At 66.7% G+C, this 115343-nt stretch carries 90 protein-coding genes and 2 riboswitches (2 of these 92 cut by a window edge); of the genes, 45 read left to right on the forward strand and 45 right to left on the reverse strand.

What is annotated here, in order from left to right:
* Nucleotides 1-175: the 5' portion of a protease complex subunit PrcB family protein gene (locus LNV28_RS12145; protein ID WP_263517808.1), read on the reverse strand. Its footprint begins 1163 nt before the window's first position; only the first 175 of its 1338 coding nucleotides appear in the window; it begins with the start codon at nucleotides 173-175; its stop codon lies off the left edge, out of view.
* A gap of 248 nt (nucleotides 176-423) precedes the next feature.
* Here LNV28_RS12145 and LNV28_RS12150 point away from each other — a divergent pair, with 248 nt between their 5' ends.
* Nucleotides 424-1062 carry a response regulator gene (locus LNV28_RS12150; RefSeq protein ID WP_263517809.1) on the forward strand — a complete coding sequence of 213 codons (639 nt, stop codon included), beginning with the start codon at nucleotides 424-426 and terminating at the stop codon, nucleotides 1060-1062.
* Nucleotides 1059-1841, forward strand: a complete 783-nt coding sequence (locus tag LNV28_RS12155) for a fumarylacetoacetate hydrolase family protein (protein WP_263517810.1) — start codon at nucleotides 1059-1061, stop codon at nucleotides 1839-1841. Before LNV28_RS12150 ends, LNV28_RS12155 begins: the two co-directional genes overlap by 4 nt.
* 25 nt (nucleotides 1842-1866) lie before the next feature.
* On the opposite strand, the gene LNV28_RS12160 is transcribed toward LNV28_RS12155, so the two are convergent.
* Nucleotides 1867-2292 (reverse strand): hypothetical protein, encoded by a 426-nt coding sequence (locus LNV28_RS12160; protein WP_263517811.1) that lies wholly within the window; start codon nucleotides 2290-2292, stop codon nucleotides 1867-1869.
* Nucleotides 2289-4163: an ATP-binding cassette domain-containing protein gene (locus tag LNV28_RS12165; protein WP_263517812.1), complete on the reverse strand. Its 1875-nt coding sequence runs from the start codon at nucleotides 4161-4163 to the stop codon at nucleotides 2289-2291. The genes LNV28_RS12160 and LNV28_RS12165 overlap by 4 nt, the downstream gene beginning before the upstream one ends.
* A gap of 275 nt (nucleotides 4164-4438) precedes the next feature.
* Here LNV28_RS12165 and LNV28_RS12170 point away from each other — a divergent pair, with 275 nt between their 5' ends.
* A complete protein-coding gene (locus LNV28_RS12170) occupies nucleotides 4439-5155 on the forward strand; it encodes a choice-of-anchor J family PEP-CTERM protein (RefSeq protein WP_263517813.1) in 717 nt (238 codons plus the stop codon).
* 93 nt (nucleotides 5156-5248) lie between these two features.
* On the opposite strand, the gene LNV28_RS12175 is transcribed toward LNV28_RS12170, so the two are convergent.
* Nucleotides 5249-6403, reverse strand: a complete 1155-nt coding sequence (locus LNV28_RS12175; protein WP_263517814.1) for a GGDEF domain-containing protein — start codon at nucleotides 6401-6403, stop codon at nucleotides 5249-5251.
* Nucleotides 6404-6570: 167 nt separating this feature from the next.
* Here LNV28_RS12175 and LNV28_RS12180 point away from each other — a divergent pair, with 167 nt between their 5' ends.
* Nucleotides 6571-6759, forward strand: a complete 189-nt coding sequence (locus LNV28_RS12180; RefSeq protein WP_263517815.1) for a hypothetical protein — start codon at nucleotides 6571-6573, stop codon at nucleotides 6757-6759.
* A 10-nt stretch (nucleotides 6760-6769) separates the two neighbouring features.
* On the opposite strand, the gene fghA is transcribed toward LNV28_RS12180, so the two are convergent.
* Both fghA and LNV28_RS12190 read right to left on the reverse strand, forming a co-directional pair.
* Nucleotides 6770-7633, reverse strand: a complete 864-nt coding sequence (fghA, locus tag LNV28_RS12185; RefSeq protein WP_318013853.1) for an S-formylglutathione hydrolase — start codon at nucleotides 7631-7633, stop codon at nucleotides 6770-6772.
* A gap of 2 nt (nucleotides 7634-7635) precedes the next feature.
* The gene (locus LNV28_RS12190; protein WP_263518140.1) at nucleotides 7636-8742 is read right to left on the reverse strand and encodes an S-(hydroxymethyl)glutathione dehydrogenase/class III alcohol dehydrogenase; all 1107 of its coding nucleotides are present in this window, start codon (nucleotides 8740-8742) and stop codon (nucleotides 7636-7638) included.
* Nucleotides 8743-9042: 300 nt separating this feature from the next.
* Between LNV28_RS12190 and LNV28_RS12195 the strand changes: the two genes are divergently transcribed.
* Nucleotides 9043-9648: a PEP-CTERM sorting domain-containing protein gene (locus tag LNV28_RS12195; protein ID WP_263517816.1), complete on the forward strand. Its 606-nt coding sequence runs from the start codon at nucleotides 9043-9045 to the stop codon at nucleotides 9646-9648.
* A gap of 78 nt (nucleotides 9649-9726) precedes the next feature.
* On the opposite strand, the gene gshB is transcribed toward LNV28_RS12195, so the two are convergent.
* Nucleotides 9727-10680 (reverse strand): glutathione synthase, encoded by a 954-nt coding sequence (gshB, locus tag LNV28_RS12200; protein WP_263517817.1) that lies wholly within the window; start codon nucleotides 10678-10680, stop codon nucleotides 9727-9729.
* Between the two features lie 40 nt (nucleotides 10681-10720).
* Nucleotides 10721-11896 carry a benzoate/H(+) symporter BenE family transporter gene (locus tag LNV28_RS12205; RefSeq protein WP_263517818.1) on the reverse strand — a complete coding sequence of 392 codons (1176 nt, stop codon included), beginning with the start codon at nucleotides 11894-11896 and terminating at the stop codon, nucleotides 10721-10723.
* 69 nt (nucleotides 11897-11965) lie between these two features.
* Here LNV28_RS12205 and LNV28_RS12210 point away from each other — a divergent pair, with 69 nt between their 5' ends.
* Nucleotides 11966-12736, forward strand: a complete 771-nt coding sequence (locus LNV28_RS12210; RefSeq protein ID WP_263517819.1) for a class II glutamine amidotransferase — start codon at nucleotides 11966-11968, stop codon at nucleotides 12734-12736.
* Nucleotides 12737-12756: 20 nt separating this feature from the next.
* Here the strand turns inward: LNV28_RS12210 and LNV28_RS12215 are convergent, their stop codons facing one another.
* The 3 genes from LNV28_RS12215 to LNV28_RS12225 form a co-directional block, all read right to left on the reverse strand.
* Entirely contained in the window at nucleotides 12757-14640 is a 1884-nt protein-coding gene (locus LNV28_RS12215; protein ID WP_263517820.1) for a potassium transporter Kup, read from the reverse strand.
* 42 nt (nucleotides 14641-14682) lie between these two features.
* Nucleotides 14683-16794, reverse strand: coding sequence for a S9 family peptidase (locus LNV28_RS12220; RefSeq protein WP_263517821.1), 2112 nt, complete (start codon nucleotides 16792-16794; stop codon nucleotides 14683-14685).
* Between the two features lie 89 nt (nucleotides 16795-16883).
* Nucleotides 16884-19835, reverse strand: coding sequence for a TonB-dependent receptor plug domain-containing protein (locus LNV28_RS12225; RefSeq protein ID WP_263517822.1), 2952 nt, complete (start codon nucleotides 19833-19835; stop codon nucleotides 16884-16886).
* Between the two features lie 132 nt (nucleotides 19836-19967).
* On the opposite strand from LNV28_RS12225, the gene LNV28_RS12230 reads away from it, so the two are divergent.
* Complete coding sequence (locus LNV28_RS12230) at nucleotides 19968-20942, forward strand: LysR family transcriptional regulator (RefSeq protein ID WP_263517823.1); 975 nt, start codon at nucleotides 19968-19970, stop codon at nucleotides 20940-20942.
* 174 nt (nucleotides 20943-21116) lie between these two features.
* On the opposite strand, the gene gshA is transcribed toward LNV28_RS12230, so the two are convergent.
* Nucleotides 21117-22412 (reverse strand): glutamate--cysteine ligase, encoded by a 1296-nt coding sequence (gene gshA / locus LNV28_RS12235; protein ID WP_263517824.1) that lies wholly within the window; start codon nucleotides 22410-22412, stop codon nucleotides 21117-21119.
* Between the two features lie 186 nt (nucleotides 22413-22598).
* Here gshA and LNV28_RS12240 point away from each other — a divergent pair, with 186 nt between their 5' ends.
* Entirely contained in the window at nucleotides 22599-23003 is a 405-nt protein-coding gene (locus LNV28_RS12240; RefSeq protein WP_263517825.1) for a response regulator transcription factor, read from the forward strand.
* Nucleotides 23004-23287: 284 nt separating this feature from the next.
* Here the strand turns inward: LNV28_RS12240 and LNV28_RS12245 are convergent, their stop codons facing one another.
* The 3 genes from LNV28_RS12245 to LNV28_RS12255 all read right to left on the reverse strand — a co-directional run bounded on the left by LNV28_RS12245 (nucleotide 23288) and on the right by LNV28_RS12255 (nucleotide 26032).
* Complete coding sequence (locus LNV28_RS12245) at nucleotides 23288-24838, reverse strand: ammonium transporter (protein WP_263518142.1); 1551 nt, start codon at nucleotides 24836-24838, stop codon at nucleotides 23288-23290.
* Between the two features lie 70 nt (nucleotides 24839-24908).
* On the reverse strand, nucleotides 24909-25247 hold the full coding sequence (gene glnK / locus LNV28_RS12250) for a P-II family nitrogen regulator (RefSeq protein WP_102769267.1): 339 nt from the start codon (nucleotides 25245-25247) through the stop codon (nucleotides 24909-24911).
* A gap of 47 nt (nucleotides 25248-25294) precedes the next feature.
* Nucleotides 25295-26032 (reverse strand): TorF family putative porin, encoded by a 738-nt coding sequence (locus LNV28_RS12255; protein WP_263517826.1) that lies wholly within the window; start codon nucleotides 26030-26032, stop codon nucleotides 25295-25297.
* A gap of 293 nt (nucleotides 26033-26325) precedes the next feature.
* Between LNV28_RS12255 and LNV28_RS12260 the strand changes: the two genes are divergently transcribed.
* On the forward strand, nucleotides 26326-27840 hold the full coding sequence (locus tag LNV28_RS12260; RefSeq protein ID WP_263517827.1) for a YifB family Mg chelatase-like AAA ATPase: 1515 nt from the start codon (nucleotides 26326-26328) through the stop codon (nucleotides 27838-27840).
* Between the two features lie 10 nt (nucleotides 27841-27850).
* On the opposite strand, the gene LNV28_RS12265 is transcribed toward LNV28_RS12260, so the two are convergent.
* Nucleotides 27851-29374: a hypothetical protein gene (locus LNV28_RS12265; protein WP_263517828.1), complete on the reverse strand. Its 1524-nt coding sequence runs from the start codon at nucleotides 29372-29374 to the stop codon at nucleotides 27851-27853.
* A gap of 3 nt (nucleotides 29375-29377) precedes the next feature.
* On the reverse strand, nucleotides 29378-30586 hold the full coding sequence (locus tag LNV28_RS12270) for an SPFH domain-containing protein (protein WP_263517829.1): 1209 nt from the start codon (nucleotides 30584-30586) through the stop codon (nucleotides 29378-29380).
* 149 nt (nucleotides 30587-30735) lie between these two features.
* On the opposite strand from LNV28_RS12270, the gene LNV28_RS12275 reads away from it, so the two are divergent.
* Nucleotides 30736-31422, forward strand: coding sequence for a response regulator transcription factor (locus LNV28_RS12275; protein ID WP_263517830.1), 687 nt, complete (start codon nucleotides 30736-30738; stop codon nucleotides 31420-31422).
* Between the two features lie 41 nt (nucleotides 31423-31463).
* Nucleotides 31464-33524 (forward strand): sensor histidine kinase, encoded by a 2061-nt coding sequence (locus tag LNV28_RS12280; RefSeq protein WP_263517831.1) that lies wholly within the window; start codon nucleotides 31464-31466, stop codon nucleotides 33522-33524.
* 27 nt (nucleotides 33525-33551) lie between these two features.
* On the opposite strand, the gene LNV28_RS25080 is transcribed toward LNV28_RS12280, so the two are convergent.
* Together LNV28_RS25080 and metH are read right to left on the reverse strand one after the other, a co-directional pair.
* Entirely contained in the window at nucleotides 33552-34052 is a 501-nt protein-coding gene (locus tag LNV28_RS25080; RefSeq protein ID WP_318013854.1) for a glycine zipper 2TM domain-containing protein, read from the reverse strand.
* A 170-nt stretch (nucleotides 34053-34222) separates the two neighbouring features.
* Nucleotides 34223-36964 carry a methionine synthase gene (metH, locus tag LNV28_RS12290; RefSeq protein ID WP_263517832.1) on the reverse strand — a complete coding sequence of 914 codons (2742 nt, stop codon included), beginning with the start codon at nucleotides 36962-36964 and terminating at the stop codon, nucleotides 34223-34225.
* Between the two features lie 75 nt (nucleotides 36965-37039).
* Nucleotides 37040-37155: riboswitch (S-adenosyl-L-homocysteine riboswitch) on the reverse strand.
* 85 nt (nucleotides 37156-37240) lie between these two features.
* Here metH and LNV28_RS12295 point away from each other — a divergent pair.
* A complete protein-coding gene (locus LNV28_RS12295) occupies nucleotides 37241-38443 on the forward strand; it encodes an HD-GYP domain-containing protein (protein WP_263517833.1) in 1203 nt (400 codons plus the stop codon).
* A 37-nt stretch (nucleotides 38444-38480) separates the two neighbouring features.
* Here LNV28_RS12295 and LNV28_RS12300 read toward each other — a convergent pair whose 3' ends face one another.
* From LNV28_RS12300 to LNV28_RS12320, 5 genes are all read right to left on the reverse strand, one after another.
* The gene (locus tag LNV28_RS12300) at nucleotides 38481-39599 is read right to left on the reverse strand and encodes a homocysteine S-methyltransferase family protein (RefSeq protein ID WP_411969968.1); all 1119 of its coding nucleotides are present in this window, start codon (nucleotides 39597-39599) and stop codon (nucleotides 38481-38483) included.
* 65 nt (nucleotides 39600-39664) lie between these two features.
* On the reverse strand, nucleotides 39665-40381 hold the full coding sequence (locus LNV28_RS12305; RefSeq protein ID WP_263517835.1) for a PEP-CTERM sorting domain-containing protein: 717 nt from the start codon (nucleotides 40379-40381) through the stop codon (nucleotides 39665-39667).
* A 232-nt stretch (nucleotides 40382-40613) separates the two neighbouring features.
* Nucleotides 40614-41477 (reverse strand): ProQ/FINO family protein, encoded by an 864-nt coding sequence (locus LNV28_RS12310; RefSeq protein ID WP_263517836.1) that lies wholly within the window; start codon nucleotides 41475-41477, stop codon nucleotides 40614-40616.
* Between the two features lie 123 nt (nucleotides 41478-41600).
* A complete protein-coding gene (locus LNV28_RS12315) occupies nucleotides 41601-42275 on the reverse strand; it encodes a DUF4197 domain-containing protein (RefSeq protein ID WP_263518143.1) in 675 nt (224 codons plus the stop codon).
* Nucleotides 42276-42318: 43 nt separating this feature from the next.
* On the reverse strand, nucleotides 42319-43314 hold the full coding sequence (locus LNV28_RS12320; protein WP_263517837.1) for a fumarylacetoacetate hydrolase family protein: 996 nt from the start codon (nucleotides 43312-43314) through the stop codon (nucleotides 42319-42321).
* A 389-nt stretch (nucleotides 43315-43703) separates the two neighbouring features.
* Between LNV28_RS12320 and LNV28_RS12325 the strand changes: the two genes are divergently transcribed.
* The 9 genes from LNV28_RS12325 to LNV28_RS12365 all read left to right on the forward strand — a co-directional run bounded on the left by LNV28_RS12325 (nucleotide 43704) and on the right by LNV28_RS12365 (nucleotide 54437).
* On the forward strand, nucleotides 43704-44366 hold the full coding sequence (locus LNV28_RS12325) for a DUF3108 domain-containing protein (protein ID WP_263517838.1): 663 nt from the start codon (nucleotides 43704-43706) through the stop codon (nucleotides 44364-44366).
* A 171-nt stretch (nucleotides 44367-44537) separates the two neighbouring features.
* Entirely contained in the window at nucleotides 44538-44831 is a 294-nt protein-coding gene (locus LNV28_RS12330; RefSeq protein WP_263517839.1) for a BTH_I0359 family protein, read from the forward strand.
* Nucleotides 44832-44940: 109 nt separating this feature from the next.
* Nucleotides 44941-47337: an ATP-binding protein gene (locus LNV28_RS12335; RefSeq protein WP_263517840.1), complete on the forward strand. Its 2397-nt coding sequence runs from the start codon at nucleotides 44941-44943 to the stop codon at nucleotides 47335-47337.
* Between the two features lie 41 nt (nucleotides 47338-47378).
* Nucleotides 47379-48347 carry a TraB/GumN family protein gene (locus LNV28_RS12340; protein ID WP_263517841.1) on the forward strand — a complete coding sequence of 323 codons (969 nt, stop codon included), beginning with the start codon at nucleotides 47379-47381 and terminating at the stop codon, nucleotides 48345-48347.
* A gap of 211 nt (nucleotides 48348-48558) precedes the next feature.
* Nucleotides 48559-49278: a PhaM family polyhydroxyalkanoate granule multifunctional regulatory protein gene (locus tag LNV28_RS12345; RefSeq protein WP_263517842.1), complete on the forward strand. Its 720-nt coding sequence runs from the start codon at nucleotides 48559-48561 to the stop codon at nucleotides 49276-49278.
* Between the two features lie 8 nt (nucleotides 49279-49286).
* Entirely contained in the window at nucleotides 49287-50774 is a 1488-nt protein-coding gene (locus tag LNV28_RS12350; protein ID WP_263517843.1) for an FAD-linked oxidase C-terminal domain-containing protein, read from the forward strand.
* 3 nt (nucleotides 50775-50777) lie between these two features.
* Nucleotides 50778-51857 carry a glycolate oxidase subunit GlcE gene (gene glcE / locus LNV28_RS12355; RefSeq protein WP_263517844.1) on the forward strand — a complete coding sequence of 360 codons (1080 nt, stop codon included), beginning with the start codon at nucleotides 50778-50780 and terminating at the stop codon, nucleotides 51855-51857.
* 15 nt (nucleotides 51858-51872) lie between these two features.
* The gene (glcF, locus tag LNV28_RS12360; RefSeq protein WP_263517845.1) at nucleotides 51873-53138 is read left to right on the forward strand and encodes a glycolate oxidase subunit GlcF; all 1266 of its coding nucleotides are present in this window, start codon (nucleotides 51873-51875) and stop codon (nucleotides 53136-53138) included.
* A 327-nt stretch (nucleotides 53139-53465) separates the two neighbouring features.
* A complete protein-coding gene (locus tag LNV28_RS12365; RefSeq protein WP_263517846.1) occupies nucleotides 53466-54437 on the forward strand; it encodes a DMT family transporter in 972 nt (323 codons plus the stop codon).
* 15 nt (nucleotides 54438-54452) lie between these two features.
* Here LNV28_RS12365 and pssA read toward each other — a convergent pair whose 3' ends face one another.
* The 5 genes from pssA to LNV28_RS12390 all read right to left on the reverse strand — a co-directional run bounded on the left by pssA (nucleotide 54453) and on the right by LNV28_RS12390 (nucleotide 58161).
* Complete coding sequence (pssA, locus tag LNV28_RS12370) at nucleotides 54453-55070, reverse strand: CDP-diacylglycerol--serine O-phosphatidyltransferase (RefSeq protein ID WP_263517847.1); 618 nt, start codon at nucleotides 55068-55070, stop codon at nucleotides 54453-54455.
* A gap of 52 nt (nucleotides 55071-55122) precedes the next feature.
* On the reverse strand, nucleotides 55123-56220 hold the full coding sequence (locus tag LNV28_RS12375) for a nucleotidyltransferase domain-containing protein (RefSeq protein ID WP_263517848.1): 1098 nt from the start codon (nucleotides 56218-56220) through the stop codon (nucleotides 55123-55125).
* 7 nt (nucleotides 56221-56227) lie between these two features.
* A complete protein-coding gene (locus LNV28_RS12380; RefSeq protein ID WP_263517849.1) occupies nucleotides 56228-57157 on the reverse strand; it encodes an HprK-related kinase A in 930 nt (309 codons plus the stop codon).
* Entirely contained in the window at nucleotides 57147-57467 is a 321-nt protein-coding gene (locus tag LNV28_RS12385; RefSeq protein WP_263517850.1) for a hypothetical protein, read from the reverse strand. The genes LNV28_RS12380 and LNV28_RS12385 overlap by 11 nt, the downstream gene beginning before the upstream one ends.
* A gap of 112 nt (nucleotides 57468-57579) precedes the next feature.
* Nucleotides 57580-58161: a hypothetical protein gene (locus LNV28_RS12390; protein ID WP_263517851.1), complete on the reverse strand. Its 582-nt coding sequence runs from the start codon at nucleotides 58159-58161 to the stop codon at nucleotides 57580-57582.
* Nucleotides 58162-58505: 344 nt separating this feature from the next.
* On the opposite strand from LNV28_RS12390, the gene LNV28_RS12395 reads away from it, so the two are divergent.
* Nucleotides 58506-59294, forward strand: coding sequence for a substrate-binding periplasmic protein (locus tag LNV28_RS12395; protein WP_263517852.1), 789 nt, complete (start codon nucleotides 58506-58508; stop codon nucleotides 59292-59294).
* A gap of 7 nt (nucleotides 59295-59301) precedes the next feature.
* Here the strand turns inward: LNV28_RS12395 and ypfJ are convergent, their stop codons facing one another.
* A complete protein-coding gene (gene ypfJ, locus LNV28_RS12400; RefSeq protein ID WP_263517853.1) occupies nucleotides 59302-60195 on the reverse strand; it encodes a KPN_02809 family neutral zinc metallopeptidase in 894 nt (297 codons plus the stop codon).
* A gap of 150 nt (nucleotides 60196-60345) precedes the next feature.
* Between ypfJ and LNV28_RS12405 the strand changes: the two genes are divergently transcribed.
* Both LNV28_RS12405 and LNV28_RS12410 read left to right on the forward strand, forming a co-directional pair.
* On the forward strand, nucleotides 60346-61167 hold the full coding sequence (locus tag LNV28_RS12405) for a head GIN domain-containing protein (protein WP_263517854.1): 822 nt from the start codon (nucleotides 60346-60348) through the stop codon (nucleotides 61165-61167).
* 65 nt (nucleotides 61168-61232) lie between these two features.
* Entirely contained in the window at nucleotides 61233-62153 is a 921-nt protein-coding gene (locus LNV28_RS12410) for a GGDEF domain-containing protein (protein WP_263517856.1), read from the forward strand.
* Between the two features lie 75 nt (nucleotides 62154-62228).
* Here the strand turns inward: LNV28_RS12410 and LNV28_RS12415 are convergent, their stop codons facing one another.
* The 4 genes from LNV28_RS12415 to LNV28_RS12430 all read right to left on the reverse strand — a co-directional run bounded on the left by LNV28_RS12415 (nucleotide 62229) and on the right by LNV28_RS12430 (nucleotide 70544).
* Nucleotides 62229-64058 (reverse strand): ABC transporter ATP-binding protein, encoded by a 1830-nt coding sequence (locus LNV28_RS12415; RefSeq protein WP_263518144.1) that lies wholly within the window; start codon nucleotides 64056-64058, stop codon nucleotides 62229-62231.
* A 2-nt stretch (nucleotides 64059-64060) separates the two neighbouring features.
* Nucleotides 64061-65761, reverse strand: coding sequence for an alkaline phosphatase family protein (locus LNV28_RS12420; RefSeq protein WP_263517857.1), 1701 nt, complete (start codon nucleotides 65759-65761; stop codon nucleotides 64061-64063).
* Between the two features lie 57 nt (nucleotides 65762-65818).
* Nucleotides 65819-69826, reverse strand: a complete 4008-nt coding sequence (locus tag LNV28_RS12425) for a two-component regulator propeller domain-containing protein (protein ID WP_263517858.1) — start codon at nucleotides 69824-69826, stop codon at nucleotides 65819-65821.
* A 142-nt stretch (nucleotides 69827-69968) separates the two neighbouring features.
* Complete coding sequence (locus LNV28_RS12430) at nucleotides 69969-70544, reverse strand: diguanylate cyclase domain-containing protein (RefSeq protein WP_263517859.1); 576 nt, start codon at nucleotides 70542-70544, stop codon at nucleotides 69969-69971.
* Between the two features lie 278 nt (nucleotides 70545-70822).
* Here LNV28_RS12430 and LNV28_RS12435 point away from each other — a divergent pair, with 278 nt between their 5' ends.
* The 3 genes from LNV28_RS12435 (at nucleotide 70823) to LNV28_RS12445 (ending at nucleotide 74578) form a co-directional block, all read left to right on the forward strand.
* Nucleotides 70823-71374: an ECF-type sigma factor gene (locus tag LNV28_RS12435; protein ID WP_263517860.1), complete on the forward strand. Its 552-nt coding sequence runs from the start codon at nucleotides 70823-70825 to the stop codon at nucleotides 71372-71374.
* A 4-nt stretch (nucleotides 71375-71378) separates the two neighbouring features.
* Nucleotides 71379-74090, forward strand: coding sequence for a serine/threonine-protein kinase (locus LNV28_RS12440; protein WP_263517861.1), 2712 nt, complete (start codon nucleotides 71379-71381; stop codon nucleotides 74088-74090).
* Nucleotides 74091-74188: 98 nt separating this feature from the next.
* Nucleotides 74189-74578 carry a hypothetical protein gene (locus LNV28_RS12445; RefSeq protein WP_263517862.1) on the forward strand — a complete coding sequence of 130 codons (390 nt, stop codon included), beginning with the start codon at nucleotides 74189-74191 and terminating at the stop codon, nucleotides 74576-74578.
* An 8-nt stretch (nucleotides 74579-74586) separates the two neighbouring features.
* On the opposite strand, the gene LNV28_RS12450 is transcribed toward LNV28_RS12445, so the two are convergent.
* Nucleotides 74587-75597 carry an RDD family protein gene (locus LNV28_RS12450; RefSeq protein ID WP_263517863.1) on the reverse strand — a complete coding sequence of 337 codons (1011 nt, stop codon included), beginning with the start codon at nucleotides 75595-75597 and terminating at the stop codon, nucleotides 74587-74589.
* 360 nt (nucleotides 75598-75957) lie between these two features.
* On the opposite strand from LNV28_RS12450, the gene LNV28_RS12455 reads away from it, so the two are divergent.
* From LNV28_RS12455 to LNV28_RS12485, 7 genes are all read left to right on the forward strand, one after another.
* Complete coding sequence (locus LNV28_RS12455) at nucleotides 75958-78195, forward strand: patatin-like phospholipase family protein (protein ID WP_263517864.1); 2238 nt, start codon at nucleotides 75958-75960, stop codon at nucleotides 78193-78195.
* A gap of 395 nt (nucleotides 78196-78590) precedes the next feature.
* Nucleotides 78591-79433, forward strand: coding sequence for a hypothetical protein (locus LNV28_RS12460; protein ID WP_263517865.1), 843 nt, complete (start codon nucleotides 78591-78593; stop codon nucleotides 79431-79433).
* Between the two features lie 107 nt (nucleotides 79434-79540).
* Nucleotides 79541-80380 carry a hypothetical protein gene (locus LNV28_RS12465; RefSeq protein WP_263517866.1) on the forward strand — a complete coding sequence of 280 codons (840 nt, stop codon included), beginning with the start codon at nucleotides 79541-79543 and terminating at the stop codon, nucleotides 80378-80380.
* A gap of 80 nt (nucleotides 80381-80460) precedes the next feature.
* The gene (locus LNV28_RS12470) at nucleotides 80461-81321 is read left to right on the forward strand and encodes a hypothetical protein (RefSeq protein WP_263517867.1); all 861 of its coding nucleotides are present in this window, start codon (nucleotides 80461-80463) and stop codon (nucleotides 81319-81321) included.
* Between the two features lie 60 nt (nucleotides 81322-81381).
* Complete coding sequence (locus LNV28_RS12475; protein WP_263517868.1) at nucleotides 81382-82452, forward strand: NAD-dependent epimerase/dehydratase family protein; 1071 nt, start codon at nucleotides 81382-81384, stop codon at nucleotides 82450-82452.
* 124 nt (nucleotides 82453-82576) lie between these two features.
* The gene (locus tag LNV28_RS12480) at nucleotides 82577-84877 is read left to right on the forward strand and encodes a M14 family zinc carboxypeptidase (protein WP_263568956.1); all 2301 of its coding nucleotides are present in this window, start codon (nucleotides 82577-82579) and stop codon (nucleotides 84875-84877) included.
* 256 nt (nucleotides 84878-85133) lie between these two features.
* A complete protein-coding gene (locus LNV28_RS12485) occupies nucleotides 85134-85763 on the forward strand; it encodes a hypothetical protein (RefSeq protein ID WP_263517870.1) in 630 nt (209 codons plus the stop codon).
* Between the two features lie 14 nt (nucleotides 85764-85777).
* Here the strand turns inward: LNV28_RS12485 and LNV28_RS12490 are convergent, their stop codons facing one another.
* Nucleotides 85778-86152 (reverse strand): hypothetical protein, encoded by a 375-nt coding sequence (locus LNV28_RS12490; RefSeq protein ID WP_263517871.1) that lies wholly within the window; start codon nucleotides 86150-86152, stop codon nucleotides 85778-85780.
* 344 nt (nucleotides 86153-86496) lie between these two features.
* Here LNV28_RS12490 and LNV28_RS12495 point away from each other — a divergent pair, with 344 nt between their 5' ends.
* Nucleotides 86497-87072 (forward strand): hypothetical protein, encoded by a 576-nt coding sequence (locus LNV28_RS12495; RefSeq protein ID WP_263517872.1) that lies wholly within the window; start codon nucleotides 86497-86499, stop codon nucleotides 87070-87072.
* 56 nt (nucleotides 87073-87128) lie between these two features.
* A complete protein-coding gene (locus LNV28_RS12500) occupies nucleotides 87129-87875 on the forward strand; it encodes a GNAT family N-acetyltransferase (protein WP_263517873.1) in 747 nt (248 codons plus the stop codon).
* Between the two features lie 332 nt (nucleotides 87876-88207).
* Here LNV28_RS12500 and LNV28_RS12505 read toward each other — a convergent pair whose 3' ends face one another.
* Nucleotides 88208-89506 carry an acetyl-CoA hydrolase/transferase family protein gene (locus LNV28_RS12505; protein ID WP_263517874.1) on the reverse strand — a complete coding sequence of 433 codons (1299 nt, stop codon included), beginning with the start codon at nucleotides 89504-89506 and terminating at the stop codon, nucleotides 88208-88210.
* 141 nt (nucleotides 89507-89647) lie between these two features.
* Between LNV28_RS12505 and LNV28_RS12510 the strand changes: the two genes are divergently transcribed.
* The 3 genes from LNV28_RS12510 (at nucleotide 89648) to LNV28_RS12520 (ending at nucleotide 92856) form a co-directional block, all read left to right on the forward strand.
* Nucleotides 89648-90403 (forward strand): spermine/spermidine synthase domain-containing protein, encoded by a 756-nt coding sequence (locus LNV28_RS12510; RefSeq protein WP_263517875.1) that lies wholly within the window; start codon nucleotides 89648-89650, stop codon nucleotides 90401-90403.
* 140 nt (nucleotides 90404-90543) lie between these two features.
* Nucleotides 90544-91488, forward strand: a complete 945-nt coding sequence (locus LNV28_RS12515) for an ABC transporter ATP-binding protein (RefSeq protein ID WP_263517876.1) — start codon at nucleotides 90544-90546, stop codon at nucleotides 91486-91488.
* 42 nt (nucleotides 91489-91530) lie between these two features.
* Entirely contained in the window at nucleotides 91531-92856 is a 1326-nt protein-coding gene (locus tag LNV28_RS12520) for an ABC transporter permease (protein ID WP_263517877.1), read from the forward strand.
* Nucleotides 92857-92961: 105 nt separating this feature from the next.
* Here LNV28_RS12520 and LNV28_RS12525 read toward each other — a convergent pair whose 3' ends face one another.
* On the reverse strand, nucleotides 92962-94935 hold the full coding sequence (locus LNV28_RS12525; protein ID WP_263517878.1) for a M61 family metallopeptidase: 1974 nt from the start codon (nucleotides 94933-94935) through the stop codon (nucleotides 92962-92964).
* 347 nt (nucleotides 94936-95282) lie between these two features.
* Here LNV28_RS12525 and LNV28_RS12530 point away from each other — a divergent pair, with 347 nt between their 5' ends.
* The 5 genes from LNV28_RS12530 (at nucleotide 95283) to LNV28_RS12550 (ending at nucleotide 101554) form a co-directional block, all read left to right on the forward strand.
* Complete coding sequence (locus LNV28_RS12530) at nucleotides 95283-96974, forward strand: COG3904 family protein (protein WP_263517879.1); 1692 nt, start codon at nucleotides 95283-95285, stop codon at nucleotides 96972-96974.
* Nucleotides 96975-97193: 219 nt separating this feature from the next.
* Nucleotides 97194-97487, forward strand: coding sequence for a hypothetical protein (locus LNV28_RS12535; protein WP_263517880.1), 294 nt, complete (start codon nucleotides 97194-97196; stop codon nucleotides 97485-97487).
* 72 nt (nucleotides 97488-97559) lie between these two features.
* Nucleotides 97560-98375, forward strand: a complete 816-nt coding sequence (locus LNV28_RS12540; RefSeq protein ID WP_263517881.1) for a PEP-CTERM sorting domain-containing protein — start codon at nucleotides 97560-97562, stop codon at nucleotides 98373-98375.
* 162 nt (nucleotides 98376-98537) lie between these two features.
* Nucleotides 98538-100877 (forward strand): CehA/McbA family metallohydrolase, encoded by a 2340-nt coding sequence (locus LNV28_RS12545; protein WP_263517882.1) that lies wholly within the window; start codon nucleotides 98538-98540, stop codon nucleotides 100875-100877.
* Nucleotides 100878-100909: 32 nt separating this feature from the next.
* Nucleotides 100910-101554, forward strand: coding sequence for an NF038129 family PEP-CTERM protein (locus LNV28_RS12550; protein WP_263517883.1), 645 nt, complete (start codon nucleotides 100910-100912; stop codon nucleotides 101552-101554).
* Nucleotides 101555-101557: 3 nt separating this feature from the next.
* Here the strand turns inward: LNV28_RS12550 and glpD are convergent, their stop codons facing one another.
* Nucleotides 101558-103108 (reverse strand): glycerol-3-phosphate dehydrogenase, encoded by a 1551-nt coding sequence (glpD, locus tag LNV28_RS12555; protein ID WP_263517884.1) that lies wholly within the window; start codon nucleotides 103106-103108, stop codon nucleotides 101558-101560.
* Nucleotides 103109-103138: 30 nt separating this feature from the next.
* On the opposite strand from glpD, the gene glpK reads away from it, so the two are divergent.
* Complete coding sequence (glpK, locus tag LNV28_RS12560) at nucleotides 103139-104632, forward strand: glycerol kinase GlpK (protein ID WP_263517885.1); 1494 nt, start codon at nucleotides 103139-103141, stop codon at nucleotides 104630-104632.
* Between the two features lie 72 nt (nucleotides 104633-104704).
* Here the strand turns inward: glpK and LNV28_RS12565 are convergent, their stop codons facing one another.
* The 6 genes from LNV28_RS12565 to LNV28_RS12590 all read right to left on the reverse strand — a co-directional run.
* Complete coding sequence (locus LNV28_RS12565) at nucleotides 104705-107440, reverse strand: TonB-dependent receptor (protein WP_263517886.1); 2736 nt, start codon at nucleotides 107438-107440, stop codon at nucleotides 104705-104707.
* A 247-nt stretch (nucleotides 107441-107687) separates the two neighbouring features.
* On the reverse strand, nucleotides 107688-110828 hold the full coding sequence (locus LNV28_RS12570) for an ATP-binding protein (protein WP_263517887.1): 3141 nt from the start codon (nucleotides 110826-110828) through the stop codon (nucleotides 107688-107690).
* Nucleotides 110829-110861: 33 nt separating this feature from the next.
* Complete coding sequence (locus tag LNV28_RS12575; RefSeq protein WP_263517888.1) at nucleotides 110862-112016, reverse strand: response regulator; 1155 nt, start codon at nucleotides 112014-112016, stop codon at nucleotides 110862-110864.
* Nucleotides 112017-112225: 209 nt separating this feature from the next.
* Nucleotides 112226-112807: a TMEM165/GDT1 family protein gene (locus LNV28_RS12580; RefSeq protein ID WP_263517889.1), complete on the reverse strand. Its 582-nt coding sequence runs from the start codon at nucleotides 112805-112807 to the stop codon at nucleotides 112226-112228.
* An 87-nt stretch (nucleotides 112808-112894) separates the two neighbouring features.
* Nucleotides 112895-113039, reverse strand: a riboswitch (yybP-ykoY riboswitch).
* Nucleotides 113040-113086: 47 nt separating this feature from the next.
* Nucleotides 113087-114622: a M16 family metallopeptidase gene (locus tag LNV28_RS12585; RefSeq protein ID WP_263517890.1), complete on the reverse strand. Its 1536-nt coding sequence runs from the start codon at nucleotides 114620-114622 to the stop codon at nucleotides 113087-113089.
* A protein-coding gene (locus tag LNV28_RS12590; protein WP_263517891.1) for a M16 family metallopeptidase crosses the window boundary here: on the reverse strand, nucleotides 114619-115343 show its 3' portion. 658 nt of this gene lie beyond the right edge of the window; 725 of the gene's 1383 nt are visible here — the last part of the coding sequence; its start codon lies beyond the right edge, outside the window; its stop codon occupies nucleotides 114619-114621. The genes LNV28_RS12585 and LNV28_RS12590 overlap by 4 nt, the downstream gene beginning before the upstream one ends.

A 115343-nucleotide genomic window follows, 5' to 3' on the forward strand; every position in this document is an offset into this window, starting at 1 on the left:
CGACGGCTGCCGTGCCACTGAGCTGCAAGACCGGAGGCGCCTGCGTAGCCGGGGGCTCAGCCCCACCGCAGGCGGCCAGACTCACCGCCGCCACGGCCACAGCCACAGCCGGCACCAGCAAGACCGCCGAAGTCAGCCGAGCCAAAGGCCAAGCGCTGTAATGGCTGCTCTCCATGATCCTCATCCCTTTGGTGTTCGCGGCAGATTGCCTGCGTGGAATAATATCCCACGCATTTTTCAAACGTCAATCGCTGAATGAGGGCAAGCGCACCCTGATTGAAGCGAGCAATGCGGAAATCGCACACAAGAAACAAAGTGCTGCGCGCGCGCCGACATGCAGCAGCCTCAAACGGGGGCTACCATTGCGATCCGCTGCCTGTATCAGCTCGGGCAGCACCGAGACTGACCGCCCTTGCTTTGCTCATGAGTGCCCCCGCGAACGCTGAACTCCGCTTCCTTGTCGTCGATGCCCTGGCCGGCGTGCAAACCTTTGCACGCCAATTGCTGGAGGGCTTCGGCTTTCCGGCTCACAGCATCCGCTGTGCCAGCGACACCGACTCGGCCCTGGCCTTGGGTCTGGAATTCAAACCCGACTTCCTGATCACGGACTGGTTTGCCAAGGCGGGCATGAATGGCATCGCCCTCTATCAACGCCTGAAGACCGCCAACCCGGGCTGCCGCCTGGCCTTGCTCAGCTTCGAGGTGACGCCCGCCCATGAAGCCGAAGCCCATGCCGCCGGTTCTCGCTTCCTCTTGCGCAAGCCCTTCACGGCCGACGACCTCAAGACCACCATGCAACGCTCGCTGGAGCTGCTGGCCACGGAGCGCCCCGAGTTGGCGCAACGCCTGAATGCCGTCATCAAGGCCCAGCAGGGCCCGGGCAAGCTGCCGGTCAAACTGGCCTTGCCGCCCTTGCCTCCCCAGCTGCGGGCCGGCGACCGGGTCCAGTACGGTAGCTCGACCGACACCGTGCAGTTCGTGGTGGTACGCAGCGGCGAGTTGGTGGTGCAACTCAAGGGCAAGCCCGAGCTGATCCCCGCACACAAATTGCAGCGCCTGTGAGCCACCACGATCTGGCCCAAGATCTGGCCTCCCAACTGGCGCGCGCTTGGCGCGGTGAGGGCCTGCTGGACGCCCAGGCATGGCCCGCCGAGGCGCCCGATTCGCTCTGTGCCGACCGGGCCCTGGCCGCCTTGGCTGAGCAACTGAACTGGCAGCCTGCTACGGCACCGCAATTCTGGAAAAGCGGTGGCCCCTCACGCCAGGCCGACTTGAGCCATGCGCCACTGGCGCCATTCGGCGTGCGCATAGCACCGGCCGACTTCAGCGACCTTCGCCTGCAGCGTCCCGGTGTCGAGGCCGAAATTGCCCTGCGTCTGGGCCAAAGCGTCGATGCCGAATCGCTGGCCCGAATGAAACCTCAGGCCGCCGCCGAGCTGGTCGATGGTGTCTGCGTGGCCGCCGAATTGGTCAGCTCGCGCTGGCAGCAGGGCCAGGCCGCGCCGGCCTGGTTGCGTCACGCCGATGCCTTGTCCCATGGGGCGCTAGCCCTGGGCGAATGGCATTCACGCCAGAGCTGCGCGGCCATCGATTGGTCGCAACAGACCTGCAGTATTCAGCGCAATGGCGAACCGCCTCGGAGTGCACGCGGCAGCCACTCACTCGGAGACCCTTTTTGGGGGCTGCTGGGCTGGCTGCGCCACGCCACCCGCGAGGGCCGCAGCCTGGCAGCCGGTTCTGTGGTGACGACCGGTGCCTGGCTGGTGCTCAGCGATCTGGTGGCTGGCGACCAGATCTGCGTGGGTTTCGATGGCCTCGGAGAGCTCAAGCTGTGCGTCTGAGCCGCTAGCGCGGGAGCGTCAGCGCTCAGTACCAGGCCAGAAGCGCCAGCAGAATCGGGTACGGCAAAGCCACGGTCGGACGCAAGGCCGATTTCAAGTACTCCAGCAGCAGACCGAGGCTGCCGGGCCGCTGCTGCAACCACTCGCTGTGCAACTGCATGGCCTCGCTCGATGCAACGTCGCTGCGACGCAAGGCCTGCTCCAGCCTCAGTAAACGGTCCGACAAACGCGCCTGAAAGGTCTTGAGCACCGCCTCCTGGAGCCAGACCAAAATCAGCAATGCCCAGAGCCACGGAGCACCCCAGGCAGCGGCGCACAAGCCCATGGCGAACAACTTGAGCGCCAAGGCGGCGAGCTCGTACTGCTCATGGGCCTTGAACAAGGCCAGCCATTCCTGGCGCCGTGCCTCGTCGGCCACGTCAGCCCGCTCCGGACCGGCGTTGGTGCTCATTTCGCTTCCAGCTGTTCCCAGCGTTCCATCAAGACCAGCAGCTCTTCGTCGATCTGGCCGGCCCGGTCCGTCACCTCGGCGATACGAGCCGCGCCCTGGCTGTACAACTCGGTTCCAGACAGCAAGGCATTGAGCTGCTTCTGCTCGGCTTCGAGCGCCGCCACCTTGCCCGGCAGCTCATCGAACTCGCGCTGCTCCTTGTAACTGAGCTTTTTCTTGTTGGCGACCACCGGTGCCGGCGCTGGGGCCGGAGCAGGCCCGGCTGGCGTCGGCGCAGGCGTGGCCTTGGCCGCCAGGGCAGCCGCGCGCTTGGACTGGACCAACCAATCTTGCACGCCGCCTTCGTACTCGCGCCAACGGCCGTCGAGCTCATTGACGATGGTGCTGGTGACAACGTTGTCCAGGAATCGTCGGTCATGGCTGACCAAGAAAACGGTGCCGTCGTAGTCGGCCAGCAACTCTTCAAGCAGCTCCAAGGTCTCGATGTCGAGGTCATTGGTCGGCTCGTCGAGCACCAGCACATTGGCCGGGCGTGCAAACAAGCGGGCCAGCAGCAAGCGGTTGCGCTCACCGCCGGACAGGCTGCGTACCGGTGAATTGGCACGCGCAGGCGAGAACAGGAAATCGCCCAGATAGCTCTTGACGTGCTTCTTCTGGTTGCCGATCTCGATCCACTCGCTGCCCGGGCTGATGGTATCGGCCAGCGTGGCGTCGAGGTTCAGCGTGTCGCGCATCTGGTCGAAGTAGGCCACGGTCAGGCGCGAACCCTGACGCACCTCGCCGCTGTCCGGGGCCAGCTCGCCGAGGATCATTTTCAACAGCGTGGTCTTCCCGGCTCCATTTGAGCCCACCAGGCCGACCTTGTCGCCCCGCAGAATGGTGGCGGTGAAGTCACGCACGATGACGCGGTCGCCGTAGCTCTTGCAGACGTTCTCCAGCTCGGCCACGATCTTGCCGCTGGCGCCACCGGTGTCGATGTCCAGCTTGACCTTGCCCTGCACATCGCGCCGCGCCGCATGGGCCACGCGCATGGACTCCAGGCGCTGGATGCGCGCCACGCTGCGCGTGCGCCGCGCTTCCACGCCTTTGCGGATCCAGATCTCCTCCTGGGCCAGGATCTTGTCGAAGCGCGCATTGAACAGCGCCTCGTTCTCCAGCTCGTAGGCCTTGGCCGCAGTGAAAGCAGCAAAGTTGCCGGGGTAACCGCGCAGCTGGCCGCGGTCGAGCTCGACGATGCGATTGGCCACATTGTCGAGAAACGCCCGGTCGTGGGTGATCAGCAGCAAGGAGCCCTTGAAGTCGTTGAGCAAGCCTTCCAGCCAGGTGATGGCATCCAGGTCCAGGTGGTTGGTCGGCTCGTCGAGCAAGAGCACATCGGGCTGGGCCACCAGGGCCCGGCCCAGGGCCACACGCTTCTTCAGTCCGCCCGACAGCGAGCCCACCAGACGCGAACCGTCAAGATTCAAACGGTGCAGGGTTTCCTCGACACGCTGCTCCCAGTTCCAGGCACCGATGTGCTCGATGCGCTCGGCCACCCAGTCCAGATCGTCCTCGGGATCGTGAATTTCATAGCGCGCCCGTAAGGCCTTGGCCTCGGCCACACCCTCGCTGACGGTGTCGAAGATGCTCGACTCGGCGTTCATCACCGGCTCTTGCGGCACATAGACGCTGGTCAGGCCTTGCTGCAATTGCAACAAACCGTCATCGAGTTTCTCGATTTGAGCCAGCACCTTGAGCAAGGAGGACTTGCCGGTGCCATTGCGGCCAATGAGGCCGACGCGCTCACCCGTTTCGAGTGAGAAGGAAGCGCCATCGAGCAGGGCCACGTGGCCGTAAGCAAGATGGGCGTTGGAGATGGATAGGACTGCCATGGGGGCGCATTGTCCTCGACCCGGAGCTCAGGCTCGAAACACGTGGCCCTAAAGCGGAGCGACAGACACCCAATCCGGGTGAAAACCCAAGCAATTAGCGTTTTCCCCGCCCTCCATCCTCAGGGGGTACCAGGGATTTCATGGGTTCGTCATCAAAACGATGACGGTACAAGGAACAACGTGTGGTCCTGCACAGATTTTTAGAGCAGGACCTCCGAAGTTTCCCCGGACCTGGTGCCGGGTGCAGTTTTCGACTCGTATTTCAGGAGAAGAACATGTCTACCGCTTCCGTTTTCGCCCGGGCCTTCATTCCCGCCCTGGTCGCCGCCCTGGCCGCTGGCAGCGTCAACGCTGCCACGCTGGATGAAGGATTCGACGCCGTCTTGCCGGCCGGCTGGACCGCCAAGAACAACAGCGTGCCCCTCGGCACCAGTGGATGGTTCCAAGGCAATGCCACGGTGTTCGCCTCGCAGTCGGGTGCCGCCAATTCCTACATCGGCGCCAACTTCAACAACACCGCCGGCGCCGGCGAGATCAGCAACTGGCTGATCACCCCGACCCTGAGCTTCAACAACGGCGACACCCTGAGCTTCTGGAGCCGCAGCGTCACCGATTCGCTGTACCCGGACCGCCTGGAAGTGCGCTTCAGCAATGTCGGTGGCACCGATGTCGGCAACAGCGACACCAGCGTCGGTAGCTTCACCACCCTGCTGCTGAGCATCAACCCGAATCTGGAACAAGGCGGCTACCCCGGCGAGTGGACCCAGTACAGCGCCATCATCAGCGGCCTGAGCGGTGCCACCGACGGCGCCATCGCCTTCCGCTACACCGTCAACTCGGGCGGCCCGTCCGGTGACAACTCAGACTACCTCGGCATCGACAGCGTCAGCATCACCGCCGCCGTGCCGGAACCCACCACTTGGGCCCTGATGGCTCTGGGCCTGGGCGCCATCGGCCTGCGCCGCCGCAAGCAGTTGCAGCAAGACCGCTGATCCCAGCTGGCTTTCGCACTGACAGGAACCCGCGCTGGCAACAGGGCGGGTTTTTTTATGCCCGTGGCGCGCAGATGCGCCTGGGTTCGGCCCTCAGAGCTGCAGCTCGACGCGGTTGCGACCCTGGCTCTTGGCGCGGTAGAGCGCTCGGTCGGCCCGGCCGAACAAGCGGTCGGCATCATCGCCGCTCTGCCACACGGCCACGCCGATGCTGGCGCTGCGTACCCCCGGCAGGGCGGACGCTGCAGAGGCTGAATTGGCGATGGCAGCGCGCAGACTTTCGGCCATCGCCAGTGCCTGATCGGCCCCCATTTCAGGCAGCAAGACCGTGAACTCCTCGCCGCCGTAACGGTAAGCCCGGCCCGACTTCAGCTCGGCTTGAAGGCACAGGGAGAACTGCCTCAGCGCAGCATCGCCGGCGCGGTGGCCATGCTGGTCGTTGAAGGCCTTGAAATGGTCGATGTCCAACATCAGCACCGCAAAGGACTGCCCGGCATGTTGAGCCAGGCCCAAAGCACGGACCATGTCCTCATCGAGTGCGCGGCGATTGGCCAGACCGGTCAAACCATCACTCAAGGCCAGTTCGCGCACCTCCTGCTCAGCCCTCGTCTTGCACATCAGCAGAAAACCGAGGCTGCAGATCACCAGATAGACAAAGCTGAAGACGAAGACCGGCTCCTGCCAGCCCTTTGACATATCCAGATAGTCGGGCTGGTCAGCCCCCAAGGCCAGCAGCAGGGCGCGCAGCGGCAGGACCAGGCCCATCAGCAAATGCACGAGGGCCACCAAGGTCTGGACTCGCACCAGACCGTCCAGTCCCAAACGGGGGGCGAACGGCGGCGCGGCGCGGCGGTCGCGCCAGAGCACCCAGGCACTCAGCAGTTGCAACAAGCCGTAGGCAAAGCCATTGAAGATGGTGGCGCCGACATATCGCCCACCGAAGGCAAGGCCCACCGCCGTCACCGCCAGACCCATCAGCAACAGCGGCTGCCAGCGCCAAGCCAGACCAAGGAACTGACGAATGGCCACGAACAACAGAGCGACGCCGAGCGCACCCAGGGCATTGGCCAAACCACCCGAGAGCAGCGCCGGAAGATGGCCGGCCCCGGCCAACAAGGAATAGGACAAGCCCTCGGCGGCAATGCCCCAGGTCCAGGTGCGCAAGCCATTGGCTTGGTCCGCCGAGCTGCGGGCCAGCCAGAGCGTGAAAGCCACGGTGACCAGCAAAGCGGTCTGGGCGAGAAACAAGGTTCGAAGGTCCACGGCAGACTGAGGCAGCATTCACAAGGGGCGGCAGGAGCAAGGGCTCCGCCGCCATCCTAGCCGGCGATGATCACGACAGTTCGCCGAAACAAACCCGCTCACCCCTACAGCCACGGTCTGCCAGCGCACGGTGGCGAGCCAGAGCGAGGCGCATGCTGCAGGCATTCTTTCACCGCAACAACGAGGTCGATGCCATGTCCAAAGGTCAACGAGGCAACAAAGAAGTCAAGAAGCCCAAGCAAGACAACAGCGGCGCGAAATCCGGCGTGCCCCTGGCCATGCCCTCGGGCCTGACCCCGATCGCACCGGCCCGCGCCGAACTGCCACGCAAAAAGCCCTGAACGCCGACCCTCAGGCGCAGAGCTGCGCCGCGTGGTGGCGCAGGTGATCGCCGACAAAGCTGGCGATGAAGTAGTAGCCATGGTCATAGCCGGCGTGGCGACGCAGGGTCAGGCCTTGCCCGGCGACGGCGCAGGCCGCCTCGAAGGCTTCCGGGAACAGCTGAGTCGCCAGAAAACCATCGGCCAGACCTTGGTCGATCAAGATGCCGCCGGGGAACTGTGGCCGGCGGGCCTTGGCATGCATGAGCATCAAGGCGGTTGCATCATGGGCTGCCCAGTCGGCCGCGTCCCCTCCCAGGTAGCCCTGGAAAGCCTTCTGGCCCCAGGGGCACTGCATGGGTGCGGCAATCGGCGCGAAGGCCGAAAGCGAACGGAAAGCGCCGGGATGGCGCTGCGCCAACACCAGCGCACCATGGCCGCCCATGGAATGGCCGAAGACACCGGTCCGCTCGGCTGCCAGGCCAAACTCGCGCTGCACACCTGGCAGCAGCTCGTGCATCAGATAGCTTTCCATGCGCCAGTGTCGGGCCCAGGGCTGCTGCTTGGCATCCAGGTAGAAGCCGGCGCCGACACCGAAATCCCAATCCTTGGCTTCATCGGGCACTTGAGCGCCGCGAGGACTGGTGTCGGGCATCAGCAGGGCCAGGCCCAGCTCGGACGCCAGACGCTGCGCCCCGGCCTTCATGGTGAAGGTCTCCTCGGTGCAGGTCAGGCCGGCGAGAAAGACCAGCAGCCCCTTCGGCTGGGGCGGCAGGTAGAGCGCAAAGCGCATGGGCAAGCCGATCTCGGCCGAGGCATGACGGTAGAAGCGCTGACGTCCCCCGAAACTGCCATGCTCCCCGAGCAGCTCCAGCGCTTGCAAAGCTCCCGCCACGCTCAGAACTCCACCACGGCGCGGATCGACTCGCCGCGCTTCATCAGATCGAAGCCTTCGTTGATCTGCTCCAGCTTGAGCTTGTGCGTGATCAGCGAATCGATATTGAGCTTGCCGTCCATATACCAGTCGACGATCTTGGGCACATCGGTGCGGCCGCGGGCGCCGCCGAAGGCGCTGCCTTCCCATTTGCGGCCGGTCACCAGCTGGAAAGGCCGTGTGCTGATTTCGGCGCCGGCCTCGGCCACGCCGATGATGATGGAGCGGCCCCAGCCCTTGTGCGTGCACTCCAGGGCATCGCGCATGACTTTGGTGTTGCCGATGCACTCGAAGGAATAGTCGGCGCCACCATCGGTCAGCTGCACGATGTGGTCGACCACGTTGCCGACTTCCTTGGGGTTGATGAAGTGGGTCATGCCGAACTGGCGCGCCATGGCCTCGCGGCCCGGATTGATGTCGACACCGATGATCTTGTCGGCGCCCACCATCTTGGCGCCCTGAATCACGTTGAGGCCGATGCCGCCGAGGCCAAACACCACCACATTGGCGCCCGCCTCCACCTTGGCGGTGAACAGCACGGCGCCAACGCCGGTGGTGACGCCGCAGCCGATGTAGCAGACCTTGTCAAAAGGCGCGTCCTCGCGGATCTTGGCCAGGGCGATGCCGGGCACGACGATGTGGTTGGAGAAGGTGGAGGTGCCCATGTAGTGAAAGATGGGCTTGCCGTCGATGGAGAAGCGGGCGCTTCCGTCGGGCATCAAGCCCTTGCCCTGGGTGCTGCGGATGGCCTGGCAGAGGTTGGTCTTTCGCGAGAGGCAGAACTTGCACTGGCGGCATTCCGGCGTGTAGAGCGGGATCACATGGTCGCCCGGCTTCAACCAGGTGACGCCCTCGCCCACTTCCAGCACCACGCCGGCGCCCTCATGGCCCAGGATGGCCGGGAAGATGCCTTCCGGGTCGGCGCCCGAGAGCGTGTAGTAGTCGGTGTGGCAGATACCGGTGGCCTTGATTTCGACCAGCACTTCGCCAGCACGTGGGCCGTCCAGTTGCACCTCTTCGATGCTCAAAGGGGCGCCGGCTTTCCAGGCAACGGCGGCACGGGTCTTGATCATGGGGAGCTCCAAAAACAATGGGGAAACAGACGCTCAATCGTCAGGCTGCCGCAGCATAAACGGCCTGCCCCGAGTCTGCAGCTGGAGCCGCCCAAGAGCCCGAATTCGTGAACGAATGCACAGTGACCACCCCCGATTCCTTCACCGATTCAAGGGGGATCGACCCTTGAATTCGTGACGCAATTCACGAATAGAGGCCCACCCCCCGCAGACAAACGATGTTGGCAGGCACCGACGCTCCCTAGTATTCGCCCCGCTACACCAATACCACCCGAATACCAAATACATCGGTACCCCATGAACATCCGTCAAATTGCCAGCAGCCTGATCCTTTCCCTGAGCGCCGCGACCAGCATGGCCGCCCCGGTGCTGATCGACTTCAACCAGCAAGCGTCCACCAAGGTGGGCAACAGCCTGCAGATCAGCGACTTCCTGATCAGCGACGATTGCGCCGGCCTCAAGAACAAGACCGACTGCCTGGTCGGCCAAGTCGCCAACAAGAACTTCTCGCTCTTCAACAACTACGGCGGCTCCGTCACCAGCCTGAGCCGCGTCGATGGCAAGGCTTTTGATTTCCTGAGCATCGCCCTCGACCAGTACATCAACAACGGCGACAACGGCAAGACCCCGGTGGAGTTCAACTTCAGCTACACCGACAAGACTGGCGCCAAGTCCACGGTCAAGGTCGACCACAAGGCCGGCTGGGAGCAGTTCAGCTTCAACCAAGGCCTGAGCCTGCTGAGCGTCAGCTGGACCGTGAAGAACTCGCAGTGGATGCGCTTCGACAACATCAGCGCCCAAGCCACGGCCAACAAGGTCCCGGAACCGGCCTCCCTGGCCCTGACTCTGCTGGCCCTCGGCGGCCTGGCTTACAGCCGCCGCAAGAGCAGCAAGCGCGGCTGAGGCCCGGCGGCCTGTGCCGCCGCCCCCGCACGATCAAGCACCGTCAGCTCCAGCTGCGCGGTGCTTTTTTCTTTGCCTTCAGGCTTTGGCCAGCGCAGCCTCCAGCGCGTCAATGAACATGGCGGCCACGTCGAAGCCGGTCTGGTCGAAGATCTCTTGGAAGCAGGTCGGGCTGGTGACGTTGACCTCGGTCAAGTGGTCGCCGATCACATCCAGGCCTACCAGCAGCAGGCCGCGTGCCGCCAGCAGCGGGCCGACAGCCTCGGCGATTTCACGGTCGCGCGCGCTGATCGGCTGGGCCACGCCCTTGCCGCCCGCGGCCAGGTTGCCGCGCACCTCGCCGCCCTGCGGAATGCGCGCCAGGCAGAAAGGCACGACCTTGCCGCCGATCACCAGCACGCGCTTGTCGCCGTCCTTGATGGCGGGAAGATAACGCTGCACCATGACGGTCTCGGCGCCGTCCTTGTTCAGAGTCTCGATGATGGCACCGAGGTTGAGGCCATCGGCACCGACGCGGAAGATACCCATGCCGCCCATGCCGTCGAGCGGCTTGAGGATGATGTCTCCCTGCTCGGCATGGAAGGCCCGGATGGCCGCCTCGCTGCGCGTCACCAAGGTGGTCGGGCAGAACTGCGGAAACTCCATCAGCGCCAGCTTCTCGGGATGGTCGCGCAACGCGGCCGGTTTGTTGAAGACGTGCGCGCCCTCACGTTCGGCCTGGCCCAGCAGATGGGTGGCGTAGAAGAACTCACTGTCAAACGGTGGGTCCTTGCGCATGACGATGGCATCGGTCTCGGCCAGCACCAGCTCCTGCGTAGCCAGCACCTCGAACCAGGGCGAGACCTGACCGGTCAGCGCGATCGCACGCGCCTGGCGCGCCACCACGCGGCCGCCGCTGCGCCAGACCAGATCCTGCGGCTCGCAGGCCCAGATCTGGTGGCCGCGGCGCAAGGCCTCGCGCATCATCACAAAAGTCGTGTCCTTGTGGATCTTGAAGGACTCCAAGGGGTCGGCAACGAACAGCAGTTTCATGGCGGATTCACTCACGAGAAGAGCAGGAAAGAAAAAAGGGTCAGGTCTTGCGCAGCTTCTGCACGGCCAGCGCGGCCGAGCCGGCCACCACGCCCCAGAAGGCGGCGCCAATGCCCAGCAGGCTCAGGCCCGAGAGGGTGACGAGAAAGGTCAGCATGGCCGCGTCGCGGTGCTCGGGCTCGGCCAGGGCGCTGTTCAGGCCGCCGGCAATCGTGCCCAGCAAGGCCAGGCCGGCCACGGCCGCCACCAGCTCGCGCGGAAAGGCCACCAGCAGGCCCACCACCGCGCCGCCGGCCAAACCCAGGGCGATGTAGAACAGGCCGGCCGCCATCGCTGCGGTGTAACGCCGGGCCGGGTCTTCATGGGCCTCGCGGCCCATGCAGATGGCCGCGGTGATGGCCGCCAGATTGAAGGCATAGCCACCGAAGGGCGCCAGCAGCAAGCCGGCTGCACCGGTGACGCTCAAGCTGGCCGACACCGGCGTGCGGTAGCCCGCCGCCCGTTGCGCCGCCACGCCGGGCAAGTTCTGCGAGGCCATGGTGACCAGGAACAAGGGCAAGGCCACGCCGATCAGGGCCGGCAGGCTGAACTCGGGCGCGGTCCAGACCGGCGCCGCCCAGGCCCAGTCCACGGCCTCCAGATGCAGACGCCCTTGCAAGGCCGCCATCACCACGCCGGCCAGCAACACGCCGGGCACGGCATAGCGGGCCCAAAAGCGCCGGCCCAGCAAATAGGCCGCCGCCATGACGAGCACCAGACCGGGCGCGGTTCGGACCGTCAGCACCGCATCGAGGCCGAAACGCGCAAGCACCCCGGCCAGCAAGGCCGAAGCCACGGCCAGCGGAATGCGGTCCATCAAGCGCTCGAACCAGCCGGTCACGCCGAACAGCACAATCAAGCCGCTGCAGACCAGAAAAGCGCCCACGGCTTCCGGCATGCTCAGGCCCGAAGTGGCCGCCAGCAGGGCCGCGCCAGGTGTGGACCAGGCGGTCAGAATCGGTTGGCGCGTCCACCAGGACAAGCCCAAGCTGGTCGCGCCCATGCCCAGGCCCAGAGCCCACATCCAGGAGCTGGTCTGGGCCGGCGTAGCGCCCAGGGCTTGCGCAGCCTGGAACACGATGGCCACCGAACTGGTGAAACCGACCAGCACGGCCACAAACCCGGCCACCGCGGTGGACAGGGAAAGTTCCCGGTACCAGGCATTTTTTTTCAGCATGCGCGCAGCATAGCGGGCCGGGTCCGGCCTTGTTGTGGCAAGCTCAAGCCAGGACTTTGCGAACCCACCATGTGCCGTTTTCTCGCCTACCTGGGTGACACGATCTTTCTCGATGAGCTGGTCTGCAAGCCGCAGCATTCCCTGGTGCGGCAGTCCTTGCGCGCCGACCAGGCCAAGGCGGTGACCAATGGCGACGGCTTCGGCATCGGCTGGTACGGTGAACGCGAAACACCGGGGGTGTACCGCGAGGTGATGCCGGCCTGGTCGGACGAGAACCTGCTGGCCCTGTGCGCCAATGTGCGCTCCCACCTGTTCTTCGCCCATGTGCGGGCCGCCACCGGCACCGGCATCGCGCGGCAGAACTGCCACCCGTTTCACTACGGCCCCTACCTATTCATGCACAACGGCCAGATCGGCGGCTACGGCCAGATCCGCCGAGCCATGGAGGCACGCCTGCCCGATCACCTCTATGCACGCCGCCTCGGCGCCACCGATTCCGAGCTGCTCTTCCTGCTCATCATTGCCCGCATGGAAATTGGCGAGGGTGTGGCCGATGCCGTCAGCCAAGTGCTGCGAGAAACCATGGCCATGATGCAGGTGCTGAACATCCACGAACCGCTGCGCTTCGCCGCGGCTCTCGCCGATGGCGAGCAGGTCTACGCCTTCCGCTTCGCCAGCGACAAGCGCGCGCCGACGCTCTATATGCGGGAGGAAGACGCGCGAGGCTTGGTCGTGGCCTCCGAGCCCCTGGCCGATGACCAGCAGGGCTGGGAGTTGATCCCGCAAGGCACGGTGCTGCTGCTGAGCAGCCAGGGCTTTCGTCACGAAACCCTGGCCTGAGGCCGCTCAGCCCAGCGGGCCTAGATCTCGACCTTGGAACCCAGCTCGACGATGCGGTTGGTCGGCAGGTGCAGGAAGTCGGCCGCGGCGGCCGCGTTGCGGTGCATGCTGGCGAACAGCTTTTCGCGCCACAAGGCCATGCCGCTGCCAATCGTCGGGATGACGATGTCGCGCGAGAGGAAGTAGCTGGTTTCCATCTCGTCGAGGTGGACCCCGTTCTGCTCCAGCATCTTCAGCGCATAGGGCACATCGGGCTCGTTCTTGAAACCGAAGTGCAGGCTGACGGCCCAGCAGGCATTGCCCAGCGACTCCACATGGACCCGCTTGTCGAAGCCCACCCAAGGCACCTCGTGGTGCTTGACCGTGACGAACAGGTTCTGCGCATGCAGCACCTTGTTGTGCTTGAGGTTGTGCAGCAAGGCATTGGGTGTCACACCGGCCTCGGCGGACAGGAACACCGCCGTGCCTTCGACACGCTGTGGCGGGCTGACGAACACGGCCTCCAGAAAGCTCTTGAGGTCGATCGCATCCTCGCGCAGCTTGCTGCTGAGCAGGCGTCGGCCCTGCTTCCAGGTCAGCATCAGCGTGAACATGCCGATGCCGATCATCAGCGGGAACCAGCCACCGGCGAACAGCTTGAGCAGGTTGGAGCCGAGGAAGATCACATCGATGACGAAGAAGAAACCGGTGGCCAGCAGACACAGCGGCAGCGGGTACTTCCAGCCGTAGCGGATGACGAAGAAGGTCATGACCGTGGTGATGGTCATGTCGATGGTCACCGCAATGCCGTAGGCACCGGCCAGCTTGCTCGACGAGCCGAACAGCACCACCGCCAGCACGATGAAGACGAACAGGCCCCAGTTGACGAAAGGCACATAGATCTGGCCCGTGTCACGCACGGAGGTGTGCAGGATGCGCATGCGCGGAAGGATGCCCAGCTGCACCGCCTGCTTGGTGACCGAGAAGGCGGCCGTGATCAAGGCTTGGGACGCCACCACCGCGGCGCAGGTGGCCAGGATGAAGAGCGGGATCTCGGCCCAGGCCGGCGCCAGATTGAAGAAGGGGTTTTTCACCGAGGCCGGCTCGGCCAACAGCATGGCACCCTGGCCGAAATAGTTGACCACCAGGGCCGGCATGACGATGCCGTACCAGGCAATGCGGATCGGCTTCTTGCCGAAATGGCCCAAGTCGGCGTACAGCGCCTCGCCGCCGGTCACCACCAGCACCACGGCGCCCAGGGCGACAAAGGCCACCCATTTGTATTCAAGGCAGAAGGCCACGGCGTACATGGGGTTCACGGCCACCAGCACATGTGGGTTGGTGAGGATGTGCGGCAGGCCCAGCAGGGCCAAGGCTGCGAACCAGACCAGCATCACTGGCCCGAAGGCCTTGCCGATGCCGCCGGTACCGAAGCGCTGCACCGCGAACAAGCCCGCCAGAACCACCAGGGTCAGGGGCAGGATGGCGTCGTGCAGATGAGGCGCGTAGACATCGATGCCTTCGACCGCGCCGAGCACCGTCATGGCCGGCGTGATCACCGCGTCGCCGTAGAAGATGGCGGTCCCGAACAGGCCGACCAGCATCAGCACACGGCGCAAGCGCGGGCTGCTGTTCACCGCATTGGTGGCCAGGGCCAGCATGGCGATCAGGCCGCCTTCGCCGTTGTTGTCGGCGCGCAGGATCAGCATCACGTACTTGAGCGAGACGATGATGGTCATCGTCCAGAACAGCAGCGAAAGCACGCCGAGGATGTTGTCCGGCGTGGTGGCGACATGGCCACCGTGAAAGACTTCTTTGAGCGCGTAGAGCGGGCTGGTGCCGATGTCGCCGTAGACGACGCCCAGGGCGCCGAGGGTCAAGCCGGCCAGGGCTGAGGGCGAGCGGGCCGTGTTGGAAGAACTCACGTGATGTTGCAGCACGCTTGCGGCGCCGCCGAGCCAAAAGTGCTATTTTGCGCCTGCTTTGCTGCGCTGCGGCAAAACTGATGAAACATCGGCATCGGCCGCCACAGGCTCGGCATCGGGCGGCACGGCAGCCAGCGCCTGCTGCACAAAAGCCACGGTGGCGCTGAACAGGAAGTCGCGGTTCTCGGCCCGGCTGAAGCTGTGGCCCTCATCCTCGGCCGTCAGGAACCAGACCGGCGTGCCCGCCGCGCGCACCGCCGCCACCATCTGCAAGGCTTCACCATAGGGCACACGCGGGTCGTTGCGGCCATGGACGATGAACAGCGGCTTGCGCACCGCTGCGGCCCGGCTCAGGGGCGAAATGCCTTGCAAAAATGCGCGCATCTCAGGGTCGCGCTCGTCGCCGTATTCGGCGCGGCGGTTGTCGCGACGGTAGCTTTCGGTGTTCTCCAGAAAAGACACGAAGTTGGCAATGCCCACGCGACAGATGCTGCCGGCAATGCGGGCCGACTCGTGCGTGGCCACCGCCAGCGACATATATCCGCCATAGCTGCCGCCGGAAACGATGACGCGGCGCGCGTCCATCTCGGGCCGGCTGGCGATCAGGTCCAGCAAGGCGCTGATGTCGCGCACCGCATCTTCGCGGCTGCGGCCGTTGTCCAGCTTGAGAAAGCGCTGGCCGAAACCCTCGGAGCCGCGCACATTGGGCAGGATCAGGTGCATGCCCAGGGTCTCGACCAGGTAGCGCAAGCTGCCCGACAGATGCGTGGGCCGGGCCTGCGCGCTGGGCCCGCCGTGGATGCTGATGAACACCGGGCGGGGCCCCTTGAAATGGGCCGGCGGCGCGATGTGCAGGCCGCTGATCTCCAGGCCGTCGAAACTCTTCCAGCGCAGGCTGGCGTAGTCCAAACCGGAAGTGGCGCCCTCCTCCCGCCCGGACCATGCCTGCAGGCCCGGCGCCTCGGGCGACCAAGTGACGATACGCCCGGGGCTCTGTGCCGAGGCGTGGTTGAAGGCCAGCAGGGGCAGGCGCGGATGCCATTGCGGCCCCTGGATCACTCCGGCCGGCAAGTCCGCCGCGACGCGCTGCAAGGGCTGTTCGCTGCCCAGCCGAGCCAGGCGCAGCACCGACACGCCGGCCTCGTTGTGCACCAGAGCCAGGGGCAAGGCGCTGCCAACCGGCGGCAGCGCCAGGGCCTCGAGATCGCCGGCCAGCTCGGGCAGGTTCACGGCGCGGCGCTGGCCCGTGGCGAGCTGCAACTGCACCAGCTGGCGGAAGTCGCCGTTCAAGGCCTGGCGCTGCAGCAGCACATCGTCTTCGCGGTGACGGTCCGCGTTGCTGACGCCGACCAGGGCTTGGCCACCGGGCGCGGCGGCCGGGTCCAGATCGAAGCGCAAGGTCTGGCTGCGCCCTTTGAGGGTGTGCAGGGCCAGCACCGTGCCGGCCGAGCTGATGCGCAAATCGGTGTAGCGCCCGCCGACAGTGTCGCCGAGCAGGCGCGCGCTCTCGGGTCGGGTCGGGTCCATCCAGAACAGCTGGCTGCGGGCACTGCGCGTGCGGGGCGAGGGCGCCGCAGCAGCGTCTTCAGCATCGGCTTCCGCTGCGTCACTGGTCACCGGATTGCGGCTGCCGTCCAGCTGATCCAGCACATAGACCAGACCATCCCCTTGCGGCAAGAACTGAAAAGCGCTGACGCGCGCACCCGGCGGCGTCAGGGGCTGCGGCTCGGCCAGGCGGGAGGAGTTCGCCTCGGGCGACTGCAGGCGGTAGAGCCGAAACGCCTCGTCGCCGCCACGGTCGCGGCTGAACACCAGGTACTCGCCGCGGCGCGGTTCCCACTGCGCGCTGTCCACACGCTCGCGCCCACCAGTCAGCGGCTGCGGGCGCGCGCCGGGCTCGGCCAAACGGTGCAGCTGCAGGCTGCCGCCGGCGCTGGCCAGCACCAGCATTTCGCGCCGCTGCGGATGCCAACCGACAAAACGCAGCACCGGGGCTTCGGCGCCAGCCGCCGCCACCCGCTGCAACGCCGGCAGGCCATCGGCCTGTAGACCAGGCGGCGGCGACAAAGGCCGGGCCAGGGCCAGGGCTACCCATCCAGCCCCAAAGAGGAACAGGGCGCCCACACGGCGCCATGTTTTGAAATGCTGATTCATTGCGCAACACCAAAAAAACAGGGGCGACTGCCTTCGCAGCGCCCCTCAAACCGACGCGGCCAAGGCCGCGTTCGGGACTGTCCGCTTGTTTACTTGAAGGTGTAGCTCGCGCTCACCGAGAAGCGACGACCCAGCTGACCGGCATTGCCTGCATCGTAGTAAGTCCAGGGCGAAACCGGGCCGTTGGTGTTGGGGTAGGTCCCTTCCAAATTCAGCACGCTGAAGGACAGCACCAGATCCTTGAAGCCCTTGTAGCTGCCGCCGATGTCCACGGTGTTGGTGGCCGAGACATAGCAATAGTCGTTGGCACGCAGGAAGCTGTTGTAGGCCGATGTCGAAGTTTGGCAGGTGTCGGTGGTCGAGCTCTTGAGCTTGTCCACGTGGTTCAGACGCGCGAAGCTGCTCCAGTCACCAAGCTTCCAATTCAGGCTGACCGTGGCCTTGGTCTTAGGGATGTCGTTGGTGGTGGTGCCGACCGAGTAGGTGGTGTCGCCATTGGCCAGGATCTTGTAATCGAAGCGGCTGGTGTAGGTGCCTTCGATCTTCAGCTTGAACTCACCGATGGATTCGGTGGGCATGCGCGCCGACAGCTCGTAGTCCAGGCCCGAGGTCTTGGTCCAGTTGTAGTTGCCGTACTCGCGAACCAACATCAGGATCGGGCCGCTGTTGGGCACGCCTGGCAGCCAGGTCGCGGGGTTGGGGTCACGAATGACCTGGCGGCTCGGCGTGGCCGGCGACTTGTTGGCGTCCTCCATGATGTCCACCCCGCGCTGCGAGCGGATCTCGTTGTTGCGCTGGAAGTACCAGGCATCGAGGCTCAGGTCGACGTATTTGGTAGGCGACAGGATCACGCCCAGGGTGAAGGAGCGCGATTTCTCCGGCTTCAGGTTGGGGTTGGCGCTGATGGTGGTGGCGATGCTGCCCGGGTTGGGTGTGCGCGAACTGAAGCCCAGCACATTGCAGTCGCGGTTGTTGGCCGGGTCGGCCTTGCTGACCGGCTTGTCCGGGTTGCTCAGATCGCAGCGCAGATTGTCGGCCACCGCATAGGTGCCAAAGCTGTGGAAGGACGAGGCGTAGGAGTTGCCGATCTGCGAGATCGAGGGCGCGCGGAAGCCGGTGGCGGCCGTGCCGCGCAGGGCCACGAAGGAAGGCATAGCGCTCCACTTGAAGCCCAGTTTGCCGGTGTTGGCGCGGCCGAAGTCGCTGTACTTCTCGGCGCGCAGGGCGGCTTGCACTTCCAGCGCCTTGTGCACCGGCAGGCTCAGCTCGCCGAAGGCCGCATAGGAATTGCGCGAGCCTGAGGTGCCGTTGGCCACCAGGCCGATGAAGTCACCGCTGGTGTAGGCCTCGTTCGGACTGGCCGACAAGGTCTCGCGGCGGAACTCGCCGCCCACGGCCACACCGGCCATGCCGCCTGCCAGGTCGAACAGTTCACGGCTGGCGCGCACATCGACGGAAGCGATGGTGGCCTTGCCGTCGATCACCGCATCCGACGCAACGCTGGCGATGGCCGCGGCGTCATTGGCCTTGCCGAAGTGGTAGCTGTTGGAGGCGATCGCCTTCTTGAGCAGGGAGGAGCGCAGCTCATTGCTGCGCACGCGGCTCATGTCCTGGCGTGTGTAGAGCAGCGCGCTGTCGATGTCCCAATCGCCGATCACGCCACTGATGCCGGCGGTGAAGCGCGAGGCCTTGAGCTCGGTGGTGTCGAAGCGCGGCACGTCGGCGAAGCGGTAGATCAGCTGCACGGCTTCCGGCTTGGCCTTGCCATTGGTCGGGTTGTCCGGGTGGCCGATAGGCAGGATGATGGTCGGGAAGGTCTGCAGCGAACCATCCAGCTTAGGCCAGGTCACGGCTGTGTTGGCGGTGGCGCTGCTGAAGATGCTGGTGGTCAGCGTGCGCGGCGCGACATAGGACTCGGTCGTGGTCTTGGACAGCATGACGTCCGCGTACGCCGTCAGCTCCGAGTTGATGGCGAAGGTGCCGCGCACGGTGGCGCCGATCTTGTCCTGCTTGGAGATTGCCTCAGTGGCGCTGTCCACGTCATAGCGGCACATGCCATTGGGCATGTTGGCGGTGGTGGACGTGAAACCGGGCAGGCGATTGGGCAGGCCCTTGCCGACGGTCAGCTCATCGGGGCAGCCAGCCAGAGAGCCCAGGAAGAACTTGCCCGAGGTGCTGGAGTTGGCCACGCTGATGCCGTTGAGCGTGGTGCTGCCTGAGGTGCTACTGGGCAGGCTGTAGTAATTACCCCAAAAAGAGGCGACGCTAGAAGGCGAGAAGCGGCTCAACGATGAGTTGAGATTCAAGGCCTGGTCATAGAGCTCGGGGGCGCCGCGGTCACGCAAGTCCGGGTACATCACACGGTCGCGCTGCGAAACATCCACGCCACCGAAGACATTGAAACGGTCGCGGCTCAGATCGCCAAAACCGAAGCTGGCATTGGCACTCTTGGTGCCGCCCACGCCCTTGTCATTGGCGGTGTAGGTGACGCCGGCTTCGGCGCCCTGGTAGTCCTTGCGCAGCACATAGTTCACCACGCCGACCACGGCGTCCGAGCCGTAAATGGCCGAGGCACCGTCCTTGAGGATTTCGATACGGTCGATGGCGCCCTTGGGAATGGTGTTGACGCTGACCAGATTGCCACGGCCGAAGTTCACGTCGACCGCAGCAGCCGGCGCGATGCGGCGGCCGTTGATCAGGGTCAGCGTGCCTTGCGAGCCGAAGCCGCGCAGCGAGATGGTGGACAAGCCGCTGACGAAGCCCGAGGCTGCGCCGTCACCGACCGAGCTCAGGTCGACCGCGCCGGTCGAGCGCAACAACTCTTCGATGGTGCCGAAACCGGAGTTCTTGATGTCTTCGCGGCTGATGGTCTGCACCACCGACGGCGTTTCGCGATCGGTGCGCTTGATCATGGAGCCGGTGATGGTGACCCGTTCCAGCTCGGCCTTGGGCGCGCTGTCGGCGGCCTGCGCTTGAGCCTGGGTGGACGCAGCCAGGCTCAGGATGGCCAGGGCGATGAGGTGAGGACGCTGCTGTTGCACGAGGAATCTCCAACGGTTCTTTGATGAGATGGGGCTTGGCACCAGGCTTTGGGGTCCTGGCGTCAGGGCTCACGCAAACCATAGAAGCGCGTCACAAAATCGACATGAGTAAAGGTTTGTTAAAGTGAAAAAATGGTTATCTCCAGCGCGCCCAAGGCCCTTCCCATCGCCCCAGAAGCAGCTGACAGCTTTGTTCGCAAGCGCCTGAGCCTGCGCCATTTGCGGGTGCTGCAAGCGCTTTCTGAGGCGGGAAGCCTGGGGGCAGCAGCCGATGCCTTGCATGTCACCCAGCCAGCCGTCAGCAAGGCTCTGAGCGAAATCGAACAAGGCCTAGGACAAACCCTGTTTGTGCGCCGAGGGCGCAGCTTGCGCGCCACAGCGCTGGGTGAACGGCTGATCCGGCTGGCGCAGAAACTCGATGCCGACCTGCAACGCGGCGGCGGCGATGTCGCCTCCATCGTGCGCGGTGCCTCCGGGGAGCTGCTGATCGGCGCCACCAATGCTGCCCTGCCCCAGGTGCTGCCTGATGCGATGGCGGCGATGAAGCAGGAGTACCCCCACATCACCCTGAGCGTGCGCACCCATGCCCTGACCGGGCTGATCAACGAACTGCGCGAAGGCCGGCTCGATCTGGTGGTGGCGCGCATCCGCCCGCATGAGGCGCCGCCCGATCTGGAGCCCTTGTGTCTGATCGCCCAGCCCGAGGTGGCGGCCATCAGCACGGTGCACCCCTTGGCCAAGGCCAGCCACAAGCTGGGCTGGGACACGCTCAATCAACAGGCCTGGATCTGGCCACTGCCCGGCACCCGCTCGCGCAGCCTGCAAGACCGGCTCTGGCACGATATGGGCCAGACCCTACCCACCAATCTGGTCGAAACCGGCGATGTCATGCTGACGCTGAGTCTGCTCAAGCGCATGCCCATCCTGGCCCTGCTGCCCCAACATGTAGCCAAGCTGGCCGCACAAAACGACATCGCCAAGATCCTGCCCCTGGACGCCGACCTCGGCCTGGCCGACCTGACCCTCTGGCATTTGCGCGAGCCGCAGAGCGAGGTTGTCGAGCGATTCAAGCAGCTGATGCTCGAAGCCAGCCAAAAGCTCGGCTGAGCGCTTGCAAGTTTTCTACTGCGCGTCCGTCATGCGTCGTTGGTCCGGTGCTCGGAATCCTCACGTACAGGAAGTACGTTCCGGTTCCTGCGCTCCGTCCGCCTAGCCTGACAGCCGCTCGCTACGAAAATTTCCAAGCTTGAACGGCAGGATCGACTTGCAGCCGCAAACCGATCAAGCGTAGACCTCGGCTTCGGGGTCCGTGACTTCGAGCTCATAGCTCGCCGCCAACATCGCCAGGCGAGCGATAACGCCGTACATATAGAAGCGGTTCGGGGCGCTGGCACCGGGCTTTTCGCCCGGGCGTGGCAGCTGCGAGCTCTGGGCAAAGGCCAGGGGAACAAAGCTGGAACCCGGGGCATTGAGGTTCTCTTCGCTGCCTCGCTCGGCATGGATGCGGTAGAAACCGCCGACCACATAGCGGTCCATCATGTAGACCACCGGCTCGGCCACGGCCTCGTTGACACGCTCATGTGTGACCACGCCTTCCTGCACCAGCAGCTGATGTGGCCCCTGCCCGCTCTGGAACCAGTTCAGCGACTCAGCGCCGCGGCGGCCCAGATCGGCCAGCTCCTTGGCATCGCGCAACATCAGCGTGCCTTGGCTGTGGCCGCCGGCATCCGGCTTGATCAGCACAAAAGGCTTTTCCTGGATGCCGTAATCCTTGTACTTTTTGCGCGTCTTGCTGAGCACCAGATCGACCTGAGTCTGCAGCGCCTCCAAGCCATGACCAGCACTGAGATCCTCGCCGCTGACCGGCACCGACATCGGGTGGATCAGCCAAGGATCCATGCCCAGCAGCTTGCTGAACTTCTTGGCCACTTCCTCATAGGACTTGAAGTGCTGACTCTTGCGGCGCAGGGTCCCGCCCGCATGCAGGGGCGGCAGCAGGTACTGCTCATGCAGATGCTCCAGCACCCGCGGCACACCGTCTGATAGCTCGTTGTTGAGCAAGATGGTGCAGGGGTCGAAATCCTTCAGACCCAGCCGACCGCGCTGGCGCAGCAGAGGCTCGACGGTCAGGCTGCTGCCGTCGGCCAGATTCAGCTCCGTGGGTTCAGTCACCGCCGGGTCCAGCGAACCCAAGCGGACGTTCAGACCGGCTTGCGTGAAGATGCGCTTGAGGGTGGCGAGGTTGCTGAGATAGAAGCTGCTGTGGGTCTGCTTGCCGGGGATCAGCAGCAGGTTCTTGGCCTCGGGGCAGATCTTCTCGATCGCCGCCATGGCCGCCTGCACCGACAGCGGCAGCATGTCCTGCGTCAGGTTGTTGAAGCCACCCGGAAACAGATGGGTGCCCACCGGCGCGAGCTTGAAACCGGCATTGCGCAGGTCGACCGCGGAATAGAAAGGCGGCGTGTGCTCCATCCATTCGAGGCGAAACCATCGCTCGATGGCCGGCATGGACTCCAGGATGCGCTGCTCCAACTCGTTGATGGGGCCAGTCAAAGCGGTGGTGAGATGGGGAACCATGGTCGGGGAGTGCTCGGGTCGGGCCGAAGGAAGGAAAGAGGGAAGGCAGTGCGGCAGGCTGCGTTTGATTCTAGGAGCACGCAGCTTGGGGCGCCCCTGGCTTTGCCAAGGCCGCCACAATGAAAAAAGTTTTGCTGCAAGCGATATGCTTGTCCGCATGGACACGCGCAGAACTGCCACTTCGTCATGAAGGCCAAGATCTTGATCGTCGAGGACCAGGCCGACATCCGACGCTTGATCCGTTGGGCACTGGAAGACACCGGACATCAGCTCTACGAAGCGCCCAATGGCCATCTGGCCATGGAATTGGCCCGCACCTTGCAGCCCGATTTGGTCTATCTGGACCTGATGATGCCGGGCGACATCGATGGCATCGAAGTGTGTCGCCAGATGCGCGCCGACCCACGGCTCACCCAGGCCCTGATCGTCATGCTGACCGCCGACGCCAGCCAAGCCACCAAGACCCGTGCCCTCGCAACCGGCGCCAACTTCTTCCTCGCCAAACCCTTCAGCCCGGCCAAGCTGCTGGAACTGACCGAGGTCTTGATCAAGAAGCGCCAGGAAAGCGCAGCGCCCGATCCCGGGCCGTGATCGCGAAGGGCGGCAAGCGGTACGGAGCCGTCGTTCGCGAAGAAGCTTCAGCACGCAGAGCTCGCTGAGGACCGCAGAGGACGCTGAGACCAAAAATCTTGCTCCTCTCTCTGCGGCCTCTGCAGTCCTCCGCGCACTCTGCGTTCGAACTGAAACCTCAGCCAACGACAGCTCTGTGCCGACTGCCGCCGTCCGCGCAATTCAAAACAAAAGCCGCCCGATCCGAAGACAGGGCGGCTTGTGGCTTGCAGGGGCTGCGCAGGGCGCAGCCAAGGGCGCTCAAATCACTTGTGGTACGCGGTCTCGCCGTGCGAGCTGATGTCCAGACCTTGGCGTTCGTCTTCTTCGCTGACGCGCAGACCGATGACCAGATCGACCAACTTGTAAGCGACCAGGGAGACCACGGCCGACCAGATCACGGTCACGCCCACAGCCTTGGCCTGCGTCAGCACCTGACCGGCGATGGTGTAGGCATCGGCCGTCACCATGCTGACCGTGACCCAGTCAGCGACCAGGCTGGGGCCACCCAGATTGGGCGAGTTGAAGACACCGGTCAGCAGAGCGCCAACGATGCCGCCCACGCCGTGCACGCCGAAGACATCGAGCGAGTCGTCCGCGCCCAGCAGCTTCTTCAGACCCGACACACCCCACAGGCAAGCGAAACCAGCGATCACGCCGATGATCAGGGCACCGCCGACACCGACATTACCCGCCGCAGGAGTGATGGCCACCAGGCCGGCCACAGCGCCCGACGCAGCACCCAGCATCGAAGCCTTGCCCTTGTGCAGCGCTTCGCCGACGGACCAGGACAGCACCGCTGCGGCCGTGGCCACCAGGGTGTTGATGAAGGCCAGGGCAGCGAAGCCATTGGCTTCCAGCGCCGAGCCGGCGTTGAAACCGAACCAACCCACCCACAGCAGCGAGGCGCCGACCATGGTCAAGGTCAGGCTGTGCGGGGTGAAGGCTTCCTTGCCGTAACCGATGCGCTTGCCGACCATGAAGGCGCCGACCAGACCGGCCACGGCGGCATTGATGTGCACCACGGTGCCGCCAGCGAAGTCCAGCGCGCCCCATTGCCAGAGCAGACCGGCCTTGCCGTTCATTTCATCGACCACACCTGCAGCGGTGTAGGCATCCGGGCCCATCCAGAACCAGACCATGTGCGCCACCGGCAAATAGCTGAAGGTGAACCACAGGGCCAGGAAAGCCAAGGCAGCGCTGAACTTGATGCGTTCGGCAAAGGCGCCAATGATCAGGCAGGCGGTGATGCCGGCGAAGGTGGCCTGGAAGGCCGCGAACACGATCTCGGGAATGACCACGCCCTTGCTGAAGGTGGCTGCGTTGGCAAAAGTGCCGGCCGCGTTGTCCCAAACGCCCTTCATCATCAGGCGGTCGGTACCGCCAATGAAGGCATTGCCCTCGGTGAAGGCGAAGCTGTAGCCGTAGATCACCCACAGCACGATGATCATGGAGAAGGCGACCATCACCTGCATCAGCACCGACAGCATGTTCTTGCTGCGCACCAGGCCGCCGTAGAACAGAGCCAGGCCGGGCACGGTCATCAGGATGACCAAGAGGGTGGACAGCATCATCCAGGTGGTGTCGCCCTTGTTGGGGACCAGCACCGGAGCGGCAGCGGCAGCCTCGCTGGCAGCAGCAGCTGCGGCCGGGGCGGGTGCTTCGGTGGGCGCAGCGACCGGAGCGGCGCTGGCCTCGGGTGCCGAGGTCATGGCGGTGGCCGCAGCCACCGGGGCCGAAGCCGCGCCGTCTTGCGCCCAGGCGGCCGGTGCGAGCACCGCGGCGGCCAGGGCCAAGGTGGCGAGAAGTTTCTTGATGATCATTGCAAATCTCCTACGGATTTGGGGGTGCCTTGCTGGCGTCTTGTTGAAGTGCGCTCGGGCGTGTTCAGAGCGCGTCCTGACCGGTTTCGCCGGTGCGGATGCGCACCACCTGATCCAGCGGAGAGACAAAAATCTTGCCGTCACCGATCTTGCCGGTGCGGGCGGCGCCCTCGATGGCCTCGATCACCTGCTCCACCACGGCGTCGGCCACAGCGGCCTCGACCTTCACCTTGGGCAGAAAGTCCACCACGTACTCGGCGCCGCGGTAGAGCTCGGTGTGGCCTTTCTGGCGTCCGAAGCCCTTGACCTCGGTGACGGTCAGGCCCTGCACGCCGATGGCGCTGAGGGCTTCACGCACTTCGTCGAGCTTGAAGGGTTTGATGATGGCGGTGATGAGTTTCATGAGGGTCTCCGGGGTCTTGGTTTCGATCAGACGAGCGATCGTTCAGTTCAGAAGGACTTCTTGGCCGAGAGCACAAAACCGCTCTTGCCGAGGTTCTTGGCCGAAGGGCCGCCGACATAGGCGTCGGTGTTGGTGCCGACGACAGCGGCGCTGAAGGCGATGCCCGCGTACTCCTTGCTCAGGGTGAGCGAGTAGTCGGTGTAGGACGCGGCAGAGTTGTGCTTGACATTCTGGCGGCCCAGATGCGGCACCAATGTGACGCCATCGCCCAGGTCCAGGGTGGCACTCAGGTCGAGGTAGCCGCTGCCCTTGCTGTCGGCCGTGCCGAACAGATTGGTCGTGCTGTGCGAGTACTTGGCGGTGAAGACACCGTAGCTCAGAGCGCCGTAGACCTCGGTGGTGTTGGCACTCGGGTTCAGGTCATTGCTGGGGTAGATGTATCCCAGCACGCCGACGTCCAGCGTCAGGCCCGCTGCGATTTCGGTCTTGTAGCCTGCGTAGACATCCAGCTCCAGCGAAGCGCCGCCGTTGTAGGGCGCATCCTTGATCCACTTGATGGTGGAAGCCCAGGTGCCGATGTAGAAACCGTTGGCTGCCGCGTAGTCCGCACCGCCTTGCAGGGCCGGCTTGACGCGGCTCTGCGAGATGCCGCGATAGCGGTAGTCCGTGGTCACGCTGGCATTGAAGCTCAGCGGGCTGGCGGCTTCCTCGGCCTGGGCGGCCAGGGGCAGCACAGCGCCGAGCGCGAGAGTGAGAGCAGCAGCTTTGGCGAACGATGTCTTCATGCGGAACTCCTGGATGTCAACAAAAGGTGAAAGAAGGAAAAACGGAGAGATACGAGCACTTGGCGGTATGCAGTGCAGCTTCCGTGCCAGCTTTGCGCGCCAGCGCTTTGCTCTCGCGGCATCGCGGCCTAGAGCGAAACCCGCAATGGGCGCACCAACTTGGCCTGCCCAGGTCGGACGCCGCCCGAGCTCAATGCACCCGATTGGTGCAAAGCACGCTTTGTGTGCCTGAACGGCGCAGCAGCCGGGCACAATCGGCCCAGGGCACGGCCTGCAGGGGAGCACAAGCCACCATGTCTCTGGCAATCGTTCACAGCCGCGCGCTGGACGGCCTGGCGGCCGAGCCGGTCCGTGTCGAGGTGCATCTGGCCAACGGCCTGCCCTCCTTCACCCTGGTCGGCCTGGCGGAGACGGAGGTCAAGGAATCGCGCGAACGTGTGCGGGCCGCCCTGCAAAACAGCGGGCTTTCATTCCCACACAACAAAAGAATCACTGTGAACCTGGCGCCAGCCGAGCTGCCCAAGGAAGGCGGCCGCTTCGACCTGCCCATCGCGCTCGGCCTACTGGCCGCCAGCGAACAGATCGACCCGCAGCAACTGCCCCAGCTGGAATGCGCCGGTGAGCTGTCCCTGGGCGGCGAGCTGCGCCCGGTGCGCGGCGCCTTGGCCATGAGCCTGGCGCTGCGCCGCGAGGCCAGCAGCCGGCGCCTGCTGCTGCCCGAGGCCAGCGCCGCCGAGGCCGCCTTGGTCGAGGGCGTGGCGGTCCATGCGGCAAGCCATCTGCTGGACCTGGTCGCCGCCTTGCAGCTGGGCAGCGACAGCCCGCTGCCGCGCGCGCAGGCGCTGCCAACCGCCGCGCCCGCCGGCGAGGAACTCGATCTGCGCGACATCAAGGGCCAGGCTGGCGCCAAACGGGCCCTGGAGATTGCCGCAGCCGGCGGCTTGAGTGTGCTGATGGTGGGCCCGCCGGGCACGGGCAAGTCCATGCTGGCCCAGCGCCTGCTCGGCCTGCTGCCGCCCCTGAGCGAGGACGAGGCGCTGGAATCGGCCGCCGTGCTCAGTCTGGCCGGCCAGTTCCAGCCCGGGCGCTGGCGCCAGCGGGTGATGCGCAACCCGCATCACAGCGCCTCGGCGGTGGCTTTAGTGGGCGGCGGCTCACCGCCGCGGCCGGGCGAGATCTCGCTGGCCCAGCACGGCCTGCTCTTTCTTGACGAACTGCCCGAGTTCAATCGCGCCGCGCTGGAGGCTCTGCGCGAACCCATGGAAACCGGCCGCATCCTGATTTCGCGCGCCGCGCGGCAGGCCGAATTTCCGGCCCGCTTTCAGTTGGTCGCCGCCATGAACCCCTGCCCTTGCGGCAACCACGGCAGCGCGCTGCGCGCCTGCCGCTGCTCACCCGATCAGATTGCGCGCTATCAATCACGCCTCAGCGGTCCGTTTCTGGACCGCCTGGACCTGTTCATCGAGGTGCCGGTGCAGCCGCCCGAACTGCTGCAAGGCGCCGCCGACGGCGAAGCCAGCGCCGTGGTGGCCGAGCGCGTGGCCCGTGCGCGCCAGCTCGCCCTGGAACGCCAGGGCTGCAGCAATGCCGGGCTCAGCGCCGCGCAGCTGGACCAGCATGCCGGATTGGAGCCCGCCGCCCAGGCCTTTCTGATCAAGGCTGCTCAGCGCCTGTCCTGGAGCGCCCGCAGCCACCACCGCGTGCTGCGCGTGGCGCGCAGCGTGGCCGACCTGGCCGGCAGCCCGCGCATCGAAGTGCCCCACCTCAGCGAGGCAATTCAGTACCGGCGCGGTTTGGCGCCTGCGTGAGCTCAAGCCATCAACGCAAGGCCGCCGAAGCCCCACGCCAGGCCGGATCGGCCCAGCGCTGGAAGGCGCCCAGGGCCGTGGCGTCGGGCGACTGGCGCAGCGGCGTCAGGCTCGTGAGGTCGAGCTGGATGAAGCGGCGCGGGTTGTAGCGGCCCTCGGCGCGCGACTCACTGGCCAGCAGCAGCTCGCGGCCACCGGGCACCCAGCCGGCGAACTCGACGTAACCCAGGCCGGGCGCAGCCAAGCTCGGCGGCAGCACATCGAGCGTCCAGCCCTGCGGGCCGGCGCGCAGCAACCAGAGCTCGCGCCAGCCATCCAGCGGCTGCGCCGCCAGGGCAATCGCCCGGCCTTCGCGGCTCAGCGTGGCCGAGGCCAGCGGCAGGCGGGCGACGCTGCACTTGCTCAGCACCAGCTGGTCCTGCTGGCGCAGCTGCAGACATTGCTCGCCGGGGCTGCTGCCGGCCACCAAGCTCAGCTGCAGCTGGGCGGAGAGCTGGCGGTCCTGCAGAGCCGGCAGCGCCAGCCAGCGCACGGCATTGACGCGCATGGCGGCATCATTGAACTCGCCCTGGTCGTCCTCGGCCAGCTCGGCCACCTCGACCTGGGCCAACTCAGCCTGTGCTTCGGCGGCCAGGGCCGGGGCCCGGCTCAGAAACGCGCGGCTGGCGGCCACGGCGGCACGGCGGCTGCGCAGCCGGTTGGCCTGGTACTGCGGCAGGCCTTGCAACGGCGCCTGCTGCAAGAGCGCGGCGCGGGCCTCGTCGCTGGCCAGGCGCTGGCTGCTGCTGAGGGTCGTGGGGCGGCAGTCCGGCTGCGTCAGCGCCAATGCGGCGCGCGCCTTGGCTGCGGGCGAGGCTGCAGGCAGGTTCAAGAGGGCGCGGTAGGCATCACCGGCATCGCAGAGCTTGACGCTGCCGTCGCCCTGTTCGAAGGCCTCGAAGCGCAGGCCATAACGCGCCGCCACATCGAGCAGGCCGGCGCGGCGCGCGCCGCTGCTGGCCGCGATGCGCTGGCCCAGCTGGCCGATCGCATCCAGCACCTCCGCGCCGGCCGCCGTGTTCAGCTCGGCCGCCGCTGCCGCCTGCACGAAGGCGCTGGCCAAGGCCAGAGCCAGGCCCTCCTGTCCCTCCTGCGGCAAGGCCAGTTGCAGCTGTGCCCGCAGCGCGGGTTGATCGCTCGGCAGCGGCAGCAGCTGGCTGCGCCGCACAAAGCCGCCGCGTTCGCGCCGGTAGTCCCAGACCTGCAGCCAGTCCAGCCGTTCCCCGCGCAGCTCCACGGCCTCGCCGCGAATCAGGCGGGCCTGCTCGGGGCTGCCTTCCTTGGGCGCGATGCGCAAGGCCGCACCGTCCTGCAGGACCAACATCGCTTGGCGCGACGGCGCTGCCCAGGCCTGCAGCGCACAGGCGGCCAGAGCTACAGCCACAGTCAGCGAGCAGAGCCAGGTGCCGCGCGAACGTCTGCGAACACGCACGGGCTGCGGCTGGCACCACAGCGGCCGCGCATGGAACAAGGGAGCGGGCTTGCGTTCACGCATGGCTCACTCCTGAGTTTGGGCTTGGGTCTGGGTGAGCTGGCCGGTGTTGCCCAGCAACCCCGAGCCGATGAAAGCACCGCTGGCCGAAGGCGGCGCGATGATGACCTGCACCTTGTCGGACAGCTTGTCGGCCATGGCCTTCTGTACCAGCAGCGGGTGCTGGCTCAGCAAGACACCTTCGCGCGCCATGCGCTCGGCATCGACCTTGCTCAGCTGGGCAATGCGGTAGGCCTCAGCATCGGCCATCTTCTCGCGCGCACGCGCTTCGGCCTCGGCCTCGATCTGGCGGGCGCGCGCATTGCCTTCGGCCATCTTGATACGCTGGGCGTTGTGGGCCTCGGCCTCCAGCGTGCGCTGCTCGATCTGCTTTTGCTTGAGCGGCAGGATGTGCTTCATCGCCTCCTCCTGGGCGCGCGCCGCAATCAGCTGCTCACGCTCCGCCGCCTCGGCGGCGATTTCGCGGCGCGACTTGTCGGCATGCGCCTCCAGCTCGGACTGCTTGACCTGCTGCGCCTTCAGTTGCAGCGTGAACTGCATCTTCTCGGCGGCCAGGCCTTCGGCCAGCAGGCCGTCCATGCCGGCGCGGTAGTCGGCCGGCAGGTCCACATGGCCGATCTGCAGGCTGCGCAGCTCCAGGCCCTGGCTGGCCAGCTGCTTGCTCAGGGTCTGGGCAATCGCCTGCTCGATCTCGCGGCGCTTGCTGGAGAAGATCTCGCGCACCGTGTGCTGGGCCACGACCGGGTAGATCGCCGACTGCAGGGCCGGTTCAATCAGGTCGCGCTCGATCTGCTCGGGCAGGCGCGTGGCCAGGCCCGGCAACTGGCGCGTGTCGATGCGCCAAGCCAGGGTCAGGTCCAGGCCCAGCGACAAGCCTTCCAAGGATTGCAGCGCTCCGGCGCCATTGGCCGCAGCCATGCGGCTCGCGTGGTAGGTCTGGTCGCGCAGAGGCAAGGCGCGCACCTCGTGCACGCCGGGCAAGCGCAGCAAGCGGCCTTCGCTGGCGCTGCTGAGGCTGCCGGTGAACAGATTGGTGCGCACCGCCACCTCGCCGCGGCCGACGGTGTAGAAGGGCGGCACCATCACCAGGCCGGCACCCGCCGCAGCGAGGCCGCTGAGCAGCAGCAAGGCCGGCAAGCGGCGCTGCAGGCCTCCGCCGAGGCGGGCAGGCAGGTGGCGCAGCGATTCGGGCAGATGCAAGGAGGGGAGCTTCATGGTGGTGGCCTCCTGGGCCGTGGGTTGGGGGTGAAGCCACTGTCGCTTCTGAGGCCGCGAACACGCCATGCCGGCCACGGGCGGCTTTGCTCCGGGGCGCGGAAGAAAGCTTCCGAGGCAGCACCGTCCGCGCCTCACATAATCCCCACATGACTCGCATTGCCGTGATCGAAGACGACCGCCCGACCAGCGACCAGCTGGTCGGCTGGATCCGCAGCACCCGCCCCGAACTGCAGATCGACACCTGGTTCGACCGCGACAGCGCTGAAAGCGCGCTGAGCCGCGAGCGCTACGACCTGGTGCTGCTGGACATCGAGCTGGGCCGCGAGCGCCATGCCGGTGTGGCCCTGATCAATGCCATAAACAAGCTGCACCAGGGCACGCCGGTGCTGGTGATCTCGGCCATGCCGGCGGCCATCTACCGCGGCATCATGAAGGCGCTGGACGCCTGGGACTATCTGCAGAAGACCACCTTCAGCGAGGCCGAGTTCGTCGACACCTTTTTGGACATGCTGCGCGCCTCGCGCAGCCGCCAGACCGCGCCCGAGGCGGCACAGAGCCTGGTGCTGGACCCGCTGTGGCAGCGCTCGGCCATGTGGCGCGGCCAGCGCATCAACCTGCCGCTGACGGCGCAGCGCATCCTCGCCACCTTGGTGCAGAAGCGCGGTGAGTTGGTCAGTTATGAGTCCTTGTTCGACGTGGTCAAAAGCGGGCGCAGCAAGGACAATGTCCGCAAGCATGTGGCGGCCATCCGAGAGGCCTTTCGCGAGGTTGACGCCGAATTCGACGGCATCGAGAACGTGCCCATGCGCGGCTTCCGCTGGACGGCCCGGTGAGCCTGCTGCGCCGCTTGCCGCGGATGCCGCGGGTTCCGGACATGCCCCGCCTGCCGCTGCTGGCCTTCCGGAACCGCATCGTCTTCCACGGCGTCTTCCTGCTGCTGGCCCTGGCCACGCTGCTGCTCGCGGTGACGCTGCTGCGCGAAGAGAAAGAGCGCGCCTACCAACGCTATGCGCAAGGCTTTGAGCACCAGCTGCAAGCGCTGGCGGCTAGGCTGCGCCACCCGAGCGGCCAGTTGGCGCTACTGAACCCCCAGGCCGAGGCCGAGGATGGCCAGACGCCGCTGCTGCTGCCCTTCTCGACCATCGATTTCGACGACCCCGCCAAGACACGCAGCGCCGTCGAGATGTCCGGCTGCGCGCGCGACCAGGGCGAGGGCCGCAGCCTCTGCCTGGCGCTGGGCAGCAATGCCTTTGCCGGCGGTTTTGTCTACGCCATCGGCTCGCTGCCGGCCGGCCCGCTGCAGGGCCGCCAACCGGGTCAGCTGCTGCTGGATGAGGTGCATCGGGTGCGCATCGGCCTGCAGTGGCGCGGCCAGACCCAGCAATGGCTGGCGCCCTTCGAGGCGCAGAGTGGCGGGCGCTTCCAGCAGCGCGGCCGGCTGACCGGCTTTGAAGTGCCTCCCGGCGAGACCCAGCTGCGCCCGGCCCGCCCGGACCGCGATTTCCGGGGCTGGTTGTGGCGTGAAGGCCCTTGCCTCGCCGATGCCGCACCCTCCACCGCCGACGACTGCCCGCGTCAAACCATGTTTTCCCTGCGCGTGCCCGTCGCGGCCTTGCAGCAGGCCTTGGCCGCGCCGCGCGCGCTGGTCTGGCCGCCGGCCGATCTGAGCCAGCTGCGCCTGCGCATCGAGCTGCTGGGCCCGCAGGGCGCTGTGCTGTTCGACAACCAGGCCGGCCCGGCCCATTCGCCGCTGACCCTGGGTGGCCTGGGCCGTGAACTGCAACGGGGCGAGCTGCTGCGCATCAGCCAGCAAGGCCGCAGCGTGGCCGAGCTGCGCGGCGCCGCGTCCGAGCCACTGGACACCCTGCCCTCGCCTTGGCTGACCCGGCTGATCCGCCGCCTGCCGCTGAGCCAGACACCACCGCCCCCGCTGGCCGAGGCCGAGGTGCTGACACCGTTGGGCCGCTACCAGCTGCGCCTCAGCGGCGACTGGCGCAGCGTCGACCAAGCGCTCAGCGCGGTGGCGACGCGGGTGTCCTGGCTGGTGGGCGCCATGCTGGGTGCGATCTTCCTGGCCTGGGCCATCATCACTCTGGGCCTGATGCGCCGCATTGCGCGGCTCACGAAGCGCGCTGCTGCCGTGTCCTACAACATGCAGCCGGCCCGCATCGACGAGCGCATCGGCGAGCTCGATGTGGCCGACCTGCGCGGCCGCGACGAGCTGGGCATTCTGGCCGGCACGCTGGCCGATCTGCTCTCACGCGCCAAGCTGGCGCTGCGCCGCGAGCAGCTGCGCGCCGAACATGAGCGCGATATGTGGCATGCGGTCGGGCACGAAATCATGTCGCCGCTGCAATCGCTGCTGGCCCTGCACCCGCGCGAAGACGACCCCAAGCGCCGTTATCTGCTGCGCATGCAGCAGGCGGTGCGTGTGCTCTACGGCACCGCCAGCCCCAGTGAGGCGCTGGCCGCCGCCGCCCTGAACCCGCAGGCCCTCGATCTGGCCGACTTTGTGCAGCTGATCGCCGAGAACGCGGCCGATGCGGGCATCGCTGCGGTGCAGCTGACGCCCTGGCAGGCGGGCGCGCTGCCGGTCGATGCCGACGAACATGCGCTGGAGGATGTCATCGCCCATCTGCTGCGCAATGCAGATCGCCACCGTCACCCCGGCACCGCCATCCGGATGACGCTGGAGCAGGCCGATGGCATGGCCCAGCTGCATGTGGACAATCAGGGCGAGGCCATCCCGGCCGCCCTGTTCGATCGCATCTTCGACTATGGCGTCAGCAGCGCCACCGAGGGCGCCGAGCACCGCGGCCAAGGCCTGTTCGTCGCGCGCAGCTACCTGGCCCGCATGGACGGCCGCATCGTCGCCAGCCACTTGCCAGACGGCGTGCGTTTCTCGATCAGCCTGCCGCTGCGAACCGGCGCTTGAAACTGCGCCGACCCTGGCCGCCTGATTTCAGGACTGCCGCTGCCACTGGCCGTTGCGGACCCGCAGCACATCGCCGACCTGGAACTGCGGATCGTTCTCGCGCACAAAGCTCTGCACGCGGCCGTCGTCGAGCTTGACGCGCACCACCCAGACCCGGTGCGACTTCTGGCGCTTCTCGATCTCATTGCCGGCCATGCCGCCAGCCACGGCACCGCCGACTGTGGCGATCTTCTTGCCGGTGCCGCCGCCGATTTGGTTGCCCAGCAAGCCGCCGATCACCGCGCCGCCGACAGCGCCCAAGCCGCTGGCCTTGCCTTCGCGGCTTTCCTCATGGACTGCGAGCACACGAGCGCAGTCTGAACACAAGACCGACGACTCGGTCTTGCCGGGTGCTGGCTCGCGCTCGGCCTTGCTCGGCAACGCCGCTGCTGTTGCCACGGGCGCAGGCACGGCTTCGGCCGGCCCTTGTGAACGACCGACGGCATAGGCGCCGCCCAAAAGAACCACAGCGCCAAGGACGCTGGCCATGATTTGACTGGAAGAAAAGTGCAAAGGGGCTTTCATCAAGAGACTCCGCGCCCGCCAAAAGGAGTCGAAAACGGCGGGCAGGGTTCGAGGTTCCCACGCGCCGGAGCATTTCGCGACTTTCTGCACGAATCAGTTGTAAGCGGGCGTAGGCCCGCCATGGCCGGTGCCGCTCAGAGCAGCGGTGCCAGCGCCCGCTCGGCCGCTTCCTTGCTCAGCGCCATGCGCTGCGCCCAGTCGGACACCTGGTCTTCACCGATGCGGCCGACATTGAAGTAGGCCGCGTCCGGGTGTGCAAAGTAGAAGCCCGAGACGCTGGCCGCCGGCGTCATGGCCATGCTGTCGGTCAGGCCCATGCCGATCTCTTCCGGCGTCAGGGTCTGGAACAGCGCGCGCTTGACCAGATGGTCGGGGCAGGCCGGATAGCCCGGTGCCGGGCGGATGCCGCGGTATTGCTCCTGGATCAGCGCCTCGTTGCTCAGCGCCTCGTCGGCAGCATAGCCCCAGAACTCGGTACGCACACGCTGGTGCAGACGCTCGGCAAAGGCCTCGGCCAGGCGGTCGGCCAGGGCCTTGAACATGATGGCGGAGTAGTCGTCGTGGTCGGCCAGGAACTGGGCTTCCTTCTTCTCCACGCCCAAGCCCGCCGTGACAGCAAACAAGCCGATGTAATCCGGCACGACGCCTTTCGGAGCGATGAAGTCGGACAAGCAACGGTTCGGGCGCTTGACGCCGTCCACCACCGGCCGCTCGCTCTGCATGCGCAGGCCATGCCAAGTCATCAGCACCTCGCTGCGGCTCTCATCGCTGTAGATCTCGATGTCGTCGTCGTTGACCTGGGCGGCCGGGTAGAGGCCGAACACGCCATTGGCCTGCAGCCAGCGGCCCTTGATCAGGCGCTCCAGCATGCGCTTGCCATCGCTGAAGACGCGCTGCGCCTCGCTGCCGACGATCTCGTCCTTGAGGATGGCCGGGAAGGGGCCGGCCAGATCCCAGGTCTGGAAGAACGGGCCCCAGTCGATGGCTTCGGCCAGATCGGCCAGGTCGTAGTTGCGGATCACGCGGCGGCCGATGAACTGGGGCACCGGCGGCTGATAACTCGCCCAGTCCACGGCATGCTTGTTGGCGCGCGCCTCGGCCAGGCTGACCATGGGCGTCTGCTTTTTATTGGCATGCAGATGGCGGACCTGCTCGTAATCGCTGCGCAGGTCGGCGATGAATTTGGCGGCGCGCTCGTCCGAGAGCAGATCGCTGCAAACGCCGACGCTGCGCGAGGCATCGGGCACATAGACCACCGGGCCTTCGTAATGCGGCGAGATCTTGACGGCGGTGTGAACCCGGCTGCAGGTGGCGCCGCCGATCAAGAGCGGCGTGCCGCGCGAGCGGAAATGCTCGTCGCGCTGCATCTCGGCGGCCACATGCTGCATCTCCTCCAGGCTGGGCGTGATCAGGCCGCTGAGGCCGATGATGTCCGCGCCTTCGGCCTTGGCGCGCGCCAGGATGTCCTGGCAGGGCACCATCACGCCCATGTTCACGACCTCGAAGTTGTTGCACTGCAGGACCACGGTGACGATGTTCTTGCCGATGTCATGCACATCGCCCTTAACCGTGGCGATGACGATCTTGCCCTTGGGCTTGGCCTCGCCGCCGGCGTCGATCAAGGCCTTCTTTTCGGCCTCGATATAGGGCAGCAAATGCGCCACGGCCTGCTTCATCACGCGGGCCGACTTGACCACCTGGGGCAGGAACATCTTGCCGGCGCCGAACAAATCGCCGACCACATTCATGCCGGCCATCAGCGGGCCTTCGATCACGTGCAGGGGCCGGCCGCCGCTGGCCTGGATGGCCACCCAGGCCTCCTCGGTGTCGGCGTCGATGAAGTCGGTGATGCCGTGAACCAGGGCGTGGCTGAGGCGCTGGTTCACATCACCGGCGCGCCAGGCCAGGCGGGCCGTGTCGTCGATGGCCATGCCCTTGGCGCGCTCGGCCACCTCGATCAGGCGCTCTCCGGAATCAGCGCGGCGGTTCAGCACCACGTCCTCGACACGTTCGCGCAGTTCGGCATCAAGATCGTCGTAGACGCCCACCATGCCGGCGTTGACAATGCCCATGTCCATGCCCGCCTGGATGGCGTGGTACAGGAAGACCGTGTGGATGGCCTCGCGCACCGGGTCATTGCCGCGGAAGCTGAAGGACACATTGGAGACCCCGCCCGAGACCTTGGCGCCGGGCAGGTTCTGCTTGATCCAGCGCGTGGCTTCGATGAAGTCGACCGCGTAGTTGTTGTGCTCTTCGATGCCGGTGGCGATGGCGAAGATATTGGGGTCGAAGATGATGTCCTCGGCCGGGAATCCCACCTCGTTCACCAGAATCTTGTAGGCGCGCTCGCAGATTTCGATCTTGCGGGCGAAGGTGTCGGCCTGGCCCTGCTCGTCAAAAGCCATCACCACGGCCGCGGCGCCGTAGCGGCGCACCAGCTTGGCCTGGCGGCGGAACTCCGCCTCGCCTTCCTTCATCGAGATGGAGTTGACGATGCCCTTGCCCTGGATGCACTTGAGGCCGGCCTCGATCACGCTCCACTTGGAGCTGTCGATCATGATGGGCACGCGGGCGATCTCGGGTTCGCCGGCGATTAGGTTCAGGAAGCGCACCATGGCCGCCTGGCTGTCCAGCATGGCCTCGTCCATGTTCACATCGATGACCTGAGCGCCGTTCTCGACCTGCTGTCGCGCCACGGCCAGGGCCTGCTCGAACTGGCCGTTCAGAATCATGCGGGCGAAGGCCTTGGAGCCGGTCACATTGGTGCGCTCGCCGACGTTGACGAACAGCGTGCCGGCACCAATCTGCACGGGCTCCAGGCCCGAGAGCTTCATGGCGGGCGGAATCGATGCGGCGGGGGATGTGGTGTGGGTCATGGCGGCCTTCGACGCAAAGGCGGAGCCGCGTACTCACCGCAGCCCCGCACGTGCTCAATCAAGAAAACACAGAGGAATCGGTGAGCGTCGTTGCCGGGCGCCGGCCCTGCGGTTTCCCCGGGCTGCACCTGTCCGAGCCTGGCGGCACACTCGGCTGAATGTGTAAACCCGTCGCAACGCTCCTCGGACCGCTGCATTTTACGCACCCCTCCGCGCCCGAACTCAAGCAAAGCCGGGCAAATGCCGACAATCTCTTGTGAACCCTGAACGGCCATCTTGGACCTGATCCAACTCCCCCCCAACAGCCTGCGCGTCGGTCAGGTGCTCAGCTTCGCCCTGCGCGACGCCGAGGGCAATCTGCTCTTCGCCGCCGGCCAGCCCCTGCCCAACACCCCCCAGGTGCAGGCCCTGATCGCCCGCGGTGCCTGGGTCCAGGCCCATGAAACCAAGGAGTACCAACGCGCCCTGGCGCACAAGATGGACACCTTGATGCACCAAGGTGCGGTGCTCGCGGACATCGTCAAAGTGCAGGCCGACTTCCGCCAGGAGAAGGCGCAGAAGGTCGAGCTCGGCGAGCAGGCCGCCTGGGCCGATCTGCAGATGCATGCCCACAGCCTGCTGCGCGAGCCCAAAGCCGAGGACTTCAAGCCGCGCTTCCAGCAGCTTCATAACGACGCACTGGCGCGCCTGAACGCCAAGCCCGATGCCGTCCTGTTGCTGCTGATCTTCGAGTCCAGCATGAATTTCCAGAGCTACAGCGACCGCCACGCCCTGCTCAGCCTGGTGCTGGCCGAGCTCTGCGCGCGCCAGCTGGGCTGGCCGGAAGACTGGCGCCTGGCGCTCACGCAGGCGGCACTCAGCATGAATCTGAGCATCACCGTCCAACAGGACCGCATGGCTTCGCAGGAAGACGGCCCCAGCCATGCCCAGCAGCAAGCCCTGGTTTCGCATGGCGACCGCAGCGCCGAGCTGCTCGGCAGCCTGGGGGTCAAGTCTGAACTCTGGCTGAAGACGGTCTGCCTGCACCACGACGCCGGGCCCGGCCCGCTGGCCGGCCGCGCCCCGGCCGAACAGCTGGCGCGCGTGCTGCGCCGTATCGACATCTTTGGTGCCCGGCTGAGCCCGCGGCGCTCGCGCCAGGCCATGGCCGGCGCCTCGGCCGCGCGTGCCGTCTTCCTGGATGAGATGAAGCAGCCCGACGAAGCCGGTGCGGCCTTGATCAAGACCACCGGCCTTTACCCGCCCGGAAGCCTGGTGCGCCTGGCCAATGGCGAGGTTGGCATGGTCATCAAGCGCGGCCACAGTGCCACCGAGCCCCTGGTGGCCTCCCTGCTCGGCAAAAGCGGCAACCCCTTGAGTGAACCGGTGCCGCGCGACACCCGCCTGGCCAGCCAGGCCATCGCCGCCAGCCTGGCGCCGCATGAGCTGAAGCTGCGTGTCAACGTCGACAAGCTGCTCAAGCTGGCCGGGGCCGGCTGAAGCTAGGCTCAGCCTTCAGTCAGCCTTCAATCAGCGTTCAGGCGGCCTGCTCGGTCAGCTGGCTCAGGAACTTGGAGCCTGAGGGCCGTGGCTGGTAGGCCGACACACCCTTGGCGATCGCCGCGATGTGGTCGGGCGTGGTGCCGCAGCAGCCGCCGGCGATATTGAGAAAGCCGCTGCGCGCGAACTCGCTCATCAGCCGGCCGGTGACATCGGGCGTCTCGTCGAAGCCGGTGTCGCTCATGGGGTTGGGCAGTCCGGCATTGGGGTAGCAGCTGACCGCCACCGGACCGGCCGCCTTGGCCAGCTCTTCGATGTAAGGGCGCATCAGCGTGGCGCCCAGCGCGCAGTTCAGGCCAATGGCCAGGGGCTTGGCATGGCGCACCGAATGCCAGAAGGCGGTCACGGTCTGGCCCGAGAGGATGCGACCTGAGGCATCGGTCACCGTGCCCGAGATGATGATGGGCAGGCGCTCACCGGTGTCCTCCATCAGCTCATCCAAGGCAAAGATGGCCGCCTTGGCATTGAGCGTGTCGAAGATGGTCTCCACCAAGAACAGATCAACCCCGCCCTCCAGCAAACCCTTGGCCTGCTCGTAGTAGGCGGCGCGCAAGGTGTCGAAATCGACATTGCGGGCACCCGGGTCGTTGACATCGGGGCTGATGCTGGCGGTGCGCGGCGTCGGGCCGAGGGCGCCGGCGGCGAAGCGCGGTTTGTCTGGCGTGCTGTATTTGTCGCAGGCGGCGCGAGCCAGGCGGGCCGCAGCCACATTCATTTCATAGGCATGCGCCTGCAGGCCGTAGTCTTCCTGCGCCACGGTGGTGGTGCCGAAGGTGTTGGTCTCGATGATGTCCGAGCCGGCGGCCAGGTATTGCTCGTGGATCTGGCTGATGACATCGGGCCGGGTCAGCACCAGCAGGTCGTTGTTGCCCTTGAGATCGGTCGCGTGCTCGGCAAAGCGGGCGCCACGGAAATCGGCCTCGCTCAGCTTGTAGCGCTGGATCATGGTGCCCATGGCGCCATCGAGGATGGCAATGCGCGTTTGCATGATCTCGGCTAGGCGGCCGCCGCGGGTGTAGGTGCTGGCTGAGGTGTTCATGCTGGCATTGTAGGAACGCCCGACTGTGCCAGGCTGAAGCACGGTTGGCTCCAACACCCTCCGGACGAAAAAAAGGCCTGCAGAGCAGGCCTTTTGGCGATCTGCGCAGCGCGCAGCTCAGATCACTTGGCTTGGCGGCGGCGACGTGCCACACCGGCCACGGCCAGACCACCGGCCAGCATCAGCAGATAGCTGGAAGGCTCGGGCACGGCGGCAGCAATCGTGCCATTGACGGCGAAGGGCAGTTCCACGGTCAAGCCAGAGCCGGTCTCGGTGATGGTGCCAAAAGCAGCGCCAGCCAAAGCTTGAGCCGCATTGCCTTCACGTGCGTCCGATGTCGGCGGCTGCCACGGGCCAGATGCCAGAGAACCGGTCAGGCTCCAGCGCAGCCAGTAGGTGCCGGCGTCCAGCGAGAAGTCGGCCACATCGGCTTGTGCCTTGTAGATGCCGCGCTGGGTGTTGGTCAGCGTGGTTTCGGTGACGCGATAGCCTTGCAGGCCACCGTTGGTCACAGCGGTGGTGCCCGAGGCCACCACGGTGCCGGTGTTCACGTCGCCGGAGATGATGCTCCAGGTCGCGTTGCTGAAAGTGAAACCTGTGGAACCGGTTTGGTAGCCGAAGAAGTCCAGGCTCTGGACATTCCAGACGCTACCGGCAGCAACCGTGAAGTCATCAGCCACGGAAATGCCTGCGGCGGCATTCATGCCGAAACCGAAGGTCGAGGCCGGCGAGGTCAGCACCGACAGACCGTTACCGCCAACGACCGGGCCGTTGTTGTAAATCACATCAGCGTGTGCGCCAGCGGCAGCCAGCAAGCTCAAGAGAATCAGCTTTTTCATTTCCACTCCGTCATTGAATTGCGTTACCCGCAGCCCAGGACGTCCAAGCCCCGGGTCTGCATCCCTCGTTTGGCGCACAGCTCCCGTTCGCCATCGAGCACACAAGTTAACAGCGAGAGGAATACTTCACATCCACGGAACTACGCTCAGGTAATCCACAGCTTGACAAGCAAAACGGCCTGCTTCATGCAGGCCGTTGGCGAGTGGATGTCGGCTCTTGGATTCAGCCGCTTCAGCGGCTGCCGGCAGGCCTGCCCTTGCCAGGGCCGCCGGGTCCGCGCGCACCGCGGGGGCCCGCGCCGTCGCGACGGCCGGCGGGGCGGCCATCGCCACGCCCCTCACCACCGGCATGGCCACGCGGGCCGCGCGGCGCCGGGCGCGGATCCCGCATTTCACGGGTTTCACGGGTTTCCCGGGTTTCGCGCGGCGGCTCTTCGGCCCGTTCGGCCCGTGCGATCTCCAGCAGCCCCGGCAACTCCTCGGCCGACACGCCCTTGAGCACGCAGAAATTCGGCAGTGTCAGCGTGGTGCGCTCGAAGTCATAGAGCAGGCCGGCACGGTTGCGGCGCTGGGTCTGAGCCAGATCACGCTCGGCCTGCTCGCTGGCGACCCGCTCCTGTTGGAGGTTGCGCCGGCGGGTCAGCTCTTCGCGAGCCGCAGCACGGTGTTCGTCGCTGAGTTCGCCGGCCGGCTGGCCGTCCAGGTCGAAGCGCTGCGTGGCCTTGCTCAAGGCGATCAGGTAGCCGGTGTTGCCGGTGAAGCGGCGCAGAAAGGCTGAAAGCTGGGCCTTGCTGAACTGGCCCGGAGCCCGCTCCTGGATATCGGCCTGCACCCGCAGCTTCAAGGGCTTGAAGGCACCGCCGCCGAACAGGGCCGGAAACAAGGCCTTGAGCTGGGCCGCACAGGCTGCCGGGCTCATCTCCTTTGCCGCGGCAGCAGCAGGCACGGCAGCCTCAGCAGGCGCAACCGTCTCCGGCGCCTGAGGCGGCGTGAGCTCGGCGTCAGCGGCCACGGTGGCGGCCACAACAGCGGCTTCGGCCTGGGCTTCCACCGGCGCGATGGGAGTGGGCTGCGTCGAATCTGGAATGTCGTTCATGAGGGCAAGTGCGGCAAGACTGCAAAAGGAATCGAGCGCGTATTGTCCACCCAGCGGCCCAGGCGCCCGTAACCACGCTGTTCGGCCACTTGCGCAGCGCGCACCGAAGCTCGTTCCATATCCTCAGTTCAGGCCACCAAACACCTTCTTGAGCAGGGCGCTGCCCGTGCCCAAGGGATCCTGGCGGATCTTGCGCTCTTCCTCGCCAATGATCTGGAACAGGCCTTCGATGGCCCGGCCGGTCACGTACTGCTGGATATTGGCATCCTCGGCGCGCAGCAGGCCGAGCCCGGCCGCCTTGCCGGCCACAGCGTTGTACTTGTCGGCCAGGGCCAGCCTCTGGGTGGCCTGGCTGACGATGGGCAGGAACTTTTCACTCAGGGGCACGCGCGTCTTGCCGGCAAAGAACTGGGTCACCGCGTCGTCGCCGCCCTTGAGCAGCTTCAGGCCATCTTCCACGCTCATGCCTTTGACGGCGGCCAGCAGCAAGGGCCGGGCCGCAGGCACTGCCGCTTCGGCGGCGCGGTTCATGGTCGTGAGCAGCTCATCGACCTTGCGGCCCTGCCCCAGGTTCTTGAGCAGCTTCGCGGCATCCTTGAGATGACCGGGCAGCTCGATGCGCACGGCCGGGTTGGCCAGAAAACCATCGGCGCGGCCGAGCTGGGCCACTGCCGTGGTACAGCCACGCTCCAGCGCCGCGCGAATGCCCGCGGCGGCGTCGCCCTCGCTCAGGCCCGCACGGGCCCAGGGGCTGCACAAACTCAGCAGCGGCAACAAGATCAAGGGGCGGCGTTCCATCATGGCGTCTCCTGCGTCGGCTTGCGGAAAGGGGCTGGGAAGATCACTCGGCGGCTTCGTCCAGGGACAGCAGGTCCTGGTCGATGGCGCCGAACAGGCTCAGGCCGTCACGGCCCTTCATCTCGATGCGGATGCTGTCACCGAACTTCATGTACTCGGTCTTGGCGGCGCCGCTGTCCAGCGTTTCGATGGCGCGCTTCTCGGCAATGCTGCTGTAACCGTGGCTGCCATCCTGCTTGCTGACCGCACCAGAGCCGACGATGCTGCCGGCGCGCAAGCGTCGGGTCTTGGCCGCCTGGGCGATCAGCTGGCCGAAGTGAAAACTCATCTCGGCTCCGGCCTCGCAGTGGCCGACCTTGCGGCCATTCCACATGGTCTGCAGGCTCAGGTCGACCCGTCCCTCGCGCCAGGAAGCCCCCAGCTCATCGGGCGTCACCGCCACCGGGCTGAAGGAGGCAGACGGCTTGCTGTGCAAGCTGCCACCACCCCGGGCCTGCTCGGCCGGAGCCAGCTGGCGCAAGCACCAGCCATTGGCCAACATCAAGAGCCGCACGCCCTCGAGCGCCTCGCCGGCACTCACGCCGCGCTCGACATCGCCGGTCACCACGGCAAGCTCGGCCACGAAATCGATGCCCATGGCTTCGGAGGCAAAACGCGCCGGCTCGCAAGCCCCGAGGAAGTCGTCACTGCCGCCTTGCGACAGGCAGGGCTCGCTGAGGAAACCGTCGGGCAGCTCGGCCCCGCGGGCCCGACGCAGCAGGGCCTCATGGCTCAGATAGGCCGAGGCTTCGAGCCACTGGTAGGCGCGCGGCAGCGGCGCCAGGCAGCGCTTGGGCTCGAAATTGAAGGCATGGCGCAAGCGGCCATGGTTGAGGTCGGTGTAGAGCGTTTCCAGCTGCGGCGACAGAAAACCCCAATCGTCCAGCACTTGCTGCAGCCGAGTGGCGATGCCGCTGGCGTAATGGGCCTGGCTCAAGTCGCGCGAGACCAGCACGAGCTGGCCGTCGCGGGAACCATCCTGGTAGGTGGCAAGTTTCATCGATGGTGACAATACAGCGCTGCGATGACGGCATTGTCCAATGCGAAACGATGCACCTCGAACTCTTCACCACTCAGCGCTGGCTTCTGGCCCGCCCCTGGCTGCTCGCCCTGGCCGCGAGCCTGGCCGCGCACGCCTGGCTGATGCAGGCCGGCAGCAGCCAGCCGACAACCAGCGCGGAGCGTGCGACGCCCGGCCTCACCACCGTGCGGGTGCTGAATCAAAAAATCTCTGCGCCAGTCGCATCCGGGATGACAGCCGAGCCGGCCGCGACGCGCAGGCCAGACCGCCCGCGCCGACCAGGGCCCGCCGTTCCTGCCGAAACGCCGGCTGCCCAAGCTGAATCCAGGCCAGATAGCGCACCCGATTCCGCAAACGGGCCGGCGCCCGTGCAAGCCCCACCGGCCAGCGTCCGCCTGGCAGCGCCCGGCGAATGGCATTACATCCTGCTGCAGAACGGCCAGTACGGCCGCGCCCGCCTCAACTGGCAACCGGGCGAGCGCGACTACAGCTTGCTGCTGGAACGCGAGCTGGATGGGCGGCCGCTGCCGGCCTGGAAAAGCCAGGGGCAGCTCGACGCTCAAGGCTTGAGCCCGGACCGCTATGTCCAGCAGCGCCGCGGCCGAGACATGGTCGCCACCAACTTTCGCCGCGAGGAAGGCTTGATCAGCTTTTCCGCCAGCAGCGAGGAAGTGCCCTTGCCGGCCGGTGTGCAGGATCGGCTCAGCTGGTGGATACAGCTCGCGGCCATGATCGAAGCCGCACCCGAGCGCTACCCGCCGGGCAGCGAGTTGCGCCTGCCCGTGGTCGCGCTGCGTGGCGAGGCGCGCGAATGGCGCTTCGAGGTGCTGGACCAGCAAACCCTTGAGTTGCCCGGCGCCAGCATTGCCCGCGCCCTGCATCTGCGCCGGGCCGCGCTCGGGCCCTACAGCGGCGACATCGAGGTCTGGCTGGACCCGGCGCGCGGCCATATCCCGGTTCAGTTGATCATGGACCTGCCCGATGATCGTGGTTGGCAGATGCAGTTGAGTGCGCCAGCAGAGAAACCCTGAGGACCCCGCATCCACGTGTGTTTTTTGACGCTTCCAACATGAAATTTCTGCCGCGAAGCGCCGAACAGGCCTGCAATCTGACACTATTTACTCACGGTCAGGTGCAAGGGGCTGCCGATAAGCCTTGAAAGACGGCACGCTGGCCGCAGTTGACGCTGAAAGGAGCCGACCATGCACATGCTTTACAACTCCCCCAGTTTCAGTGTCGTCAAGTTCGACGTGCAAGTCACCGAACCGGTCCCCGGGGAATTCCTGCAAGCCAACCCCGAGCTGCAGCTGCACCGCGGCGGCTATGAGATCGTCGACAAATTCTCGCGCCGCGAGATCTTCATCGAGGGCGCCCTGGCCCAGCAGTTCCAGGACGGCGTCGAGGCCTTGATTGAACAAGACCCGAGCGAGGAAGACCTCGATGACTTCATCGAAGGCTATGCCAGCATGGGCCATCAACCGGTGGTGATGCACTGAACTGCCGCTAAAAAACACCGCGCCAGGCCCTTGTCCTCGGCGCGCGGCTGCGCCAAGATGGGGCAGCGTCGGCTCTGAGCCGGCGCGCTTTCAGCAAGGGATGCAGCCCATGGTCAAGCGAACAGCGAGCCCCCGGCCCGCCAAAGCCAAGGCCCCCGCCAGCGGGGGCCCTGTTGTTCTTGGCAAGCCCGCCAGCGCCGCAACGCAGGCCGAGGTGCGCAGCGCTGTGCGCCTGCTGCCCTCGCCCGGCCTCAAGGACGCACCGGTGCTGGACCGCATGTGTTCGCAGTTCGTGCTGACCTTGACGGTCAAGCATGCCGGCCGCTTCAACCTGCGCCGTGATTTCAACGGCCTGCTGTCCTTCACCGGCCGCCATCTGGTCTGGCCGCTTCGCGTGCTGGGCCGCCTGCGGGACTATCTGGCCCTGCGCTGCCAGGGCAATGAACTTTGGCGCGGCCATGAGCAGCTCAGCGACGAGGCGTTTCTGCTGCGCCACGGAGTCTGGAACGGCCCGTTCTCGGAATCCACCCTGTTCTTTTATCTCGACGAATACGTCAAGGACGCACCCAAAGACATGCTGGCCTTGCTGGCCACCACCAGCGAATGGCTGGACCGCCAGCTCAAGCGCGAATCCACCCTGGTCGAGAAGAACATCGACGCACTCGGCACACTGCTGCAACTGAACCCGGCCGAACGTGCCCTGTTGCTCTACGGCACGCTGGCGCGCTACCAGCGCGAGCTGCGCGGCGCCCTGGTTGAGTTCAAGGTCAACACCGCCCAAGAGGCCTTCGCTGCGATTGCGGCGGTGGCCGGCGTCAACGAACAGGAAGTCGCCGAAGCGCTGCGAGCCGGCTCGCGCCTGGAGCGCATCGGCATGGTGGAAAACCTGATCTCCGAGCACAACATCACCGACCTGGCCGACCTGATGAAGGTCAGCGACCAGCTGCCACCGGTGCTGATGCGCGAATACCCCGGGCCACACGACCTGATGGCCGTATTCACCCGGCCGGCCACGCGCAGCCAGCTCGGCGCCGACGATTTCGAATTCGTGGCCGAAGACCTGGCCCTGCTCAACACCTTGCTGCGCCAGGCCGTGGCGCGGCGCGAGCCCGGCGTCAATGTGCTGCTCTACGGCCCACCCGGCACCGGCAAGACCGAGCTGGCCAAAGTGGCGGCGCAGGCCGCGGGCCTGGATCTGTACGAAGTGGAATATGCCGACCGGGACGGCAACAGCCTCTCGGGCCGTGACCGCTACCGCTCGCTGCAGATCAGCCAGGTCTTCCTCAAGGCCAGCGCCCATGTCGCCCTGCTGTTCGACGAGGTCGAGGATGTCTTCCCGCCCCTGTCCACCGACACCGCCCAGCTGATTGCACGCCTCGATTCGGCCGCCGAGGCGCCGACCTCGGGTTCGGTGTCCGGCAAGGCCTGGGTCAACCAGATTCTGGAGACCAACCCGGTGCCGGTGATCTGGATCACCAACCGCATCGAGCAGATCGACCCGGCCTTCCGGCGCCGTTTCCAGTACCACCTGGAGCTCAAGTCGCCGCCGCCCGGCGCGCGCCTGGGCCTGGTCAACAAGGCCCTGGCCGATGTCCAGGTCAGCGCCGAATTCGCGGGCCGCCTGGCCGAGCGACGCGGCCTGACGCCGGCGCAGATCCGCACCGCGGTGCGCTTTGCCCAGCTGGCCGGCGACCGCGAAAACTGTGAGCAGATGATCGAGCGCCAGCTCGCCAATGCCGACAAGGCCTTGGGCCAGCGCGCCCAGGGCCGAGCCATCCGGCCCACGGTGACGCAATACGCGCTCGAGCTCTTGAACTGCGAGTCGCGCTTCGAGCTGCCACGCATCGTCGCCGCCCTGCAGCGGCGCGGTGTCGGCAACCTCTGCTTCTACGGCCCGCCGGGCAGCGGCAAGACCGCCCTGGCCGAACACATCGCGCAGACCCTGCAGCGGCCGCTGATGGTGCGCCAGGCCAGCGACCTGGCCAGCAAGTTCGTGGGCGAGACCGAGCAGAACATGGCCCGCATGTTCGAAGCCGCCGAGTCGGAAGGCGCCGTGCTGCTGCTGGACGAGGCCGACAGCTTTCTGCGCAGCCGCCGCATGGCGGAGCGCAATTACGAGGTCTCCGAGGTCAACGAAATGCTGGCCGGCATGGAACGCTTTGCCGGCATCTTCATCTGCACCACCAACCTCTTTGAAGAGCTGGACGAAGCCGCGCTGCGCCGCTTCGCCTTCAAGATCGGCTTCAAGCCCTTGCGTGTCGAGCAGCGCCAGCGCATGTTTGCCCGCGAGGCCTGCGGCGACGAGGCGGCCACGCTGGACACCGATCAGATCAGCCGTTTGGCCGCCCTGGATCAGCTGACCCCCGGCGACTTCGCGGCAGTGCGCCAGCAGGTGGAAACCTTGGGCGAGGCCTTGAGCCCCGATGAGTTCCTCTCGCAGCTGGAGGCCGAGCACCGCGTCAAGCCCGGCGTGCGGGCGCGCCGCAGCATCGGCTTCAAGCACTGAAGTTCCAGCGCAGCGCCGCCAAGCTGTGGCATCGTCACGGCATGAACCACCCGCTTCTTGCCCGCCTGCTGATCCTGCTCACCCTGCTGCTCGGCGCCGCGCCAGCGCTGGCCAAGCCGCCTGCCTGTCCACCCAGCGCCACCGCACCGAGCGCGGAACAAGCCCAAACCTTGGCCGCCCAGGCACCCGACCGCGGCCTGCTCTACCGCCTGCGTCGCGACGGCATCAACTCCTACCTCTACGGCACCCTGCACATCGGCCGCATGGAGTGGCTGTTTCCCGGGCCGCAGCTGCGCATGGCCATGGCCCAGACGCAGCTGCTCGCCCTGGAGCTGGACCTGCAGGACTCGGCCACGCTGAAGGTGCTCAGCCAGCCACCACGTCAACGCGAACCCCTGCGCCTGAGCGAGGCCGAGCGCCAGCGCCTGGCTGCTCAGGCGCGCGCCGCCTGCCTGCCGGAAGGCGCACTGGCGGGCCTGCATCCGGTGCTGCAACTGAGCAGCTACACGGTGCTGCAGGCCCGCTGGGACGGCCTCGACCCCGGCTTCGGCCAGGAGCAGATGCTCGGCAGCTGGGCGCGCCAGCAAGGCCGCAGCGTCCATGCCCTGGAATCGGCCGAGCTGCAGCTGCTGGCTTTGATCCCCCAGCAGACCCAACAGGCGCGCCAGCTGCTGCTCAAAGGCCTGAACCAGCTCGAACGCGGCCAGGTGAGGCCGGCGCTGCGGCGCCTGGCGGAGGCCTGGGCCGCGGGCGACCTGGCGACCTTGCAGGACTACGAGCGCTGGTGCGATTGCATCCACGACGCTCAGGACCGGGCCGAGCTGCAGCGGCTCAACGATGGGCGCAATCCCGCGCTGGCGCGTGGCATCGCCGCCCTGCATGCGCAAGGCCGGCCGGTGCTGGCCGCCGTGGGTGCCCTGCATCTGAGTGGTGAGCAATCCCTGCCCCTGCTGCTGGCCCAGCTGGGCTTCGAAGTCGAACGCCTGGTGCCGGCGTCAGACGTACGCTAGGGAATCTCTGCATAAATCCGGGCGAGACCATGCAGTGCGGATCGGGATGGGCTGCAAGGCGCACTTCTCGCCAATAGCTGTAGCTATTGGCGAGAAGTGCAACGCCGCAGACCGCCCGAGGCCGCGCTAGCAGGGGCCGGGTTGATTCATGCAGAGCTTCCCTAGTTTGACGTCGTACCATGCAGGCCAGCCACCCAACCTAGGAGCACTCATGGCCGACACCAACAGCTTCAGCAAATTTGTCCCGGGTTTCGACTTCCTGCAAGGCCTGGTCAAGAACGCCGGCGCGGCCCTGCCCGGCATTGGCCAGTGGGTGGCGCCGACCCTGAACCCCGAGGAACTGGGCAAGCGCATCGAGGAATTGCGCACCGTGCAGTTCTGGCTGGAACAAAACGCGCGCATGCTGGGCGCCACCATCCAGGCCCTGGAGGTGCAGCGCATGACCTTGTCGACCCTCAAGTCCATGAATGTGCCCCTGGCCCAGCTCAGCGAGGCGCTCAAGGTGCCGACGGCAGAGCCCACGGGCCTGGGCAGCTGGCCGGGCGTGCCACCGGAAATTCTCGCAGCGGCCAGTCAAGCGACCGCTGCGCCAGCGGCCAAGCCGAAAAAGGCGGCCGAAGCGCCGGCGCCCAGCATGCCCGTGGTCGACCCCATGCAGTGGTGGGGCGCCCTGAGCCAGCAGTTCACCCAGCTGGCGGCCACGGCCATGAAGGACAGCGCCACCGATGCGGCCAAGAACCTGGCCGGCAGCATCGTCAAGCAGTCCTTCGACGCCGCCGGTGAAACCCTGCGCAAGGCGGCCACCGTGCCCGGCGCCATGGCCGGCAGTGCGGTCGGCCTGGTGGCCAAGAGCCTGACACCCAAAGCACCCGCTGCGGCCGCCCGCAAGACCGCAGCCAAGGCGGCGCCGGCCCGCAAGCGCAAGCTCTGAGCGGGCCGATGCAGCCGAGCGTCGACCCGTCGCAACGCAGCCACGTCCAGGCTCGCCTGGTCGCGGCCCTGTCGGCCGAGCTGCCGGCGCACGCCCTGCTCTGGCATGGCGAAGACACGGCGCCCTATGAGTGCGATGGTCTGACGGCCTACCGGCAACGCCCGCTCGCCGTGGCCTTGCCGGAGACCGAGGCCCAAGTCGGCGCGGTGCTGCGCATCTGCCAGCGCCTGCTGGTTCCGGTGGTGGCGCGGGGCGCCGGCACCGGTTTGTCCGGCGGGGCCATGCCGCATGCCCAAGGCCTGACCCTGGGTCTGGCCAAGTTCAAGCAAATTCTCGAGGTGAACCCGGTGGCGCGCACCGCCCGTGTGCAATGCGGCGTGCGCAATCTCGCCATCTCGGAAGCGGCGGCCGTGCACGGCCTTTATTACGCACCCGACCCGAGCAGCCAGATTGCCTGCACCATAGGTGGCAATGTGGCGGAAAACTCGGGCGGCGTGCATTGCCTGAAATACGGCCTGACCTTGCATAACGTGCTTCGTGTGCGGGGCTTCACCATGGCCGGCGACGCCGTGGAGTTCGGCTCGGAAGCGCTCGATGCGCCAGGCCTGGACTTGCTCAGCCTGGTGCTGGGCAGCGAGGGCATGCTGGCCGTCATCACCGAGGTCACTGTCAAGCTGACGCCCAAGCCCCAGCTGGCGCGCTGCATCATGGCGAGCTTCGCCGATGTGCGTCAGGCGGGCGCGGCCGTGGCGGCCATCATCGCGGCCGGCATCATCCCGGCCGGACTGGAGATGATGGACAAACCGATGACGGCGGCGGTGGAGGATTTCGTCCATGCCGGCTACGACCTGGAGGCCGCGGCCATCTTGCTCTGCGAGAGCGACGGCACACCCGAAGAGGTGGCCGAGGAAATCGAGCGCATGCAGGCCGTGCTGCTGGCTCACGGTGCAACGCAGTGCCAGGTCAGTGCCGATGAGGCGCAGCGTTTGAAGTTCTGGAGCGGGCGCAAGAACGCCTTTCCCGCCTCGGGCCGCATCAGCCCTGATTACATGTGCATGGACTCCACCATCCCGCGCAAGCGCCTGGCCGACATCCTGCTGGCCATCCAGCAGATGGAGCAGAAGTACCAGCTGCGCTGCGCCAATGTCTTCCATGCTGGCGACGGCAATCTGCACCCGCTGATCCTGTTCGACGCGCGCGACCCCGACCAGCTGCGTCGCTGCGAAGCTTTTGGCGCCGAGATCCTGGAAACCAGCGTCGCCCTGGGCGGCACGGTGACCGGCGAGCATGGAGTCGGCGTGGAGAAGCTCAACTCCATGTGCGTGCAGTTCTCGCCGGCCGAGCGCGAGCAGATGTTCGCGGTCAAGCGCGCCTTCGACCCGGCCGAGCTGCTCAACCCGGGCAAGGTCATTCCCACCTTGCATCGCTGTGCCGAGTACGGCCGCATGCATGTGCAACGCGGGCTGCTGGCCCACCCCGAACTGGAGAGGTTCTGAGTCATGCTGGGCGAGTTCCAGGAACGCATACGCAGGGCCGCCGCACAAGGCGGGGCGCTGCAGATCCAAGGCCAGGGCAGCAAGGCCTTTTATGGTGAGCTGCCAAAGGGCGAGCTGCTGGACGTCTCGGGCTTTGCCGGCATCAGCAGCTATGAGCCCAGCGAGCTGGTGATCACGGCCAAGGCGGGCACGCCGATATGCGAGCTCGAAGCCTTGTTGGCCGAGCAAGGCCAGCATCTGGCCTTTGAGCCACCCCGCTTCGGTGGCCGGGGCACGGTGGGCGGCATGGTGGCCAGCGGCCTCAGCGGCCCGACGCGCGCCAGCCAGGGCGCGCTTCGCGAACATGTGCTGGGCCTGAGCCTGCTGAACGGCCGCGCCGAGCTGCTGAACTTCGGCGGCACGGTGATGAAGAACGTGGCCGGCTACGACGTCTCGCGCCTGATGGCCGGCTCGCTCGGCGTGCTGGGCCTGATCCTCGAGGTTTCGCTCAAGGTCATGCCTCAGCCGCTGGCGCGCGCCACCGTGCGCTTCGAGCTGGGCCAGAGTCAGGCGCTCAACCAGCTCAACCGCTGGGGCGGCAAGCCCTTGCCCATACAGGCCAGCGCCTGGTGGGACGGCGCCCTGCTGCTGCGCCTGGCCGGCGCCGGCGCTGCCGTGCGTGCGGCCCAGCAGGAGCTGGGCGGCGAGCCCATCCCCGAAGCCTTGGCGCAACCGTTCTGGGACGGCCTGCGCGACCACAGCGACGAGTTCTTCGCCGGCGCCGCGCGTGCGGTGGCCGGCGGCGCCACGCTCTGGCGGCTGAGCCTGCCGCAGACCGCGCCGGCCCTTCAGCTGCCCGGCGAACAATTGATTGAGTGGGGCGGCGGGCAGCGCTGGGTCACCACGCCCTTGCCGGCTGCGCAAATGCGCGAGGCGGCGCTGGCAGTGGGCGGCCATGCCAGCATCTTCCTGTGCCGCGACGCACACAGGCACGGCGTTTTTGCCCCACCCAGCGAAGCGCTGCTGCGCATCCAGCGCGGGCTCAAGCAATCCTTCGACCCCGACCGGGTGTTCAATCCCGGTCGGCTCTACCCCGAGCTCTGAGCCGGCGCCCACCGCATGCAGACCACGCTTTCCGCCGAATTTGAGGGCACGCCCGAGGGCCGGGCTGCGGTCGACATCCTCAGCCACTGCGTGCATTGCGGCTTTTGCACCGCCACCTGCCCGACCTACCAATTGCTCGGCGATGAACTCGATGGCCCTCGTGGCCGCATCTATCTGATCAAGCAGGTGTTGGAAGGCGCGCCCCCCACGGCCGCCACCCAGCTGCATCTGGACCGCTGCCTCAGCTGCCGCAGCTGCGAGAGCACCTGCCCCTCAGGGGTGCAGTACGCACAGCTGCTGGAAATCGGGCGCGACATCGTCGAAGCCAAGGTGGACCGGCCGCGTGCCCAGCAAGCGGTGCGCTGGCTGCTCAAGGAAGGACTGACTTCGCCCGCCTTCGGCCCAGCCCTGAAGCTGGGGCAGGCGCTGCGGCCGCTGCTGCCGGCGGCGCTGAAGGACAAGGTGCCGGGCCCCGCACCGGCTGCGGCCCATGACTGGCCGACCCGGACCCATGCACGCAAGATGGCCCTGCTGCTGGGCTGCGTGCAGCCGGCCATGGCGCCCAATATCAACAGCGCCACCGCCCGGGTGCTGGACGCAGCCGGCATCCAGACCCTGGTGGCCGACAGCGCCGGCTGCTGCGGTGCGATACGCAGCCATCTCGGTGATCATGCCGGCGGCCTGGACGATATGCGCCGCAATATCGACGCCTGGTGGCCGCTGGTGCAAGGCCTGACCGAAGCCGGCCCGATCGAGGCCCTGGTGATGAATGCCTCGGGCTGCGGTGTCACGGTCAAGGACTATGGCCGCGCCCTGGCGCACGACCCGGCCTACGCCGACAAGGCGGCCCGCGTGAGCGCCGTGACCAAGGACCTGAGCGAACTGCTGCCCGGGCTGCTGCCCTTGCTCAGACCACGCCTCAAACCTCGGCCTCGAACGGACGGCGGCGCCGCGCGTGCCAAATTGGCCTTCCACCCGCCCTGCACGCTTCAGCATGGTCAGCAGCTGCGCGGGGAGGTCGAGGCTGGCCTGCGCGAGCTGGGCTTTGATGTCCAACTGCCCAGTTGCGACGCCCACCTCTGCTGCGGCTCGGCCGGCACCTACTCTGTCTTGCAGCCGGCTTTATCGAAACAGCTGCGCGATCAGAAGTTGCAGACCCTGGCGCCACTGCATGCCGACACCATCGTCTCGGCCAATATCGGCTGCATCCAACATCTGCAGAGCGGTACGCGCACACCGGTGCAGCATTGGATCGAAGTGCTGGATCAAGCGCTGGCATGACAGCCGACCGGCGGGCTCTCGCTGCGCGCGAGTTGTGCGCAGAACGCGCAAACTCGGGCAAATACCGAGACCACTGCCGAACCAGTTTTTTCACAATCAGCTCCTCAATGCAGGAGGGTGGAGCCTTTGTACGAACCGAGCTCCCAGCCAGCCAGCCCGGCCACAAGCGAGTGCAGCCAAGCACTTTGACACAGCGCTCCAAATATTTCTGCCGAGCCAGCCAGCCACAAGCGAACAGACCGGGTATCCCAGGGGGATCCCGGTCTTTTCTTTTTGATCGGCCCCCTACCGAAGGCCCGCCGCAGGGCCACTGAAAGCCGAGTCATCATGTGGACTGGATTGCTGTTTGCCCTCGGCGCCGGACTGATGTGGGGCCTGGTCTTTGTGGCGCCGCTGCTGATGGCGGACTACCCGCCGGCCCTGTTGGTGGCCGGTCGCTACCTGGCCTTTGGCGTGATCGCCCTGCCCCTGGCCCTGATCGACCGGCGCAGCCTGCAGGGGCTGGCGCGCGCCGACTGGCTGGAGGCCTGCAAGCTCAGCGCCATCGGCAATTTTCTCTACTACCTGTGCCTGGCGGCTGCCATCCAGCGCGCCGGTGCGGCGCTGCCGACCGTCATCATCGGCACACTGCCAGTGGTGATTGCCATCAGCTCCAATCTGCGCGACCACCGACGCGACGGCCGCCTGCCCTGGCTGCAGCTGAGCCCGGCCCTGGCCCTGATCGCCGGAGGCATTGCCTGCGTCAACCATGCCGAACTGCAGCGGCTGGCCGTCGGCCTTGAAGCCGGTCCCGAAGCCCTGCAGCGCTACGCCCAAGGTGCGGCGCTGGCGGTGGTGGCCGTGGCTTGCTGGACCTGGTATCCCATCCGCAATGCCGACTGGTTGCGCGCCCACCAGGAGCGCAGCCCGCGTGTTTGGGCCACGGCTCAGGGCCTGGTCACCCTGCCCATGGCCTTGCTGTGCTTTGCGCTGCTGGGGCTGTTGCCGCGCGATCTAGGCCTGCTGCCCGCTGGCTTCGAGCTGCCGCTGGGGCCGCGCCCCTTGGCCTATCTGGGGCTGATGGCAGCCATCGGCCTGTTTTCATCGTGGATCGGCACCCTGTGCTGGAACGAGGCCAGCCAACGCCTGCCGACCAGCCTGGTCGGGCAGCTGATCGTCTTCGAAACCCTGGCGGCCCTGGCCTATGCCTTTGTGCTGGCCGGGCGCTGGCCCTCGGCGTGGACCTTGAGCGGCATCGCCTTGCTGATCGCCGGCGTGATCCTGGCGCTGCGCATCAAGCCGCAGCCCAGTGCGGCCTGATACTTGGCCTCGACCTCAGAGCTTGGGAATACGGATGCGGCTCACCATCAGCGAGCCCGACACGGCATAGAGCAGCACCAGAGGGTGCAGGTAGAAGCCACCCAACTCCAGGCGGCCCAGCCACAGCTGATCACCGATCGCGCCCTGCGCTGCGGCGGCAGCCAGCACCATGACCAGGACCAGGGAGGTAGGGATGGGCGTGCCTTCGAAATACTTGACCTTGTCGCCACCTTCGCTGAGCGCCTCGGCCGTGATGTTGAAACGCGCCAGGCGCGACACGCCGCAGGCCACGAAGAACACCAGCACGATGCGGTCATAGAGACCCTGCATGCCGCAGCCGTAGGCAATGGCTGCGGGCGCCACGCCGAAGGAGATGATGTCCGCCAGGGAGTCCAGCTCGCGGCCCATGGCCGAGGTCTGCTGGCGCCAACGCGCAACGCGGCCATCCAGCACGTCAAAGACCAGGGCCACCGGGATCAGGGCGCAGGCATAAAAGATGTGCACGACCGAGCCGGTCTGCAAATAGCTCATCACCGCGAACAAGGCACCCATGCCGGCAAAGGCATTGGCCAGGGTGAACCAGTCGGCGAGATGGAACTCGCGGATCATGGCGAAAGGTTTGGGTCGATTCATGGGCTAAAGCATAAGGGAAGGCGCAGGGCCTTGAACTCAGCCGCTACGCCGCTCAGCGTGGATCGTTCTGCAAGGCGGCGGCCGAGATGGTGGTCGGCCCCACCCAGGCTTTGCGAGCCAGGTGAACGAACAAAAGATGAGGCGGCATGCGCAGCCAGTGACCACGAATGTAGAGCAGCTTGCGGCACAGCGGTGTGGCCCAGTCACGGGTGCTGCTGTGTTGGGGCCGCAGGGTGCGGCTGTAGATCCAGTCCAAGGTGTGCTCGGCGACGCCCTGGCTTCGCTCGGCCTTCAGAGCTTGCAAAGCCGAATCAGGCACGGGGCAGGCCAGCACCTGGACCAGATAGCGCAGGGCCAGGCGCAGAGGCATTTGCAAATCCATGGCAGCCGCACGCGCGACCAACTGAGGCCAGAAATTCGGCTCCCTAGAGAAATGGCGCAAGAGCAGATCGAGGTCGCTGAGGTCACGCAGCAAGTTCTCCGACTCGCCGTCGTGGAACAGATGGCAGGCGCTGTGCAAGACCATGTCGGTGGGCTGGAGCGTACGCATACCGGGCGAGCCGGGGATCTCCACGCTGTCGCGGATCAAGGCTTGCGCATCCGGCTTGAGCCGAGCCGTCGGCGGCAGGATGGTGTGGTGCACATCGAGCGCAGTACCTCGGTGCATCTGCCGCATGGCAGGGAGCTCGTGCATCCACTGCCGGTAGTAGCGCTGGTCGTAGGCATCGAGGGGCTCGCCGATCCAGCCGGTCATGATCAAGGCAGACTCGGCCTCGGGCAGCCGTTCGCGCGGCAGAAGGATGTCGATGTCGGCAAACACACGACCGCTGGCCGCCGGCAGATCGCCGACCACATAGGCAGCGCCCTTGAGGAGAATCAAGGGCAAGCCCAAGCCAGCCAGGGTGTCTCGCAGGAAGCGGCTCTCATAGCGAACCAGCATGTGCTGGCGGTCCGCCATGACGGCCGCGGATTCCATGTGATGGAGCGGCCGCTCCGGGACCTGCGCCAGAAGATCGGCCGCTTGCAAGCGGCGGTAGAGGCGGCCGAGCAGATTGGCATGACGGGCCTGGCGCACGAGCAAATCCCACTCGACGGCGCTCAGGGCGGCGATGCGGTGACTGTCCAGCAGGACCTGCCGCAGCAAACTCATGGCGGGTTCAAACGATGTTTGCATCGGCAGTCGACAAAGCCAGTTGGTCAAACACCTGCATGGCTTCGTCCAGATCGCTGTACTCGAAGCTGAAGTGTTGGCAGCGGTCCACCAAATCACCGACGGCGCGGAAACCTTCGGCCGCCAAGATGTGGTAATTCATGGCGTTGTCGGCAATCTTCATGAACGCTTCGCCGCGCGGCATAGGCGTCAGCTTGGTGCTCGCACCGGCCCGGTAGCGGGGCAGCACCATCCAAGCCGGCCAGGCGGGCTCATCGACGGCTTCGACACTGGCCTGCGGTGCTGCCATCATGGCCACGGTGCCCTTGGTGGTGTCATGAACCGGGCGGCTGAACAAGGCTTGCGGCGCAAAGCGCTGAATGACGTCGATCGACACATTCTTCAGGTTCACCGGCCTGGCCAAACCCAGCATGGCGCCGGTGTCCAGTCGAATGATGCTGAGTTCGTCCGACAACAAGCGCCAGCCGCGATTCACCAGGGCCGCACACAGAGTGCTTTTCCCGGAGCCGGGCGGCGCCGGAAGGATCAAGGTACGGCCATTCCGCGCCACGGCTGCGGCATGAAGAATCAGCGCATGGTTGCTGTAAGCCGTGATGCACCAGTTCAAGCCCCACTCGATCATGGGTAGAGCTTGGTCGCGCGGCAGCGGCGTGAAAGGCTCGACGCCGTCGACCGAGAACAGGGCTTGCGGACGGATCCAGCGGCGCAAGCCGCGGCTGGTATTCACCGCGACATGAAAGTCGATGAACTCCTCGGGGCCTAGCAGTCGGTGATGCGCATAGTTCTGCGCCACCTCAGAGGCGATCGCAGCGATGTCCGACTGCAAGCGGCAGTTGAACGGGCCAGTCGCAATTCGCAGGCCGTCCCCGAGCAAGGCCGCACGAAGCTCATGCTCAGACAGGTGTTCAAGCAGCACGGCTTGCCTTCACCAGCAAACCAGCCGCCAGCAAGGCATCCACTGCCTCACTCACCTCAACAAAGACCTGATCTGCAGCCGCCTCAGGCTCTTCCGCCTGGACACAACGCAACAACTCATTGACCGTGCAGGCTGACCCTGTGGAAACCTGCTGCCAGATAAAAAAAGCCAACCAACTCATCAACTGAGTTTCGCCGCTGGCTTGGTCAAAGAACACTTGCCCGTCTTCAAACTTGCGCCACAACAAGCGTCGAGCGGCGCCTGCGAGCACAAGCTCGGGCGCCACCGCGACGGACGTGGAAACGATCAAGTGACTTTCAAGCAACTAACGGGCCGACTACGAGTTTGCTGACTCTCACTCCAAGAGCTAGCGCTGACGCGAGGCAGCCTGGCTTGTGGCGCACTGACAGCCAAGGCTAGCCTCAAGCCTGACCGGTCAAGTACCTCAAGTACTGCACCACTTCGGCTCGATTCCAGGTCACCACCGGAGCGGTCAGCACGGTATATCGATTCGTGCCAACGGTCGAGTTCCACATGCTTTTCACCACGCTTGCGGCCGGGAAATTCAGACCGCCGTTAACGATGGCCTGCAGATACACGGCCACGATCAAGGCCTTCTCGTTGCCGTTGCCCAGATTCAAAGCGTCCATGAAGGTCGAAGAATCCGCGGCCGCGCCGATGGTCGGGCTGAAGGCGCAGCCCGTGGAGACACCGGTGCCCGTGAATTGCCCCGAGACTACGCTGGTCTTCCATTGGTCAGGGCGCTTGCCCGGAGCCGCGCAGCTGCTCGAACCCGTGCGGCTCAGATTGCCAGACGCTGAAAAACCGGAGGGCAGCTTGCAATTGCAAGCCAGCACCGGTGTCGAAGTCAGCGCCAAAAGGGCTGGCGCCGCGAGGCTACCGCGCAACAAGCGACGACGGCTGCCTGAGGGCACGGGACCCGCAATGGGGCTGACCTCGGGGGAGGCTTGGCTCACTGGCTGGTTGTCATTGAAGTTGTTCACGTTCTTGCCTCTGTTTCAGTGCGGTGCTCGCGGAATACTCGCCAGCCAGCAGTCAAGCCTGCCGACCCATCCGTCGCGCGAGACCTGGAGTGTCGCAGACGGCTTGCCCGATCGACTTGCAGCCAAGTCCATCCAAGCAAGCGTATGGTAGAGGACTCTGCGTTTGCGCCAAATGACAACCGAGCCCTCAATCCGGGGGGTCACAGCCACTTTTGGACACAAAATCGCGAGATCGTGAAAAGTTCCTTTCGGTGAAACTCTGCAAATCATGCCCAATAGACGTTTGGGGCACCTAGATGACATGTCACGTCACTTCGCGGCAAGAACCTGAGAGGCAGAACTTAATGGGTGGCACTCGGACGTTCTTCCAGTTTTTGATCTGTTTCGCGCTGATCTCGTCCACCACCGGGTGGGCGCAGTCGGCGTCATCGGTGGGGTCAGCCGAACCCTTGACCGTTCTGCTCGAGCCCGTCCCGCCCTTTTCCTACGAAGACCCTTCAGGACAGCCAGCAGGCTACGCCGTGGAATTGATGCAGGAGTTGCTCAAGCGCTCGGGCCATGGCTACAAAGCAGAGTTCAATTCTTGGGCGCGGATCTACCAGCGCGCCCAATCCACGCCGCGGGTTCTGGTGGTCAGCATGGCACGCCTGGCCGAGCGCGAGTCGGCGTTTTTCTGGATTGGACCGACCGCCGCGCGTCGGGTGTTTCTGTACCGACTCAAGTCACGACCCGAGATCAACCCGCCCACGCTGGAGGCCGCCAAGGCCTACAAGATCGCCGTGGTCCGGGAAGATGCCGCGGAGCGCGACTTGGTCGCCCAGGGCTTTGAGCTGGGCAAGCAACTGGACCGCAGCCCCGACCACGCGGCCATGCTGCGCAAGCTTTTTATTCAGCGCGACGACCTGGTCGCATTGAATAGCACGGTGGCAGCGGCGGTGACCGGCCAGTTCGGCTACGACTTCAAGCAGATCGAACCGGTGCTCAAGCTGTCCGAAACCTCGCTGTTCATGGCCTTGAGTCGCAGCAGCGGCGAAGGCTTGCACCAGCAACTGCTGCGCGCCTGGGACAGCATGAAGCGCGACGGCACAGTGGCGGCCATCGCAGCCGGCCACCCTTTCGTGGTGCTGGACTGAGCGCAGCTCAGAGCGCGGCTGCCTTGAAGCTGTCGCAGGCCTTCAGATCGCCACTCTCCAGCCCGCGCTTGAACCAGCGCACCCGCTGCTCGCTGCTGCCATGGGTGAAGCTTTCGGGCACCACCGTGCCCTGAGCGCGCCGTTGCAAGGTGTCGTCGCCGATCTGCGCCGCCGCATTCAAGGCTTCCTCGATATCGCCCTGCTCCAACCAGCTCTTGCTGCGTTGCGAGTGGAAGGCCCAGACCCCTGAATAGCAATCCGCCTGCAACTCCAGGCGCACGCTCAGGGCGCGGTAGTCCCGCTCGCTGACCCGCTGGCGGGCGCGCTCCAGCTTGGCCGTCGTGCCTTGCAGATTCTGCAGGTGGTGGCCCACCTCGTGGGCAATCACATAAGCCTGAGCAAAATCACCCGGCGCGCCCAAGCGCTCGCGCAAGGTGTCGTAGAAGCTCAGATCGATGTAGACCTTGCGGTCCGCTGGACAGTAGAACGGGCCCATGGCGGCCTCGCCCGTGCCGCAGCCGGTGTCAGACCGGCCCGAGAACAGCACCAGATGCGGCTGCTCGTACGACTGCTGGCTGCGCGCGAAGTAAGCCGTCCAGACATCCTCGGTGTCAGCCAACACCGTGCGCACAAAGCGCGCGCCGGCATCCTGAGCCGGCGGCCCGCTGCGCTGCGCGGCAGGTGCAGCGGCCGGCAGCTCGCCGCCGCCCCCCTGCAAGAGCCCCAAGACCGTCAGCGGATTGATGCCCAGAGCCCAGGACACCAGCAGCGCCAGCACGATGCCCCCGAGGCCCAGCCCACGCCCACCGGGCATGCGACCACCAAGGCCCACGCCGCCGCCGCGACCATCAGCCCGACGGTCCTCCACGTTCTCGCTTTCGCGCTGGCCTTCCCATTTCATGGCGCACTCCCGCTGCTCCGCCCGGCCCCGCGCCGGACGTCGACTTGCATCCTAGCCTGTGCCTCTTGCAGTCTGTCGCACAGACCTTGGCCACCAGTCGGTCCCTGCCGACACTGGCCACCAAGCTCACGCATCCCAAGGAGACAGCTCATGCGCCCCAATCGCCACACCCCCCTGCTGGCCCTGATCAGCCTGGCCCTGGCCTGCGGCACCGCCCTGGCCGGCCACGGCCAGAATGAGCAGGACTGGAACCTGCGACTCAAGAAAGAGGGAAACGGCTGGAGCCTCAACTTCAGCAGCACCCAGGACTACGGCAGCGGCAGCTCGCGCCTCAAGGGTTCGGGAAACTGGGTGGAGAAACAGCGCAGCGTCGCCGCCTTCAGCAAGCTGCGCTTGGAAGGCCCCCTCGATGTGCGCCTGAGCCAGGCCAGCGGCGACAGCGTCAAGGTGGCGGCCGATGACAATATCGAGCCCTTGATCGAAACCCGGGTCGAAGGCGACACCCTGGTCGTGCGCATCCAGAAGGACGCGGGCTTCCGTACCCGCCAAGCCCCTGTCATACGGATCGAGAGCAAGAACCTGCAAGCCGTGGCGCTCGAGGGCTCGGGCGATCTGCAGCTGGACCGATTCAAGGGCGAGCGCCTGAGCCTCAGCCTCAATGGTTCCGGCGATGTCCGGGTCGGCCAGCTCGAAGTGCAGGAGCTGACGGCCAGCCTGATCGGTTCGGGCGATTTGCAAGTGGCCGGCCGCGCCGACACCCAGAGCTGGACACTGAATGGCTCGGGCGATGTCGATGCCCGTGCGCTCAGCGGACGCAAGGTCAAGGCGGAACTGAGCGGCTCGGGCGATCTGGCCCTGGGCGTGTCCGAGACTTTGGACGCCAGCTTGCGCGGCTCCGGGGATCTCAGCTACGGCGGGCGCCCCCAGTTGCGCCAATCCATCAGCGGATCGGGCGAAATCAGCCGACGCTGAAACGCATTGCCCGCCCGGGCCGGCAGATGCAGCAGAATGCTCGCATCCGCCGGAGTTGCCCACTGATGACCACTGCCCCCGCGCCGCTGCCCCCGGGTCTGGCCGAAACCCTGCTCGAATTGCAGGAGCAGAGCCCGCTGCTGGTGGCCTTGTTCGACGCGCGCGATGTGCTCTGCCACGCCAACACGGCCTTCCGCGAAGCCTATTGCGTCGAGCCGGATGGCTTGCTCACCTGGGCCGACATGATGCGCGACAACCATGCGCAAGGCCACGGCGCCCTGATCGAAACCAGCGACATCGACACCTGGCTGGCCTCGGTCAGCAGCCGGCGCGGCAAGCTGCCCTACCGGGCCTTCGAAGTCGACCTCTGTGACGGCCGCTGGCTCTGGGTCACCGAGACCACGCAAGCGCAAGGCTGGATGTTGCTGGTCGCCAGCGACATCACCAGCCTTCGCCAGGACAATCGCAGCCTGCGCCTGGCCCATGTGCGCGCCCTGGCAGCGGCCCACACCGACCCGCTCACAGGACTGAGCAACCGGCGTCACTGCATGCAGATGCTGCAAGACGTGCTGGTACGAAGCGAGACCTGGCCGCTCTGCGTGGCCGCGCTCGACCTGGACGGTTTCAAGAGCATCAATGACCGCTTCGGCCACGGCTCCGGCGACCAGGTTCTGTGTGATTTCGCGCGCCAGCTGCAGGCCAGCATCCGCCGCGAGGACGGCTGCGCCCGCATCGGCGGAGAGGAGTTTCTCTTGATCCTGCCGGCCACCGCCGCCCCGCAAGCAGAGGCCATCATGAACCGTCTGCTTGAGCGCGTGCGCAAGGCCCGACCTCTGGCCGAACATGGCGAGCTGAGCTACACCTGCTCGGTCGGCTTGGCGCAGGCCATCTGGGGCGAGAGCGCGACCAGCCTGCTGGCACGGGCCGACGCCGCCCTCTACCAGGCCAAAGCCGCGGGGCGTGACCGGATCTGCCTGGCCGACTGAAAAGCGCCTTGCGCAGCGCAGCGCGCCGTCCAGTGATTGCTCCGGGCTGATGGCGTTTGCGCACGCGCCAGACGCTCAGTCAGATTCGCCCAGGAAGCCGCCACTCTGGTGAGCCCACAGCCTGGCGTACAAACCGCCCTGAGCCAACAGGCTGGTGTGGTCGCCCTGCTCGACGATCTCGCCGCCGTCCATCACGATCAGACGGTCCATGGCGGCGATGGTTGACAGGCGGTGGGCGATCGCCACCACCGTCTTGCCTTCCATCAGGCGGTAGAGGCTGGTCTGGATCGCCGCCTCGACTTCCGAATCCAGCGCGCTGGTCGCCTCGTCCAGCAGCAGGATGGGCGCGTCCTTCAGCATCACCCGGGCAATGGCAACGCGCTGACGTTGGCCGCCGCTGAGCTTGACGCCGCGTTCGCCGACATGGGCGTCAAAACCGCTGCGCCCCTTCGGGTCGCTGAGGCCGGCGATGAAGGTCATGGCCTCGGCCCGCTCGGCCGCCTGCACCATCTGTGCTTCGTCGGCGTCGGGGCGGCCGTAGAGCAGGTTGTCGCGCACCGAGCGATGCAGCAGCGAGGTGTCCTGGGTGACCATGCCGATCTGAGCGCGCAGGCTGTCCTGGGTCACGCCGGCGATGTCCTGGCCGTCAATCAAGATGCGGCCCTGCTCCAGGTCATGGAAACGCAGCAGCAAATTGACCAGGGTGGACTTGCCGGCACCAGAGCGCCCGACCAAGCCGATCTTCTCGCCGGCGCGGATCTGCAGGTCCAGGGCCTTCAGCACCGGCTTCGTGCCGCCATAGGCAAAGCTGACCTGCTCGAAGCGGATCTCGCCGCGGCTGACCTGCAGCGGCTGGGCGCCGTCCGCGTCGCGCACCGTCACGCCACGCGCCAGGGTGCTGATGCCGTCCTGCACCGTGCCGATGTGCTCGAACAGGCTGGACATCTCCCACATGATCCAGTGTGCGATGCCGTTGAGACGCAGGGCCATGGCCGTGGCCGCCGCCACCGCGCCGACGCCGACCTCGCCGCGCGTCCACAGCCACAGCGTCATGCCGGCGGTACTGGCGATCAGGCCCATGGACAGCACATGGTTGACCACCTCGAAACCGCTGACCAGGCGCATCTGCCGGTAAGCCGTGCCCAGGAATTCCTGCATCGCGCCGCGCGCGAACTGCGCCTCGCGCTGGCTGTGCGAGAACAGCTTGACGGTGCTGATATTGGTGTACGCGTCGGTGATGCGGCCCGTCATCAGGCTGCGCGCATCGGCCTGCGCACTGGCCGCTTGGCCCAGGCGCGGCACGAAGTGGTACAGCGCCAGACCGTAGCAAAGCAACCAGCCCAGGAAGGGCAGCATCAGGATCAGATCGAAACTGCCCACCACGCCCAGCATGGTGATGAAGTAGATGGTGATGAAGACCAGGATGTCGGTGACGATGAGCACGCAGTCGCGCACCGCCAGCGCCGTCTGCATCAGCTTGGCCGACACCCGGCCGGCAAACTCATCGGCAAAGAAGCTCATGCTCTGGCCGAGCAGATGGCGGTGGAAGTTCCAGCGCAGGCGCATCGGGAAATTGGCCGACAGGCCCTGGTACTTGCTCAAGGCCTGCAAGGCGATCAGCAGCGGGCTGAGCAGCAGGATGCCGGCCAGCAAGGCCAGACGGCCCTTCTCCTGCGCCCACAAGCGGTCGGCCGGCACCTGGCTGAGAAAGTCCACCACCGAGCCGAGCATTGCGAACAGCAGGGCCTCGAAAGCACCGATGCCGGCGGTCAGCAGCGTCATTGCCAGGATCAGGCCACGCATGCCGCGCGTGGCCGACCAGACAAAGGGGAAGAAGCCCAGCGGCGGCTGCGGCGGCGGGCCGGCCGGGAAGGGGTCGACCCGGCGCTCGAACCAGGAAAACAACATCAGCGGGCCAGCGCTGCGGGCGATGCGCCCGGCAGCGGCAGGGGGCGCCCCTGCGACTGCGCCGGTGCCGGCACCTGCAGGATGTCGGCCAGGGTCGGCGCAATGTCCACCACCTCCACCGGCGTCTTCACCTCACCGCGGCCCAGCCAGGCCGGGCCCCAGCCCAGGATGGGCACATGCTGGTCATAGCGGTGCGGCGTGCCATGAGAGCTGCCACCGGTGCGCGAGCTGAACAGCCAGTTGGGCTTGATGACGAACTGCACCGGCGCCGACACCTCAGGGTGCCAGGCCTTGCGCATGGCGTCCAGGAAGGGCGTGGCCGTGTCGGCACTGCGCAGCTGCGCAGGCGTGAAGGCGGCAACGATGCCGTTCATGCCGCGCAGCAGGCGTGCGGCTTCTTCATGAACATCGGCCGGCGCCAGGCCACGGGCCGCGATCAGCTGGTGATCAAAGAGCACGCCAGCGGCCGAAAACTTGACGGCCCAACGGCCCTCGCCGAACTTCTGAACCAGGCCGGCATTGAGCGCCGTCATGACCACGCCCGGATTGAGCAGCTCGGCGTCGCGCCCCTGGGTCTTGGCCCAGTCCGGCGAATCCGCAAAGCCATGGTCAGCCGTCAGCATCACCAGGTAGTTGGCGCGGCCAACCCGTTGGTCCAAGTACTGAAAGAAGCCCTGCAGATAACGGTCCAGGTGCAGGAAATGGTCGTGCGAGAGGCGCGACTCGGGACCGAAGGCATGGTTGACATAGTCATGGCTGGACAAGCTGACCGAAAGAATGTCGGTCTGCGCATCGGCGCCCAGCTGTTCGCCTTCGATGGCGGCGCGAGCGAAGGCCAGGGTCAGCTCGTCGCCATAGGGCGAGGGCAGGATGTTGCCGTAGAACAGCGGGCCCGGCTTCTCGTGCTTGGCGCCCAGAACCGCCGGCAAGCGATTGCCATTGCCGCCATTGAACTGCCAGGGCTGCCCGTCGGGCACCGAACCGGCATAGGCCGACTCGGGCAAGAGCGGCGCCCAAGCCTTGCCGAAGAAGGCATCGGCCGGCTTGGCGGCATTGAAATCACGCACCCACTGCGGGTGGCTGCTCATGTAGTAGGTGCTGGAGGCGAACTGGCCGTCCTCGCTCATATACATATACGCCGTGCCCTTGTGGCCGGCCGGCAGGATGGCGCCCCGGTCCTTGCCCGAGATGCCGATCACCTTGGACGCCGGCTGGCGCGTGCGCAGCACATCGCCCACGGTTTCGGCGCGCAGATTGCGCGGACTGGTGCCGGCCAGCGGGTCGGTTTTGTGATCGATGTATTGGTAGGCGGTGTCGCCGGTGTTGTAGACCGGTGCAAAGGTCTGCGCGTCGTTCCACTCATTGCTGATGATGCCGGTGCGCTGCGGGTAGGCGCCGGTCAGCATGGTGGCGTGGCCGGCGGCCGTGACCGTGTGGCCATGGGCGTAACGGGCATCGGAGAACCAGGCGCCCTGGTCGAGGAAACGCTTGAAGCCATCGGCCTGCAGCTGCTCGCGGTAGGCCAGCACCTGACGCATGGGCAGGCCGTCCACCACCAGGAACACGACCAGCTTGGGCGGCGCCTTTGCCGCGCCCGGAGCGGCGGACTCGGCCAAGGGCGTGCTCGAACAAGCGGCCAGGGCCAAGGTGATGCTCAGGGCCAGGGCCGCGAGAGGAAGTCTGGGCAAAGGTGAATGCATGGTGGAAGCGTGGTGAAACAGACAAGCGCCGTGGCAAGGAGGCGCAAGCTTAGTCGATCATGGCGACCCCGCCGGCCCGCGCGGCGCCACGCGCGGCAGGACGATCTCGAATTGAGCCCCCTCGCCCGGTGCGCTGCGCACGCTGATGCTGCCGCCCAGGGTGGCGGTGACGATGTTGTAGCTGATGTGCAGGCCCAGGCCGCTGCCTCCCTGACCCAAGCGGGTGGTGAAGAAGGGGTCGAAGATGCGGCCGATGTTCTCTGCGCTGATGCCACGGCCGTTGTCGCTGAAGAGCAGGCGCAGGCGCTCGCCGTCCAGGGCCTCGGCCTGCAACTGCAGCAAGCCACCCTTGCGGCCGTCCAGACCGTGGACCATGGCATTGATGATGAGGTTGGTCAGCACCTGGCCCAGCGGCCCCGGAAAGCTGTCCAGGGTCAGGCCTTCGGGCACCTCCAGGCGCAGCTCATGCTCATCGCGGCGCAGGCGGTTGCCCAGGGTCAGGACCACCTCGCGGCACAGCGTGGCCAGGTCGAAGACGCGGCGTTGGTCCGAGGTCTGGTCCACGGCGATCTGCTTGAAGCTGGTCACCAGGCTGGCCGCCTGGCCCAGGCTGCGCACCAGCAGCTGGCTTGATTCTTCGGCCGTCTGGCAAAAGCGCTCCAGCTCCGAACGCCGCAGCGCGCCCGACTGCACCTGCTGCAAAAAGCGCTTGCTGCTGTCGCTCAAGGTGCTGGCCATCAAGAGGCTGTTGCCGATCGGCGTATTGAGCTCATGGGCGACACCGGCCACCAGCGAGCCCAGGGCCGCCAGCTTCTCCTGCTCGACCAGTTGGTTCTGGGTGATCTGCAGGCGCCGGTAGGCCTCGGCATTGTCCAGGGCAACCGCGGCATAGGCGCCCAGAGTGCGCAGGATGTCCAGGTCTGCGGCGCCAAAGGCGCGCAGCCTGGGGCTCAAGGCGCTGATCACGCCCAGGACCTCGCCCTTGAGCATCATGGGCACATAAAGCCCCGAATGCACCTCGTCCGGCTCGGCGCCGCTCTGCAGCTGGGCGCGCAGCGGTGCCTCGCCCTCGGGCTGCAAGTCCCGGTTGTCCTGCCCCAGGTCGGCCAGGTTGAGCTCGCGCGCCTGCAGCGCGCATTGGGCCGCCGGGCCGGGCCCGTCGAGCGCGCGCTGATAGGGTTTGAAGGCCTGGCCGCGCTGCATGACGAAGTCGAAGTTGATCTGGCGCGCCTGCCAGTCCACCAGGCCGACGCCGAACACGCTGCAATCGACCAGCTCGTTGACATGGCGGTAGAGCGTCTGCTGGATCGCGGCCACATCGAGCGAAGCGGTGATCTGCCGGCCGATCTCGCTGAGCAGGCCGATATCACGGCGCGCCTTCTCCGCCACCTCGCGCTGCGCATCGGCGGCCTGCTTCTCGCGCGCCAGCTGTTGCTGCTGCTCCTGCAACTGCTCGGTGCGCTGCTCGACCAGCTCGCTCAGGCGCTGACGGCTCTGCTGCAGCACGCGCACGCGCAATCGGTAGGCCAGGGCCATGGCCAGCAGGAACAAAGTGACCATGCCCGCCCGCCACCACCAGCTGCGCCAGAACGGCGGCTGCACAGAAAGCTCCAGCAGCACCCGACTCTCGCTCCAGAGGCCATCCGGATTGGCTGCCTTGGCATGCAGGCGGTAACGGCCGGGGTCGAGATTGGTGTAGGTGGCCAAGCCCAGATCGCCGATGCCGTAGATCCAGTCACGGTCAAAGCCCTCCAGCTTCCAGGCATAGCGCAGGAGCTGCCGCTGATTGAAATGCAAGGCCGCCAGCTCGAAGCTGACCATGGTCTCGTGATGCGAGATCTGCAGGCTTTCGATCAGATGCAAAGGGCCATCCAGCCCCTTCAGGGTCGGCGCCCGGTCCGGCGTCGCCGCGGCGCCACTGGCCGCGGCACCAAGGGCTGGATCGACGGCACGCACCGAGCGGTTCAGGATCAACACATCGCTGAGCACCAGCTGCGGCGGCGTCGGGTTGTCGCGCAGCGCCTCGGGTTGGAAACGCAGCAACCCGGGCCCGCCAAAGTAAAGGCTGCCGTCCGGCCCACGCGCCGCCGAGCCGAACGCAAAACCGCCACCGAAACGGCTGCGCCCGGGGTAGAAGCGGGCCTGCCGGCGATCCGGCTGCACCCGCGTCAGACCCTGCTCATTGCTGAGCCAGATTTCGCCATTCAAGGCATCCTGGATGGCGCTGAACTCCCCCTTGGGCATGCCGGACAGCTCACGCCAGGACTTGATCTCCCAAGCGTCGCCACGCGCCAGCAACTGGTACAGGCCCATCTCGGTGGCCAGCCAGATCCGGCCCTGCGCATCCTGGCGCATGCCGAAGATCGGCAGCTTGCCCGGGGCCGGCATGTCGGCACTGGGCAGCACCGGCTGGCTGAACTGCTGCTTCTCGGCATCCCAGAGCTGCAAGCCGCCTTTGCTGCCGACCCAGAGCCGGCCGTCGCGGTCCTCCAGCAAGCAGTCCACCACGTCATGACTCAGACTGCCGGCCTGCCCAGGCTGACCGCGAAACACGCTGAGGCGGCGCTCGCGGTCCAGGCGGTAGAGCCCGCCGGCGCTGCCGGCCCAGACCTGGCCCTGGCGGTCACGCAGCAGCGAGCTGATGGACGCGCCACCCGGCGATCGATGGCCCAGCTCCACGGCCTGGCTGCGGCCGCGCCGCGGGTCGTAAAGCAACAGGCCGCCATCGCCGCCCAGCCACAGGCGCCCATCCGGCTCGGCCAGCATGGCCTTGATGCGCTTCAAGGGCACCGCTGAGGCGTCGATGCGCTCGGTGTCACCGCTGGGCAGATGCAAGCGGTTCAGGCCGCCGCCATAGGTGCCCAGCCAGGCATGCTCGGGGCCATCGAGCAGGGTCGCCATGACCGTGTTGTTGGACAGGCTGCGCGGGTCGCCCGGCACCTCCAAATAGCTGCTGAAACCGCGCGCGGCCAAGTCCGTCAGGCTGATGCCGCTGCCCCAGGTGCCGACCCAGAGCGTGCCGCTGCGGTCCTGCATCAAGGCGGCCACGCTGTCACCGGCCAGGCTGCTGCTGACGCCAGGCAGGTGCACATAGGACTCGCTGTGGCTTTGCCCGGCGCGCCAACGGTGCAGTGCCGGCGAGGCGCCCACCCCAATCCACATGGCGCCGTCCTGATCGAGCAACAAGCTGTGGACCACGGCGCGCGGCAGGCGCAGGTGTTCGGGCAAGGCCTCGGGCTGAGGCGGCGAGCGGCCATCGGCAGGAATGCGCCAGAGCTGCAGGCCAGCGGCCATGCCGACCCAGAGCCGGCCCTCGCGATCAAAAGCCAGGCGGCGCGCCAGCAACTCGACCGGGCTGAACTGCCCGGTCGGGCTGCCTTGCAAGGTGTTGAGCTGTTGCTGCAGCCGCCCTTGGGCGTCGATGTGCACGACCCGGTGACCTTGCGCCAGCCAGATCCCGCCCTGGCCGTCCGCCAGCAGGCTGCGCACACGCTGATCTTCTTGTGGCTGCGCCCAGCCCTCGGCTTGCCAGCGTTCGAAGCGGCCGCTCGCCGGGTCGAGCAGGAACAGGCCCATGGGGGTGGCCACCCAGAGTCGCTGCGGCCCGGCCGGCGCCAGACCCAGCACGGGTTGGTCCTGCAGGGCCAGCTCCTTGGGCATGGCGATGCGGCGCACGCTGTCATCGCGCAGATCGATGCGGTCCAGGCCGGTGCGCGTGCCGACCCAAAGCACTTGACCGGCACGGTCCTCCCACAAGCTGTGCACCAAGCCATGGCTGAGCTTGCCCGGCTGCTCGGGATCAGGCTCCCAGACCTTGAAATGGCGGCCGTCATAGCGGGCCAGGCCATTGCCGGTGCCGACCCACACCAGGCCCCGGCTGTCCTGCAGCATGGTCACCACGCCGGAGCCGGGCAGACCCTCGTCGCTGCCCAGCTGGTTGAAGCGCAAGCCATGCAGGGCGGCCGCCTGGGCAAGACCTGGCCCCAGGACGAGCAAGCCAGCCAGCAGCAGACGCAGCAGCGCGGCTTGCAAACGGCGGTACGGGGCTCGGGCGTGCTTCGGCAAGACGGTCTCTCCCACGGGGCCGTGCAAGCCTAACCCGGAGGCCGGCAAAAAGACATCGGGGCATATCGCGGCCAGGGCATATCGCTGCCGGCGCAACAGCGCGGCCCTCACACCTCCTACTGGACGCCGCCCTGCGCTTGGATCAGCTCGGCTCCGCCCGGCAGCCGCGCGGCTCGGCCTGCCAGCTCATGAGCTCGCCCCAGCTGGAGTCGGGCGCCGCCCGCTCCATGGCCGACTCGGCGGCCTGGCTCAGCTCCAGCCCGCTGGCACGCGGGCCGGTGGCAGCGGCGGCGCCGACGCGCAGGCTGGCGAACAGCAGTTCATCCTGCAGCTCATACGGCCCGCTCAAGGCACGCTGCAAACGCGCCTGGATCTGTGCCAGCGGCGCTCGCTCCATATTCTGCAGAACCACGGCAAAGCGCAAGGTGCCGATGCGCGCGACCACATCGTGGCCGCGCACCCGGCAGCGCAGGCGGGCCCCCACGGCCTGCAACAAGCCTTGCTGCTGCAGCGCTGAAAGCGCCTGGCCGCTGCGCTCGGCGCGCGCCTCGACCTGCATCAGCAGCAAGGCCGGCCGGGTGCCGACCCGGCGCGCCTGGCCCAACTCGCGGTTCATCAGCGCAGCCAGGCCCAACATGTCTTGCAACAGCTCCAGCGCCGGCAGCTCGCCGGCGCGGCGGCGCGGTCGCTCCAGGCTGGCCGGCAAAGGCATTGGCATGGCGTTCCCTCGGTCCCAAACGGCAGTGATCTTGTTCACGGTCGCAGATTCTTTTTTTGATGGTGGGCAGCCCCGGCGTCAGCGACGCCGATGACAGCCGGCCCCTGACACCCGCGCTGCGGGTGAAGGCACGACACCCTTCGACAGCCCCTTGTGTGGCCTCCCTGGAATCGACAAGCTGTCGTGCCTTCCCTTGTTAAAACGCAGCCCGCAGCGCAAACCCGACATGGCCGATGAAAAAAATTGAGGTCGCGGCCGGCTGCTAGAGTGCCTGCCCAATGAGCGACATCACCCAACTGCTGCGCGCCGCCCAAGACGGCGACCGCCAGGCCACCGATCAGGTGATGGCCTTGCTCTACGCCGACCTCCAGCGCCTGGCCCGACGCCGCCTGCAGCAGGCCGGCCACCTGACCCTGCTCGACCCCACCGGCCTGGTGCACGAAAGCTATCTGCGCCTGCAGGCCAGCGGCCAGCTCGACTTCCCCGACCGCAAGCATTTCCTGGCCTATGCCGCCAAGGTGATGCACAGCATCGTCATCGACCTGGTGCGCAGCCGCCAGGCCGAGCGCCACGGCGGCGGCCTGGAGCAGCTGACCCTGAACACGGCCGTGGCCAATCTGCCGCCGCAAGGCGACGAGCAAATCCTGCGCGTGCACGAAGCGCTGGAAGAGCTGGCCGCCCTGGAGCCGCGCCTGGCCCAGGTGGTGGAGATGCGCTACTTCGGCGGCCTGCTGGAAAGCGAGATCGCCGAAAGCCTGGGCGTGACCGAGCGCACCGTGCAGCGCGATTGGCAGAAAGCCCGGCTGTTCCTGTCCATGTCCCTGAGCTGAACGGATGGCCGAGATCGACAAAGCCCGCTGGGCCCGCCTGAGCCCCCTGCTCGATGAACTGCTGGACCTGGCGCCCGAGCAGCGCCCCGCCCGCCTGCAAGCCCTGCGCGATCAGGCCGAGCTGGGCCCCGAGCTGAGCACAGACTTGATCGAGGACCTGGCCGAGCTGCTGCTCCGGCAAGAGGCCCTGGAGGCCGAGGACTTTCTCGCCAGCCCCGCTCTCAGCGTGGCCGAGGCCGCCAGCACCCACAACCAGGCCGGCCAAACGGTGGGCGCTTACACCCTGGAGCGCGAAATCGGCCAGGGCGGCATGGGCACGGTCTGGCTGGCCCGCCGCACCGACGGTCGCTTCGAAGGCCAGGTGGCGATCAAATTCCTGAACACCGGACTGCTGGGCCGCGGCGACGCCGGCCGCTTTGCCCGCGAAGGCCAGATCCTGGCCCGGCTGACCCATCCGCACATTGCCCGCCTGATCGATGCCGGCGTGGCGCCCGAACACCAGCAGCCCTATCTGGTGCTGGAATACATCGACGGCCTGCCCTTGGACCGCTTCTGCGTCGAGCGCGGTCTCGACTGCGAAGCCCGGGTGCGCCTGTTCCTCGATGTGCTGGCCGCCGTGGCTCATGCCCACACCCGCCTGATCCTGCACCGAGACCTCAAGCCCACCAACATCCTGGTGACGGCGGCCGGCGAGGTGAAGCTGCTGGACTTCGGCATCGCCAAGCTGCTCCACCGCGCGGGCGACGATGACACCACGCCCCCCGGCGCTGCCACCGAGCTGACCCGTGTGGCTGGACGCGCTTACACGCCGCGTTATGCCGCGCCCGAGCAGATGCAGGGCGGCGAGGTGACCACCGCCACCGATGTCTATGCCCTGGGCGTGCTGCTCTACCTTTTGCTCAGCGGCCAGCACCCGACCGAGGGCCGCGACGAGGCGCAGACCACCCCGCTGGAGCGCCTGCGCACCCTGGTCGAGGTGGAGCCGAAGAAAGTGTCAGAGCGCGTGCCCAGCGGCGTGGCCCGCCAGCTGCGCGGTGACCTGGACACCATCGTCGCCAAGGCGCTCAAAAAGGCGCCGGCCGAGCGCTATGCCAATGCCGCAGCCTTGGCCGAAGACCTGCGGCGCTGGCTGGGCCATGAACCCATCCTGGCGCGGCCGGACCGCCCTGGCTATATCTTGCGCAAGTTCTTGCGCCGGCATCGCGTCTGGGTGGCAGCGGGCAGCGCTGCCGTGCTGGGCCTGTCATCCCTGACCGCGCTGAGCCTGAGCCAGGCCCGACGGGCCGAGCAGGCCGAACATGTCGCACGCCAGCGCAGCAGCGAATCGGATGAGTTGCTCAGCTATCTCCTAGGCGAATTCGCCGACAAGCTGCGCCCGGTCGGTCGACTGGACCTGCTGGACAGCGTCGGAGCCAAGGCCCTGGCCCATCTGGGCGCAGCCCGTGGCGCCAACGCGGCACCGCCCAGCCCGCAGGCGCGGCTGCAACAAGCCAAGGCCTTGACCGTGCTGGGAGAAGTCCAGGTGTCCAAGCTGCAGCTCGACGCCGCCGTGGCGCCGCTGCAGTCGGCCCAGGCCTTGCTGGCACAAGTACAGCCGGAGCCAGAGCTGGCGGGGCCGTGGTACCGGGCACAAGGTGCTGCCGCGTTCTGGCTGGGCCATGTGCACTACACGCAGCGCCACTTTGCAGAAGCGCGCCAGCAATTCGAGGCCTATCGTGATTTCAGCCAAGCCTGGCTGGACGCAGCACCGGGCGAGCTGGACGCCATGGTCGAGCTCTCCTATGCGCTCAACAGCCTGGGGAGCCTGCAACTGGACAGCGGTGATTTGCCCGGAGCCACCCGGTTGTTCCAGGCGTCCATTGCGCTGAAACAGCGCGCTCTGAGCCAGGACCCGCAGCAGCTGGGCCTCAAGGCCGAGCTGGCCGACAGCCTGACCTGGCTGGGAACCGCCTTGCTTTGGCAAGGTGAGCTGCAACAAGCCCGGACCTTGTTCATCGAGGCCTTGCGCGATGTCGAAGCCAATCGAGCCCTGGCGCCAGCCGACCTCGACTGGACGGCCCGCGCCGCCACGGTGCGCGACTGGATTGCCCAGGCCGAGGCCGCACTGAAGCACACGGAGCTCGCGCAAGAGCAATACCGGGCAGCCGCCGAGTTGATGCGCAAGCTGCTGCGCCAGGACCCCAATGAGCGCGGCTGGCAACAGCAGTTGCAGCGGATCGAAGCCGGTCAGCTGGCCCTGCGCAGCCACACGAGAGCCGCTCAATTGGCGCAAGCGAAAGCCTTGGACCAGGCATTGCGCGAGCAGGCACAGAAGGCCTCAGCGGCGGCAGGCCTGCGCCGTCTGCCGCTGCGCGTCAAGGTCGGCCTGGAGTTGGCGGCGGCACTGGAGGCGGCGGGGCAAGCTCAGGCCGCCGGCGAGGCCCTCGCCCAATGGGTCGCCCCGCTGCAGGACGGGCTGAAACGCAGCCCCACCGACCTGCCTCTGTTGGACGCCTTTGCCCAGCAGCAGCTGGACTTGGCGGCCTGGCGCAGCCAGCACGAGAGCACGGCGGCCGGGGCAGCGCTCTGTCAGGCACTGGTGACCCAATTGGACAAACAAAGGCCCTTGCTGCGCGTTCATCACGGCATCACCCGCAGCTGGGTGCGGGCACATTCCTGCCTGAACCGGGAGGCCGAGGTCAAAGAAGAACGGGACTGGCTGGAACAGCGGCACTGAGCTCAGCGCCGGCTGCGAGTGCTGGCATATGAAACAAGCTCACCGGCTCATTGGCATGAATCAAGCAACGGACCGGCACATTCCGGAGAGGGTTTCGTATGAGCAACACCACCAGCATCTACTACGTCAAAGCATCGCCCACGGGCAGCCGCAGCTCACCCATGAATGCGAGCTGCAGCTATTTCGCTGACCCCGCCTGCCAGCAGCCGATCTCCGGCACCCTGGTCTACGGCCAGGGCATCACGAATTGCCAGATCGCCCAGGCCAGCGGGTCCGGCCTGCAGCTGAAGAGCGCCACCTACGACACACTGAACCAGCCGGCGGCCAGCACGACCAGCAATTTCGTCACCGCTGTGAACGGCGTGGTCACCATCCCCATGCCGGCCGACGGCAGCAGCACCAAGGGCGTGATCCTGGTCTTCTCGGATGCGAACACGAGCGCGCTCTATCCGAGCTACGACCCACAGATCCGCAACAACGGCAACTGAGGCCGCGCTCAGTCCGGTGTCTGCGGCGGCGGCGAAGGCTGGCCCTCAGACACCGGCGGCAGGCGCCGCTGCGCGCGCAAGTCCAACACCACCGTGTGCGCCGTCTTGTCCTGCAGCCCCTGCCGGTTTGGGTCCCAGAGGATCTGCAGCAGACCGATGCCACCGGTGACGGTGGCCGCGGCATAACCGCCAAAACGCCTGAAGCCCAACATCAAGGTCATGGGCTTGCCGCTGAGTTCCTGCACACGCAGGCCCAGCAGACGCTTGCCCAGGGTCTGGCCCGGCCAGAGCAGGGGCAGCAGGCAGAAATACAGCGCCGGCGTCACATAGTGGCGCAGCAGCTCATCCATCCAGCGCTGGGCGGCCTTGAGCCAACGCATGGCCTGGGGCTGGCCGGCCAGCACCACTTCTTCACGCAGCTGATCCAGCTGTTTCTCCTGCGCGCGGACCAGGCCGTGCAAGGCTTGGTGGTGCACCTCGAGGGCCGCGGCTCGCACTGCGGCTGATGCCGCGGCATCTGCGGCATCGACGCTCCCTTCCGGCTCGTCCTCCGCCCGCTCACGCAACTCGCGCAACTCAGCCTTGCTGAGCGTGCCGCTCGCTTGGCTGGCGGTCTCGGCCGCCGACTCGGCATCAGCCTCCGGGTCGCCCTGAAACAGCGTCACCACACCCTGGTAGCTGAACCAGGCCACCAGCAGCCAGGCCAACCAGCGCCGCTGCGGCCGCAGCATCGGGGGCGGTGACGCCGCCGGTTCGGCGCCGGCCTCGCCGCGCTGCCGCCGCCGCCAGCGCAGGCGAGCGAACACCTCGGGTCGAAACTGGCGCAGCCAGGTGTAGAGCCCCAGGGCCGCAGCCATCATCAGCCAGTTGTTGGCCAGCTGACTCACCAGGGCGAGTACCGCCACATCGATGCCCATGGCCAGGGCCCGCTGGCGCGGCGTGGCCAAAGGCTGGCCGAGCAGCTCGGGCGCGACATTGAAGTCCTCAGGCGTGACGGTGGCGCGCGGATCTTGGGGCATGGGAGGGCAGGCAGTGGCAGGGCAGGGAAAGCAAGGCGGTCGTGGCCGTCGGCTGCACTCTAAGCGATGCCAGCTGTGAGTCACACGCCATGACAGACAATCGCCGCCGCCGGCTCGGAGGAGCCTAAGAACTTATCCGTAAATAGTCAGGGTCGGCTGGCGGCCGCTTTGAACGCATTGCTGCGTTGCAGATCCTCGCGATACCTACGGGTATCGCTCCGGTCTGCGCCTTGCTCTGCGCTCAAATCGCCTTGCCATCCTCTGACCCGCCTATTTGCGGACAAGTTCTAAGCCCAACAATTCGACCAGACACGCGCGCGCACTCGCGGGTCTGAAGATCGGAGAAAGGTCCCAGCGACGATGCAACGCTCAGTTCCCCATCAGCTCCGCCGCACAGCCAGCCCCGGGCTGCGCAGCCTGACGCTGTGCTTTTTCACCCTGTTCGCGGCAAGCACGCTGGCGCCGGCCGCGCCCGCCGGCGGCCCGCCGGAAGCCGGCCGGCCACGCGTCGGCCTGGTGCTGTCGGGCGGTGGTGCACGCGGCCTGGCCCATATCGGTGTGCTCAAGGCCTTGCAGCAGCTGCAAGTGCCGGTGGACCTGGTCGTGGGCACCAGCATGGGGGCGGTGGTCGGCGGCGCCTATGCGGCCGGACGCAGCGTCGAAGAACTCGAGCAGCTGGTGCGCACGGCCGACTGGACCCGCATCCTGGCCGACCGACCCGCGCGACCGGATCTGAGCTTCCGGCGCCGCGAGGAAGACCGCCTGCTGGCCTCCCGCATCGAGCTGGGCCTGGACCGGGAAGGCTTGTTGCTGCCCAGTTCGGCCGCCGGCAACAGTGCGCTCGAGTTCACCCTGGAGCGGCTGGCACCCAACCAGCGCTCCGAGCAAGCGATCGATCAACTGGCCCTGCCCTTCCAGGCCCTGGCCACCGATCTGGTCAACGGCCGCTTGGTTGTGCTCAAGGACACGCCGCTGAACCAGGCCATGCGTGCGTCGATGGCGGTGCCGGGGCTGTTCTCGCCGGTGCGGGTCAAGGGCCGGCTGCTGGTGGACGGCGGCCTGGTGCGCAACCTCGGCGTCGACGTGGCTAGGGCCATGGGCGCCGACGTGATCATCGCCGTCAATGTCGGCTCGCCCCTGCTGGATGAGCAGGAGATCCAGAGCGCGCTCAGCGTCACGGATCAGATGATCAAGATCCTGACCACCCAGAATGTCGAGCGCTCGCTGGAGGAACTGGGCAGCGCCGATGTCTTGCTGACGCCGGAAATGAGCGGTATCGGCCTGACCGATTTCGAATCCGCCGAGCGCGCCATCGATGACGGCCTCTTGACCGCCTTGGCGGCCAGCGAACGCCTGCGCGCGCTCGCCCTGCCCGCGCCGCGCTACGCCCTGCATGAAGAGCGCCGCCGCCTGCGCAGCCAGGCCGAGGCCGGGCCCTTGCCGCTGGCGGCCCTGCGCATCCAGGGCAGCCGCTTCACCAACCCGCAGGCCCTGCAGCGCGAGATCGACCTGCAGCCCGGCCAGTCCACCAGCCGCGAGCGCATCCAGCAGGCCAGCGCTCAGCTCTACGGGCGTGGCGACTTCGAACGGGTGCAGACCCAGGTCAGCGACGATCAGGGGCGGCGCGAGGTCGTGATGACGGTGACCGAAGCGGCCTGGCAGCGCAGCCGCCTGCGCCTGGGCATCGAACTGGCCAGCGACTTCAAGAGCTTCAACCGCAACACCTTGTCGGCCCTGCACACCTTGAGCTGGCTGAACAGCTGGGGTGCCGAGCTGCGCAGCAGCGTCAAGCTGGGCAGCTACAAGGAGCTCAAGTCCAGCGTGATGCAGCCGCTGGGGCCGGGCTCTCGCTGGTATGTGGAGCCTTCGCTCGAGATCATGGGCATCCGCGACAACGAATCGCTCAAGCCCTATCAATGGGATATGGCGCATCTGGGCTTCGCCTTGGGCCGGCAACTCGGCGCCTGGGGTGATGTGCAGCTGGCGGGCTTGCGCATCCGTTCGGACTATCGCGACGCCGACTTCCGCATCCGCGCCAACTTCGGTGTGCCGGAATTCCGCTGGCGCCTGGACAGCCTGGACGCGCCCGCCTTCCCGAGCAGCGGCCGCCTGCTCAACCTGGCGCTGCGCCGCTACCCGCTGACCGTGGAAGGCCAGGCCTCGACCTACCAGATCAAGTTCATGCAGGCCTTCCGGCGCGGCGAATGGGCCGGCCACCTCTACGGCGCCTATGCCGGCAGCCTGGGGGAGGCACGCATCGAGCTGCCGCAGGGCGAAGGTCTGGGCGGCTTCCTGCGCCTCTCGGGCAGCGAGCCGAGCTCCAAGACCCAGTCCTATGCCCTGACCCGCGTGGTGCTGGCGCGCCGCGTCGGCCAGATGCCGGTCGGCTTCGGTGACGCCGTGCGCGCCGGCTTCTCGCTGGAGCTGGGCCAGGAGCTGGCCGTGCCCTACGGCGAGCGCACGCTGCGCAGCCTGAATCGCTTCGCGGCCAGCGGCTTCGTCGCGGTGGACTCGCGCTTCGGCCCGGTCTATCTGGCCCTGGGCGCCACGCGCGACGGCGGCGGCCGCCTCTACTTCTTCGTCGGTCCGGTCTGGTGAGCGGTCACCCTGAAGCTACGTAACGTCCATCTTACATAGCGCAGTTTGGTAGCGAAATTCGGCACCCTGGGCCGCGCCACAGGGCCTGTGCCACAAGTCACTCGCCAAGACGAGGGCGGGCTCAGACACTGCGCATCGCCCTGAAACACGGGGCTTTGCAGCGCCCGCCGAGATTCAAACGACCACGACGGGCACCGCAAACCACCATCCAGGGAGGGTGCCCCATGTCTTCAACAATCAGCCAGCACGGAGCCGTACACGGCCCCGCTTGCCGGACCACAGCGCCGCACTGAAGCGGCCCCACTCCTGAATACCTCCTGTCGATGACTCACAAGGTCGTCGTGGCAGAGCCCTGCCTGACACCTCCCTTCACCACATTGGGAACTCAAGACATCATGAACAAGCCATCCATCCTGAGCCTGCGCGCCGCCGGCCTGATCTCCACCCTGAGCCTGGCTGTGGGCCTGGGCGCCTGCAGCGACGGCGGCGGCAGCTCGCCCGAGCCGCAGCCCGTCCCGAAATCCAAGATCACCAATGTGAACTACCTCGACGCGGTGGCCACAGGCGCGGTGGCCATCGAGCGCTTGGGGGCCATGCAGGCCAGCAGATCGCTGGCCGTACCCTTGGTCGAGCAGGCGCCCGGCCAGCTGCCTTGCCCTAAAGGCGGGACCGTGGGCCTGAGCCGCAATGGCAAGGAGCGCGTGTTCACGGTCAGCAACTGTCAGCTGGAGCAGATCACCTTGATCTCGGGCAGCTACACCATCAGCTACGACAGCTCGGTGCTGAATGCCGAGCACCGCTTCCAGGCACTCAACTACCGCATGGACGGCGACATCGCGGTGGAGACCCTGGATGGCAAGCTCAGCACCAAGACCGACAGCAGCAACAGCAGCGAGGACGGCGAACTGAGCGTGCTGCGCAATGGCAAGACCGACCGCTACAGCGCCTACAGCCTGCGTGCCAGCCTGGCAGTGGGAGGCCCGACGACGCTGAGCGCCAAGCTGGCGGCGGCGCGCTTCGAGCTGCCGCTGACCTTGAGCATGAGCATGAGCCCGAACCCCTACGTCGCCAGCCAACTCACGCTCACCGCCGAGGACCAGTCGAACCTGCGCTCGGCCAAGGCCGCCGACGGCCGGGACACTTTCGAGCTGCGCGGCACACCCGGAGACCCGAGCATCGAAACCCTGTACCCGCAAAAGGCCGAGCTGGACGCAGCTCTCAAACGCGCCCGCACCTGACGCTCCGCCCTCAGGCCAGGCATCCCGTCCGGTCCCGGAAGCCTCGCAAGGCTTTCGGGACCATGGGCTCCAAGCGTCCTCTGGCGTTGAACTGATCCCACCGAACCATGACACCCTTATTCAACCGCGCTTCCTTGGCGGCGCTGTTTGCCACCCTGCTCTGCGCCTGCGGTGGCGGCGGCAGTACCCAGAGCCTGGAACTGACGCCCAGCCGCGAAGAGAAGCTGATCACGCAGGGTCAGATGCTAGCCAGTCTGGCCGTGGCCCTGGTGGCCGATGACTACAGCCAGACCCTGATCCTCCAGCTCTTCCGCAATCAGGTGATGGATCTCTACCAGACCCAGACGGTCAGCGGCAGCTACCCCTGCAAGGTCAGCGGCCGCCTGGAACTGATCCGTGAAGGCCCCATCTGGCGCTACAGCGCGCACGACTGCCACAACATCAATATCCAGCTGGCCTCGGGCAGCTGGACCCTCGACACCAGCCAGGCCGCGAGCATGGGCCTGCAGTTGCAGATCAAGCAGCTGGTCTTCCGCAAGTTCTACAGCGACATCCCGGACATCATGGCGGACGGCAGCTTCAGCATCGACAAACCGAACGCCGGCGGCCTCGAACAACAAGGCCGGCTCAGCCTCAGCTATGGCGGCGAGACCCGGGTCTACGAGCAGATTGCCTTGTCGGGGCCCGCCAGCAGCGCCGGCAGCCAAGAGGAGCGGCGCCTGCAGGTGGCCCGCTCGCCCGGCACTCCGCTACCCTTGACGATGCAGCTTCGCAAGGGGCGGCTGATGACCGTTTCGGCCGCTGACGGGTCGAATGTCAGCACCGACATCGGCAGCACCGGCGACTATGTCCTGGAACTGCGCCACAGCGCCCAAGGCCCCGTGGTGCTCAGCCGTCAGATCAATCGCAAGGATCTGCAGCTGGCCATCGCCAAAGCACGGCTCTGAGCTCGGCTGGCGTCCGAAGCACACCAAGTCCAGTCAAAATACCAACTGACGCGACCGCGCCCCGGCCAACCCCTGCTGCCATGACAACCACTCACGAACTGCCCCATTTTTCCTTTGGCTCTGCCGCAGTGGCCTTGGCCGTGGCCCTGCTCGCCGGCTGCGGCGGTGGCGGCAGCGAAACCTTGGCGCTGACGCCTGACCGTGAGATCAAGCAGATCAACACCGACACCATGCTCAACGCGGCAGCGATCGGCTATATCGCTCATCTGCATGCCTACCAGGACACGGCGCAACTGCTGCGCGAGCGCGTGCTGGAGCTCTACAAGACCCAGCTGGTCTCCGGCAAGTACGCCTGCGCCAAGAGCGGCAGCCTGAGTCTGGAGCGCATCGGTGACATCTGGCGCTATGCCGCCCAGGACTGCGACATGATCAACGTCCAGATCCAGTCGGGTCAGTGGGAAATCGACGCCAGCCAGGCGGCCAGCGCGGGCGTCAAGGTCAAGCTGATCAATGTGCTGTATCCCAAAGCCTTTGTCGACACCCCCAATATCGTCGTCAATGGCGCCTTCACCTTCGACATTCCGGGCAGCCCGACGCCGAGCAGCCAAGGCACCTTGACTTACAGCTACTCCAACACGGTGCGCGAATACGGTGACATCCGCCTGACCCAGCGCCAGGGCAGCAGCGTGTCCTATGACCAACGGAGCATCACCATCGTCAAGTCGCCGGTCACCAGCCTGGTGTTGACGGCCGCCGCGAACGCGGCCAACGAACTCCGCGTCACCGCCGCCGACGGCTCCTCGGTCAGCCTGCCCCTGAACACCAGCAACGCCGCCGACTACACCCTGAGCCTGCGCAACAGCGCCAGCGGGTCGGTGCTGCTGACCAAGACGGTGAGCGACCGCGACATGCGCCTGGCCCGCATCGCCGCCCGGCTTTGAGGACGCATGCTCCGGGTTGACCCGGTGTGACCAATGGATGGGTCGAAGGCGAGGGCAAGAATGAGCTCCAACAGCGACGCACCCACCATGAAACTCCTGATCCTCGGCGGCACCCAGTTCCTCGGTCGACACATGGCCGAACAAGCCCTGGCCGCCGGCCACGAGGTGACCCTCTTCAACCGCGGCAACCAGGGCCGGCGCCTGCTGGCCGGTGTCGAACAGCTGCAGGGCGACCGACGCGGCGACCTGTCCATCCTGCGCGGCCGGCGCTGGGATGCAGTGCTGGACCCGAGCTGCTACGTGCCGAGCGCTGCGCGCCGCAGCGCCGAGCTGCTGCGTGATGCCGTCGATCATTACTGCCTGGTCTCCACCATCTCGGTCTACCCGCAGATCGACGCGGACACCGACGAGCACGCGGCCGTCGCCGAACTCAGCGCCGAGCAACTGGCGCAGGCCGAAGCTCAGGCCACAGCCCCCGGCTCGCAGTCGGGCGGCGGCTATGGCGCGGCCTATGGCGGGCTCAAGGTGCTGTGCGAGCGCACTGTTCAAGACTTGATGGGCGAGCGCGCCCTGATCCTGCGCCCGGGCTTCATCGTCGGCCCCTATGACTACAGCCCGCGCCTGCCCTACTGGCTGCAGCGCTTGGCCGATTCAGCCCGCGATGGCGAGCCGGTGCTGGCGCCGGGCCGGCCCGAGCGGCCGGTGCGCTTGATCGACGCCCGCGACATCGCCCGCTTTGCCTTGCAGCGAGCGCAAGCGCGCCAAGGCGGCCTGTTCAACACCGTCGGCGCCGACGGCCTCAATATGGGCGGCCTGCTGGAGACGGCGCATAGCGCCAGCGACAGCAAGGCCGAGCTGGTCTGGCTGCCGGATGAAAGCCTCCAGGCCGCCGGCATCCAACCTTTTGCCGACCTGCCCTACTGGCTGCCCGAAGCCGACAACGCCATGATGGACATGCGCAACCCAGCCGCCGCAGTGGCCGGGCTGCGCTTCACCGCGCTGGCCCAGACCCTGGCCGACACGGCGGCCTGGCTGAGCGCCGGCCCGCGCCCGAGCAGCCCATGCCTGAGCCGCGAGCGCGAACGCGCACTGCTCGAAGCCTGGCGGCCGGCTGCGCTGGTAAACCCCTAACGCGCCAGCGCCACAGCAGGCCGCGAGGCGGGTTTCCACCGCTGGGCGCGGCCGGTCGCGCTGCGCAAACTGGTCGTTTGCAGCGCTTCATTCGGCGCAGCCAACCGCAGCGAGACCTGGCCCCATGAAACACACCCTGCCCATCCTCACCGCCACCCTGGCCCTGCTCGGCCTGGGCCACGCTCCGGTTCAGGCGGCGGGCAGCCAGGGCACGGTCGGCCCGGGCATCGCCGGCCAGGAGATGGCCAGCCGCAGCATCATGCGCGCCTATTTCCGCGACATTCAGCAGGCCCGGGCCATTGCCCACAGCCGCTTCGAAACCCTGGAGTCCAAGTACGAACTCGGCTATGTGGTGGTGAACGCCAATGCCGAGGAGCAGCGCGAGCTGCGCGCCCTCGGATTCAGCTTGCAGGCCGATGCCAAATGGCAGGGTCGTCAGCTGGCCCTGGCACGCAGCGAGGAAAAAGCCGCCAAGCAGCGCCAGCAGCGCGCCCCGGGAGGGCCGCAGCCCAGCTTTGTCGGCATTCCGAACTACAGCTGCTACCCCACGGTGGAAGAGGTGTTCGCCGAGGGCGACGCCTTGATCGCGGCGCGCCCCGACCTGGCCCGCTGGGTGGACATCGGGGACTCCTGGCAAAAGACCCAGGGCCAGGGTGGCTACGACCTGCGCGTGCTGCGCTTGAGCAACGCGGCCTACCCGAGCGGCAAGCCCAAGCTCTTCATCAACGCCGGCATCCACGCCCGCGAGTACGCCACCACGCCCCTGGTGCTGGAGTTCGCCAAGCGCCTGGTGAACGGCCACGGCGTCGACGCCGACATGACCTGGATCCTCGACCAACACGAGATCCACCTGCTGCTGGCCACCAACCCTGATGGCCGCAAGAAGGCCGAGACCGGCCTGCTCTGGCGCAAGAACACCAACACCGCCTACTGCGGCGCCAACAGCAACTCGCGCGGCGCCGACCTGAACCGCAACTTCGGCTACGACTGGTTCGGCACGGCCACCGGCTCCAGCGGCAACGCCTGTTCCGACACCTACCGCGGCCCGAGCGCAGCCTCCGAGCCCGAGACCCAGGCCGTCGAGGCCTACATCCGCCGCCTCTGGCGCGACCGCCGTGGCCCCGGCCGCGACGACCCTGCGCCGGCGGACGCCAGCGGCATCCACCTCGACATCCACAGCCACGGCCGCCTGCTGCTCTGGCCCTGGGGCTCGAACGGCACGCCGGCGCCCAATGACACGCAGCTGGCCACCCTGGGCCGCAAGTTCGCGTTCTGGAACGGCCACACGCCGCAGCGCTCCGTGGCCCTGTACGAGACCGACGGCACCAGCGACGGCCCGAGCTACGGCGAACTGGGCGTGGCCGCCTTCACCTTCGAGCTGGGCACGGCCTTCTTTGAATCCTGTGGCTATTACCAGAACACCTTGCTGCCCAGCAATCTGCAGGCCCTGATCTACGCCGCCAAGGTCCTGCGCGCCCCCTACCAAACGCCCGCCGGACCTGATGCGCTGAATGTCAGCGTCAGCGGCCTGGCCGCCACCGGTGTGCCACCGGGCACCGTGCTGCAGCTCAGCGCCAGCGTCGACGACACGCGCTACAACAACAGCAATGGCGTCGAGCCCTCGCAGAACATTGCCGCAGCGCAGTTCTATGTCGACTTCCCACCCGGCGGCCGCCAGGCCTCGCCGCGGCCCATGCAGGCGGTAGACGGCGCCTTCGACAGCAAGCAGGAGGCCGTGCGGGCCACCGTGGACACCAGCGCCTGGGCGCCGGGCCCGCATCTGGTCTATGTGCGCGGCCGCGACGCTGCTGGCAACTGGGGTGCTTTGAGCGCCGCCTTCATCCGCATCGACCCGAACGCGAGCACCGCGCCGGTGGCCGCCTTCGAAGCGGTGGCCCAGGAGCGCAGCGTCACGTTCACCGACCGCAGCGCTGACAACGGCCAGATCGTCAGCCGCAGCTGGAACTTTGGCGATGGCCAGACCGGCAGCGGCGCCACCGTCAACCATGTCTACGCGGCCGACGGCAGCTACACAGTGAACCTCGCAGTGACCGACGACGAAGGCAAGAGCAGCAGCACCAGCAAGACCGTCAGCGTGGCGGCCGACACCACGCCGGTGCTGAGCAATGGCCAAAGCCTCAGCGGCTTGGCCGGCAGCACCGGCAACTGGAGCTATTACCGTGTGCTGCTGCCCCAGGGGGCGCGCAATCTGGTGGTCAGCACCAGTGGTGGCAGCGGTGATCTGGATCTGTATGTTCGCTACGGCCAGGCGCCCGACGCTGGCAGCTACGACTGCCTCAAGGAAAGCGGCAGCAACAACGAGACCTGCAGCCTGCCCACGCCGACTCCGGGTTACGTCTACATCGGCCTGTATGCCTATGCCAGCTACAGCGGCGTCACGCTCAAGGTCACTTACACGCCCTGAGAGCTTAAGAGCTTTTCTACTGCGCCACCGTCAGGCGTCGTTGGCCGGTTCTCGGAATCCTCACGTACAGGAAGTACGTTCCGGTTCCTGCGCGCCGGCCGCCTCGACCAGAGGCCGAGTCCTTCGCCAGGCAGATCAAGTCCTCAGGACTTGATCAGTCCGGGCTCAGCCTAGCCTGACGGCGGCTCGCTACGAAAACTCTCAAGCTCTGAAGCTACAGTGCGGTCCTTGTTCGACCCATCTTGAAGTCCGCCCTGTGATCGATCTGCCCAAACTCAGCAAACCCGAAAGCGGCCCGGCGCCGCGCTGGTTCCACATCGCCGTGGCCGGCAGCATGGTGCTCAGCTCGGTGGCCGCGGTCTATGGCTCCTGGCGCACCAGCCAGACCATGGCGGCCCTGGTCAAGGAGAACACCCGGCTGGTGATGGCCAACTCGACACCGCTGCTGGAATTCGGCACCGGCAATCAGGTGGGCGGCAAGGCGCAGCTGAGTTTCACGGTGCAGAACGTGGGCAATGGGCCGGCACGGGTGGTGTGGTTCGAGCTCAAGTCGAACGGCAAACCGGTTCCGCATGTGATCGAGATGGTGAACGAGGTGGCGCCGGAGCTCGGGCGCAAGCTGCTGATCAGCACCACGACCATCGCGCCGCGCCTGATTTCGGCCGGCAAGGAAATCCAGCTGTTCGGCTGGGACCGCCCGCCCGAGTCCGACGCCGCCGGCTTTGCGGCCTGGAACCGCTTTGACCAGCACCGCCAGCGCAAGCTCAGCGTGCAGGCCTGCTACTGCTCGGTGCTCGATGCCTGCTGGATTTCGAACCTCGAAGGCGACATCCCGAAGCCGGTCGAACGATGCGAGACCGAGGGCCGCCTCTCACCCCAAGGCTGAGGCGGCCTCGCGCCTCAGCTGCCGCAGGACGGCACTTGCGGCTTCTGGCTGGTCTTCATGCACTGCTTGAAGCCTTGCGGCAGGTCACGCATCTCCTGCGTCTGACCTGCGGCCACCGTGAACTGGCGGATCACCTGATGGGTGCAGGTGGTGGCTGGCTGGCCGCCCTCGCCCTCGGCCGTGCTGCAGCGGCTGGTGTAGAGCGCGTAATGGCATTCACCGCTGGGGCTGGCCACGCACTGGAAGTTGGCCGTGCCGGCGGCGTTCATGCTCAGCTTGCTGCTGTTGCCGCCTTCGGTGTGCGTCACGTGAATGGCGCAACCCGTGGCCAACAAGGCCAGCGCGGCGGCGGCGGAAAAAGACAAGAGGGAGCGAATGGCGGTCTTCATGGATGGGCTTTCCAGCGAGGCGCTGGTTGTTGGTGGATGGTTGTTGAGTAGGTCAGTGATGACACTGCCGGTGAATCGCGGCTTGGAGCCTGGATCACTGCAGATGGACGCATCCTAGGAAGGGCCGACACGGCCGTCCTGCGTTTTGCGACCCACTGCATGAATCGAGGCCTGAAGCGTCATGCCGGCGCCACTTTCGTTTCGCTTCGCACCTGATTCGTGCGTTCTGTGCCGCCCAAGCTGCAGACGGTCGGAGCCGGCTGGCTGGGCTCGAAGCTCGCCCCTACATTGCGATCCATGCCCTCGCTGCCGAGGGCGCCCCGCACAACTTCGGAAGGTCCGCCATGTCGACAAGCCCTCGCCTCTTCAGCACCCTTGCCCTTTCCGTCAGCCTCGGTCTGGGCCTGATGGCTTCGGCCGCACAGGCCGGCGACGACGCCAACAAGCCCAGCAAGTCCTTCAGGGCCGGCGTGGACATCAGCGAACAAGCGGACCTCAAAGACATCGGCCTGCCGGCCTACCCCGGCGCGCGGATCCACCGCGACAAAAAGGACGACAAAAAGGAAGACAACGGCAACGCCACCATCGGCTTTTCCTTCGGCCCCTTCGGCATGAAGCTGGTGGTGTCCAAATTCGCCAGCAACGACGAGCTGGAACAAGTCAGCCGCTACTACCGCGAGGCCCTGGCCAGCTACGGCACGGTGCTGGACTGCAGCCCCGGCAGCCCCGAGGCCTTGGCCGCCCAGGCCCGCAAGAGCCGCAAGGAAAAAGACCCCAACGGTTGCGGCGACGTCAGCGGCGACCGTGACGAACGCGTCTACAAGGTCGGCACCGAGAAGAACTTCCGCCTGGTCTCGCTCAAAACCGTGGGCCGTGAAGTGCAATTTCAGCTGATGCGGCTGGAGCTCAAGGGTCTCTGACGCAGAACCCTGTACGGCTCCCCATTTTTTTATCAGGCCGTGAGGCCGCTTCAACGATGCCTCTGTTTTCACCCACGATCCAGGCTTTCTGGCACGCCAGCTTCCTCGCCGGCGAACGGCTGTCTCAGGACGAAGACTTCACCGTCGTCGTCAATCCCAGCTTGGGGGAGGATAGACGGCTCATGATCCTGCGCCGCGCTGATGGCCGGGTCCATATCGCCCTGAGACCCGAAGTCGCCGAGCAACTGGAGCTCGCCCGCCTGCCGGGCCTGAGCGAGCCCCTGCTGCGGCAAGAGCTGAGCGAACACCACCTCCAGCTCCATGGCGCGGACCTGGTCTTCCATTTCAGCGAGGCCGATCAACACAGCCTGCAACTGGAGCAGCCGGCCCCGGGCGTGCGCCTCTTGACTGCCGCGGACGCGGCCGCTTTCGCCGAGTTCCAAGCCTCAGCCTCGGAGCAAGATCTGGACGATGCCTACGTGGAACTCGACCACTGGGCGGTGTTGGGCGCCTTTGAAGGCGAGCGCCTGGTGTGTGCGGCCAGCATGTACCCCTGGGATGATGCTGCTGACGATGAAGAACAAAGCAAGATTGCCGATGTCGGCGTGCTGACTCTGCCCTCAGACCGCGGCCGGGGCCATGCCCGCCGCGTGATTCGCGCGATCGCTCGTCACGCCTATGAACAGGGTTATGAGATGCAATACCGCTGTCAGACCGACAACGCCGCGTCGGCCGCTTTGGCGCGGGCTGCGGGGCTCAGTCTGTTTGGCAGCTGGGAAGTGCTTACCGCTGAGCAGGATTAGCCCGGATGTTTCACGAGGTCGGCCCTGGCCGGTCCGCAGCACCGATGAGCACGATGATCTCTCGCTTCGACCTTCGATCCATTTTGGACACTGGGCCTACGCGGGCTTGCGCGGCCCAGACCTTGCCCCTGACGCCTCAACTCCTCGCCGATGCCACTGGGCATCAGCTGCGGCCGTCTCGGCGCCACTGGCTGCGGCCTGGACGCACGCAATTCCCGCGTCCCTCGTGAAATATCCGGGCTAGGGCCTGTTCACACGACGTCGATGGGCCGCGACAGCAAGCCGGCAGCCAGGCCTGCGGCGCCGCTTGACGCCAGAAACGCCGGGCGAGCTCACAGCAAATTGATCTTCCTCGCCGCCGCCCGCAACTCCTCCCGGAAGTTCGGGTGCGCAATGTTGATCAGCTCCAGCGCGCGCTGCTTGGCCGATTTGCCGCGCAGCTGGGCGACGCCGAACTCGCTGACGACGTAGTTGATGTCGTTCTTGCTGGTGCTCATATGCGTGCCCGGGGTCAGCGTGGGCACGATGCGGCTGATGCTGTCGTCCTTGGCGGTGGAGGGCAGGACGATGAAGGCCTTGCCGCCGCGCGAGCGGTTGGCGGCGCGCACAAAATCGCTCTGGCCGCCGGTGCCTGAATACGGCGTGGGGCCCAGGCTCTCCGAGCCGCACTGGCCCAGCAGGTCGATCTGCAGCGTGGCGTTGATGGCGACCAAGTTGTCGTTCTGGCCGGCCAGATAGGGGTCGTTGGTGAAATCGACCGGGTGCATTTCCAGGCCCGGGTTGCGGTCCATGAAACGGTAGAGCTTCTGCGAGCCCAGCGCAAAAGTGGCAACCATCTTGCCCGGCAGGTAGTTCTTGCGCTTGTTGGTAACGGCGCCGCTCTCGACCAGGCTCATGATGCCGTCGCCGATCATCTCGGTGTGCACGCCCAGGTCGCGCTTGGCACTGAGCTGCATGACCACGGCATCGGGAATGCCGCCATAGCCGATCTGCAGGGTCGAGCCGTCCTCGATCATGTCGGCCACGTACTTGCCGATCGCCTCTTGCACCGGGCCGATCTTGGGCAGGCCCACCTCGGCCACAGGCTCGCTGCTCTCGATCAGGCCGCTGACCTGGGAGATGTGCACGGTGCAAGCGCCGTTGGCGAAGGGCACATTGGGGTTGACCTCGAGGATCACGGCGCGCGCTTTCTTGATGGCGGCCATGGTGTAGTCGGCCCCGAGGCTGAGCGAGAAGTAACCATGGGCATCCATGGGCGAGGCCATGGAGAGCACCACATCGGCCGGGATCTGGCCGCGCTCGATCAGGGACGGCATTTCGGAGAAATAGCTGGGGATGAAGTCGACCCAGCCTTCCTTGCCGCCGGCGCGCGAGGCGGCGCCGTAGAAGAAGGCCACATGGCGCACATGCTCGACGGTCTCGGGGTCGAAGTAGCCGTATTTGCGCACGGCCAGGATCTGGCCCAGCTTGATGTCGTGGAACTGCCGGCGCGCGGCGGACAGCGCATGCAAGAGCGTCGGCGGCTCGCCCACCCCGGTCGGGATGATGATGAAGTCGCCGTTGCGCAGCAGGCTCAGCGCATCTTCGGCCGCGGCCAGGCGGGTCTTGCGGTACAGATCTTGGACGGACATGGGGAGCCTGCCTTTTCTATGCTGCCGGCGGCGCGGGCCTTCCCGCGCCTGGGACAATGACGATCACCCCATCCTAGGCCGGGCAGCTTGCGGCGCGCTTGCAAAAGTGCGCGGAACTTCAACCTGACCTGACCCTCGCCCATGAGTTCCGCCCCCCATGTCCGCCCCTATGTCCAGGAAACCCTGGGCACGCTGAGCCTGCAGTTTTCCCACAGCGCCATCCAGAGCCGCATGGAACTGCTGCGGCCCGACGCCCTGGACCTCAGCTACACCCAGCTGATGATGGGCTTTCTGCTGTTCCAGCCGGCCCCGGCGCGCCTGGCCATGATCGGCCTGGGTGGCGGCTCCCTGGCCAAGTTCTGCCACCGCCACCTACCCGCGGCCCAGATCCAGGTGCTGGAGATCAACCCCCATGTGATCGCCCTGCGCCAGCGCTTCGGCGTGCCGGCCGACAGCGCGCGCTTCTTGGTCAGCGAGGCGGACGGCGCTGATTTCGTGGCCGCGCCACCGGCGCCACTCGATGTCTTGATGGTGGACGGCTTCGACCGCGAGGGCACGCCGCCGGCCCTGTGCTCGCAACGCTTCTACGCCGATTGCCACGCCGCCCTGGCCGCAGACGGCCTGCTGGTGCTGAATCTTCACAGCCACCATGCCGATGTGGAGCTGCATCTGGCGCGCCTGCGCGCCCTGTTCGGCGACGCGCTGCTGCAGGTGAACGACCCCGACGGCTGCAACCGCATCGTCATCGCTTGCCGGGGCGAGCTGCTGAGCCAGCCACGCGCCCATCTGCTGCGCCAGCCGGCGGGCCTGGACGGCGAGGCCTGGGCCGATCTGCGGCCGGCCATGGCGCGGGTCCATGCGGCCTGGCTGCGCTTGCAGAGTCAGGCCCAGCGCTAGGGCCCATGCAGCGGCCGCCCGCTCACGCCCGGCGCTGTCGTTTCACACCGGCCTCTGTCCATCCGTCGCAGCCCGCTGGGGCGGGGCGGGCCTGAGCCCTAGCATGCGGGCATTGAGATTCCCCAGAGCGAGGAGCCCGCATGAAACAAGAACTGCTGCAAGCGCAGGCGCTGCACAAACGCTATGGCACACGCGAGGCGGTGCGCGGCCTCAGCCTGACCGTCGGCGCCGGCGAGGTGCTGGGCCTGCTGGGCCCCAATGGCGCGGGCAAGTCCAGCACCATCGCCATGCTGGCGGGTTTGAGCCGGCCCGATGGCGGCTCGGTCACGGTGGGCGGCGCGGCGCTGAGCCAGGACGAGTTCGCCTACAAGCGCCGCATCGGCCTGGTGCCGCAGGAGCTGGCCTTGTTCGAGGACCTGCCGGCCCTGGCCAATATCGAGCTGTTCGGCGCGCTCTACGAGCTGCCGGCGGCGCAGCTGAAGGCGCGCGCACTGGCCGTGCTGGCCCAGGTCGGCCTGGCCGAGCGGGCGCAGGACAAGCCGAGCAGCTTCAGCGGCGGCATGAAGCGCCGCCTCAACATCGCCTGCGCCCTGGTTCATGAGCCGGACGTGCTGCTGCTGGACGAGCCAACCGCCGGCGTCGACCCGCAAAGCCGTAACGCCATCTTCGAGCAGCTCGAAGCGCTCAAGCGCGCCGGCAAGGCCTTGATCTACACGACCCACTACATGGAAGAAGTGGAGCGTCTGGCCGACCGGGTGATCATCATGGACCACGGCCAGCAAGTCGCCCATGGCAGCCTGGCCGAGCTCTACCGCCTGCTGCCCGCTGCTGAAACTTTGAAGCTGGAACTGGACCGCGAGATTGACGGCGCTCTGGAAGCCACGCTGCGCGCCCTGCCCGGCGTGCAGCAGTTGCAGGCGCGCGGCAGCCAGCTGCAGATTGGCCTGAGCGAGCTGGGCGCGGGCAGCGCGGCCGTGCTGAGCGCCTTGGCCGCGGCCGGGCTCAAGCTGCGCCACATCAGCTCGGGGCGAGCGAACCTTGAAGACGTGTTCCTAGCCCTGACCGGCCGCCAGCTGCGCGACTAAAGCCCAAGCCACCACGCCGCCCCCATCACAGAGACCGCCGCCATGAACGCCTTCCTCGCCCTGGTCCGCAAAGACCTGTACCTGCATTTCTCCAACCGCCGCGCAGTGCTGATGAGCATCATCGCGCCCATCCTGATTGCCGCCTTCTTCGGCAGCCTGTTCGGCGGCAAAGGGGGCGGCAGCAGCAAAGCCAGCCCCGTGCCGATCGCCATCAGCGACCTGGACCACAGCCCCCTGACGGCCAAGATCAGCGCAGCCCTGCAGGCCGACACCAGCCTGGCCGTGCAGAGCCTGGACGCCGACGCCGCCCTGGCCCAGGTGAAAGCGGGCAAGCTGCGGGCGGCCATCGTGCTGCCGGCCGGCTTTGGCGAGCAGGCGGGCCGCGCCTTGTTCGCCGGACCCGAGGGCAAGCGCCCCGAGATCACCCTGCACTACGACCCTTCGCAGGCCATGGTCCTGCCCATGGTGCGCGGCCTGCTGGCCCAGCATGTGATGCAGCTGGTCAGCGCCGACACCTTCAGCGGCCAAGGCGCGCCGGTGATGAAGGACATGCGCGCCCAAGTGGCCGACAACACGGCGCTGCCGGCCGAGCAACGCCAGGAGCTGACGGCCATGTTCGACAGCATCGCCCGCGTGCAGGAGCGCAGCGCCCGTGCACCGCAAGCTGGGGCTTCAGCAGCTTCAGCCGCTGACACAGGCCGCAGCAGTTTCACCATGAGCCCGCCCTTCAGCACCCGCGAGCTGGAAGCCAGCGCCAAGGCCGATGTTCCCTACAACAGCTATGCCCATTCCTTTGCCGGCATGGGTGTGCAGTTCATCCTGATGATGGCCGTGGACATCGGCGTGGCCCTGCTGCTGATGCGCCGCCAAGGCCTCTGGCAGCGCCTGCGCGCAGCGCCCTTGTCCAAAGCACGTTTGCTGGGCAGCCGCATCGCCAGCTGCACCCTGATCTCGCTGATCATCTTCGTGCTGATCTATGCGGTCGCCATCGCCGCTTTCGGTGTGCGGGTGCAGGGCAGCTGGCTGGGCTTTGCGGCCGTGCTGCTCGCCTTCTCCCTGCTCACGGCCAGCTTCGGCTTGCTGATCGCGGCCCTGGGCAAGTCGCCCGAGGCCACCCGCGGTCTGGCCATCCTGGCCACCTTGTTGATGGTCATGCTGGGCGGCGCCTGGGTGCCGTCCTTCGTCTTCCCCGAATGGCTGCAAACCGCCTCGCTTTTCATCCCGACCCGCTGGGCCGTGGACGGGCTCGACGCCATGACCTGGCGTGGCCTGCCCTTCAGCGAGGCGCTCGCCCCGGTCGGCGTGATGCTGGGCTTTGCACTGGCCTTTGGGGCGCTGGCGATTGCGAGGTTCAGCTGGGAGGAGTGAGGGGGGAGGGAACTCAGTGAACGGGTGAACGGGTGAACGGGTGAATCGTGAATCGCGAATGGTTGGGTCCGGAACGGCCGTGAGGCTCACCAGTTCACCCACTCCTCACTTCCGCGGCGCCAGCACGCCGCCATCCAGTCGCTCCGCACCGCCCTCGATGCGGCTCAGGCGCGGGTAGCGCAGGCCGCCGCGGTAGTCGATCTTGACCTGGCGGTAGCGGTCGCCCTCTCGCAGCAGCAGCTCCAGCGGCGCGGCGCCACTCTTGTTGGCCGTGATGGCGGCGGACAGGCGCTCGCTCTTGTAGGCCTGGTGGTTGACGGCCACCACGGTGACGGCGCGGCTCAGGCCCGCCTCGAAAGCGGGGCTGCCCCAGAGCACGGCCTCGACCTTGCCGTCGCGCTTGAGGTTGAGGCCCAGGCTGTAGGCGAAGTCGTCGTTCTTCCATTCGGAATCATCGGCGCGAGCGAACTCGCTGGGTGTCTCGGCCCAGCTCAGGCGCCAGCCGGCACGGGCCAGGCCGTCCAGCGGCGCCTCGGGGCCTTTGTGGTCCAGGCGTTGGCGCAAGAAGGCGGCCCAGTCACGCGGCTGCACACGGTTCAGAGTGGCGACGATGTCCTCGAAGGTGTAGGTCAGCGGCGCGATGCGGCCGTCTTCCACACCGAAGAACAAGCGCGCGAAATCATCGAGGCTGCGCGCCCCGCCGCTCTGCTCGCGAATCCAGGTGTCGGCGTCGAGCCAGATCAGGCCGCTCTCGGCGTAGTAGTCGGCGCCACGCTGCCAGCTTCCCCAGTCATTGCCGCTGCGGCTCTTGGCCATGGCGGCTTCGTTGGTGGTGTCCTGCAGAGTGCGCCAGATCCGGCCGGCGCGGTGGCTGTAGGTGGCCGCGATCTCGGCCCAGGCGTCGCGCGCCTGCTCGGGGCTGACCAGGCCAGCGCGCACCGCCAGCACCCGGCCCCAGTAATCGGTCTGGCCCTCATACAGCCAGAGCAGGCTGTCCTGCATGGGCACGTTGTACTGCGGTGTCCAGAGGTCGGCCGGGCGGCGGAACTTGCCGTTCCAGGAATGGGTGTACTCATGCGGCAGCAGGCTGCGGCTGCCGGCGCGCTTGCCCCAGTCCTTGAAGTAGCCCAGGCCCACGCCGTTCTCGCTGCTCTCGTGGTGCTCCAGGCCGATGCCGCTCATGCGGCCGGAGATGGCCAGCAGAAAGTCGTAATGCTTGAAATGCCGGGAGGCGAACAGGCGGTCAGCCTGGACCACCAGGTTTTTGTGGGCCTGGATCTGCGCTTCGCTGACCTGTAACTCGGCGGGGTCATCGGCCATGAGGTTGAGCACCACGGGCTTGGGATGGCCGGGCGGGTCCAGTTCGATGCGGCGGGTGTGGGCGCCGGCGAACATAGGCGAATCGGCCAGGGTCTCCAAGCTGACCTGCTTGAAGCGCAGGCGCTGGCGGCCCGGCCCTTCCTCGACTTGGCCGTCTACACGCAGGGCGCTGGCCTGGGTCCAGCCGGCCGGCAGGCTCACCTCGGCCTGCATCTGGATGGCGCTGGCATGGTGGCCGGCCGGGTAGAGCAGCATGCTGATCCACTGCAGGTTCAGCATCTCGGGCGTCATCACCACCCGGCCCCCTTCACGCTGCACCGGGCTCAGGAACTGGAAGGCCAGGTTCAGCTCGTTCACGCCAGCCGGCACCTCGACATGAAAAGCAAAGGGGTCCACCGTGTCACGCAGCCAGGCCAGCTCCTGCGTGCCAGCATGGATCTTGAGTCCGGCCAGGCGGTCCACCGTGCCATAGGGGCCATGGGCACCGGGCAAGTAACGCGGAAACAGCAGGGTCAGGCGTCCGGCCTTCACGGGCAGTTGCTGGCGCACCTGGAAGATGTGGCGATCCAGATCGGTGGCATCAACCTGGATGCGGATGGGGCCGAGGTAGGGCTGGTCCTGGGGCGGCGGAATCGGGTGCTGGGCCTGGGCCGACCCGAGGCTGAACAGACCGCAGAGGCTGAGGACGGCGCTCGCAGCGGCGACCCGCGTCAAACGAGCCCAGCCTTGCGGCATTGGCAACATCGGAATGTGCGACATGGTGGTTCTCTCCTCCCTGGGCCAGCGCTTGAAAGAGCGGCGCGCACTGGCGATCTTGTGAACTGGATTCGATTCGGCTGCTCTGATCAGGCAGCCGCCACGATAGCGAGCGGCAGCGCTTTGCAAATCCAGGTTGACCCGCCCTCGTGAGCATTCACACCCGGCGCTGGCGGCCAGGCTCAAGTAAGGCAGACCGTAGCGCGGCCGCCTGCCCCGCTTGTTCAACCATTCACCATTCACCTGTTCACCACACACCCCAAGGTGAACATTGCCACCCCCCTCATTTCCCGCTCCGGCCGTGGCTTGGCCTCCGCTACAGTGAGGCCACGTCCTCCCGGAGCCGCAGCATGAGCCTGAAGAACCACGATCCGACGCAGGCGGATCACTCCGGCGAGAGCGCCAGCCAGACCCCGGCGCCGGGCGGCGACCCGACCGGCTGGCAACAGGCCGCCAAGGCTCGCCCCCGCTCGGCCAGCCCAAAGCGCGCCGCCCACCCAGTGCCCACCGAACGCCGACCCGGCTATCTCGCCTCGCACTGGCATGGCGAGCAGAACCTGGCGCAAAGCTTCTGGCTTAACAATGTGCTGCTGTCGGTGCCGCTGGCCATGCTGCTGACCGGCGTGATGAGCTGGATCAGCGTCAAGGGCGGCAGCCTGCAAATCAGCGCCATCGCCACCTTGCTGGGCTGGCCGCTGCTGATGGCCTTCAATGTCTGGTGCATCGTCGGCGCCTGGCGGGCCGCGCGCGAATACCTGCGCATGGGCGGCGCCGCGCTCTGGACCTGGCTGGCTCGCCTGTCCCTGGGCCTGGGGGCGCTGCAAATGGCGGCCTCGCTGCTGTTCGGCTTGCTACCCGATCTGGGCGAGTACTGGCAGATGGCGCGCGGCATCGACCCGATCGGCCAAGCCACGCTGAAGGTGTCGGCGGACGGCCATGTCGTGCAGCTGCGCGGCCCGATCGGCATGGGCGATGCTGGCCGCCTGCAACGTCTGCTCGAGGCCACACCGACGGTGCGTCGCCTTGAGCTGGCTTCGCCCGGCGGCCGGGTCTATGAGGCCGAGCAGGTGGTGGCCTTGATGAGCAAGAGCCGCTACAACACCCGCGCCGTGGGCAATTGCGAGAGCGCCTGCACCCTGCTTTTTCTGGCCGGCCGCGAGCGCCAGCTGATGCCCGGCGCGCAACTGGGCTTCCACCGCGCCTCCACCGGCACCTACAACCCGGTGTTCGACGAGCTGGCCAACCAGGAGCTGGCCGCCCTCTACCGGCGCATCGGTCTGCCCGAAGACTTCATCCGCCGAACGGTCAAGACGCCGTCGAGCAGCATGTGGTACCCACACAGCGACGAACTGGTGGCCCACGCCTTGATCGCCGCTCTGCCGCAAACCCTGGATGTGGCCCTGCCGGCCGGCCAGGACAACCAGGCGGCCGATTTTGCCGACGCCCTGCAAGGCAGCCCGGCATGGCATGCGCTGGACCAGCGCTTTACCGGCACCCTGGAACGCCTGGCTGCGCGCATGCAGGCGGCCCGCGCCGCGGCCGCCACTGACGAAGCGCTGCAAAGCCTGGGCTATGCCGAGCTGGCGCCGCGCATGCCGGAGCTGATCGCCTCGGTCAACCCCGTCCAGCGTCGGCAATATGCGCAGCTGCTGCGCGCCCAGCTGAAAACAGCACTGGGCCAGCCGGGCACAGGGAGCGAAGCTTGCCTGGCCTTGCTGTCAGGCCAGGTGGCGCTGCGCCGGCAGCTGCCGCTGGAGCTGCAGATCCGGGAGACCGCCTGGTTGGTCGAGGCCGCACGCAGCGAGCCGCCGCGCTTTGCACCCAAGCCCGCCACGGCCATCGAGCTGGAAGTGATGCGGCGCACGCTCGGCTCGCACAGCCCGGGCTTGCTGGCCGGCTTGTGGGAGCAGACCGCGGCGCCGCCCAGCGGCCGCGCCGCCGCCAACCGCTGCGAGACCGTCATCCAGACCCTGGACCGCGCCGCCGCTCTGCCGGTGGCCCAGCGCGAACTCGCCGAACGGGTGTTGTTTCAGCGGCTCTGAAGCTGGCGGGCCTTGCCAGGCAAGACCTGACCCCAGGTCCGGCCCGTACACCCCGCCCCAGACTGGCGCAGATCAGCACCGGGCCGAGGCGCCGCGCACCACAAGCGAGCAAACGACGGGCTGGCGCATGATCTGAGGCTCGCCCAGACACCCCCTCAAGCGCGGGGTCCCCAGGGAATACGCGTAGCGCTGACACGCGACTGTCACGGGCGCTTGGGTATGCTGACCAACGGAAAAGTGCTGGAGGAGTGGAAGCGTGAGAAGGCGCTCCGGGCCTCAGTCAACAAGGGTCAAGTCTTGCCCCTCGTGCTGAATGCCCACCAAGGAGACCGTCTTCTTTCTTTTTCCATGATTCGCAAACGTTTGGCAGCTTGGATTCAGGCGTACAGATGTCTTGCAAATGCCCTTGCTAGAACTGCCTGGCGCGAGCCTCGCGGCGGCTTGCTCTGCGGAGCGCGCGGCGGCGATGACCCGACCTGGCAGGCCAGTACCGTCCTGGAAACCGGTCTTTGAAGGCGGCTCCGTCGCATCACGTACTGCAATCTTGTTTCACATCCTTGTTCAACCTTTGCTGAGAACCACACCATGTTGATCCAAAAGACTTCCCTCGCCCTGGCTCTGGCCTTGGCCGCCGCTGTGCCCGCCCATGCGGACATCTCTGTCGCCGGCACCGGCGGCACCTACACCCAGTCCTTCGACAGCCTGGCCAACAGCGGCAGCGCCGCCGTGGCTTGGGCGAACGACAGCACCTTGGCCGGCTGGAGCCTGTTCAACAAGGACAGCGTGGCCATCGCCACCTACACCGCTGACAACGGCGGCTCCAACGCCGGCAGCTTCCGCAGCTACGGCGCCGCTGGCGTGGCCGAGCGCGCCCTGGGTGGCTCTGCTTCGGGCGGTACCTACTTCGGTTCGCCGGCTTCCAATACCGTGGCCGGCTGGATCGCCGTCGCCCTGAACAACGACACCGGTGCAGCACTGAGCGGCTTCAAGCTCGCCTTCGACGGCGAACAATGGCGCAATGGCGGCAACGCCGCCGCCCAGACCATGGTGCTGGAATATGGCTTCGGCGCCAGCTTCGCTACCGTCGCCAGCTGGACCGCCCCGGGCGGCAACTTCGACTTCACTTCGCCGGTGGTCGGCGCCACCGCTGCTGCTGTTGACGGCAACGGCGCGGGCCTGGTGGCCGGCCGCGGTGGTGAAGTGAGCACCACCTGGGCCGCCGGCGACACCCTGTGGGTGCGTTGGGTCGAAAAGAACGACGCCGGCAATGACCACGGTCTGGCCATCGACAACGTCAGCATCCAGGCCGTGAGCGCCGTGCCGGAACCTTCGACCTACGCCATGTTGCTGGCCGGTCTGGGCTGCGTGGGCTTCATCGCCCGCCGTCGCAAGGCTGCCTGAGCCTTCTGCCCTCGGTGAGTGAGCGGCGCGGCCCACCGCCGCGCTGCCTCACCATTTTTTTTCAAACCGGGGCGCCTGTGCTGTCACAGCGCAGGCGCTGCCGGCGATTGCCCGATTTCCGCGCCGCCACTGCGCCGCGCCACTTTGCCAGGTCGAACCACCATGCCCAGAAACGCCTCCCTGCTCAAACACATCCCGCGCGCCATCGCGCTTTTGCTGAGCGTTTCTGCCGCCGGCATGGCGGTGTCCGGGCCTTTCAGCCCCGACCACCAAGAGTTTGAAGCCAGCCTCTACGTGCCCTACCGGGCCGATGCCAAGGCGATCGCCGAGGCCCGCAGCTTCATCTTGAAGTTCGAGTACCCGCAGGTCGCACTGGCCCAGACCGTGTCCTGGCGCCTGGAACTGCTCGACCCGCAAGGCCAAGTGGCCCAGCGCTGGTACGGGGTCGAGACCCTGGTCCGAGGCGAGATCGAAGTCAAGGTGGACTGGGCCGGCCGCCAGAACGGCATCGCCGCCGCCGACGGCGTCTACCAAGTTCGCCTGACCGCCTCCTCGGTGGAAGCGCAGGAACTGCCCTCCGTGGGCGTGATGGCTGACTTTGTCGAAGCCAATCTGAGCGCCGCCGATGCAGAGCTGGTCGAGCAAACCTGGGATATGCAGGTTGGCTACGTCGCGCCGCCGCAGATGCCCGCCTTCCGCCCCATGCCGACCACCGCCTCCAAGGCCGCGGCGGCCAAGCAGGTTAGCAAGCCCGGCGTAAAAGCGCTGGCCGCACCGGTCACCGGCGGCCTGCCCTACACCGTCTACCTGGGCAATCTGCACAGCCAAACCGGCCACAGCGACGGCGGCGGCCCGATCGGCAACTGCAGCGGCGAACAGAACCCGCAATCGAATATGGGCCAGGGCCCAGCCCAGGCTTACCAGTACGCCATGGAGCGCGGCCTGGACATCCTGCTGACCTCCGAACACAACCATATGTTCGACGGCTCCACCGGCACGAACACCGGCCAGACCCCGGCCTACGCCAAGGACCTGTACAAGGCCGGCCTGGCCGCAGCGCGCAACTTCAATGCCGCCAATCCCAAGTTCCTCGGCGTCTACGGCATGGAGTGGGGCACCATCAGCGGCGGCGGCCACCTGAACATCCTCAACTCGCCCGACCTGCTGGGCTGGGAATACAACGCCAATGGCGAGCTGCTGGCCGATGTCTTCACCGAAAAGAACAACGCCGCCAAGCTCTACACCTTGATGGCTCAGCGCGGCCTGATCGGCCAGTTCAACCACCCGGCCAGCTCCGGCCAGTACCTGGTCAACGGCGTCGCCCTCGGCTACACGCCGGACGGCGAACAAGCCATGGCCTTGTGCGAGGTGATGAACACGCCCGCCTTCTCCAACACCACCAACGAGAGCGACAACGGCAACAGCGGCTACGAAGGCGCGTGCAAGAAGGCCCTGGAGGCCGGCTTCAAGATCGCCTTCACCACCAACCAGGACAACCACTGCGCCAACTGGGGTGCGTCCTCGATCAACCGCAACGGCATCCTGATCCCCAATGGCACGCCGCTGACCATGGACTCCTTCATGGAAGCCATCAAGGCCCGCCGCGTCTTCGCCACCATGGACAAGACCTCGCAGCTGGTGCTGACGGCCAACGGCCGTCTGATGGGCGAGACCTTCACCAACGCCGGCCCGCTGAACCTGGTCGCCAACTACGCACCGGGCGCCGGCAAGAGCGCCGCCACGGTCAAGATCTATGAAGGTGTGCCGCAGCGCAACGGCACCATCACCGAGCTGTCCAGCAGCGCGGTCAACAACTTCACGCCCTCGGTCGGCAAGCACTTCTACTACGCCAAGGTCACCCAGAACGACGGCAAGATCCTCTGGTCGGCGCCGATCTGGGTCAATCAGGTGGTGGACAACACGGCCCCGGTGGTCAGCGCCAGCGTCACCGGCAACAGCGGCACCTTGACCCTGCAAGCCGAAGCCAGCGACGACATCGGCGTCACGCGCGTCGACTTCCGGGTCGACGGTCAGCTCAAGGGCAGCGCCAGCAGCGCGCCCTACAGCCTGCAGATCGCCTCTAGCAGCCTCAGCAACGGCAGCCACGTCCTGAGCGTCGAGGCCGTGGATGCAGCCGGCAATGTCGGCAGCGCCAGCCCGGTGAACTTCAACGTCAGCAATGTGCTGGACGTGACGGCCAGTGTCAGCCTGCGCCAGTCCGGCCTGGTCTACAACCGCGTCACCCAGCTCTACAGCGGCAGCATCACCCTGAGCAACAGCAGCAACGCGGCCCTGGCTGGCCCGCTGCAACTGGTGATCCAGGGCCTGCCGGCCGGCGTCACCCTGGTCAATGCCAGCGGCATCCGCAATGGCCTGCCCTACATCAGCCTGAACGCCGCCAGCCTGCCAGACGGCGCCCGCATCACCGTGCCGCTGAGCATCAGCAACCCCGGCAAGCTGGGCCTGAACTACAGCGCCCGCCTCTATTCCGGCAGCTTCTGATCTGCTGCGCACGCAGCTCTCAAGGACATCTCATGAACAAGTTTTCTTCTTTCCCCGCCCTGCAACGCAGCGCCCTGAATCTGGCCCTGGCCGCCAGCGCCCTCTGCGCGACCTCGGCCTGGGCCGACACCAGCTTCCATGCCAGCGTCAACACGGCCGCCTGGGCCGGCGCCAGCGGCTGGCTGGATTTCCAGTTCAACCCCGGCCAGAGCCCGGCCCCGGCTGCTCAAGTGCGAATCAGCAACTTCAGCGGCAACTTCGGCAGCCAGCTCTTCCTCGAAGGCCAGGCCTCGGGCAACCTGGCCGATGGTTTCATCCTGGGCAACGGCAGCGCCTTCAACGACCTGTTCCACGCCATCCAGCTGGGCAGCAACTTCAGCTTTGACCTGACGTTCAGCGGCGATGTCTTCAGCACACCGGGCCAGGTCGGCACGACCTTCAGCCTCGGCCTCCTGGCCGGCGACCAGCAAAGCTACCTCGGCAACCCCGCCGGCGCGCTGTTCCAAATCGACCTGATGCCGGCCGACGCCGGTGCGCCCGCCAGCACCACGCTGAGCCTGCTGGGCGGCCAAAGCATCGCCACGGTCAGCGCTGTGCCGGAACCGCAGAGCTATGCCCTGCTGCTGGCAGGCCTGGGCGTGATCGGCTTGCTGGCGCGTCGCCAGCGCGCGGCTTAAGCCTTAGCGGCTTCGGGCGGCCATCCAGGCCGCCACCGCCGCCCGCTGGGCCTCGCTGTAATGCAGGCCCAGCTTGGAGCGTCGCCAAAGCACGGCCTCTGCATCGAGCGCCCATTCCTGCTCGCACAGATAGTGCAGCTCGGCCTCGAACAGGCCGGGCGCCACTTCGATACCCAGCTCGGCAAGGCTGCGCGCTGCTCCCAGCAGCAGATCCACGCGTGAACCATAGGCCCGCGCCAGGCGCCGTGCCAGGGCCGGCGGCAGGTAGGCGTGGCGCGCCTGCAGCGCTTGCACAAAGCGTTCGAAATCGCGGTCGGGGCGCTTCGGCGCACCGATCCACGCGGACAAATCCCCGCCGGGCAGGCAGGCCGCAGCGGTCCAGGCCGGGCGTGCGTCTCCAAGCATCTCGCCCAGCAGATCGGCCGCATCCTCGGCCAGCTTGCGGAAGGTGGTGATCTTGCCGCCCCAGACGCTGAGCAAGGGCGCGCCATCACCATGGGTCTCCAGCAGATAGTCGCGCGTGACCGCACTGGCGTCGCCCGAGGCATCGTCGAGCAGAGGACGCACGCCGGCATAGCTCCACAGCACCTGATCCGGACGTACCGGCTCCTTGAAGTAACGGCTGGCCTGCTCGCACAAGTAAGCGACTTCCTGCGCCTCGATCTCGGCCTTGGCAAAGCCGGCGATGGCGTCATCGGGCAGCTCCACATCGGTGGTGCCGATCAGGGTGAACTCACCCTCGTAGGGAATGGCGAAGATGATGCGCCGGTCGGGGTTCTGAAAAATGTAGGCATGGTCATGGTCAAAGCGGCGGCGCACGACGATGTGGCTGCCCTTGACCAGGCGCAGGCTTTTGGTCGCCAGGGGCTCTCCCGCGGCCGGCCGAGCCACTTGGCGCAGAAAGGTCTCGGCCCAGGGACCTGCGGCATTGACCAGGGCGCGGGCATGGACCTGACGCTCCAGGCCGGCCTCGCTCAAGCTCACGCGCCAACCACCGCCCTCGGCCGCGGTTTCGCGCTGCGCCGCCGTCACTGTGCAGCGGGTACGGATCTCAGCTCCCCGGGCGCGCGCGTCCAGGGCATTGAGCAACACCAGGCGGGCGTCATCGACCCAGCCGTCGGAGTAGACGAAGCCGCGTTCGAACTCGGGCTTGAGCGGCGCGCCCAAGGGGCTGCCGCGCAGACGCAAACCGCTGGAACCGGGCAACCACTCGCGCCGGGCCAGGTGGTCGTAGAGGAAGAGGCCGATGCGGATCATCCAGGCCGGCCGCATGGCTCGGTCATGCGGCATCACAAAGCGCAAGGGCCACATGATGTGCGGGGCGCTTTTGAGCAGCAGCTCGCGCTCCTGCAGCGCCTTGCGAACCAGGGAGAACTCGTAGTACTCAAGGTAGCGCAGGCCACCATGGATCAGTTTGGTGCTCGATGAGGAGGTGTGAGCCGCCAGGTCCGAGGCCTCGGCCAGCAGCACCCGCCAGCCCCGGCCCGCAAGATCGCGGGCGATGCCGGCGCCATTGATGCCGCCGCCCACCACCAGTACGTCAAAATGGTCCATCCCCGGACTCTAAGCCAAGGGCTTGCTGCCATGTCGTATTTGCTCGCTCTCGACCAGGGCACCTCCAGCTCGCGCGCCATCGTCTTCGAACGCAGCGGCCGCATCGTGGCCATGGCCCAGCAGGAATTTGCCCAGCATTTCCCGCAACCGGGCTGGGTCGAACACGATGCGCTGGAGATCTGGCAGAGCCAACTGGCCACGGCCCAAGCCGCCCTGCGCCAAGCGGACTTGCGCGCCAGCGACATCGCCGCTGTCGGCATCACCAACCAGCGCGAGACCACCGTGCTCTGGGACCGCCGGACCGGCCAGCCCCTTCACCGCGCCATCGTCTGGCAAGACCGCCGCACCGAGCCCTTCTGCGCCCAGCTGCGCGCGCAAGACCTGACCCCGATGGTGCGGGCCAAGACCGGCCTGCTGATCGACCCCTACTTTTCCGGCACCAAACTCAAGTGGCTGCTCGACCACATCCCCGACGCGCGCGCCCGGGCCGAGCGCGGCGAGCTGGCCTTCGGCACCATCGACAGCTGGCTGATCTGGAATCTCACAGCCGGTGCGGTGCACGCCACCGATGTCAGCAATGCCTCGCGCACCCTGCTCTTCGACGTGCAGCGCAATCGCTGGGACGAGGAGTTGCTGGGCCTGATGAACATTCCACCCGCACTGCTGCCCGAGGTGCGCCCGTCGAGTGGTGATTTCGGCCGCGTGGCGGCCCAGCACCTGGGTGGCGAGATCGCCATCGGCGGCGTCGCCGGCGACCAGCAGGCGGCCCTGTTCGGCCAAGCCTGCTTCCATCCCGGCATGGCCAAAAACACCTACGGCACCGGCTGCTTCATGCTGATGCACACCGGCACGCAGTTCCAGACTTCGGCCAACGGCCTGATCAACACCAGTGCCGCCCAGACCACTGCCACGCCCAAGTTTGCGCTCGAAGGCAGCGTCTTCATCGGTGGCGCCGTGGTGCAGTGGCTGCGTGACGGACTGAAGATCATCCCGAACAGCGGCGCCGTGCAAAGCCTGGCCGAAAGCGTGCCCGATGCCGGCGGCGTGATGTTCGTGCCGGCCTTCACCGGCCTCGGCGCGCCCTACTGGCGGGCCGAGGCACGCGGTGCCATCCTCGGCCTGAGCCGCGGCAGCACGCAGGCCCACATTGCCCGCGCCGCGGTCGAAAGCATCGCCTTCCAGAGCGCCGCCCTGCTGCAAGCCATGAGCCGCGACGCCCATGCCGCCGGCAGCGCCCCGCTGCAAGAGTTGCGCGTGGACGGTGGCGCCTGCGTCAACGACCTCCTGATGCAGTTCCAGGCCGATCTGCTGGGCATCGCCGTGGTGCGACCGCGCGTGATCGAAACCACAGCCCTCGGTGCGGCCTATCTGGCCGGCCTGAGCTGCGGCGTCTATGCCGGCCTGGAGGAACTCAGCGCCCAGTGGCAAGCGGAGCGACGCTTCGAACCCAGCGCCGACCGCAGCCGCGCGGCCGCGCGCATGGCCGAATGGGACCATGCCGTGCGTCAGGTCAGCGCCCCCTGAATCCGGGTCGAGAATAAAAAACCCCGCCGCGGCACGAGGCCGGGGCGGGGTCGGGTCAAACGCTGACGGTGCTTACTTGAACTGGTAGCTCAGGCTGCCGTACCAGAAGCGACCGCGCGGGTCGGTGAATGACGCGGCATAACCGGCTGCATGCGAACCGTAGGACGAAGACGCGACATAAGGCGGCTCGGCGTCAAACACATTGCGCACGCCCAGGCGAGCGGTCACGCCCTTGATGCCCTTGTAGGCGACCGACATATTGACTCGCTCGCTGTTGCGGACCTGGTGCGGTGCATTGACGCCAATATTGGCATCCACTGACGCGGCCGACTCCAACCAGCCACGCGTGTAGACATGCTCCAACGTCAGGCTGACCGTGCTGTATTGCCATTCCGCCGTTGCCGTGTGCTGCCAGCGAGGCACCGGGGCCACGGTACTGTCGCCACCTGTGCCGGCGAAGTGGCCGGTCGGGCCACCGGCGTACTTCTGCGCGTCGTACTTGATCACGTAGGAGCCAGCAACTCCCAGATTCAAGCGGCCACCTTCACCCAGGTTCAAACGGCCGCGCACGTCCACGTCCACACCCGAAATGTTCAGATCGCCGAGGTTGTCGACCGGCGTTTCCACGAACAGGATGAACTTCTGCGCATTGCGCTTGACGCGGCTGCCATAGCGCGACAGCAGGTCAGGCGTGGTCAGCAAGGTGTCGGCAGCAATGACGCCGATCGTGTCCTTCTTGTGGATGTTGTAGTAGTCCAGGGACATCGAGATGGCCTTGGCCGGCTCGAACACCACACCGGCCGTGAACTGACGGCTCTTCTCAGGCTTCAAATTGGGCGCGGCAGAGGACTTGGTCGGCACCTGCGTATTGCAGCGGCCGGCCAGTTCGGTCGGATCCGGGCACAGGGGATCTTCCACGCTGTCGGCGGTGTTGCCGAAGGACGGAGGCGAATTGACGTCCCACAGCGTCGGCGCACGGAAACCTGTGCCCACAGCGGCTCGCATCATCAGCTCTCGGCTGGGCTGGAAGCGCATGGTGGCGCGCGGGTTGAAGCTGGAACCGAAATCGCTGTACTTGTCATAGCGGGCGGACAGACCGGCTTCCCAACCCTTGGCGAAAGGCAGGGACAGTTCGGCAAACAAAGCCTTCAAATTGCGCGAGGCCTTGGTGGCGGGCACTGTGCCTTCACCGCCGATGTGCTGGCCGGCAGCATAGTCGGCGTTGAGCGGCCGGTCATCGGCCTTCTCATTGCGCAGGTCCACGCCAGCGGCCAGACCCATATTGCCGCCCGCCATGGCCATCAGCTCCTTGGTGACCTTGAAGTCAAAGGCGGTGGTGGTGCTGGAGGACTCGCGCATCTTGCCTTCCATCGCAGCCGAAGCCCAGAGCGCATCATGCGTCGCGTCGCCAGGGCCGAAGGGGTTCAGATTGCCGGTGGCAAGCGCCTTCAGGAAGCGGCCTTCATGGATATAGCCCTTGTAGTCCAGCAGGCCTTCGGCACGGGCCACATTGATGGCGGTGTCGTAGTCCCAGCCTGCGAGCACGCCGGTGGAGCCGAAGACAAAACGCTTCTGGGTGTTGGTGTTGTCGCTGATGCGGTTGCCGGCCGGGATGGCGCGCAAGGCAATGCCAGCCATGCCGGTGGCGGGCACGGTATAGCCCAGCTTGGTCAGCAGCTCGCGCGGGTAGTACTTGCTGGTCACCGGCATCAGGACCGGCTCGAAAGCAAACTTCTCGGCGTTGAAGGGGCCGAAGCCTTCGCGAATTGGGGTCGGTGCAACGCGACCGATGCCCTGGTTGCGGGCAAACGAGCCCTCGACGAAGAGCTGGTGATCCTTGGCGGCGTTGAAGGTCACGCGACCGAACACATCCGCCTTGTCCTGGTCAGGCAGGTTGTCCAAGGTGGCCGCAAAGATGAAGCGGCAGGTGCGACGCTCCAGCCCGTTGGGCGAGGGACCGCGCACGACGATGAAGGAGGTCGGTTCACCGCAGGGGGTGAAGCGCGGGTCGGCTGGGTACTCAGGATAGGCACCAGGGCCGATCAGGCCTTCGATATAGCCCGGGAACGGGGCGCTGGACGAGGGCTTGTCGGAACCCGGCACTTCGTCGACGCCGCGGTTGTAGAAGCCCTGGTCGATGGCGCGCAAGCGGGTGTTCTTCTGAACATTGGCGGTCAGCAGCACATTGAAGCCGTTGCTGGCGATGTCGCCAAAGCCGACGGCCAGGGTGGCACCCTTTTCCGCGCCGCCGATGCCGGCTTCGGTGTTGCCGTAACGCACCGAGACTTCACCGTTGCGATAGTCCCTGCGGGTGATGAAGTTGATCACGCCGGCAATCGCGTCGCTGCCATAGATGGCCGACGCGCCGTCACGCAGCACTTCGATACGGTCGATGGCGGCAAAGGGAATGCTGTTCAAGTCGACTGAAGCCGCGCCACCGATATTGCCGAACGGGTGGTTGGCCAGACGGCGGCCGTTCAGCAGGACCAAGGTGGAATTGGGGCCCATGCCGCGCAGATTGGCATTGGAGGTGCCGTAACCCGTGCCCTGACCGGTGTCGGACAGCATGGCGGAGTTGGCCGAGATGCGCTTGAGCAGTTCCTCGGTGTTGGTGGCACCGCTGGCTTCGATTTGAGCGCGCGTGACCACGGTCACCGGCAGGGCGGTTTCCGAATCCAGACGCTTGATCGAGGAACCGGTGACAGACACGCGTTCCAAAGACTCCTGAGCCATGGCGGGCGCCATCAAGCTCAGTCCGCTGGCATAGACCAATGCCAGAGCGGTACACAACCGTTTCTTCTTCAACATACGACTCTCCTTCTTTGTTCGAATCATGTGCAGTGGACTCGGACCGTCAGCCAGGCTGCCGGCCCAAGCCGCAAGGCCACACGCGGATGGTGCGGTGGCAGGATTCTTCTCCCCAGTCCGGTCCAGTCGTGCGGGGGCAAACCCTTCGAGTTGCCTTTTCGCATCGCCTCAATTCAGGGGGAATGACTTTCCGCACATGACAAGTCCATCGATGCGGCCTAGCCAGGATGCCCGCCTCACGGCGGACTCAGCCCGGCGGGTGGCCGTTCATCTGGCGCCAGGCCTGAATGCCGGCGACCAGGGGCCCGAGCTCCCGGTTCAGGGCCAGCAAGGCTTCGGGCAATTGAGCCGGCTCACCGCGCGGCCCGGTCGCTTGCTCCAAAGCCGCGGCCAGCTCAGCCAGGCGAACCATGCCCAGATTGCCGGCCAGGCCCTTGAGCCGGTGGGCGGCGCTGCCCAGGGCCGCCAAGCCGGTGATGCGCGCCTCCTCGAACAGCGACTGATGCTGGGCGTATTGCTTGGCAAAGGTGCCGAGCAATTTGGCGAGCAGCTCATGCCGACCCGCGCAGCGGGCCAATGCGGACTCAAAGTCGGTACCGGGAAGCTCCGGCCAGGTGCTGATGGCCGGTGGCGCGGCCGGCCGCTCGACGGCCGCACTTGGCGTGAGCGGCTCGCCACCGGGGGCCGACGCAGCGCCCCGGCGCGGCATTTCGGCCGTCAGCTTCAGCAGGGTGCGGATCAGCTCGCTCTGGTCGATCGGCTTGCTGATATGGGCCACCATGCCGGCGGCCAGGCAGCGCTGGCGCTCCTCGGCCAGGGCATGGGCGGTCAAGGCCACCACCGGCAGCTGCGGCGCCAGTTGGTGCAGGCGGCGGGTGGTTTCGTAACCGTCCATATCGGGCATCTGCACATCCATCAGCACCAGGTCGATGCCGGCCGGGCCGGCTTCGCGCAGGCGAGTGATCGCCTGCGCGCCACTGTCGGCGCTGATCACTTCGGCGCCGGCCACGGTCAGCATGTCCTGCAGGATCTCCCGGTTGATGTCGACATCGTCGGTGATCAACAGCCGCAAGCCCTGCAGGCTGGCGCCGGCGGCAGCCGGCGGCTCCCCCAGGTGCACGGCCGGCACCGTGGCACCGACCGGCAGCAGGGCGGGATCCACGCGCTGCAAAGGCAGACGCAGGGTGAAGCAGGAGCCTTGTCCGAGCACGCTGTCCACTTCGATCTCGCCGCCCATGGCGCGCGCCAGCTGGCTGCTGATACTCAGGCCCAGGCCGGTGCCGCCGAATTGGCGTGTGGTCGAGCTGTCGGCCTGCTCAAAGGCGCGGAAGATGCGCGCCTGCTGCTCCGGCGCAATGCCCAGGCCGGTGTCGGTGACGGACAGGCGCAGCCAGTCCTGTTGTGCCTCCAGCGCCAGCGTGACCCGACCCTTGTCGGTGAACTTGATGGCATTGGCTAGCAAATTGACCAGGATCTGGGTGACGCGCAGCGAATCCAAAGCCACCCAGTCAAAGCTGCATTTGTATTCCATGCGCAAGCGCAAGTTCTTGGCGTCGGCGCGCTCGGACACCAGGTCGATCACCTCCTTGGCCAAGTGCACCAGATTGCAGGGCAGGCTTTCGATGTCGAGTTTGCCGCTCTCGACCTTGGAATAGTCGAGGATGTCGTTGATCACCCCGAGCAGATGACGGCCCGAGCGAACGATGCGCTCGAAACCGTTGCGACTGGCCAGCGGGTCGCTGCTGCGGCTGACGCCCAGTTGGGCCAGGCCCAGTACGGCATTGAGCGGCGTGCGGATCTCGTGGCTCATATTGGCCAGGAAATCGCTCTTGGCGCGCGCCAGGCGCTCAGCCTCGTCCTTGGCCAGGCTGAGCTCGCGCTGCAAGCGCTTGAGCGAGGTGACATCGGTGCCCAAGTTCAGGATGCCGTAATGCTGCTTGCGCGCATCGACCAAGGCCACCATGGTCAGCAGATAGTCGTGCGGGCCGTCCTTGGGGTGCTGGATCTGCCGCTCGCTGCTCAGGCTGAGGCTGCCGGCCAGCAGTTGGGCGTCGCTTTCGGCAATCTCGGCGGCCACCTCGGGCGTGAACAAGCCGGCCGGCGTGCGGCCCAGCACCTGCTCGCGACTGAAGCCGCTGGCCAGCTCGAAGGCCCGGTTGATCAAGGTGTAATGGCCGGCGGTATCGCGAATGCTCAGGGTGATGGGCAGGGCTTCGAGGATGTCCTGCATGCGCTGTTTCTCGGCCTGCAGCTCGGCCGTGCGCAGGCGAACATCGTCCTCCAGCCGGCCCTGCTGCACGCGCAACTCGGCTTCGGCACGCACCCGGGCGGTGATGTCATGACCGAACAGCACCACACAGGCCTGGCCGGCCAACTGCATGCGGTCCATCTTCATGTCCCACCAGATGGGCTCGCCGTCGCGCCGGCGGGACTGCCACTCGAAGTACTGGGGGCCCTCGTTCAGCGTCCGTTGAACCCAGACCATCAAGGCCGCCTTCGAATACAGGCCGCCCGGGTGCATCAGCGCGGTGTCCAGGTCGGCGGCCCGCTCGCAGCCGTATTTCTCCAGCGTCTGGGCATTGGCGAAACGCAAGGCGCCGCTCTCCCCTTCGAGGATCTGGATGCTGGTCAGCGAGCTGTCCAGCAGCATGCGCAGGCGCTCCTCGCTTTCGCGCAGCTCATGGGCCACCTTCTGCTGCGCGCGCACGGTGTCGGCCAGCAAACGGCGCGAGCCCTCGAGCGAATGCGTGACCTCCCAGAACAGGGATCCGTAGCGCAGCACCAGCCAGCCAATCAAACCAGCCGACACGCTGAAGACCACGGCATAGCTGGCCAGCGGTGGCGTGTTGCTGGCATTCAGGCCGGGGAGCACGCCCTGAAGCTCCAGCAGCCACAGCGTGAGATAGCCAAGAACAGCGGCCAGCGTGCCACGCACGGCGGCCTTGGTGCCGACCATCATGCCCAAGACCACCACCAGGGCGAGCGCGCCGGACATGCCGGAGGAGCGCACGCCATTGCCGTACCAAGCCGCTGCGCCGAACAGCACCAGCAGCAAGGCGCTGCTGAAGAAAGCCGCCGCCACCCGTGCGCCCCAGCGCATGGCAAATGCCAACGAGCACAGGCATATGAACAGCACCGCCGAGCTGGTGCCGATGCGCGACACGCGCGCGGGCCAGGGCAAGGAGGTCTCGCTCAATGTGCTGGCGATCTGCGCCAGCGCGCCCAGCATCACCAGGGCCAGAAAGACCCGGGCATTGCGCGCCATGACCGCGTCCAGCCGCGACCTGAAACCCTGCAAGGACTGCTGCTGCGCCGCATCAAGCGGCGGCTCGATGGCGGAAGGCTCGTCAAAGGCCTCGGGCTTGCGAGCGTTGGAGGGCGCGAACATGGGGGCGAAGGTCAGCGCAAGCCCGGCCCTGGCTCAGGCGGAGTGCTGGCTGAGCTTGTGGATCACACGCCCCAGGAATTTTTCGACCTCCTGGCTCTTGCCCAGGGCGCCCATGGCCGCCTCCAGATGCTGCTTGATGATGCTGCTCAGGTGGTCTTCCTGCGACTGGCTCAGGCCCAGGTGTAGAAAGCTGTTCTCGACCTCGGCGTTGAGGCTGCCAAAGACTTGCTTGACCTCCTCACGCTGCGCCTGATTGCGGGCCGAAATATCGGTCAGCGCATCACGGGTCATGCTGACCAGATGGCGCACATCGGCCAGATCCTTGGTGGCCACCACGGCCTCCAATGCGCCGACTCGCTGCACCGCGCCTTCCACGAGCAAGGCGACATTGTCGATGGCACGGCCCATGCGCTCGGACTCGGCGCGGTCCATGTCGGCGCTTCGATCCATGCGCAAATCACGCACAAACAGCACCACACGTCCATAAGAAAAGCCGGTGTGAGGACCGAAGGGGCGGATGCGCTGACCCTCGGTCTGGCTCTGCAGATGATCGAGGATGGAGTTCTCCAGCGCGCTGCAGGGACCCTTGGCATTGCCGGAGTAGACCTCGCTGCCAGCACGGATGCGCACACAACCGTCCAAGGCGTAGCGCTGCAAGGCCTCGATCATGGCGCGCGCGACCGCCTCATAGCTGTCGCTAACCACCAACTGGCGTTGAAACTCCAGCACCACGCCGGCCTCACCCACCATATCGGCAGAAGAAAGCACGGCATTCATCACCTCGTCGAGCTGACCGCTCAGCTCACGCTGGCGGTCGCGGTGGGCCAGCACCAGGTTGATCTTGGCCAACAACTCGGGCGCGTCGAAGGGCTTGGACAGGTAGTCTGCACCGCCGGCCGCGTAACCCTGCAAGCGCTCCTCGATGCTGGTGCGCGCGGAATGGAAGATCACCGGAATCTCGGCGCTGGCGCCACCGGCTTTGAGCTGGCGGCAGGTCTCGTAGCCGTCCATCTCTGGCATATCGACATCGAGCACCACCAGATCGGGTGGATCACTCTGGCAGCGGGCCAAGGCCTCGGCCCCGCTGGTCACTTGGCTCACCTGGAAGTCGCCTTCCAGCGTGGCTTCCAACATTTGCAAGGTCAGCTCGTCGTCATCGACCAGCAAAACATGAGAACGCACCGTCATATTGTTTGACTCCCCTGGCGATCATGCTCGTTCGAAGGTGGCTCAGACACCCCGAACACGGCTCCATCAGACTTCTGGTTTCGACGCCCTGGCGCCGAACTTGAGAAAGCCGAAGGATGCCGGACCATTGAACCAGCAAAGCCGCGCAGTGACCAGCCCTGTTCTCTGCCTCGCAACAAGGCTGGCGCGGGGCCGCAACGCCCCTGCGATTAAAAGCCCAGGCTTTGCCCCGCACCGGCCAGGGTGGCCAGGCCAATCACGGCGAAGATGGCCGCGGCGATGCCGTGGACCAGGCGCACCGGAATACGGCCGGCGATGCGCTCGCCGAGCAGCACGGCCGGCACATTGGCGATCATCATGCCCAGGGTGGTGCCGGCCACCACGGCCACAAAGGCCTGGTACTGCGCGGCCAGGGCGACGGTGGCGATCTGCGTCTTGTCGCCCATCTCGGCCAGGAAAAAAGCGACGATGGTGGTGCCCAGCACGCCCAGCTTCAGGCCCTTGCCGCCCTCCTCTTCCTCGTCGATTTTGTCCGGGATCAGGGTCCAGCCGGCCATGGCAAGGAAGCCCACGCCCAGCACCCACCGCATCACGGAAGGGCTGACTTGCGCGGTGATCCAGGCGCCCAGGGCGCCGGCGCCGGCGTGGTTGACCACGGTGGCGATGAAGATACCGAGGATGATGGGCAGCGGCTTGCGAAAGCGCGCGGCCAACAAGAAGGCCAGGAGCTGGGTCTTGTCGCCGATTTCAGCGAGGGCCACGATGCCGGTGGAGACGAGGAAGGCTTCCATAGAGGGCGAACACTTTTCTTCCTGCGGCCGGCATGTAAGGAACCAATGACCACGCACACGCCGGCCGCAAAGCAGGTGTGGGTGGTCAAAGGTCTTGCCAGGGGTCAGGTCTTGCGTGTGGCGCAAACCTCGACACTGCCCGCGCCATGGTCGAACGCTCGACCAAGTGTGTTGACGCGGGCCGGCAGCCGGGGTGGCTGCAGCGGCTACTCCCCAATGACGCCGCAATTGTAGCCGGCGCCGCTGGCTGGCCCTGCCTGCGGGCGCGGAGGCAGCTCTCTATTTGCGCCCGCCGCGTTTGAGCGTCGGGCTGGCCAGGTCGACCTCCTCGGCCTTGAGCAGCAGCGCATCGGGGAACTGCTGACGCAGGGCCAAGCCGCCCTGTTTGAAATCGGCCACGATGACGGTGCGCAGGCGCTCGGCCTGCCAATGGCGGCTGGCCAGCAGCCGGGTCGATTCGCCGTCCAACGCCGCCAGCTCTTCGGGCACCCGGCTCAGCTCGGCCAGGGGGCGGCCGCGGATCAGGCCATCAGCGGCCAGACCGGCCAAGCCGGCCGTGGTCTCCAGCTGGCGGCCGAACTCGCCGATCAGCACCGCGCGGCGTGCCACCAATTCAGGGTCGGGCACGCGCTCGGCGGCCATGCGGCGGATCTCCTGCTGCATCAGCGCGGCCACCTCGCCGGCGCTCTCATGCTTGGTCTGGGCGCTGGTGATCAGCACCGCCCCGCCCGGCAAGGCCTCGATGCCGCTGGCCGCGCCATAGCTGAGGCCGCGCTTGATGCGCACCTCCTGGTTGATGCGCGAGGAATAGCCGACGCCCAGCACCGTGTTGGCCAGGGCATTGGCTTGCTGAGTCACCACCTCCAGGGCCTGCGTCTCGGGCTGCAGCTGGGCCAGCGGCACCGGGCTGGGCGCGGCGGCCGGCGCCATCACCAGCACCGCACTCTGGCCCGCACCGGGCAGGTCGACCAGCACCGTCTTGGTGGCCAGGGGCTTGGGAGCCAGGGCCGGCATCTGCGGCAGGGCCGTGCGCGGCGCGCGCCACTTACCGAAATGCTTGTCGGCCAAAGCGCGCGCCTGGGCCGGGTCGATGTCCCCGGCCAGGATCAGGGTGACCCGGTCGGGCCGCAGATGCAGTCGGTGGAAGGCGCGCACATCGTCGAGCTGGATGCGCGCCAGGGTGGCTGGTGTCGCCTGGCGGCCCTGCGGGCTGTCGCCCCAGTAGAGGCGGCGCGCCACTTGCGCCGCCAGCTGGGCGGGGTCGGAGCGGCCCAGCTTGAGGGCATCGGCAGCCTGCGCCTGCATGCGCGCGAACTCCTCCTCGCTGAGGCTGGGGCTGCGCAGCATCTCGGCCAGCAGGCCGAGGCTGGCGTCCAGGCGGTTGCTGGCCACGGTCACGCCGAGCTGGCTGCTGCGCGCGCCGCTGCCGATCTCAAGCTGTGTACCCAAGCCTTCGACGGCGGCGGCCAGCTCGGCCGCCGGCACGGCCACGGCGCCACGCTGCACGCCCTTGCCCATCATGGCGACGCTGAGCTCGGCCAGACCGGCCTTGCCCGGCGGGTCATAGACGGCACCGGTCTGCAGCAGCAGCATGGCCGTCACCAGAGGCTGGCGGTGCCGCTCCACCACGGCCAGGCCCAGGCCATTGGGCAGGCGAGACTGTCTGAACTCCGGCAGCTCCAGCGCCTGGGGCGAAGCCGGCCGGGGCGGCGAATCAAAACCCACCTGAGCCGTAGCGAGGCCCGGCAGCCAACCCAGTGCGGCCACCAAGGCAGCCTGCGCCGCGGGGCGCCACAGCCTTGCGAGCGCGCTCATGGCTTGCCCCCCTTCTTCTTGCTCGCCGACCCATCGGCCTCGTACAGCACGGTGACGCGCGCACCGCGCAGCACATCGCGCTTCAGCACCCGCTGCACATCGGCGGCCGTGACGGCCTGCAAATCGTTCAACTCGCGGTTCACCCACTGCACATCGCCACGCAGTAGAGCCGCCTCACCCAGCACTTCGCCCAAGCCCAGCGGCGTCTGCCGGCGGATCAGAGCAGCGGTCAGCAGCTGGGCCTTGACCTTCTCCAGCTCGGCCGGGGCGATGGGCTCCTCGGCCAGCTTGAGCAACTCGCGCGTCAGCGGCGCCACCAAATCGGCGGCGCTCTGCTTGCCGGCGGCGATGGCATGGGCCACCAGCAGACCGGCATCGGCATTGAGCTGGGCCTCGAAGCCGGCGCTCTGCGCCAGCTGCTCGCGATACACCAAGCTCTCGTTCAGACGCGAAGACTCGCCCATGGCCAGCAGGCCTTGCGCGACCTGCCAGACCGGCGCATCGGCGCTCGAAGCCTTGGGGCCTTGCCAGATCAGCAGGGCCGCCGGCAGCGGCACATTGGGTGCCTTGAGCTGGTGCAGCTCGTCGCGCGCGCGCCGCGGCTCGGCCACCTGGACGCGGGGCACGGGGCTGCTGGGCGGGCGGATGCTGCCAAAGTAATGATTGACCCAGCGGTTCAGCTGCACCGGGTCGAAGGCGCCGGTGACGATCAGCACCGCGT

This window comes from Paucibacter sp. DJ2R-2 (genome assembly GCF_025717675.1).
Lineage (GTDB): Bacteria > Pseudomonadota > Gammaproteobacteria > Burkholderiales > Burkholderiaceae_C > Paucibacter_A.

Excerpts from the sequence above, each read along its gene's own strand:
- LNV28_RS12395 (WP_263517852.1), top strand. The coding sequence starts at position 58,506 with ATGGGTGGCACTCGGACGTTCTTCCAGTTTTTGATCTGTTTCGCGCTG.
- LNV28_RS12440 (WP_263517861.1), top strand. The coding sequence starts at position 71,379 with ATGGCCGAGATCGACAAAGCCCGCTGGGCCCGCCTGAGCCCCCTGCTC.
- LNV28_RS12220 (WP_263517821.1), bottom strand. The coding sequence starts at position 16,794 with ATGAATCAGCATTTCAAAACATGGCGCCGTGTGGGCGCCCTGTTCCTC.
- LNV28_RS12260 (WP_263517827.1), top strand. The coding sequence starts at position 26,326 with ATGTCTCTGGCAATCGTTCACAGCCGCGCGCTGGACGGCCTGGCGGCC.
- LNV28_RS12465 (WP_263517866.1), top strand. The coding sequence starts at position 79,541 with ATGACACCCTTATTCAACCGCGCTTCCTTGGCGGCGCTGTTTGCCACC.
- ypfJ (WP_263517853.1), bottom strand. The coding sequence starts at position 60,195 with ATGAAATGGGAAGGCCAGCGCGAAAGCGAGAACGTGGAGGACCGTCGG.
- LNV28_RS12475 (WP_263517868.1), top strand. The coding sequence starts at position 81,382 with ATGAGCTCCAACAGCGACGCACCCACCATGAAACTCCTGATCCTCGGC.
- LNV28_RS12340 (WP_263517841.1), top strand. The coding sequence starts at position 47,379 with ATGAACCACCCGCTTCTTGCCCGCCTGCTGATCCTGCTCACCCTGCTG.
- LNV28_RS12310 (WP_263517836.1), bottom strand. The coding sequence starts at position 41,477 with ATGAACGACATTCCAGATTCGACGCAGCCCACTCCCATCGCGCCGGTG.
- LNV28_RS12265 (WP_263517828.1), bottom strand. The coding sequence starts at position 29,374 with ATGCGTGAACGCAAGCCCGCTCCCTTGTTCCATGCGCGGCCGCTGTGG.
- glpD (WP_263517884.1), bottom strand. The coding sequence starts at position 103,108 with ATGGACCATTTTGACGTACTGGTGGTGGGCGGCGGCATCAATGGCGCC.
- glnK (WP_102769267.1), bottom strand. The coding sequence starts at position 25,247 with ATGAAACTCATCACCGCCATCATCAAACCCTTCAAGCTCGACGAAGTG.
- LNV28_RS12170 (WP_263517813.1), top strand. The coding sequence starts at position 4,439 with ATGTCTACCGCTTCCGTTTTCGCCCGGGCCTTCATTCCCGCCCTGGTC.
- LNV28_RS12460 (WP_263517865.1), top strand. The coding sequence starts at position 78,591 with ATGAACAAGCCATCCATCCTGAGCCTGCGCGCCGCCGGCCTGATCTCC.
- LNV28_RS25080 (WP_318013854.1), bottom strand. The coding sequence starts at position 34,052 with ATGGCCAGCGTCCTTGGCGCTGTGGTTCTTTTGGGCGGCGCCTATGCC.
- LNV28_RS12335 (WP_263517840.1), top strand. The coding sequence starts at position 44,941 with ATGGTCAAGCGAACAGCGAGCCCCCGGCCCGCCAAAGCCAAGGCCCCC.
- metH (WP_263517832.1), bottom strand. The coding sequence starts at position 36,964 with ATGACCCACACCACATCCCCCGCCGCATCGATTCCGCCCGCCATGAAG.
- LNV28_RS12500 (WP_263517873.1), top strand. The coding sequence starts at position 87,129 with ATGCCTCTGTTTTCACCCACGATCCAGGCTTTCTGGCACGCCAGCTTC.
- LNV28_RS12270 (WP_263517829.1), bottom strand. The coding sequence starts at position 30,586 with ATGAAGCTCCCCTCCTTGCATCTGCCCGAATCGCTGCGCCACCTGCCT.
- LNV28_RS12545 (WP_263517882.1), top strand. The coding sequence starts at position 98,538 with ATGCCCAGAAACGCCTCCCTGCTCAAACACATCCCGCGCGCCATCGCG.
- glpK (WP_263517885.1), top strand. The coding sequence starts at position 103,139 with ATGTCGTATTTGCTCGCTCTCGACCAGGGCACCTCCAGCTCGCGCGCC.
- glcF (WP_263517845.1), top strand. The coding sequence starts at position 51,873 with ATGCAGACCACGCTTTCCGCCGAATTTGAGGGCACGCCCGAGGGCCGG.
- LNV28_RS12540 (WP_263517881.1), top strand. The coding sequence starts at position 97,560 with ATGTTGATCCAAAAGACTTCCCTCGCCCTGGCTCTGGCCTTGGCCGCC.
- pssA (WP_263517847.1), bottom strand. The coding sequence starts at position 55,070 with ATGAATCGACCCAAACCTTTCGCCATGATCCGCGAGTTCCATCTCGCC.
- LNV28_RS12410 (WP_263517856.1), top strand. The coding sequence starts at position 61,233 with ATGACCACTGCCCCCGCGCCGCTGCCCCCGGGTCTGGCCGAAACCCTG.
- LNV28_RS12350 (WP_263517843.1), top strand. The coding sequence starts at position 49,287 with ATGCAGCCGAGCGTCGACCCGTCGCAACGCAGCCACGTCCAGGCTCGC.
- LNV28_RS12180 (WP_263517815.1), top strand. The coding sequence starts at position 6,571 with ATGCTGCAGGCATTCTTTCACCGCAACAACGAGGTCGATGCCATGTCC.
- LNV28_RS12230 (WP_263517823.1), top strand. The coding sequence starts at position 19,968 with ATGGTTATCTCCAGCGCGCCCAAGGCCCTTCCCATCGCCCCAGAAGCA.
- LNV28_RS12205 (WP_263517818.1), bottom strand. The coding sequence starts at position 11,896 with ATGCTGAAAAAAAATGCCTGGTACCGGGAACTTTCCCTGTCCACCGCG.
- LNV28_RS12375 (WP_263517848.1), bottom strand. The coding sequence starts at position 56,220 with ATGAGTTTGCTGCGGCAGGTCCTGCTGGACAGTCACCGCATCGCCGCC.
- LNV28_RS12455 (WP_263517864.1), top strand. The coding sequence starts at position 75,958 with ATGCAACGCTCAGTTCCCCATCAGCTCCGCCGCACAGCCAGCCCCGGG.
- LNV28_RS12480 (WP_263568956.1), top strand. The coding sequence starts at position 82,577 with ATGAAACACACCCTGCCCATCCTCACCGCCACCCTGGCCCTGCTCGGC.
- LNV28_RS12575 (WP_263517888.1), bottom strand. The coding sequence starts at position 112,016 with ATGACGGTGCGTTCTCATGTTTTGCTGGTCGATGACGACGAGCTGACC.
- LNV28_RS12275 (WP_263517830.1), top strand. The coding sequence starts at position 30,736 with ATGACTCGCATTGCCGTGATCGAAGACGACCGCCCGACCAGCGACCAG.
- LNV28_RS12430 (WP_263517859.1), bottom strand. The coding sequence starts at position 70,544 with ATGCCAATGCCTTTGCCGGCCAGCCTGGAGCGACCGCGCCGCCGCGCC.
- LNV28_RS12550 (WP_263517883.1), top strand. The coding sequence starts at position 100,910 with ATGAACAAGTTTTCTTCTTTCCCCGCCCTGCAACGCAGCGCCCTGAAT.
- LNV28_RS12435 (WP_263517860.1), top strand. The coding sequence starts at position 70,823 with ATGAGCGACATCACCCAACTGCTGCGCGCCGCCCAAGACGGCGACCGC.
- LNV28_RS12505 (WP_263517874.1), bottom strand. The coding sequence starts at position 89,506 with ATGTCCGTCCAAGATCTGTACCGCAAGACCCGCCTGGCCGCGGCCGAA.
- LNV28_RS12525 (WP_263517878.1), bottom strand. The coding sequence starts at position 94,935 with ATGTCGCACATTCCGATGTTGCCAATGCCGCAAGGCTGGGCTCGTTTG.
- LNV28_RS12565 (WP_263517886.1), bottom strand. The coding sequence starts at position 107,440 with ATGTTGAAGAAGAAACGGTTGTGTACCGCTCTGGCATTGGTCTATGCC.
- LNV28_RS12305 (WP_263517835.1), bottom strand. The coding sequence starts at position 40,381 with ATGAAAAAGCTGATTCTCTTGAGCTTGCTGGCTGCCGCTGGCGCACAC.
- LNV28_RS12470 (WP_263517867.1), top strand. The coding sequence starts at position 80,461 with ATGACAACCACTCACGAACTGCCCCATTTTTCCTTTGGCTCTGCCGCA.
- LNV28_RS12420 (WP_263517857.1), bottom strand. The coding sequence starts at position 65,761 with ATGCATTCACCTTTGCCCAGACTTCCTCTCGCGGCCCTGGCCCTGAGC.
- LNV28_RS12365 (WP_263517846.1), top strand. The coding sequence starts at position 53,466 with ATGTGGACTGGATTGCTGTTTGCCCTCGGCGCCGGACTGATGTGGGGC.
- LNV28_RS12580 (WP_263517889.1), bottom strand. The coding sequence starts at position 112,807 with ATGGAAGCCTTCCTCGTCTCCACCGGCATCGTGGCCCTCGCTGAAATC.
- LNV28_RS12320 (WP_263517837.1), bottom strand. The coding sequence starts at position 43,314 with ATGAAACTTGCCACCTACCAGGATGGTTCCCGCGACGGCCAGCTCGTG.
- LNV28_RS12165 (WP_263517812.1), bottom strand. The coding sequence starts at position 4,163 with ATGGCAGTCCTATCCATCTCCAACGCCCATCTTGCTTACGGCCACGTG.
- LNV28_RS12520 (WP_263517877.1), top strand. The coding sequence starts at position 91,531 with ATGAACGCCTTCCTCGCCCTGGTCCGCAAAGACCTGTACCTGCATTTC.
- LNV28_RS12345 (WP_263517842.1), top strand. The coding sequence starts at position 48,559 with ATGGCCGACACCAACAGCTTCAGCAAATTTGTCCCGGGTTTCGACTTC.
- LNV28_RS12160 (WP_263517811.1), bottom strand. The coding sequence starts at position 2,292 with ATGAGCACCAACGCCGGTCCGGAGCGGGCTGACGTGGCCGACGAGGCA.
- gshB (WP_263517817.1), bottom strand. The coding sequence starts at position 10,680 with ATGAAACTGCTGTTCGTTGCCGACCCCTTGGAGTCCTTCAAGATCCAC.
- glcE (WP_263517844.1), top strand. The coding sequence starts at position 50,778 with ATGCTGGGCGAGTTCCAGGAACGCATACGCAGGGCCGCCGCACAAGGC.
- LNV28_RS12530 (WP_263517879.1), top strand. The coding sequence starts at position 95,283 with ATGAGCCTGAAGAACCACGATCCGACGCAGGCGGATCACTCCGGCGAG.
- LNV28_RS12330 (WP_263517839.1), top strand. The coding sequence starts at position 44,538 with ATGCACATGCTTTACAACTCCCCCAGTTTCAGTGTCGTCAAGTTCGAC.
- gshA (WP_263517824.1), bottom strand. The coding sequence starts at position 22,412 with ATGGTTCCCCATCTCACCACCGCTTTGACTGGCCCCATCAACGAGTTG.
- LNV28_RS12150 (WP_263517809.1), top strand. The coding sequence starts at position 424 with ATGAGTGCCCCCGCGAACGCTGAACTCCGCTTCCTTGTCGTCGATGCC.
- LNV28_RS12405 (WP_263517854.1), top strand. The coding sequence starts at position 60,346 with ATGCGCCCCAATCGCCACACCCCCCTGCTGGCCCTGATCAGCCTGGCC.
- LNV28_RS12450 (WP_263517863.1), bottom strand. The coding sequence starts at position 75,597 with ATGCCCCAAGATCCGCGCGCCACCGTCACGCCTGAGGACTTCAATGTC.
- LNV28_RS12240 (WP_263517825.1), top strand. The coding sequence starts at position 22,599 with ATGAAGGCCAAGATCTTGATCGTCGAGGACCAGGCCGACATCCGACGC.
- LNV28_RS12585 (WP_263517890.1), bottom strand. The coding sequence starts at position 114,622 with ATGAGCGCGCTCGCAAGGCTGTGGCGCCCCGCGGCGCAGGCTGCCTTG.
- LNV28_RS12280 (WP_263517831.1), top strand. The coding sequence starts at position 31,464 with ATGCCCCGCCTGCCGCTGCTGGCCTTCCGGAACCGCATCGTCTTCCAC.
- LNV28_RS12535 (WP_263517880.1), top strand. The coding sequence starts at position 97,194 with ATGCTGACCAACGGAAAAGTGCTGGAGGAGTGGAAGCGTGAGAAGGCG.
- LNV28_RS12210 (WP_263517819.1), top strand. The coding sequence starts at position 11,966 with ATGTGCCGTTTTCTCGCCTACCTGGGTGACACGATCTTTCTCGATGAG.
- LNV28_RS12495 (WP_263517872.1), top strand. The coding sequence starts at position 86,497 with ATGTCGACAAGCCCTCGCCTCTTCAGCACCCTTGCCCTTTCCGTCAGC.
- LNV28_RS12515 (WP_263517876.1), top strand. The coding sequence starts at position 90,544 with ATGAAACAAGAACTGCTGCAAGCGCAGGCGCTGCACAAACGCTATGGC.
- LNV28_RS12315 (WP_263518143.1), bottom strand. The coding sequence starts at position 42,275 with ATGGAACGCCGCCCCTTGATCTTGTTGCCGCTGCTGAGTTTGTGCAGC.
- LNV28_RS12255 (WP_263517826.1), bottom strand. The coding sequence starts at position 26,032 with ATGAAGACATCGTTCGCCAAAGCTGCTGCTCTCACTCTCGCGCTCGGC.
- LNV28_RS12510 (WP_263517875.1), top strand. The coding sequence starts at position 89,648 with ATGAGTTCCGCCCCCCATGTCCGCCCCTATGTCCAGGAAACCCTGGGC.
- LNV28_RS12570 (WP_263517887.1), bottom strand. The coding sequence starts at position 110,828 with ATGTTCGCGCCCTCCAACGCTCGCAAGCCCGAGGCCTTTGACGAGCCT.
- LNV28_RS12195 (WP_263517816.1), top strand. The coding sequence starts at position 9,043 with ATGAACATCCGTCAAATTGCCAGCAGCCTGATCCTTTCCCTGAGCGCC.
- LNV28_RS12490 (WP_263517871.1), bottom strand. The coding sequence starts at position 86,152 with ATGAAGACCGCCATTCGCTCCCTCTTGTCTTTTTCCGCCGCCGCCGCG.
- LNV28_RS12445 (WP_263517862.1), top strand. The coding sequence starts at position 74,189 with ATGAGCAACACCACCAGCATCTACTACGTCAAAGCATCGCCCACGGGC.